The organism is Mesorhizobium sp. P2_E6, assembly GCF_056403835.1.
This window is the reverse complement of sequence record NZ_JBFUEQ010000001.1, coordinates 1-112,493: the sequence shown is the minus strand read 5'-3', so window position 1 is coordinate 112,493 and position 112,493 is coordinate 1. Positions and strand designations below refer to the sequence as shown.

The following is a 112,493-nucleotide window of genomic DNA, read 5'->3' as shown; positions in this document are numbered from 1 at the left end:
GGGACGAAACACCGCCCCGGAGGTGGTGCTCCGCTCCGCCCTTCACCGCCGAGGCCTGCGCTTCCGGCTCCACCGCGCGGGGCTGCCTGGTCGTCCGGACGTCGTACTGCCCCGCCACCGCGCGGTCGTCTTCGTCCACGGATGCTTTTGGCACCGTCACCCGGGCTGCCGGCTCGCCTACAATCCCCGTTCGCGGGAGGAGTTCTGGCAGGCCAAGTTCGCGGGAACGGTCGAGCGCGACGCCCGGCAGCGCGCCGCGCTGCTGGGGGACGGCTGGCGCGTCGCCACCGTCTGGGAGTGCGCGCTACGCGAACGCGGTGCTCATGATGTTGCGCGGGAACTCGCCGGCTGGCTCGTGGGCGAGGGCGCCGATCTGGAAATCGGCGCGCCTGCCCTGGAGCGTGTTGAAGCACCACCGGCAGGGTAGCCAGGCGATTAACCGGGTAAACGGTTTGAAAGGGCGAACACGCCACAAGTCGCGGACGGATCGGGAGGTTTGCGTTGGGGTTGAGGAGTCAGGCTCTCGTCGAGCTGGTGGCTGAGGTGCTCGGGCCGCGCGACGGTCCGCGCGAGCTGATGCGCGAGGACCCGCGCAACGAATACGTGACCGGCATCTTGCGGCCGGCGCCGCCGGCGGGCGCGCTGCGGCCCCCGGACGACCTCGACGATGCCGGCCTGGTGCTTGGTGCCGACGCCGACGGTGCAGGAGAGGACGACGACGACGACGACGCGATCGTCGGCGCGATCCCGGTCTCGCCGTCCATCGATCCTACCCAGCTCCCGCGCTCCATCGGCCTGTCCTTCATAGTCGACGGCGAAGCGCCGTCTATGCGGCTCTGCTGCACCTGGGCGCGCTACGTCGCCGATCCGCAGGGCGGCTGGCGAAGGGCGCCCGAGGCGCAGGTTACGGACTGGGTAGAGCTCGAAAGGTCGCAGCGCGCGCCCTCCCCCGCGGGCACCGAGATCTGGATCGAGGTCACCCGTCTGGCCTCTGGCGCGCGCCGGGTGAGCGTGTACTTCATCAACACCCGGGTGCTGTCGGACGCCGGCCGCTCTGGTCCAATCGACCACCTCTTCCAGCCCCAGATCCGCGTGGCACTTGGCAATGGCACAGTCATGATGCCGCTCGAGGGGGCCGGCACCCCCAAGGAGCCGGCCGGCGAGGAGGTAGACGAGGACGACGAGCTCGACCTACTCTACGCCGCCCGTCAGGGTTTCGCGCGCGGTCACATGTGCGGAGCGCTGTGGCGCGACGTCGATCCCGAGCGGGATGCCGGCGACCTTGAGCCCGACCGCCCGATTGCCGCCCCCTTCTCCTTCGTCGACGGCGAGCTCCTTGCGCCGGCCGAGCGGGCGCTGTTTTCGCTTGCGGACCTGCGGACCGACTTCGTGCCGACCTACTCTGTCCAAGCGCCGGCCAGCGACTGGCCGGAGGCGTGGGACCCTCGCCCGGAGCTAGAGGCGCTCCGGCTCGCCGAGACGTGGGAGCCGGCGGAAATCGACGCGGCGCTGACGCCGCTGCTTGTCTCGTACCGCAGCTGGTGCTCGGACCGGCGGGCGGAGGCGGAGCCGCTGACCGGCGCCGCTCGGCGCGCCGCCGACGCGAACCTCGATGGCTGCGAGCGGTTCGCCGCCCGCCTGGGGGACGCGATCCAGCTGCTCGCGGAGGACGAGGAGGTGCGTCTCGCCTTCTGCTTCGCCAACCGCGCCATGGCCGAGCAAGGCCGCTGGTCGCGGGGGCGCGATCTTGCCTGGCGGCCATTCCAACTGGCCTTCCTGTTGGTCGCACTGAGGTCGACTGCCTTCCCGGACGACGACGACCGCGACGTCTGCGACCTGCTCTGGTTCCCGACCGGTGGTGGCAAGACGGAAGGCTACTTGGCGCTCGCGGCGTTCACGATCGCCTACCGCCGACTCCGTTCCGGACAGGGTGGCGGCACCGGCGTGCTCTCGCGTTACACGCTCCGCCTGCTGACGATCCAGCAATTCCGGCGTGCCCTGACCACGATCACGGCCTGTGAGCGACTTCGGGTGGAGGGCCTCGGCCAGTCTGGCGCGATCGTGGGCTGGCGCCCCGCCGCATGCCCGCGCCATGAGACCTTTCTCTGGGGCGCCGAGCGGTTCTCGGCGGGCTTATGGGTCGGCGGCGGCGTTACGCCAAACCGGCTTCACACGATGGACGCCCGAATCGACAATCGGCTGCACTGCTTCCTCGGTGCGGTGGACATCCTTGAGGGCGCTCGTCCCCAGTACACCGGACCCAACCAGGCACTCGCCTCGCGGCTCGCGCGCAAGAACGTCCACCCGGGCGGCGAGCCGGCCCAAGTCGCCAACTGCCCGTGCTGCCGCGCGATCCTCGCTGTCGCCGACGGGTCGCAAGAGGGTGGCGGGCTTCCGGCGGGCGAGCACGTCGTCCATGTCCCACACTCGGCCGCGGCGAATCCGACCACGTCGCCGTCCGCGTTCACGGCGCCGGAACCGGGCGTCGACCTAGTCGGGATCGCGACGGTACCGATAGGCGACCTGTTCGTCACCTCGCTCACCTTCCGCGTCGGCCCGGGTGCGTCACTCAACTCCCGGCGGCTAGACGAGTGGTGGGCGAGGGCCGTGGAGCCCGGGATCGGCACCGGCGACCTGATGTGCGCTCGCCCCTCGAGGCCCGGCTACGTGCTGACCCGGCAAAACGGTTCCGCCGGTGCCGTGACCGGCTTCGAGGTGCTGTGCCCCGACCCGGACTGCCAGCTGAACTCGACGGCCTGGGCAGAAAACGTGCCGGTGATTCGCTCCGCGCGGACGCTCTCGAGCCTCGCCGACCGGTCCTACTGTGACCTAGCCCACGCCGATCTCCCGTCGCTGTCCGGCTACTGGCAGGATCCGCCGCAGCCCGAGACGCAGCTCTCGACCCGCGTCTCGTCGCGGATGCCTATCCCCGCCTACACGGTCGACGACCAGATCTACGCGCAGTGTCCGAGCCTGCTGGTGGCGACGGCGGACAAGTTCGCGCGGCTCGCCTTCGAGCCGAAGGCCGCGGGCATCTTCGGCAACGTGGACCACTACCACGCCCGGCACGGCTACTACCGTATAGGTGCGCCGGCCGGCATTGGCCAGGAGCCGACCTTCCGACCGCATCCGAAGGGCGGAAGGGGATCTTCGGCGCCGCTGCACGTCTCCGTGCCGCGGTTCGAGCCGCCGGACCTCGTGATCCAAGACGAGCTGCACCTGATCGAGGGGCCGCTTGGCAGCATGGTCGGGCTGTACGAGACCGCGCTCGAGGCACTCGGCGAGGGTTTCGGCGAGACGGCGCGGCGACCGAAGTACGTCGCGTCGACGGCGACGATCCGACAGGCGGCGCCGCAGGTTCAGGCGCTGTTCAACAGATCCGTCGCGCAGTTTCCCCCGCAGGGGCTGCGCATCGACGACAGCTTCTTCGCCGTGACGGGCGAACCGCACCAGCTCGACGAACGGGCGGCCGGCCGCCTCTACGTGGCGGTCGCCGCCCCCGGGAAGGGCGCGCAGACGCCAATCGTGCGGATCTGGTCGTCGCTGCTCCAGTCCGGGCAGAGGTGCGCGGGCGCGCCCCTGGCCGAGGACCCGGACCGCCTGTGGACGCTCGCAGGCTACTTCAACGCGGTGCGCGAGCTCGCGGGCGCCGCGACGCTGTATCGGCAGGACATTCCGGAGCGGATGCGCCACCGGTTCGGCCAGTCGGCGCGGCCGACGGACCTCGCGGGTTACATGGAGCTGTCGAGCCGCGTCAATTCGGTCGAGCTGCCGTCGATGCTTGAGAAGCTGGCGCTTCCCGGAACCGACGGCGGCATCGACGTAGTATGCGCGACGTCCATGTTCGGGACCGGCGTCGACATCGACCGGCTCGGCATGATGGTCATCCACGGGCAGCCTAAGACGACGTCCACTTACATCCAGGCGACCGGCCGCGTCGGTCGCCGCTCCGGCGCGCTGGTGGTCACCTTCCTGCGCGCCGCGCGGCCACGCGACCTCGACCACTACGAGTACTTCACCGCCTATCACCGCGCGCTATACCGGCACGTCGAGGCGATCACCGTCTCGCCGTTCGCGCCGAAGGCGCGGGAGCGCTGCCTAGGCCCGCTCTCCGTCGCGCTGCTGCGCCAAGCGGCGACGCTCGACGGCCATCGCGTGGATGCGGATTGGCGGATCGAGCAGCGCCTGTCGGGACAGCAGTTCTTCAGCGAAGCGAGGCGCATGGAGGCGCACCGCCGCGACGACGAGGTGGCAGCTCTGCCGGCGATCCTGGAGCGCCGCGCGCAGTCGCAGCCGGAGGACATCCGGCCGCCGGCCGGGGTGACCGCCACCGAGGTAGAGGCTGAGCTCGACCGCTGGCAGCTCCTCGCGCGACGCGCGGTCACCCGTGACGACCTCGTCTACTACGAGCCGGCCATGACGCGGGTCCCCACCCGCGAGGTAGTGTTGGGTGATCCCCAACACACCGGCGCCGACCTCCCTCAGGCCTTCGAGAACGCGCCGCAGAGCCTGCGCGCGATCGAGGAGACCACAACCTTCAGGACCTGACATGCCCGGCCAGTCTATCAGACGCTCGCAGTTCATCACCACCTACGGGCCCGGGGCCATCCTCGAGGGCCCGGAGGGACCTCGCGTCATCCACACGCTCGAGCAGTCGCGCATCTTCCAGAACGTCCAGCCGGGCGATTACGAGATCGTCGAGCGGCGGCTCTCCGACAACGTGCTCGGTGGCGCCCGGATTGTCGGGATTCCGTCCAACGCGCAACTCAGCCTCGACGAGAGCCGCCCTGTCTACGAGACCTCCCCTTTTCCGAAATGGTCGCTCTGCGTCACCCACTCCGCGCTCTACCGTCGCAGCCCCGAGGATCTGCACGCCTGCCCACTCTGTCCGCCGCTCGCCAGCAAGTTTGCCGCCGGAAAGCGCGCGGCGGCGGAGAAGACCCGCTTCGTCCAGATCTGCGCCGCCGGCCACATGCAGGACGTCGACTGGCCGGGGATGGTTTCGAGTATGGGTGGGACATGCCAAGGCGGCTGCCGTCCTTCGCACTTCCAGTGGCGCGGCGGCGGAGGCGCCCTGCGGTCGGTGGCGATCCGCTGCCCCACGTGCGGCGGCTCGGCCAATCTCGGCCAGGCCTACGCCCGTGCGTGGCGGTGCTCGGGCGACTTCCCGGAGGAGCGCGCCGGTCGAAGCACCCCGCCCTGCTCCGTGCCCGGCTCGATCGTGCAGCGCGGAGCGTCGAACGTGTTCGTCCCAGAGACGCTGACAGCGCTCACGATCCCGCCAGCGGCGCTCGAGCTCCACCGGCTGCTGAATCAGAGCGCGCTGCGGGTGCTGCTCTCGTACGTCCGGCCGGCGGACTTCGCCACGCTGCGTGGCCTCCTCGAGCAGGTCGGCTCATCCGGTCAGGTGCCTCGGGGCACCGTCGACACGATCCTGTCCTATCCTGAGGGTGAGGTGATGAGGGCGCTGGACGACGTGCTCAGGCCGGTCGCCGTTCAGACGCCGGCCGAGATGCGGCTCGACGAGTACCGCCGGCTCAGGGACGCCGCCGCTGACGGCTTCCCGCTCGAGCCCGGGGCCGGCCGCACCCAATTCCAAGTTATCCGGACCGACGTGCGCACCATTCCTATGCCGTCTGGTGGCCTGCTGCGGGTGACGCCGGTCAGCCGGCTGCGCGTGGTTATGGTGCAGACCGGCTACTCCCGGCTGGGTGGCAGCCCGGTGGACCGTCGCGCCGAGATCAACAGCGAGCATTGGTACCCGGGCGTGGAGCTGTTCGGCGAGGGCCTCTTCTTCGACCTCGTGGACGATGCGGGCGCGCCCGCACCTGTTCCGGTACACGGCGCCGCCGCCGCCGCCTGGTCCCGCGGCGCTGGCGGGGCGCAGTGGGCTGATCCCGATCACCGGGATCCCGCGTTCGTCTGGCTGCACACTCTCTCCCACCGGCTCATCTCGGCCCTGTCGCTGACCTGCGGCTACTCCTCGGCGGCGCTGCGCGAGCGGATCTTCGTTGAACCTCTGCCCTCGGGCGCTCGCATGGGCGGCTTCCTGCTCTACACTGTGCAGCCGGGCGGAGACGGTACGTTGGGCGGGCTCGTGTCGCTTGTGCCGACGTTCGAGCGGGTGGTCGAGCGCGCCTTCCGCAACCTCGACTCGTGTTCGAACGATCCGCTGTGCGGCCGCGAGCACTTCGGCCCCGACCGGGTGAACGGCGCTGCATGTTATGCATGCCTGTTCCAGTCGGAGACCTCCTGTGAGCACCGCAACGCGCTGCTCGACCGCAACGTGCTACTGGGGACCTGACTTGGCCGAGCTGTTCGCATCCGGGATGGCCTGGGTCGGCTCGGGCGTGCGCTCGGTCGAGACGGGCCTCTGCTCGATCTTCTCGGACGCGCGTCGCCGAGTGGTCGCCTGCTGCTACTCGGTCAGCGAGGAGTTCGACCTCGCTCCCGGCTGGATCGGCGATGCGGTCACGCGTGACGTGCGGGTCGTCATGGTTGTGAACCGCGTGGCGCGGCAGGATCGCGCCGCGATGGCGCGCCTCGACGCGGTGGCGGCGGCATCGGACCTGTTCGAGTTCTGGGACTACGACGGTCCGCCGCTCCACGACCTCCACGCCAAAGTGTTCGTCCGCGACGAGCGCTATGCGCTGATCGGGTCGTCAAACCTGTCGCGTAACGGGTTGCTCCGCAACCATGAGCTCGCCGTGGCCGTGGAGGGCGATGCCGCCCGGCGTGCCGCCGACCTAGTCGTCGGGCTCACCCGCTCGACATCCGCCAGCCGCCGCTGCTAGGCTGTTCTCATGGCGGATGAAGAACTTGCGAAGGATCTCGAGCTGCTCCACGGCATGATCCTCGAGGACGCCGGCCTGGACCTCGGGCTCCCGGAAATGCGCGAGCGGTTCGCGCGACTTGGCGTCGACCACCTGATCGAGATCGGACGCGTCGACGACGGCCAGGTCGCCGCCTGGGAGGGCCCCGCGGGCCGGGGCCTCGGCCGCGTGGACGGCTACGGCATCGGCGACGAGCGTGATACGTTGGACCTGTTCGTCGTCGACGTCGAGGGCGGCTCCGCCGTCCGGTCTGTCCGCTCGGACGACCTCGACCGGCTCGCTGGCCAGGCGGGCCGCTTCGCGGAGATGGCGCTTAGGCTGAAGGATGCGCCTTCACCGGACGATGCTGCCGGCGCCATGCTGTCCAGTATTCGCGGCGTGGGCTCGCGCGTACGGCGGGTGCGCATTTTCATCTTAACCGACGCGATGTCAGCGGCGCGGCGGTTGCCGCGGCGCGAGGTCGCCGGTCTGCCGGCCGAGATCGAGGTCTGGGACCTCCCGCGCCTCGTGCGCAGTATGTCGGTCGAGGGCGGGGGCGAGCCGATCGATGTCGACTTCGAGAACTCGGAGCAGGGCTGCCAGCCCTACGTCCGGCTGGACAGCGAGGAGGGCCAGGCGACGCTCCTGATGATGGTGCCTGGCCCGGTGCTGGCGGACCTCTACGAGGAGCACGGAGCCGCGCTGCTGGAGTTCAACGTGCGCTCGTTCCTCTCGGTGCGGGGCCGCGTCAACAAGGGGATGCGGGAGACCGTCACGAGGCAGCCGGAACGCTTCGTCGCTTACAACAATGGCATCGTGATCACGGCCGAGTCCTTCTACGACCGGTTCCTTCCCGGCATCGGGAAGGCCGTCGCGCGTCTCGTGAACGTGCAGATCGTGAACGGTGGCCAAACCACGGCGACGATCCACGACGCGGCCCGTCGCGCCGGTGCGGACATCTCCCGGGTGGCGGTGGCGGCGAAGATCGTGGTCGTCGGCTCGGAGCTGCGTGACGCCATGGTCAAGCAGATCTCCCGCTACGCGAATACGCAGAACCCGATGCAGCAGGCGGACCTGTCGGCGAACGAGCCCTTCCACGTCGCCGTCGAGCGCCTCTCGCGCTCGATTTGGGCGCCTGGCGGCGAGCGGCGGTGGTTCTACGAGCGTGCGCGCGGCCAGTACGAGGTTGAACTCGCGCTGGCGGGCAGCACCGCCGCGCGGCGTGCGAAATTCCTCCGGGAGACGCCGAAGGAAGGCCGCTTCTCCAAGGTTGACCTCGCCCGCTTCCTGAACGCGTGGGGTCGCCGGCCGCACGACGTCAGCCTCGGCGGCCAGAAGAATTTCACGAGCCTCATGGAGGAGTTGCGCCGGCGCAACGGCCTGGCGTGGGAGCCGGATCAGCAGTGGTATCAAGACCTCGTCGCCATCGCGATCGTCTGGCAGGTCGCCGAGCGCATGGTGCGCTGGGAGGGCATCCCGGCATTCCGGGCGAACGTCGTCGCGTACCTCGTCGCGCTCCTGTCGTCGCGCTCGTCGAGCCGGCTCGATCTGCGGCGGATCTGGAACGCTCAGGCGGTGAGCGGGGAACTGGAGGCCATGCTGCGCGGCTGGGCCGTGCCGGTGCGCGACGCGTTGCTCGCCGGCGCGAGCAGCCGCCAGCGCAATCCCACGGAATGGTTTAAGAAGGAGGATTGCTGGACGGAAATAGACCGCATGGAGCTGGTCTTCCCGAAGGCGATGCCGCCCGAGCTGGCCGGCGAGGCTGATCGCATGGTTCAGCTGATGCCGGGCACCGACGGAACGGCCGTGGCGGGTGACCTCGCCGCCGCGCAGCGCGTGAAGCGGGTGGACGCGCAGCGCTGGATCAGCATTGCCGAGTGGGGCACCCGCTCGGGCAAGTTGCACTGGCGCCAGGCAGGGATCGCGACGACGCTGTCGGGGATGGCAGCGCAGCAGTGGCGCAGAGACCCATCGCCCAAGCAGGTCAGCGCCGCCGTCGGGATCTTGAACGTGGTCGAGGAGCACGCGCCCGAGGTCCTCGCATCGTGAGCACCCCGCCCTCCCCGTCCTGCATCTTCGCTCGCGCCATTTCTTCCTGGACGTGGGCCGTGCGTTCGACGATCATCGCGAATGAGGATCTCGGGGGTTGGGGGAATTGAGCGAAGATTCGGAACAGGTCGTCAGCCGGGCGTTCCGTCCGCGTGCGAGACTGCTGCAGCTGCTCGGCGATCAGCTGATCGGATCGCCGCGCCTGGCGCTCTTCGAGCTGGTGAAGAACGCCTACGATGCGGATGCCGACCGCGTCGAGATCACGTTCCACGACGTGGATGGCCCTGATGCCCGTATCACGGTCCGCGACAACGGCCAGGGCATGTCCATGGACACGCTCGTGGACGTGTGGCTCGTGCCGGGCGACGACCATCGCCAGCTCGACCGAGAACGGGACCTCCGCTCCCCGCGCTACCGCAGGCTGCCGCTCGGCGAGAAGGGCGTCGGGCGCTTCGCCGTGCACAAGCTCGGGGACCGCATCCGGCTGACCACCCGGGCGAGGGACCGGCTCGAGTGCGTCGTCGAGTTCGACTGGGACCGACTGCTTGAGCAGCGCTATCTGTCCGAGGCCGAGGTGACCATCGTCCAGCGCGACCCGGAGGTGTTTACAGTCGCGACCGGCACCCTTATCCAGATTGGCCGCCTGCGCGACCCCGCCTGGACCAGGGGCGAGATTCGCGACCTGTATCGCCAAGTCACATCGATCGCTTCGCCGTTCGGGGACCGCGACGACGACTTCCGCGTGGAGATGGCGGTTCCGGAGCATCCGGATTGGCTTGACCTGCCCAGTGTCGACCAGCTCCTCGGCATGGCCCCGTACACGTTCGAGTTCGACTTTGACGGCGCGCGTCTGCGCTACCACTACGAGTTCCGCGGCATCCCGGGCATCAGGCTGGAGCCACGCCTTGTCGAGCGCGAGGAGGCGCACTTCCAGCTGCCGCCCCCGCACGAGCCGGACGACCTCGATCCCGCGGACGGTCCGCGCGCGCGCGGAGGACGCAGGCCGGTTGCGAATGCATCTATGCTCGACGGCATCGGACCTATCTCGGGCCGCTTCTTCATCTTCGATCGCGACAAGAAGATCCTGCCGCGCTACCCGAACGTCCAGTTCATTGAGCGGTACTTGAACCAGAACGGCGGCGTCCGGATCTACCGCGACGGTATGCGGGTCTACAACTACGGCGAGCCGAGCGACGACTGGCTGGGGCTAGACCTCCGGCGCGTGAACGAACCCACCAAGCGTCTCAGCCGCAACATCACCGTTGGCGTTGTAGATCTCGACCTGTCTACGAGCACCGCGCTGCACGAGAAGACGAACCGTGAGGGCTTCGTGGAGAACGGGGCCTACTGGCGCCTTCAGCGGATCGTCCTCGGTGCCCTCTACGTCCTCCAGGCCGAACGCAACGTCGACAAGGACCGCATCCGGCGGGTGGTCGGCGAGCCCGGTGAGGCCGGGTTCGGGCTCGATGGCCCTCTTCGCGAGCTGCGGGCGCTCGCGCGGGAGCACGGCGTCGACGTGGTGCTCGAGCCCGCCGTCCGCCGGATCGAGAGCGAGTACACGACTCTTCGCGAGAACTTCGCGCGGTCCGGCGTGTCGCATGCCGGCCTAGCGGTCATCTTCCACGAGGTCGAGCGCGGCGTCCGGGTGCTGACGAGTTCGATCAGCGATCCGGCGGTCAGCATGGATAGCCTCCGGGAGCAGGCGGGCCAGCTCCAGAGCGTTCTCGAGACCTCGAGCCAGCTCCTGCGAAACACGGAGAGCAGGGCCGGTTCGCTGCGCGAGGTCGTCCGCACTGCGCGCGATCTAAGCCTGATCCGGTTCCGCCTTCACGGTATAAGGCTCAACTGCCCAGCGCTGCAGGAGGGATCGCCGGATGCGCGGCCGGTCTTCACGCCCGGCCTTGCGCTGGGAGCGCTGACCAACCTGATCGACAACGCGGTCCACTGGGTCAAGGTCAGGCATCCCGAGCCGGGCGAGAGGCGCATCTACGTGAACGTCGTGCCGGACTACGATGGCGGTCCGGCGATCGTCGTCGCGGACAACGGCCCCGGGTTCCAGGACGATCCGGAGGTGATGGTGGCGCCCTTCTTCACCCGCCGCCCCGGTGGCAGCGGCCTCGGTCTGTACTTCGCCAATCTCGTTATGGACTTGAACGGCGGACGCTTAGAGTTCCCGACGCCGGAGAGGGCGGAAGTGCCGGCAGGTTTCGATGGCGCGGTCGCCGCGCTAGTGTTCCGGGAGCCTTGATGTTTAGCCCTTCCCGTTACATCGCCATCGACGACGAACGCTCCGAGCTTGTGCCGTTGGTAGAGGCGCTGCACCGGATTGGAGCGCCGTGCGTCGGCATCCACTTTGACCCGCCGGGGCTTCCTGAGCCTTCGCTTTTCGCGGGCATCCGAGTGCTGTTCACCGATCTTCACCTGATCAAAATCGCCGCGTCGCCGACGCAGAACTACGACGCCGTCGCCCAAATCATTCTGACGTGCGTGCCTGCCGATCATGGGCCCTACCTTCTCGTGCTCTGGACATCGCACGAGGAGGAACGTCAGGCGCTAGCTGACCGGCTCGAGGTCGCGTTGGCGGAGGCGCCGGAGAAGATGCCGCTCGCCGTGCTCGGACTTGACAAGGGCCGCTTCCGCGCGGGCGACGGCTGGAACGGTCCGGCCCTGCAGGACGCCTTGCGGGAGCAGGTGGCCGGAATTCCGCAGCTCGCGGCATTGATGAGCTGGGAGCGCGACGTGCTGGCGGCCGCCAACGCGACGCTCGCGCTGGTCGGCGGCTTGGTTCCGCCGGACCAGCGCACGCTCGGCGCTTATGCCGGCGGTCTCGATCGCGCGCTCAGTCTTCTCGGGCTGGCAGCCGCTGGATCGGCCAGCGCAAGAGGCGATCCACGGGCCGCGGTGGCCTCGGCCCTCGCACCGGTTCTTGCCGACAGGATCATGAACCAGGGCGACCCACACAATTCGGCGGCGCTCTGGCAGCGCGCAGTGACTTTTCCGCAGGGCGGTCAGCTCACCGCCACGCAGAAGGCCAGCATGCACCGGGTAGTTCACTTCGCCGTCCCGCCGGCCGAGGCAGTGGAGCGAACCGACTGGGGTGCAGTCATCCCATTCGGCGCGGAGCAGCGCGAGGATGCGGCCATGCTGGCACGTTTCGGCGCGACCGAGACGCATCTCCGCTCCCAAGAGTTCAAGCTAAAAATGACGAGGGTCGCTGATGGACGGCTGGTGCTGGTCCGCGGTGGCGCGGCGTGCGACCAAGCCCAGAGCAATCCGGGTCCGATGCCGATGATGCTTGGGCTGCTCGCCCCGGCGAGCGCCCTGCAGCAGGGGAGCAGGAGCGCCGCGGTGCACTCCTGTCCGGAGCAGGTGCTCTTGCCCGGGGACGCGGAGCCGTCGTCGCTCCTCGTCAGTGCTCGATACACCTCGACGATGGTGCCCGCGGACCTCGTCGACTGGCCCGATCCCATCCTGCGCATCCGCGAGCAACTGCTCATGACGATCCTTGTCCACTCAGCGACGCATTCGTTTCGTCCCGGCACGCTGAGGTTCTGACGTGGCCAGGAACCTGCCTTTCCACGTAGTCGATCTCTTCGCGGGTCCGGGCGGACTCGCCGAGGGGTTCGCGTCCGTACAGACGGACGGGGAGCGACCCTTCCGCATCGCCCTTTCGGTCGAGAAGGATCCAGTCGCCCATGGCACGCTCCGCTTCCGGGCGTTCCTGCGGCAGTTCCCGGAAGGTTACCCCGACCGCTACTACGAGTTCCTGAACGATGGCATCGAGGAGCCGGACTGGGCGACTGAGTTCCCCGCCGAGTGGGCGGCCGCTGAGGCCGAGGCACTACTGCTCGAGCTCGGCAGCGAGGGTGCGGCCGAGAAGGTCCAGCCGCTCGTCGACCGCGTTCGCGACGGTTCTGCCGGTCGCACGGTGGTCATCGGTGGCCCCCCCTGCCAAGCCTACTCGATCGTGGGTCGGGCGCGGAACAAGGGCAAGGCAGGCTACAAGCCCGCTAAGGACGGGCGGCACTTCCTCTACCGCGAGTACATTGCGATCCTCGAGCGAATCCGCCCGGCCGCGTTCGTCATGGAGAATGTGAAGGGGATTCTCTCCTCCTCAGTGGACGGCAAGGCGATCTTTTCGCAGGTCTTAGCCGACTTACGTGCCATCGGTGGCGAGACCCGCGCCTACGAGCTCCTTGCCTTCGTGCGGGCCGGCGACGGCTCGGTCCGGCTCGTTCCGACGCTGGAGCCGCGCGACTTCATCATCTGCGCCGAGGACTTCGGCGTTCCCCAGGCCAGGCACCGGGTCATCATTATCGGCGTCCGCCGTGATGCGGTTGCCCGGGATCTCCTATTCAGGGTTCCGGACGCGTCGGCGGCCTGGGCCGCCTCCGCGCCCGCGAGGGCGAGCGTACGGCACGTCCTGACCGGACTCCCGGCGCTACGGAGCGGCCTCAGCAGCGGCGACTCTTCCAGAGACTGGGCGAGCCGGATGCGAGAGGCGATGAAGACCGTCGCGGCCGCGACTGCGGGCGGAAGCGACGCGCTCCGGAAGGTCCGGGAGGTGTTGGTCGGCATGGAGAGCCGGTTCGCCCCCCCCAGCCTACTGCCCCCCCGGACCGGCGACGATGTCGGCACCATGCACCCCGACTGTCCGCCTGGACTCAGGCAATGGCTCATCGATTCTCGGTTGCGGAAGGTCACCGGCCACGCGAGCAGGGGGCACATGCCGTCCGATCTCGCGCGGTACCTGTTCGTCGCCACCTTCGCCTTGGCGCACGGCCGGTCGCCGGTCGCGCGCGAGTTCCCCGCGGCGCTCGCTCCCGACCACCGGAACTGGGACAGCGGGCACTTCGCCGACCGGTTCAGGGCGCAGCTTTGGGACGCCCCATCGACGACGATCACGAGCCACATCGCAAAGGACGGCCACTACTTCATCCACCCGGACCCAGCGCAGTGCCGCGCACTCACCGTCCGCGAGGCGGCCCGGCTCCAGACCTTTCCCGACAACTACCGGTTCCTTGGAAACAGGACCCAGCAGTTCGTTCAGGTGGGCAACGCCGTCCCGCCCCTGCTCGCGAGGCAGATCGCCGAGGCGCTACACAGTCTTCTTACCGCCAGCACCGCTAAGCCAGACCAAGACATCGGGATGCCGTCTGCGGACGCGCGACTTTCTGCTCGGCCCGGGGACGACGGCGACGACCGCGGCCACCAGAACGTCGTCGCCCTCGACGGCGTCGAGGCGCCGGCTGACGACAACGAGCTGCGTGATCGGGCTGCGCAGCCCGTCCGGCACCAAGTGCTGCGGCTTAAAGAGCAGAGGGATGTCCGCGGCAGGAACGTGCCGTGGCGTAAGGTGCGCTCGGGGCGCCGGCGATGATGATGACAATGCCGGCGTTGGCAGGGCTTCGCCATTAGACTAGCCTGATGGAGAGTACGTTGGAGATGGCGGTAGAGCGATGACGATCACGATACTCGGCTCAGCGGTCGACGTCCGCACCGGCACGCCGGTCGTCTACGCGCAGATGACCATGCCGGAATATCTGGCGATCGTTGGCAAGAGGTTCGAGGACTTCCACCTCCAGCGCCGGCGCGAGAAGCACAAGGCCTATGGTCGGCTCGAGGCCGACATCAGGGACGGCGCCCTTCTTCCCTCGATCACGCTTGCCGTGAAGCTGGAGAGGGTCGCAGACATCATGCCTTCCTATGATGATTACCGGACGGACCCTGGGAGGGCCGGCCCGCTCGCAGCAGCGCTGAACACTCCTGGAACCGTGGACATCTTGGATGGACTGCAGCGCACCTACATCATGCGGGATCTCGCGGAGAAAGGGGAGACCTTCAAGCCGGATCAGAGGATCCTCGTCGAGTTCTGGCTCGAGCGGGACCTGCACAACCTCATTTACCGCATCATCGTTCTGAACGCCGGCCAGAAGCCGATGTCGATCCGGCACCAGCTCGAGCTGCTCTTCTCGTCTCTGCAGGAGTCCATTCTGAAGCGCCTACCGGGCTTAGAGATCTATCTCGAACGCGAGAACACCCGCCGCACCAAGCCGAAGAAGTTCGCCTTCGATGTCGTCGTGAACGCCTACCAGGCGATGATCACCGGTTCTCCGGAAGTCCAGAAGACCAACCTCGTCGCTAACGAGCTCATCGAAAACAGTGCGCTGGATCTCGGCGAGCAGGGCGTCTCGGAGCAGTTCGATCGCTTCGTCGAGATGCTGAAGAGGTACGTCGAATTCGACGATCAGACTGCGCGGATCTACGAGGAGGGGCTGATGATCGCGGATGTCGATGACGACGCGAACCCTCGCGGGACTGGTCAGAAGGGTTCGGCGGGCATCGCAAACTGGTTCGCGACGAGCAACGTCATGGCGTCATTCTTCGCCGCGGTCGCTCAATTCGGAAATACCGACCAGCGGAGGCGCCGGGCGGGGGAGGCGCTTGAGGCACTGGGGCGCATCCTACAGGACGCATCGAAGGCATCGGACCCCCTCGGGCTGGAGGAGTTCGCGAAGCTCCGGTCCGGGTTCAATCCGCGCAAGGTCAATGTCGGCGTCGCCACGCGCCGGCTTCTCACCAACGGCTTCAAGGAGTTCTTCCGGGAAGGCGGCGACGTTCCGCTGGCCGACTGCTGGACAATAGCGGTCGAATGAATGGAGGCCGGTGAGATCACCGCCGCCGCGGCGGCCGGGCTCCTGCCCAAGGTTGAAGACGTCGACCCCGCCACGGCTCGCATGGAGGGTGACTACCTCATCGTTGGCGGCCGCGTCGCCATGCCCGTAGACGGGGTCGCCTGGGCGCTCGATCGGGCGAGCGATCTTCTGATCTTGGATGAGCTCAGCGCACCACTCGGCGTTCTCTGTCTCGTCGCCGGCCGTGACGCGAGGAACCTGCAGGAGCTCACGCGCTACGAGTACACGGCGCTGCTGGCGGACGCGCCCAGCGTAGATACCCTGCTGGGTCCGGTGCGCTTCTCGCGCGACTATGCCGTCATCGAGGAGGTGGAATTCGGACGTTACCTAGAGCACTATCGGATGGGGTCCGCGATCTGGGGCGGGTTCAGCCACGGAACGTCGCCTGGGAGTGGATCGGGCACCGTCGCCGAGATCCGGGCGCGAAGGGATGTAATCGCCCCCACCTCGCACCACGAGAGCTCTTTTCGCCGCCTCACGCGCGCCACCGGTCCGCGCGAGCAGTTCCTCCGCATGTATCACACGGTGGAGCTGCTGTTCGATTACGTCACCTACCGCCATCTGGTAAAGGCGGGCGACGACCTCGTCGATTTTGGGAAGATTATGTCGTCCTATCAGCGTGCCGAACTGGCGCGGCTGAAGGGGATCGTGCGCGAGTTTTGTCGGAACTTCGACGCGATCGCTGCGACGATGACTAAGCTAGAGCAGTTCCTCGTCCCAGCGCAGGAGATGTTCCAGCTGCACGGCAAGGATGGGAACCCGCTCTCCGACGAGCCGAAGTGGAATGCGTTCCGGGATCTAATCGAGGCTGGCCCGCTTGCCCGTTCAAGCGCGAAGACCACCATCCTCGCGAAGAACGACGAGGCTTTCGACACCCTGATCGCAAACTTGGCCGCCTACCAAATCTACCGGATGAGGAGTTCGATCGCGCACAATCGCATCGGCGAGTATCTGCTGACGGACGCGGACGACGCGATGATCACGGGCTTCGGCCTGCCGCTGCTGCAGGAGGTGGCGGAACAGGTGTTCAGCAGCTCGGAGCTCGCCGCATTGGTCACCTGAGACGGTGAAACGAATAGGGGGGCGCGTCGGAAGGCGAATTGGAAGGTCGGGGACAATCTCATACAATGTAACGGTTCACATCGGCGAGAGCATCGCGATCGCCAAGCATGTGATTTGCCCGACCGTGATCCGGGCAACCATCCAGACCGACTCAGGGCCGATAGAGATGCAGTTCGACAAGCCCTATACCCAGCCAGACCGTTAACGGGCCGCTGCCACTTGTTTGCCGACTATCTTTTCGTGGCGGTCCACTGAACCTTGGTCGTGTGGACCGGTCCCGCACGACGAGGCCTCCCCGGTCCACGACATTCGCATGTACTTTGGACCAGTTCAGTTTACAGAGGCCACCTCAGGGGACCGAGGAGGCTGAATGTTAGTTGGCTATGCGCGCACTTCGACACTCGATCAAGAAGCTGGCCTAGCAGCCCAGGTGAGGGATCTGGCTGGCCTGGGATGCGAGAAGATTTTCAGCGAACAGGTATCCGCCTTGGCTCGGCGAGAGGCACTTGAATCGGCCATCGATTTTACCCGCGAAGGTGACACCCTTGTGGTGACGAAACTGGACCGTCTCGCCCGGTCAGTGAAACACATGTGGGAGATTCTCGATAGGCTCGCGTGCAAGGCCGTTGGAGTCAGAATTGAAAGCATGGGCATCGACACTGGAACACCGACGGGCAAACTGATGTTAAGCGTTTTGGCCGGGGTCGCCGAATTCGAGCGCGAAATGATGCTTGAGCGACAGCGAGAAGGGATCGCGACGGCCAAGGCCGAGGGTAAATATAGAGGCCGAAAGCCAAAGGCGCCGGGTCGTGCCACCGAGATCCTCGCCCTGCGCCAGTCCGGTGCCAGCCTGAACGCAATCTCACGGCAGCTTCGAATCGGCAAGGCCACCGTATTCCGGTTCCTTAGCGCGGTGGACGCCCCGCCCGTCGGCCAAGCCTCCTCGGATACCGACGCCCCTACTATATAAGGAGAATATGGACCGGTTTCGCACCGGCGCGAAGCTTTGCCGGTCCAGTTCACCACGAGAAGAACCGCCATGCCCTTGTCGCAGTCCGAACGTGCCGCCGTCGTCGACCGAATCGTCGAGAGTCGCTTTCCGTCTGGGGTGTTGAATTTGAGCGGCGGGGACGAAGCTGAAGAGTCGCGTCAAAATGAAATGCGCAAGGACGCGACGTCGGAGCGCGCTCGCCTGCTGGCTTTGTCGGACGACGATCTTGAAAGCGAATTGGAGTTCTCGGGCGCCGCGGATATGGGTCTCATAGCCCCGCAGCAGGCGCGATCAGCGCCAAAGGGCCAGCCCTCGAACGAACGGCTTTCTGACGGACTTACGACCCGAACGAAGGTCGCTGCATCGATCGAGAAATTGCGGTCCAGATACGGCGACGCCCGCCCCAGCGGCGTTTCCGAAAAAAACATGCTGACCCGGCTCAATCTCGACCTGAGGTCCGACGGCAAGGACGAAGTCAGCGTCGAGACGCTCCGGCGAGCGAAGAAGGCTGCATGGCCTGGCTGACAGCAGTTGGCCGAATTTGACTGTCTTTGACATTGGCGTCCCGAGCCCGGTTTCTGCGACATTTCGGCATCGCGATGATCCCGAAACCGAAAGGCAGAAACATGAGCGACTCCAACGACTACAAGGCCCTGCCGGCCGCCAAACCCAGCGTCTTCGATGATCTCAACGCCGTCCGCATCAACCCTTCGGATATGCTTCACGAAGTTGCAGAAGTCCTCGCCACTATCCCTGTACGCAAGCCAGCGCGCCAGGAGTTTTTCCGCATCTGCCCAGATTCGGAAATGTCGCTGACCACAGCAGTCTTCATCGACAAACAGGACCGAGATACGACCTACTTCGTGTCACCGGCGATCCGGGGCGCGATGTCGGGTGAAGAGCGGATCGCCACGCTATACCACTTCGTCACCACGACCGGGGTCATGGGCATCTGGCCGATTGCCTTGCCGCTTGAGGGCAGACAGTGCGCTTGGACCGGCTCGAAGCTGATGGCGATCGAAGAGGCAAAAAGGGGCTGGGTTCGGATAGTGGCCGACACAAATCTCGGCGCCTACCGCATCTACCGCGCCCAGGGAGCTCTCGAAGACGCAAAGTTCTCGACTATGTCGATCAATGAGATGCTGAAGATCGCATTCAACGGCCGCGTGATCGAGACCGAGGACCATCCCATTATCCACCGGCTGCGGGGTCTTTGAATCATGGTTGACCTCAAGGGCAAGGGCGGCGGCGTGACCGCCGCCTTCAAGGAAATTTGGTTTGTTGACTTCGAGTTCAACGGCGAGCCGGAACGACCGAATCCTGTCTGTATGGCGGCTCACGAGCTGAAGAGTGGCCGAATCCTGAAGCTGTGGCGGACCCAGCTTAACCGGTTGACCCAGGCTCCTTTCGACGTTGGCCCGGATAGCCTCTTTGTCGCTTACTTCTCGCCAGCGGAATTTTCCTGCTTTCTGGAGCTGGGCTGGCCTCTCCCCGAGCGCGTGCTCGACCTTTTCGTTGAGCACCGGGTCCAGACGAACGCGTTCGACACCCGGGTCGGGAACTCGCTGTTGGGCGCTATGGCCATCCGGGGCATCGGACACATTGACGTTGCAGAGAAGGAGCGCCTTCGCGAGCTGATTCTCGGCAGCCAGTCTTGGTCGATATCGGAGCGAGCGGAGATCCTCGACTATTGCAGAAGTGACGCTGTCGCCCTGGAAGCTTTGTTTCGCGAGATGACGCCCGAGATTGATTTGGGCAGGGCCTTGCTGCGTGGCCGATACATGACTGCTGTTGCCAAAATCGTGCGCAACGGGATCCCAGTCGATCATGAGATTTACCGCCGAGCCTGTGACAATTGGGTCGGCATGAAGGCCGGCCTCATCGCAGATGTAGATCGCCAGTTCGGAGTCTTCGAGCAGACGACATTCAAGATCGACCGGTTCGCCAGATTTTTGGCTGCCACCGGTATTCCTTGGCCTCGCCTCCCTTCGGGCTCGCTCGCGCTGGACGATGGAGCGTTCAACAGGATGGCCGACAGCTATCCGAGTATCCGCCCACTTCACGAGCTGCGCAGGACCCTGGCTAGGATGAACGGGGCCGGGCTGCAGATAAATTCCGACGGGCGGAACAGGTGCGCGCTTTCGCCCTTTTCGTCAGTGACCGGCCGGAACCAGCCATCGACTTCGAAGCAGATCTACGGGCCTGCGCGATGGATGCGCCAACTGATCAGGCCCGAAGCTGGAAGCGCCTTAGCATACGTAGACTGGGCAGCCCAGGAGATCGGCATCGCCGCCGGACTATCCGGCGACGAGCGACTTGGCGACGCCTATTCCTCCGGCGACCCTTATATGCGGTTCGCGATCGACGCAGGACTTGCACCGACCGGGGCCAGTGCCCTGTCGCACCCAGATGTACGAAGGGTTTGCAAGGCGATCGTTCTGGGCGTCGGCTACGGTATGGGAAAGGATGCGCTGGCAGCGAAGGCCGGAATCACAACCGTGGAAGCTGCTGATTTGCTGTTGAGGCACAAGCGAATCTACAATCGCTATTGGCGATTTATCCAAGAAGCGGTCGATAGCGCCTACATCAACCGTGGGCTTCAGTCGACTTTCGGGTGGAAGGCCCGTGTCGGCCGCGAAACTAGGCCAACTTCGTTGATGAACTTTCCAATGCAAGCCAACGGGGCTGAGATGATGCGGATCGCGGCCATAGCCGCTGTCGAGGAGGGGATTCGAGTAGCTGCCCCGGTGCATGATGCGTTTCTTATCGAATGCCCAATCGGAGAATTGGATGCGCGGGTAGCAGAGATGCAGGCAATCATGACCAGAGCGGGCGAGGCCGTCTGCGGTCTGTCGCTCAGGACAGACGCTGCCGTCGTCCGGGCGCCTGACCGGTTCATGGACGAGAAGGGTGCCGACATGTGGGCGCGAATTGTTGGCAGGCTTCACGGGGAAGATCACGATGAGGGCTGAACGCAAGAAGACCTTTGGCCGCTCCTTCTCAGAGGTCGAAGTCGGCACTCCATTTTCTGTAGCTAAGGCTCAGCGGAAGAAGGCCAGATTCCTGAGAGGGCCAATCCCGTTCGAGCAAATCGCTACTGCTTCCAAGCTGGAGGGAAAATGCTTGGCGGTTCTGGTCGCTGTCTACCATCAGCAGGCATTGACCGGTTCTGACTGGGTTTCGATGCCAAGGCACCTATTGGATGACCTCGGCGTCGATAAGGATGCGAAATCTCGCGGCCTCCGTCTGCTCGCTGCTCATGGTTTGGTGGAATTGTACCAGCGTCCGGGCGCTAGTGCCCGGGTCAGGTTGGCGCCGACCCTAAGTACCGCAAAGTCGGTCGGGAGCGGTCATGACGCGAGAGCAGCGAGAGCGCTACAAAAGTGCTCTGGTCGAGACGATTTCGAGATTGAGAAGGCCGCTGTTCCATGTCACGGCGATGCTGGCGCCGAATTCGACTTGTCCAGCCCTTGAGGATGCGTTGGTTGGCTGGGCGGCGCGCGTCGATCGCTTTTACCTTGGCCGGAGTTGGCACAAGTCGGAATGCCGAATGGCGGGACTAGCATTTTTCGAGCTCTATCCCGACATTCATGGCCACTTGGTAGTCGCGCCGCCCAGCAAAGCCTCGGCGCTGCACTTTCTGCTAAACGCTCAGTTTTGGTTCGCGCCTGACCGTGTCGTTGAGCTTCGAGGATCCCGCCCTAGGCCAATCGCAACCAAGGGCAAGATGATGATTCAACAGGTCGCCGATACAGATCTGGATCTCGCCCGAGTCGTAGCCTACTCTGCCAAAGAGATAGAGTACCGGAACGGCGCCATGACCGACTGGAAATTCATCCGCGATCTTTCCCGTCACTAACGCCTTTTGCCATTATCGTCTTTGCGGCTTCCTTCGCCACGCGTCGGTCGCCCCGGTCCGGAAATAGCAACCGGGTATCGCCAATCTCCGTCACCAGTCTGGTGTGGAGAATGACAGAATATTGAACCCGGGCGGCTCCGCCACTGCGCGGCTGGCTCTAGGTCATGACAAGACCCTTGATGGTTTGAAGCTCGGTCGGCTTCAACGTCTGGCGAGGCCCTCCTAGGTCTCCTATATGCGCTTCCGCATGATCATGAGGGTTTCGCAATGCCAGTGTTGTTTAAGAATGATCAATGGGCAGTCGACGAGTTCGGCCTTGTCTCCGTTCCGCCAGCATCACCCAGCGAGTACCTGATCGCCGCCGAGGCCCTGCTTGAAAGAGGGGGCGTTGGAGGCGGGCAACTCTACGACTGGCCATTTCAGGTGCTGGAAAAGAGCTGGGTCGACGAGGACGCCTTTATCAAGGCCTTTCGGCGGTCGATTGAAATCCACGCGGGTCGATACCCAGGCCGAGTTGATCATGACGTCTTGGAAAAAAGCATCGCCGCTGCTCTCGCCAGGAAGGCCAAAACCCGCTCCGGCACATAGCAGTCGAACTCGACCCATGTAACGCCCTGTCCATGCCCAAACAATCAGGGTACTGAGACGCCCCTGCAAAAGGGGTGCGCCATGTGGATATGTTTCAAAGAAGGGTTTGTTTCAGCGGTTCGGGATCAAAACAACCCAGACAATCTGGTCGTCCGGGCCCGGAACCTCAGCCATCTGGAAGCGCTCTTTCCTAACCAGGAGATCACCATGTCGCCCGACGCCGACTACGCATGTCGGGTTTATGCTTCCAAGGCTGAGTTCAGCGACCTTCTGGCCAGGAAATCTGCGGCTATCGACTATCCGAACTTCAAGGCCAGCGTGGTGGATCGGCGTCTTCATCAGTTGTACGCCGAGTTCTGGCGGCTCCACCTGCGCTACCAATGGGCCAACGGCAATTAGCGTTGCCTGTCCGCCGGAAATAATGATCGATAAACTTGGCTTTCACCGGCGGTTGAATCGGCCGGTCGGGGATGGACGAGCCGGTTCGTGCCGTCCTTGAAGAAGACGTTGAAATGACGCGCCGAACGGTCCGGCACTCTGAAATCTGAGGCCGAGGAACGGCCATCGCCCCCATTGAAGAAGTCGTGCTCTTCTCTTGTCATCTCGATGAGGTTTCCGGCATTTGGTCCCCTGTCACCCAAAGTGGCAACTTCGACCCCCGAGACGAGTGACTTGAGCCTACCGGCCAAATTTGCGCGAAGCCTATATCTGTCGTCTCCGGCGCGGCTACGCATGTCGGACACTAGGTTCTGAATCTCTTCACGGCTCTCGACGAAATTGGCCATCTCAGCGTCGATGCGACGCCGCTCCCCCACGAGCCGGTCGCTATCTACTGATAGCCCGTCGATTTCCTGCTGAACTCTGGCGAGCTCGCCCTTCAAGAAGTCGGTTGGCATTTCCTGGTCGAGCAGTAGCCGGAACGTCCTGTCTCGCTCCTTCTCAAGCCGAACCAGTTTGCCCTCCAGTGATTGAAGCTCCCTCTCGATGTTCTGTCGTTCGCAGGAATCACCCTGGGGCTGGAGGAGTGACTCGAGATCGATCTCTTCGACGAACGTCAAGAACGATGACTCAAAGTCATCGTAGCGCCAAGCCACGTTGTCACAGCCGAGGCCCCGCCGCGCGTTGTCGCAGGTTAGGTACACACCGCCCTTTGGACCTTGGCCCTTGTTGATGAAGTGCATCTGCGCACCGCAATACGCGCAGCGAGCCAACCCGGAGAACAGGTTGCTGACGAACTGGCCCTTTCGCCCGGCTCCACCGACTCGTCGCTGTGAACGCCCAGCCTGGACCATGAGATAGAGTTGCTCATCAACGACCGGTGGAAAGTAGTTCGGGATGACGGCCCCTGTGGCGATCCGCCGACCGTCGACAATCCTGTGCGGCTGGTATTCCCCGATGGCTGCGCGACTGGTGAGGATTTTCCCGATGTACGAGGTCTGCCACCCCTTCGATCGACCAAACGGTGCGACACCTGATTTGTTCAGCCGTCTTGCAATGGCGTAGCTGCCAAGGCCAGCCGCCGCATCCTCGAAGATTGATCTCACGACCAGGGCACGTTTTTCATTCACCTCGAAGGATTTGCGATCCAAAGACAAGGACAGCCAAGCCGGCGACAGCGCTGTCAGCTTCCTGTCATCTATCTTGTCACGCTTGTTCGTCCATGCCGCGCTCAACCGGCGGCTCTTCATCTGCGATTCCTCGTGGGCTCGGCTCATGATCGCCAGCGACACGACCAACTGGCTGAAGTCCGTTGTTTCGGCGGTGTAGACTTGGCCATCCGCCAGCGTGACGAGCCTAACTCCGGCCTTGATCAGATCCGTGAAGATCGAGAGCGACGTGAAGACATTTTGCCGGCTAAGGCGATCAAGGGATTCGACCAAGAGGTATGAACCGACGGGGACCTGGCCATTCCTGACTGACCGCAGGAACCGGCCGAGGCTGGATTCCGCCGCGAGGTTGGCGCCCCTGAAGGCCGACACACCTAGGTCTTCCAGCTGGAACTCTTTGACTAGTTCCAGCTCGTGGTCCTTGGCGTATTCCTCCGACAGTTCGAGCTGACGGCGACGGCTGTCGCCCCGCAGCTGAATATCGGTCGACATCCGGATGTAGGAATACGCTCTCGGGCGGCTGGGTAATTTTCTTGCCATGCCGGACCGAACTATACGCCATTGTCATCAGTGTCAATTAATTGACCATAATGTCTTGATGATCGGGCCGCCTGGATCGGGCAAGTCGATGCTGGCGCAGCGGCTGCCGTCGATCCTGCCGCCGCTGGCGCCGAAGGAGCTTCTGGAAGTCTCGATGATCGCCTCGGTGGCGGGAGAACTCGGCGAAGGCAAGCTGACCGACCGGCGGCCGTTCCGCGCGCCGCACCATTCGGCCTCGATGGCGGCGATGGTCGGTGGCGGCATACGCGCCCGGCCGGGCGAAGTGTCGCTCGCCCATCACGGCGTGCTGTTCCTCGACGAGTTTCCCGAATTCACGCCGCAGACGCTCGACGCGCTGCGCCAGCCGCTGGAGACCGGCGACTGCATGATCGCGCGCGCCAACCATCGGGTCACCTATCCGGCGCGCATCCAGCTGGTCGCGGCGATGAATCCGTGCCGCTGCGGCATGGCGGGTGAGCCGGGCTATCGTTGCCTGCGCGGCGAGCGCTGCCGCACCGATTATCAGGCGCGCATCTCGGGCCCGCTGCTCGACCGCATCGATCTCAGGATCGAGGTACCGGCGGTGTCGGCCAGCGACCTGATTCGGCCTGACCGGGCGGAGAAGAGTGCTTCCGTGGCGCTGCGCGTGGCACGGGCCCGCACCATCCAACGCGAGCGTTTCGAACGGCTCGGCGTCAGCGCCACGACCAACGCGCATTGCGCGCCGGCGGTCATCGAGGAGATCGCCATGCCGGATGCCGCCGGCCTGTCGCTGCTCAAGGACGCCAGCGAGAAGCTCGCCTTTTCAGCGCGGGCCTATCATCGCGTGCTGAAAGTGGCGCGCACACTGGCCGATCTCGACGCCAGCGAAACCGTCGGCCGCATCCATCTGGCCGAGGCGATTTCCTACCGCATGAGTTCGGAGCGCGTGGCGCAGGCGGCGTGACGCCCCCTCGCCCTTCAAGGCTGGAAACGCAAGCGGCGGCACCTTGCCCTTGGCTCTGATGAAACTTCGGCTCAGTCCGAGGCGCGTGCCTTCAGTTCCAGCCGCCGCGCGTGCAGCACCGGCTCGGTGTAGCCGTTGGGCTGGATGCGGCCCTTGAAGACCAGGTCGCAGGCGGCCTGGAAGGCGATGGAGTTGTCGAAGTCGGCCGCCATAGGCTGATAGAGCGGGTCGCCGACATTCTGCAGGTCGACGATGGCCGCCATGCGCCGCAGGGAATCCATCACCTGGATGCGCGAGCAGACGTCGTGATGCAGCCAGTTGGCGATGTGCTGGGAGGAAATCCGCAGCGTGGCGCGGTCCTCCATCAGGCCGACATCGTTGATGTCGGGGACTTTCGAGCAGCCGACGCCCTGGTCGATCCAGCGCACGACGTAGCCCAGGATGCCCTGCGCGTTGTTGTCGAGCTCGCGCTGGATCTCGTCCGGCGTCCAGTTCGGCCGCACGGCCACCGGCACCGACAGGATATCGTCGAGCTTGGCCTTGGGCCGATTCTTCAGCGCCGCCTGCACGGCGTGGACATCGACCTTGTGGTAGTGCGTGGCATGCAGCGTCGCCGCTGTCGGCGACGGCACCCAGGCGGTGTTGGCGCCGGCCTTGGGGTGGGCGATCTTCTGTTCCAGCATCGCCGCCATCAAATCCGGCATCGCCCACATGCCCTTGCCGATCTGTGCGTGGCCGGCCAGCCCGCATTCGAGCCCGGTGTCGACATTCCAGGCCTCGTAGGCGGAAATCCAGGCGGCCTGCTTCATGTCGCCCTTGCGGATCATCGGGCCGGCTTCCATCGAGGTGTGGATCTCGTCGCCGGTGCGGTCGAGGAAGCCGGTGTTGATGAACACCACACGTTCCCTGGCGGCGCGGATGGCCTCCTTGAGGTTGACGGTGGTGCGCCGCTCCTCGTCCATGATGCCCATCTTGATGGTGTTCTTCGCCATGCCGAGCAGGGCTTCGACGCGGTCGAATATCTCGACGGCGAAGGCGACTTCCTCCGGCCCGTGCATCTTGGGCTTCACGACATACATCGAGCCGGCGCGGGAGTTGGCGCGGCGACCCTTCGGCGCGACATCGTGCAGCGCGATCGACGCCGTCATCGCCGCATCCATGATGCCTTCCGGCACCTCGTTGCCGTCGCGATCCAGGATCGCCGGATTGGTCATCAGGTGGCCGACATTCCTGACCAGCATCAGCGAGCGGCCGGGCACGGTCAGCGTGCCGCCGGCGGGCGCGGTGTAGGCGCGGTCGGGGTTGAGCTTGCGAACAAAACTCTTGCCGCCCTTGGTGATCTCTTCCGCCAAATCGCCCTTCATCAGGCCGAGCCAGTTGCGGTAGACGACGACCTTGTCCTCAGCATCCACCGCCGCGACCGAATCCTCGCAGTCCTGGATGGTGGTCAATGCCGATTCCAGGATGACATCGGCGATGCCTGCCGGATCGGTCCTGCCGATCTGGTTGTTGCGGTCGATGACGATCTCGATGTGCAGGCCGTTCTTGACCAGGAGCACGGCTTCAGGGTTGGCGGCGTCGCCGCGATAGCCGGCGAATTGCTTGGTATTGGCGAGTGTCGTGACACCGGCACCCTCGCCCAGCCGCAGCATGCCGTTGATAAACGAAAGCCCGTTGACGCCCGCCCACTTGCCCGAGGTGAGCGGCACCGACTGGTCGAGGAAGTCCTTAGCCCAGGCAACCACCTTGGCGCCGCGCGCCGGATTGAAGCTCTTGCCTTTCCCGGCGCCGTCGGTTTCGGGAATGGCGTCGGTGCCATAGAGCGCATCGTAGAGCGAACCCCAGCGCGCATTGGCGGCGTTGAGCGCGTAGCGGGCATTCATCACCGGCACGACCAGCTGCGGGCCGGCAACGACTGCGATTTCCGGATCGACATTTTCGGTCGACACGCTGAAGGCCGGCCCCTCGGGGACGAGATAGCCAATCTCCTTCAGGAAGGTCTTGTAGGCCCCCATGTCGACGGGCGCGCTATGGTCGCGATACCAGCCGTCGAGCTTCTCCTGCATGGCGTCGCGTTTTGCCAGCAGCGCCCGGTTCTTCGGCGCCAGGTCATGGACAATGACCGAGAAGCCGTTCCAGAAGTCGGCCGCTTCGATGCCGGTGCCGGGCAGCACCTCGCCAGCCACAAAATCATGCAGCTCGCGGGCAATCCGCAATCCGGCGATCTCGATGCGATCGGTCATCAGGCTTCTCCAGATGAAAGGCTTTGCGGGCCTTTGGCATGTCAGGTTTGCCGGGTCAATTCAGCTTAGGGTGAAGGGCGAGCATTTACATCGCTTCATACGGCGTGCGCGATTCAGGTCAGGCCGAGTCGAAAATGGTGGTTTCCGAGAACCGGAGCGGAGCGTACTTTTGGGTACGTGAGCACCGGAAGTGCAGGACGCCGCCATTTGCAGGCCGGCCTGACCTGAATCTACACCGCAATCCTTGGCCTTCCCGAGGCCACCGCCACGACATGCGCCTCGATGAACATGCGCTGGGCTTCGACGGTCGAGACGCGGAATTCGGTCGCGACCTCGATCTCGGCACTGTCGGTGCCGGCATCCCTGGCGCGCTGGGCGACGATGGCGCGGACATCGGCCTCGGCCGCCGCGATCGCCGCCGCTTCATCGAGGAAATCGCGCACGGTTTCACCCGAGGCAAGTCGAAACAGGCCTTCCTTGGGCTGGCTGACCCGGGCCTCGGCCGAAACCCTGACCTGGCCGACGACGGCGCCGAGCGCGTTGGCGACGTCGGTGTCCTCCGGCACCACGCACTCATTGCCGATCAGCGGCGGCAGGCCGGCATAGTGCAGCGGCGCTGAAGCGCCGAGGCCGATGACAGGGCGGTCGAGCGCGACGCTTAGCCGGGCAATGCCGGGGTGAGAATCGACGGCGCGCTGCACCAGAGCATGCGCCACCGTCGACGCGCCATCGAGCCCGTCCTCGGCGAAGGCGGTTTCGAGGATGTATTCCGCCGACCAGCGTGTCAGCGTAACCAGCACGCGCTCCGAGATCACCTCCGGCGACGCGGCGATGGGCTGGCCGCGGCCGTCACGCTTGCGCGCGAACAGTTCGGCGCCGAGGCGAGCGGCGACCGGATCCCAGTTCGCCTGCTTGCCCAGCACATGGGCGGCGTCCGACGGCGTGAAGCCGGCGACATGCACCAGCCCGCGCGACACCAGCCGGTTCAAGGTCGCGTTCTGCGCGTTGGAGGTCAAAAGCCTGTCGACGGCGAGCGGCACCGCGCCAATCGCCTCGTAGAGGCGGGCTTCGGCGCCGGTCAATCCGGCGGCAAGCCGGTCCGGCACACCGGTGCGCACTGCAAAGCGGCCGTCCATGCGGCCGGGATTGGGCGCCCGCAATTGCCGTTCCAGTTCCGCGGTGACGGCGGAGCCATGGGCCATCCCCGCCAGCGCCAAGGGCACCAGGCGGCGGGGCCCGAGCAAGATTTTCGGGTTGAGCGCGCCATCCTCCAGCGCCACTTCGGAATCGCCGCCGAGGCCGAAGGTGCGCATGGCCACGGCCTCGACCATGGTGCGGAAGCCGCCGACGGTGGCGCCTTCCGGGTCGAGCCGCGGCCGGCCCTTGTCGAGCACGGCGACGTCGGTGGTGGTGCCGCCGATGTCGGAGACCATGGCATTGTCGAGCCCGGTCATGTGGCGGGCGCCGACCAGGCTAGCGGCGGGGCCGGACAGGATGGTCTCGATCGGTCGCTGGCGGGCAAACGCCGCCGACACCAGCGCACCGTCGCCGCGCACCACCATAAGGGGTGCGGCGATGTTGCGCTGCTCGAGAAAGCCTTCGGTTGCCGCCACCAGCCGGTCGATCATCGAGATCAGCCGGGCGTTGAGCAGCGTCGTCAGCGCCCGGCGCGGGCCGCCGAGCTTGGCCGACAGCTCGTGGCTTGATGTGACCGGCAGACCGGTCTTTTCGCGGATCAGCTCGCGGGTGGCGATCTCGTGCGCCGGATTGCGGGTCGCGAAATAAGCGCAAACGGCAAAGCCGGAGACCGACACGCCGAGTTCCGGCAGCGCTGCCTCGAGCCCCGACAGGTCGAGCTTGGCCGCATTGCCATGCACATCATGACCGCCGGGGCAGAACACCACCGGGTCGGTGCCGAGTGCAGCCTTCAGCCCGTCACGGGCGAGGTCGGCCTCGGAAAAGCCGATCATCACCAACGCCACGCGGCCGCCCTGGCCCTCGACCAGCGCGTTGGTAGCAAGCGTCGTCGACATCGAGACCAGCTTGATCGCGGTCGGATCGGTGCCGGCCTTCTGCAGCACCGCATCGACGGCGCCGGAAATGCCGACGGCCAGGTCATGCCGCGTGGTCAGCGCCTTGGCCTTGGCCAGCACCTTGCCCTTGTTCGGCCCCTCTTGCTTACCTTCCGTTTCAGACCACAGCACGGCGTCGGTGTAGGTGCCGCCGGTGTCGATCCCGAGGAACAGCGGCTTTGGCTTGGTCTTGGCGGTCATTTCTGATGGTCGTCCGGCTGGGTAAATTTGTTTCCCTGCCCTTAGCCGATACGGGGCGGCCGATAAAGACGCGAGCGCTGGGCCACGGTGGAGTTCGATCTCCCCCCACAAGGGGGATTGGCAGTTCCGCTAAGGTGTCGAGATTCAAGTCAGGCCGAGCCGAAAATGGTGGATTCCGAGAACCGGAGCGGACCGTTCTTTTCGTACGTGAGCACCGGAAGCGCAGGAAGCCGCCGTTTGCAGGCCGGCCTCACCTGAATATCGACACCTTAGCCGACAAACCCAACCTTCTTGTGTGTGCCATCGCAAAACGGCTTATTGGCCGAGTGGCCGCAGCGGCACAGGAACGCGACTGTCGTGCGGTCGACGGTATGGCCGGTGCCGGTGACGATCTCCATATTGCCCTCGAGCTTGAGCGGGCCGTTTTTCGTCGGAGTGACCTTGAGCGGGCCGTCGCGCATTTCCAGCGCCGGCGTGTCCTTCAGCGGCGGCTCGCCGGTGGCGACAAAACCCGATTTGTTGTGGCTGCCGTCGCAGAACGGCTTGTTTTCCGAAGCGCCGCACCGGCAGAGCGTGGCGCGATAGAACGTCTCGCCGTCGAGCACGATCTCGGCATGCACGGCCAGCGGACCGTTTTCCCGCAGGCGCACAGTGTTGACCACCGGCGGCTGTTCCTGCGGCCCGCCATCCTTCCTGATGTAGGTGATGGCGCCGGAGGGGCAGCTTTCGGCGATGGCGACGATCTTCTCGACGCTGGCCGCCTCGGGATGGATCCACTGCCCCGGCGCGTTGGGCACGAAAACATGCGGATCGCCGAGCACGCAGTTGCGCGAATGAATGCAGCGCTTGCCCGAGAACCCGACGTCAATCTTGTCGCTTTCGACCATACCGGCCATGGCTACGCTCCTGTTGCCTGAAGCGCGTCGCATCCAGACGGACAGACGCGGCGCGCTTTGGGTATTTGTGCAGGCAATGTTTTAACGCAATTCCCGTCGGAACCGCTTCACACTTTTTCTGGAATTGCTCTACGGCTCCAGCAGGAAAACCGTCAAGCTGGCAAACCGGTCAGGGGACCAGATCGATTTCCTCGGTCTCGCCGCCGCTGCAGGTATAGCAACAGTCCTCGCATTTTTCCTTGTTGCCGGGGCCGACGCCCCAATAGGTCTCCTCGTCGCCGTCGACCCAGGCGCCGTAACAGATCGATTCCCCTTCGTTGCAGGATATCGGCAAGGACTTGGTCTCGCCGTCATTGAGGTAGAAATCCTGGTTGTTGCCCGGCCAGACATAGTCGCGGTCCTGGCTGTAAAGCTCGAGGCGCATGGCATTGGGATGGCTGTTCTTGATGGCAAAGGTAACGTCGCCGGCATGTGCCGACGGCACGACCAGCATGACGAGAGACAGCGCGGCCAGCGTGCGGCGCGCGTAGGCATGAAACATGGTAACCCCCTGGAAAGACACGGCCTACCCGGCCGCGGGGCGACCATGGCACGCCGTGCGTGGCCGCTAAAGGGACGATTGCAACAATTCCGGACTGATTTTGGGGATATCGGAACTAAGGTACCAGATCGATCGTCTCGGTCGTGTGTTCCACGCAGATGAAGCAGCAGGTGTCGCAGGGCTGGTCGTTGTCCGGACCGACGCCGGCGGAGATGCTGTCGTTGCCGTTAACCCAGGCGCCGTAGCAGATGTGTTCGCCCTGATTGCAGGAGAGCGGCACCGATTTCTGCGAGGCGGGGTCGATCAGGAATACCTGATCGCTGCCCGGCCAGACCGTTTCGCGGTCGCGGCTGAACAGCTCGACCGCAACCGCTTCCTTGCGCAGGTTCTTGACGAAGAAGGCCATCTCGGCTGCCTCGGACGACGTGGTGAAGACCAAGGCAGCAAATGCAGCCATGCGAAACAGCGTCACGGTCTCGATCTCCCGAATCATGGCGCCAGAATCGCATGCCTGCCGGGAACTAGAAAGACGCAGGGTGCTCCGCCGCGATCTGCCGCCCCAGCCTCGTCACTTGACGCACCAGAAGGTCGAGATCCTCGCGCCGGGTGCGGTGGTTGGTGATCGCCACCCGCAGCCAGTGCTGGCCATGTACGGTGGTGTCGGAGAGTGCTGCAATGCCCTCTTCCTGCAGCCGCAGCATGATTTCGGTGTTGAGCGCCTTCGGCGCCTCGCCGGCGAGGCCCGGCTGATAGCGGAAGCAAACGATGTTGATGGTCGGCAGTGCTGCCAGCTCCAGTTCCGGCTCGGCCTCGATCAGCCCGGCGAGGTAACGCGCCTGCGCAATGTTCTGGTCGATCAGGCGTCCGAACTTGTCGGCGCCATGCTCCTTCAGCGCCATCCACACCTTGAGCGCGCGAAAGCCGCGCGACGTCTGCAGGCCGTAGTCGTGCAGCCATTCGCCGGAGGCAAGACCGCGCGGGGTCGATTCCAGGTATTCCGGCGTCACCGCGAAGGTCTTGCGATGTGCGACGGCGTCCCTGACCAGGGCGCAGCCGACCTCGAATGGCGCGTGCAGCCATTTGTGCGGATCGAGCGCGACCGAATCGGCCCATTCGATGCCGGCGACGCGATGGGCATTTTCGGGTGCAATGGCGATCAGCGCGCCGATGCAGCCGTCGACATGGAACCAGAGGTCTTCCTCATGCGCCAGTTTGGCTAGCGCCCGCAGATCATCGATCGCCCCGGTGTTGACCGTGCCGGCCGTGCCGATGACGCAGGCCGGCTTGAATCCGGCCGCGCGGTCCTCGGCGATCGCTGCGCGCAAGGCAGCGATATCGATGCGCAGGCCGGCATCGGTCGGGATGCGGCGCAGCGCCCGGTTGCCGAGGCCGAGCGCTTCCATCGCCTTGCGGTGGCAGGAGTGGATCTGGTCCGAGCCATAGAAGCGCAACGGCTTCTCGATGGCGGCAACGCCATGCTCGCGCACGTCTATGCCGGCCTTGACGTTGCGCGCCACGGTCAGCCCGATGATGTTGGCCATCGAGCCGCCGCTGACCAGCGTGCCGCCGGCGGAAGCCGGAAAACCCAGGATCTGCTTGCACCAGTTGACCACCTGGCTGTCCATCAGCCCGGCGGCGTGGTTGCCGCCGCCGAGATTGGAACCCTGGATTGCCGCCAAAAAATCGCCGAGCGCGCCAGCAAAATTGCTCGACCCCATGTACCAGGACCAGAAGCGCGGATGGATGTTGCCCATTGGATAGGACATCACAGTCCGGGAGACCTCGTCATAGACAGCGGCGAGTGGCGCCGGCGATCGCGGCAGGGGTGCCGCGAAGACATCTCTCACATCCGCCGGCATCTCCCGCCAGACGGGGCGGTCGCGCACGTCGCGCAGATAATCGACCGCATCGTCGATGACCCGGTGCGACAGGGCCTGCACATCGGCCCAGTCCTGAGGATCAAGCGTTTCCTCGGTCATGCCAAGGGTTTCCTGCACCATGTCCATGATGGGTCTCCGTCAAGCCGCCGGGAACTGGCAGCCGGGCGTCGAGCGCGACAGGGCGATCTCGTCGGCATCCATCTCGGCCTCGATTCCGTCGAACAGCGGCGTCGACATGTAGCGTTCGCCAGTGTCGGGCAGCATGCACAGGATCACCGCGCCGGCCGGCGCCCGTTCGGCGACCTGCCGCGCCACCGCGAAGGTGGCGCCGCCGGAAATGCCGGTGAAGATGCCTTCCTGGCGCGCCAGCGCCTTGGCCCATTTGATGCCCTCGGGCCCGGCAACCGGCATCACCTCGTCATAGAGGCTGGCGTCGATCGCTTCCTGCAGCACATTGGGGATGAAGTCCGGCGTCCAGCCCTGGATCGGGTGTGGCTCGAAGGCCGGGTGGGTGGCGGCGGGAGCGCCGTCAGCAGCGCGCTGCTGTGCCTTGCCGCTACCGATGAGCTGCGCGTTGGCCGGCTCAGAGAGCACGATGCGTGTCTCCGGCCGTTCCCGCCGCAGCACGCGTGCCACGCCGACGACCGTGCCGCCGGTGCCATAGCCGGTGACGAAGCCGTCGAGCCGCGAACCGGCAAAATCATTGATGATCTCGCGCGCCGTGGTCGCCTCGTGGATGGCGGCATTGGCCGCCGTCTCGAACTGGCGGGCGAGGAACCAGCCATTGGCCTCAGCCAGTTCCACCGCCTTCTTGTACATGCCAAAGCCCTTCTCGGCGCGCGGCGTCAGCACCACCTTGGCGCCCAGCATGCGCATCAGTTTGCGGCGCTCGACGGAAAAGCTGTCGGCCATGGTGACGACCAGCGGATAGCCCTTCTGCGCGCAGACCATGGCCAGCCCGATGCCGGTGTTGCCACTGGTCGCCTCGACCACCGTCTGGCCCGGCTTCAGCGCGCCGCTGCGCTCGCCCGCCTCGATGATGTTGAGCGCCAGGCGGTCCTTCACCGAGGCGCCCGGGTTGAAGAATTCTGCCTTCACATAGATCGTTGCGTGGGCCGGTCCGAGATTGTTGATACGCACCGCCGGCGTGTCGCCGACGGTGTCGAGAATGCTGTCGAACAGGTGTCCGCGCCCGGCGGTGGTCCTGATTTTCTGCTGCTGCAACATCTTTTTATCTCCTCGATCGTTTGCCATCACAAGCCGGTTACAAACCGGCGGGTTGGGCGGCGAGGTTTCGAGACCTGGCCGCGCTAGGACAGACATGCCGGCATTGCGGCAATGGCGGCATCCGGCACGGAAATACGCCGCCGGATGCGCTTTGTCGGTTTCGGTGATACAGCAAGGGCCGACAGGCCAGCGTGGGAGCAGGCGTGGAAACGCACGTGGAATCCACTCGAACGAGACTGGACGGCCAAGCGACCGGCCTGTCTGTGCGCCTGCTTGGAACGCTGACGATCTCCCGCAACGGCGTTGCGGTGGCGCTGCCGGCCTCACGCAAGTTGCGCGCGTTGTTTGCCTATCTGGCGCTGGCGCCGCACGCCGTCGGCCGCAGTCGCCTGTGCGAGCTGTTGTGGGACGTGCCCAACGACCCCCGCGGCGAGCTGCGCTGGTGCCTCAGCAAACTGCGCGGCGCGCTCGACGAGCCGGACAGGCGCCGTGTCTCCACGCAAGGCGACACGGTCGCGCTTGACCTCAGCGATTGCCTGGTCGATGCGCTGGAGGTCAGCCACGCTGCGGAGCAAGGGATCGGCACCCTCGACGCGGAGCGGCTAGGGGCGCTGGCCAAACTGTTTGCCGGCGATTTCCTCGACGGGCTGGAGCTCGAACGCAGCCCGCATTTCAACAGTTGGCTGGTCGCCCAACGCCGCCGTTTTCACTCATGCCAAGTCGCCGTGCTGGAGCATCTTGTCGCAAACCATCAGGCTGACACACCGGATGTGTCGGCGCATCTCGACAAATGGGTCGAGCTGGCGCCGTTCGACACGCGCGCGCATCTGGCGTTGCTGGCCAATCTGGCGGAACGCGGTGAGATCGGCGCGGCCGAGCAGCATCTGGCGGCCGCAGAACAGTTATTTCAGTCGGAGGCGATCGATTTCGGACCGGTCAATGCCGCCTGGCGGGCGATGCGTGAGCAACGGCCAGCCGTCTTGCAGCTGCCGGCCGGCCTGTCCGCGGTATCGCAATTGGTCGCCGCACCCGGCCATACCGGGCCGGTCGAGCCGAGCCACGCGTCGCTGGCCGTCATGCCGTTTGTCGAGGAAACCGGTGGCGCGCGCGGCGGGCTTGCCGACGGTTTTACCCACGACATCATCACACGCCTGGCGAAGCTCAGGGATTTCTTCGTCATCGCGCGCGGATCGGTGTTTGCGCTGGCCGAGAAGAACATCGCACCCGAGGATGCCGGCCGCCGGCTGAATGTCGACTATGTCGCCACCGGCACGGTGCGCAGCCCGCCCGGCCGCCTCATCGTCAGCGTCGAACTCATCGAGGTGCGCACCGCCAGGATCGTCTGGGCCGAGACGTTCGAGCGCCGGTCCGACGACATCTTCGGCTTGCTCGACGATATCGGCAACAGCATCGTCTCGTCGATCTCGGCCGAGATCGAAACGGTCGAGCGCAACCGCGCCATGCTCAAGGCGCCCAATTCGCTCAACGCCTGGGAGGCCTATCATCGCGGCCTCTGGCACATGTACCGCTTCACCCAGGTCGAAAACGAGCAGGCGCGGCATTTCTTCGACATGGCCCTGCGGCTCGATCCGACCTTTGCCCGCGCCTATGCCGGCCTGTCCTTCACGCATTGGCAGAACGCCTTCCAGCGCTGGGGCGACCGCGACAGGGAAAGCGCGCTGGCCTTCGAGAGCGCCGGCCACAGCCTGTTGGTCGACGACCACAATCCGGCCGCGCATTGGGCGATGGGCCGGGCGCTGTGGCTGCGCGGCGAACAGGACGGTTCGCTGCTCGAATTGGAACGGGCGGTGGACCTCAGCCCAAACTTCGCCCTTGGCCATTACGCGCTGTCCTTCGTCCACTCGCAGTCGGGCGACCCGCAGGCGGCGATCGGCTCGTCCGACCATTCGCGCCATCTCAGCCCGTTCGACCCGCTGCTGTTCGGCATGCTGGGGGCGCGGGCGATGGCGCATGTCCGGCTCGGCCAGTTCGAGGAGGCGGCCGAATGGGCGCTGAAGGCAGCGGCACGACCCAACGCCCACGCCATCATCCTGGCGATCGCCGCGCACTGCCTGGCGCTGGCGGGCCGGCTCGACGAGGCGCAGGGCTTTGCCGCCGCCATCCGCAAGACCTTGCCGAACTATTCAAGCGACGATTTCATCGGCACCTTTCGCTTCGAGCCGGATGCTGCGGCACTGTTCCGGCAAGGCGCCAGACGCCTCGGGCTGAGCTGAAGCCGGGGATCACGACCAGGAACTTCGCCTCAATTCCGCCGGGTTAACAAAGTCGGAAGGAGTTGCTTAACCGTTCCCGGCTATGTCACGCCCGGGGGGTCTGACAAAGTGAGTATGATGAGCAACAGCCCCGACAAGCGCAACGAATGGCGCGCCATCTTTTACGTGCAAGCCCGCGTTGCCATCCTGTTCGTGCCGGTTGTGGCCAGCCTGCTGATCATAGCCGCGCTTGCCGGCAACGAACGCAAATCCGTTCCCAGCACGATCGATCCGACCGTCACCGGCTCCGTGCGATAAGGCGGCCGCTGGCTGTTGCCCTCTCGGCGAGAGCGCCGTCTTTGGCTGGGAACGCTATGCTGCGTCGAACATTGTGTTTCCAGCGATGGAGGACATGATGACGAGAGCCCTCGACGTGAATGAGAACACCGCGCAAGATCCCAAGCGCCCGCCGCAACCGCAGACCGATGACGACCTGAAGAAAAAGAAGGTTGAAGGAATAGCCTTCCAGGTGAACGAGAACAGCGTGGACAACAAGGAGCCCGCGTCTGCATCGCCAAAGCGAGACTGAGCGCGAAATCCGGTCCCCTGACGGTCAGGCAAAAGCCCGGGAGAACCGGGCTTTTCTCTTTGGGGCTCTAGCCCCTCTTCGCCCGGCGCTGGCTCAATAGAATCGCGGGATCGGACCGTTCTGGGGCGTCGTGCGGTCGCCGAGGTCGAGAAAGGCCTCGTCTATGTAGCACCAACCCCAGCCTTCCGGTGGATCATAGCCCTCGATGATCGGATGGCGGGTGGCGTGAAAATGCTTGGTGGCGTGACGGTTGGGCGAGTCGTCGCAGCAGCCGACATGGCCGCAGGTGCGGCATAGCCGCAGATGCACCCATTGCGAACCGCTCTTCAGGCATTCCTCGCAGCCGAGCGCGCTCGGCGTCACGTCCTTGATATCAGCCGCATGTCTGCATTCATCCGCCATCACACTCTCCCGATCAATTGAGGCGCGACGGCGTGGCTGCCGTCTTGCGCTAGATAGGCGTGCAACGCCGCCACCACCTGGGCACCCTCGCCGACGGCGGCTGCGACGCGCTTGACCGAGCCGGAGCGGACGTCGCCGATGGCAAACACCCCGCTGCGGCTCGTCTCCATCACCCCATGCGCCGATTCCAGGTCGGATCCGGTGCGCACGAAACCGTTGGCATCCAGGGCCACGTTGCAGTGCGCCAGCCAGTCCGTATTCGGGTCGGCGCCGATGAACAGGAAGAGATGGCGGATTGGGCGCGTCGTTTCCACACCGCTGGCGCGGTTGCGCCACCGCACGGTGGCAAGATTGCCTTCGTCGCCTTCCAGCGCCTCGACCTCGGTCCCGGTCAGCACCTCGATGTTCGGCTGCGCCTTGATGCGCTCGACCAGATAGCGCGACATGCTGGCATCGAGACTACCGCCGCGCGCCAGCAGCGCCACCTTGTGCACGTGGCTGGCCAGGTAGACAGCCGCCTGTCCGGCCGAATTGCCGGCACCGACCAGCGCCACCTCCTGGCCCTGGCAAAGCCGCGCTTCGATCGGCGAGGCCCAATAATGCACGCACGTCCCCTCGAACTGCGCCAGATTGGCGACGTCGAGGCGGCGGTAGCGCGCACCGCTGGCGATCACCACGGTGCGTGTGCGCACGGTCTCGCCATCGCCGACATCAAGCGTGTAACGGGCACCGTCGGTCCCAGCGCTCAACAGCTTCGCCTCGTCTGGTATCACCATTTCAACGCCGAATTTCTGCGCCTGGTTGTAGGCGCGCGCCATCAGCGCCATGCCCGAAATACCGGTCGGGAAACCGAGATAGTTCTCGATGCGCGAGGAGGCGCCCGCCTGCCCGCCGAAGGCCCGGCAATCGAGGACGATGGTCGACAGACCTTCGGACGCCGCATAAACGGCCGCCGCCAGCCCCGCCGGCCCGGCGCCGACGATGGCGACGTCGTATAGTTTGTCGGCATCGATCGGCCGCAGCAGGCCGATGCAGCGGGCGAGGTCCTTCTCGCCGGGATTGAGCAGCAGCCGGCCGCTCGGACACAGCACGATCGGCAGATGGTGGAGGTCGACATCGAAGCGCTCGACCAGGGTTTTGGCGCAGGGGTCGCTGTCGGAATCGAGCACGCGGTGCGGCTGGCCGCTGCGGGCCAGGAATCCCTGCAGCCGCAAGACGTCGGCATTGCCGACGGGTCCGATGATGATCGGCCCGCTGGTTGCGCTTTCCAGCAGCCCGACACGGCGCAGGATCAGCGCCCGCATGATGCGCTCGCCGAGATTGGCCTCCTGCACCATCAGGTCGCGCAGCCTCTGCGAGGCGATGACGAACGCCTTCACCGGCTCGGCCGCCTGCGCATCCACCAGCGACGGACGGGCAGAAAGCTGGGCCAGTTCGCCGACGAAGCTGCCCGGACCATGCGTCACGATCGTTTCGCGACGGCCGAGCCCGCTATCCTGGATGATGTCGACCTTGCCCGACAGGACGACGATCAGGCCGGGCGCTACATCGCCGGCCGTGACGATGCGCTCGCCGGCGGCATAGTCGCTGGCCTCGCCGAACCGGCGCATGCGGTCGATGTCGGTGTCAGCCAGCGTTGGGAACGCCTGATCGCGACGGGCGCCGAAGATCGGATTGGTGGTCGATTGAGACATGGTTTCGACCGTACCGAAGCGGCGGCGCAGTTTGAAGCGGTTTGTTCAGCGCCTAGCCGAGAGGAGAGGTTGGCGGCAAAGAAAAAGCCCGGACGAACCGGGCTTTTTCTTTGGGTTTCTGAACCGTCGAATGGTTCGAAACGGGAATTTGGTGCCCAGAAGAGGACTCGAACCTCCACTCCTTGCGGAACACGGACCTGAACCGTGCGCGTCTACCAATTCCGCCATCTGGGCTGGTGCGGGCTCATGTAAGCGGGCAAGCGATGTGTGTCAACGCGCTTTTTTCAAAGCATGATCCCGAAAAGTGGGAACCGGTTTTCGGAAGCGATCATGCCCAATCAAGAAAGGCTTGCCGCTTGCCGGCTCAGCTCTCCAGCACTTCCTTGGAAGCCACCGTGGAATCGGCGTTGAGCGTGTAGATGACCGGCACGCCGGTGCCGAGCTCCAGCTTGACGATCTCCTCGCCGGACTTGCCGTCCAGCGCCATGATCAGCGCGCGCAGCGAGTTGCCGTGGGCGGCGACCAGCACGGTGCCGCCGCGCAGCACGTGCGGCTGCAAATCGTGCAGGTAGTAGGGCCAGACGCGGGCACCGGTGTCCTTCAGGCTTTCGCCGGCGGGCGGCGGCACGTCGTAGGAGCGGCGCCAGACATGCACCTGCTCCTCGCCCCATTTCTTGCGGGCATCGTCCTTGTTGAGGCCGGACAGGTCGCCATAGTCGCGCTCGTTGAGGGCCTGGTCGCGGATGGTTGTCAGATCGCTCTGGCCGACCGCGTCGAGAATGTGCTGGCAGGTCTTTTGCGCCCGGACCAGCGCCGAGGTGAAGGCGATGTCGAACTTCAGGCCGCGCGCCTTGAGTTTCTGGCCGGCGGCCTTGGCCTCGGCGTGACCCAGCTCGGTCAGGTCGACGTCGCGCCATCCGGTGAACAGGTTCTTCAGGTTCCATTCGCTCTGGCCGTGGCGCACGAGCACGAGGGTTCTCGACATGTTTGCTCCTTCAAATTGCCAGATAGGCAGGTTGGCAGATTGGCCGCTCAGCTGAGGCCGAGCACGTCCCGCATCGAATAAAGTCCCGGCTTGCGGCCGCGCGCCCATAGCGCCGCCTTGACGGCGCCGCGGGCGAAGATGGCGCGGTCCTCGGCGTGGTGGGACAGGGTGATGCGCTCGCCGGTGCCGGCCAACATCACGCTGTGGTCGCCGACCACCGAGCCGCCGCGCATCGAGGCAAAGCCGATCGAGCCGGTCTTGCGTACGCCGGTGTGGCCGTCGCGGACGCGCACATCGTTGCCGGCGAGCGCGATGCCGCGCCCGGCGGCGGCGGCCTCGCCGAGCAGCAGCGCCGTGCCCGACGGTGCGTCGACCTTGTGCTTGTGGTGCATTTCGAGGATCTCGATGTCGAAATCGTCGGCGTCGAGCGCTCGTGCCGCCTGTTCGACCAGCACCGCCAGAAGATTGACGCCGAGGCTCATATTGCCCGACTTGACGATCGTCGCGTGGCGCGCCCCCGCCGCGATCTTGGCGTCATCGTCGGCCGAGCAGCCCGTGGTGCCGATGACATGGGCGATGCGCGCCTGCGCCGCGTAGCCGGCGAATTCGACGCTCGATGCCGGCGTGGTGAAATCGAGCACACCGTCGGCCCTGGCGAAGACCGGCAGCGGATCGTCGCCGATCGGCACGTCGATGCGGCCGACGCCTGCAAGTTCGCCGGCATCCTTGCCCAGATAGGGTGAGCCGGCACGCTCGACGGCGCCGATCACGCGGACGCCGGGAATGGTGTGGATGGCGCGGATCAGCGTCTGCCCCATGCGGCCGGCAGCACCCACCACGACCAGGCCCATATCGCTCATGAAGGTCTCCCGACCGCCTTTTTCGCGCGGCTGCGCGGCGACGGAGTTTGGATTGGCTTGGCGTCGTCGACAAGCCCCAGCCCCTTTTTGCCCTGTACCCGGTGGAAGCGGGCATAGACGCTGTGCGGGTCGGCCATCAGCGAGGCATGCGTTCCCTGTTCGACCAGATGGCCCTGTTCCAGCACGATGATGTGGTCGGCATTGACCACCGTCGACAGCCGGTGTGCGATGACGATGGTGGTGCGCCCTTCCATGACCTGGATCAGCGCTTCCTGGACCCGCGCCTCGGCCTCGTTGTCGAGCGCCGACGTCGCCTCGTCGAGCAGAAGGATCGGCGCCTGCCGCACGATGGCGCGGGCGATCGACACGCGCTGGCGCTGGCCGCCCGACAAGGTCACGCCGTTTTCGCCGACGGGCGTGTCGTAGCCCTGCGGCTGCTGGCGGATGAAGCCGTCGGCCTCGGCCTGCAGCGCGGCCTGTTCGATTTCGGCGTTGGTGGCATTCAACCGGCCATAGCGGATGTTGTCGCGGATGGTGCCTTCGAACAGATAGGGCTGCTGCGAGACATAGGCGATGGAGCTGCGCAGCGAGTGCTTGGTGACCTTGGAAATGTCCTGGCCGTCGATCTCGATCGTTCCCGCCTCGACGTCGTAGAAGCGCTGCAGCAGCGCCACCAGCGTCGTCTTGCCGGCGCCGGAGGCGCCGACGATGGCGGTCATCTTGCCGGCTGCGGCGACGAAGCTCAGGTCCTGCAGCACCGGCGCCTCCTCGACGTAGCGGAAGGACACGTTGTTGAAGCGCACTTCGCCGGTGGTGAACCTGGCCTCGGCGGCTCCCGGCGTGTCGCCTTGCTGCGGCTCGAGATCGAGAAGTTCGTAGATCATGCGCGCATTGACCAGCGCGCGTTCCATGCCGACTTGCATGCGCGCCAGCCGCCGTGCCGGATCATAGGCGAGCAACAGCGCGGTGATGAAGGAAAAGACCGCACCCGGCGGCTGTCCAAGAACGATCGCCCGGTAGCCGGAATAGGCGATGACACCGGTGACGGCAAGGCCGGCCAGCATGTCGGAGATCGGCGCCAGCCGTTCCGAGACGCGGGCGATCTTGTTTCCCCGCTGCTCGGCGCTGTCGGCGAGCGCGCCGATGCGGCGCGACAGCTCCTCTTCCATGGTGAAGGCCTTGACGATGGCAATGCCTTGCGTGGCCTCCTGCACGGCGCCGATCAGCCGAGAATTGATCTGCACCGATTCGCGGGTGATGCGGCGCACCCGGCGCATCAGATAGGTGACAGTCCAGATCAGCGGCGGTCCGATCAGCAGGGAGCTCAGGGAGAGAACGGGATCCTGGTAGATCATGACCCCAAGAAGGCCGAGCAACGTCACGCCATCGCGTGCGATCGACGTGAGCGTCATCGACAGGAGGTCGCGGATGCCGTTGACGTTCTCGTTCATCTGGGCAGCCAGCCGGCCCGAACGCGTGTCGCTGAAAAAGCCGACGCCGAGCTTCATCAGATGGTCGAAGAGGCGTTTCTGGTAGCGCGCCACCAGATTGTTGCCGACCTTGGCCAGCGTCACCGCCTGGCCGTAACCGGCGAAACCGCGCACGAGGAAGGCCGCCATGATGGCGGCGCAAATCCACACGATCAGATCGCCGCGTCGTTCATAGAATATCGAGTTGACGACGGGGCTCATGACCCAGGCGGTGAAGGCGGTCGTCGCGGACACCGCGATCAGGCAGGCAGCGGCAAAAGCATAGGACCAGCGGTAATCACGGCCGTTTTCAGCGATAATGCGGCGGAGCACCGCCGTGACCGCACGGGGCGTGACTTTCGGCTTGTTGGGTATCTGAAATGTCAAATCGGAGCGCTTCACAGGTTCCTGCTTCCCGTGGCCGGGTTGCGATTCGGCACTTCTCTTAGCGCCAAGGGGCCGGCTTGCCTATGCCTTGGGGTGACTAACTTCGTCGCGCCAGCGGCGGTCCGCGGTCTGGACCCCGAACAGCGACGGGTTTCTGGCATAGGCGGCAAGGCCCAAAAGCGCTGCCAGCGGGTGGGTGATCACATAGACCGGCATGGTGCGCATGAGCGCGCTGTGCGGCGCCTTGTCCTCGAAGGCAGCACGGAAATTGCCGGCCTTCAGTGCCGGCACGATCTTCTGCGCGATGCCGCCGGTGAGGAACACGCCGCCGCGGCTCATGAACACCAGCGCAAGATCGCCGGCGGTGCGCCCGAGGCAGGTGACGAAGGTCTCCACCGCCTCTTCGGCAACCGGATCGGTCTTGGCCAGTGCCGCGGCGGTGACTTCCGCCGGCGTGGTGAAGGGGGCAGGCTTGCCGTCCGCCTTGGCCACCGCCCGGTAGACGTTGACGAGGCCGCGTCCGCACAGGATCTGCTCGCCCGAAATGCGGCCCTCGAGCTTCTCGATATGCGGGAAAACCTCGAAATCGCGCGGCGTGCGCGGACCGATGTCCATATGGCCGCCCTCGCCCGGCACCGGTATCCAGTGGCGAAGCGCATAGACCAGCCCGGCAACGCCGAGCCCGGTTCCGGGGCCGAGCACGACGCGCCCGGCATTTGGCTCCGGCGTGCCGCCGCCGATCTTTTCCATGTGCTCCTCGCCGAGCGCGACGACGGCCAGCGCCTGCGCCTCGAAATCATTGAGCACGACGATGTCGCTCAAGCCGAGGCTGGCGAACATCTGCCTGGGCTTGACGATCCACGGGCAGTTGGTGAGCTCGATCTCGTCGCCGTCGACCGGGCCGGCCACCGCCAGCACCGCCGAATTGGGGCGGACCGACGAGCGGTCGAGCACGGCCGCCTGGATCGCCTCGTCGATGGTGTTGTAATTGGCGGTCTGGACGATGGTCGGCTCGCCGGCCTCCGAATTGGCGTCGAGCACGATCGAGAAGCGCGCATTGGTGCCGCCAATGTCGCCGATCAGGATCGGAAACCGCAACAAAGTATCGTCATCGCCCGTGCTTGGCATGCTCTCGTCCGTCCCCGGCGCCCACGACGGCGTAGCGCCGTTCTCCCGTTGACTAGCGCATGAGTTTGAAAAGGGAAACGGTTTTCGAGGCCGCTGTCACGGTGAGACAGGTTCTGCGGCCAAACGGCCACTATTTCGCAAAAACGGCCCGGCTAAACCGGTTCAACCCTGGATAAAAGCTGCAGCGGTCAGTTTCCCGGCCGTGGCCGCGGCAGCGGGATGCCGATCTCGGGGGTCTCGGTGAAAGCATTCACCGAGGCCGGCAAGCTGGCCGCACCACTGGTAGTGGCGGCGGGCAGCGAAGGCGCTTCGAGCTCGGGCGCCGCGGCCGCGACCGGCACAGCGCCGCCATTATAGGTTGCCGCCTCGGCAGACGCCGGCCCCGGCGCGTCGAGCACGGCGCGGCATTCCTTCGGCAAGTTCGCCATCGTCATCAGGTCACGAGCCTTCGGCGCATCCGGGTTCTTGTTGGGCCGCCAGGGCTCCTGCGTGAACCACCAGGCGAGCGGCTTGCCGCAGCCGTCATCGGCCGGCGTCGCTTCCTGCGCCTTGCAGTTGGGCGAGCCCGGCTGGCAGCCGATGCGCATGTGGAAATGGTAGTCGTGGCCCCAGAACGGCCTGATCTTGCGCAACCAGTCACGATCGCCCTTGACGGTGTCGCAGAGCTTTTTCTTGATGCCGGGATTGACCAGGATGCGTTCGACCTCGGGATAGCTCGCAGCACGCTTCAAAAGCCTCGTATGTGCCGGCGTCCACAAGGCGTCCTTCACCAGATGGGTCTTCTCGTCGACCATCAAAGTGGCGCTGATGCTCTCGCGTTGCGCCATCGACAGCGGAGAGCTGGGCATCGGCGTCAGCCAGATGTCGGCATCGAGGCCGATCTGGTGCGAGGCGTGGCCAGTCATCATCGGGCCGCCGCGCGGCTGCGAAATGTCGCCGATCAGCAGGCCCGGCCAACCATCGGCCGCGGCGTCGCGCGACAGTTTCTCGATCACCGCGATCATCGCCGGATGGCCCCAGCGACGGTTGCGCGACGGCCGCATCACCTCCCAGGTCGGGCCATCCACGGGAATGGCGACGCCGCCGGCAAAACAGCCCTTGGAATAGAAGCCAATGGATTGCGCTGCGGTCGCCGCCGGCAGCTTCTTGGCGCCGAACAGATCCTTCGCCCGTTCCTCGGCCGCTGCCGGCTGCGCGGCGAGCCCGGCCAGCGCGAACAGGCCGAGCGCTGTGGCCAGCAGTGATTTCCTGCCGAGAGATCGCCGCGTCGCTGTTTTCATGAAACCCGATCCCCACCGCAATCCAAGGCCGAATCATAGCACGCTACGCGCGCCGCTTCGATGATTAGCGCTTCATCGGGCTGCGCGGCTCGCCATCGCGCCAATCGCCGCTGGCCCACATATGGTCGAAGGCGGCGCGGTAATCCGGAAAACGCAGGGAATAACCCGCCGCCTTGATCGCCGCGTTGGCGACACGCTTGTTCTCGCCATAGAAGGAGCGCGCCATGGGCGAAAGTTGGGCGGCGTCGAAGGGAATTTCGGGCGGCGGTGTGATGCCCATCAGCGCCGCGGCATAGGCGACGACATCCTGTGGCGGCGCGGGCAAGTCGTCGGTGACATTGAAGATGCCGCCGAGATCGCGTTCCGCCAAATGCCAGAGCGCGCCGGCAATGTCATCGCAATGGATGCGGTTGAACACCTGGTCCGGCTTGACCAGCCGCCTTGCGGTGCCGTTTTCCAGATTGACCAGGGCGTTGCGGCCGGGCCCGTAAATGCCCGACAGGCGCAGGATCGCCACCGGCCGACCGATGTCGCGGCCCAATTCCAGCCAGTCCTGTTCGGCAGCCACCCGCATCACCGAGCGCTTCGACACCGGCCGGCACTCGGCCGTTTCATCGACCCAGGCGCCGTCATAATTGCCGTAGACACCGACGGTCGAGAGATAGCCGATCCATGCGAGCGCCGGCATCCCGGCCACGATCGCCGCGCGGGCGGCATTCAGCACGGGATCACCCGCCTCTTCCGGGCCGACCGAGATCAACAGATGTGTTGTCTTTCCCAGCGCATCGGCGATTTCGCCGGTCATCGCGCTGTCGAACAGCAGCGGTACGATGCCGGCCTGCCGCAGCGTCTCGAGTTTATCCGGCGAACGCGTCGTCCCGAAGATCCTGCCGGCACCCTTGTTGGCGCGCGCAAAAGCCTGGCCGGAATAGCCGGCGCCGAAGATGAAGATCTGCTTTTCGCTCATGAATGCATCCTGGTTGGCCGCGCCAGACGCCATTCGTCGCACACGGCCTTGTCGTCCTCGGTTTTCAGGCCGATAGCTGCCCGTTCGGAATATTCGGCATCGGGCACCAGCCGCGCCAGCGCCCATATTGCCGCGCCCCGCACCAGCGGCGAGCCATCCGCCAGCAGTGCACGCACTGCACCGGCGAGCTCGGCATCGCCGGAATTGCCGGCGGCGATCAGCACGTTGCGGACAAAACGATCGCGGCCGACGCGTTTTATCGGCGATCCGGAGAAGAAGGCGCGGAAGGCCGTGTCGTCGAGTTGCAACAGCTGGCCAAGCGGCGGCTCGCGCAAATCGTCGCGCGCGGCAAGCTTTGCCTCTGAAGCCGCCCGGGCGAACTTGTTCCACGGGCAAGCGGCGAGGCAGTCGTCGCAGCCATAGATGCGGTTGCCGATCTTTTCGCGGAATTCATGCGGGATCGGCCCCTTGTTCTCGATGGTGAGATAGGAGATGCAGCGCCGCGCATCGAGGCGGTAGGGTGCCGGGAAGGCGTCGGTCGGGCAGGCGTCGAGGCAGGCGCGGCAGGAACCGCAATGGTCGATCTCGGCCCGGTCGGGCACGAGTTCGGCAGTCGTGAAGATGGTGCCGAGGAACAGCCAGGAGCCGTGCTCGCGGCTGACCAGGTTGGTGTGCTTGCCTTGCCAGCCGAGCCCGGCGGCCTCGGCCAGTGGCTTTTCCATCACCGGTGCCGTGTCGACGAACACCTTCACGTCGCCGCCGGCGCGCGCCACGAGCTTGCCGGCGATTTCCTTCAGCCGGCCCTTCATCACCTCGTGATAGTCGCGGTTCTGCGCGTAGACCGAGATGGCGCCACGGTCGTGCTTGGCCAGCACCTCGCGCGGATCATGGTCGGGACCGTAATTCATCGCCAGCACGATGATCGAGCGCACCTGCGGCCACAGTGCCGTCGGTTCGCTGCGGCGCTCAAGCGTCTCGGCGATCCAGCCCATCGAACCGTGAAAGCCGTCGGCGACGAATTCGGCCAGGCGCGCAGGCGCGAGCGGGATCGCATCGGGTGTGGTAACGGCGACGGCATCGAAGCCGGCGCGATGCGCCTCTGCGTCGATCAGCGCGCGCAGTTTTGCGGCGTCAGAAGTCGAGGTCCGCATAATGCGACACCGGCGACAGGCCGCGCACCCGGTCGGTCAAAAGCGGCCGGAAGGACGGCCGCGACTTCACCCGCGTGTACCATTCGCGCGCCGCGGCGTGCTCGCGCCAGTCGATCTCGCCGAGATAATCGAGCACCGACAGCGTCGCGGCGGCCGCGAGATCGGCATAGGTGACCCTGCTGCCGGCCAGCCAATGGCGGGTGCCGGCGAGCCAGTTGGTGTATTTCATGTGCTGGCGGATGTTGGCGCGTGCGGCGCGGATTGCGCCAGAATCGGGCGAGCCGCCACCCGCCGTTTCCGGCATCACCGGCTTCAGCACGCGTTCACGCACCAGATGGCGGGTGACCTCGCTTTCGGCCTTGTTGAGATACCAGTCGATCAGCCGGCGGATTTCGGCGCGCTGCATCGGGTCCTCGGCGAACAGCCGCTTGTCGCGCTTCAAGACGCCGCGCGTCTCATCGAGATATTCCGATATGACGGTTGCGCCGACGATCGGCACGTCGCCTTCGGCCAGAAGGATCGGCAGCGTGCCGGCCGGGTTCAGCGCCAAAAACTCCTTGCGCCGCGTCCACGGCTTTTCCTCGATCAAGGCCAGCTCCTCGCCATACTCGCCGAAAGCGAGGCGGACGAAGCGACAGGTGGCGAACATGGGGTGGTGGAAAAGCGTCAGCATGGTTCCGCGATGATAAAGCGCACTGGCGAATCGCCGGTCGCACCGGTAAGTCTTGGCCGCCCGCCTAGCGGGCCGTCAGGGTGTTGCGACCTATAGGGGGACTTGCAGGCCATGACAAGCAAGCCGTTCTGTTAGCCGTCACGCCAATGCCGAGGTAGCCATGGAAAGCCAGACCATCGTCGAAGCCCTGCTGCTCGGCCTGCTGGAGGGACTGACCGAGTTCATCCCGGTCTCGTCGACCGGTCATATCCTGCTCGCCGGCCATTTCCTCGGCTTCCATTCGACCGGCAAGGCCTTCGAGATCTTGATCCAGCTCGGCGCCATCCTGGCGATCCTGAGCGTCTATTTCCGCCGACTGTGGCAAATGCTGCTCGACCTGCCGCATGACCGGCTGACACGACATTTCGTCATCGGCATCCTGATCGCCTTCCTGCCGGCGGCGATCATCGGCGCGCTGGCGCATGATTTCATCAAGACAGTGCTGTTCGAATCGCCAAGGCTGATCTGCATCATGCTGATCATCGGCGGCGTCGTGCTGCTGGCGGTGGACCGCATGAACCTCAAGCCGGTCTACCGCGACGTTGAGCGCTTCCCAACCCGGCTTTACCTGCAGATCGGGCTTTTCCAGTGCCTGTCGCTGATCCCCGGCACGTCGCGCTCGGGGTCGACGATCGTCGGCGCGCTGCTCTTGGGCGTCGACAAGCGGGCGGCGGCGGAGTTCTCCTTCTTCCTCGCCATCCCGACGATGGTCGGCGCCTTTGCCTTCGACCTGTTCAAGAACCGCAACGTGCTGAGCAGCGCCGACCTGCCGATCATCGCCATCGGCTTTGTCGCCGCCTTCGTCACGGCGCTCATCGTCGTGCGCTTCCTGCTCGATTACGTCTCGCGCAACGGCTACTCGCTGTTCGGCTGGTGGCGGCTGGTGGTCGGTGGCGTCGGGCTGGTGGCGTTGATGATCTGGGGTTGAGCTACGGCAATCGCTTCGGTTGGAGTTCTCATCTCACCGGCCGTCACCACTGCCCCTCACCTGCCTGCCGGCATCCTCTCCCCGTATAGGGACGGGGAGAGGGGCGTTCTCATCGATGGTTTCGCCAATCGCCAGCGTTGCAAAAAAAGGGAGCCGGCGTTGCGGCCATCTCCCTTCTCCCGTCCCTATAAGGGGAGAAGGTGCCGGTAGGCGGATGAGGGGCGGCGCCAACTTCGGCAACGGGTCGTCTTCAGAAACCTGCTCTAATTCCTTCCATAAAACGCATTCTCCACATGCACCGGCCAGCGCCAGGGCAGCACCGCGACCATGTCGAAGCGCATCGACAGCCTGCCATAGTCGGACTGGCGCGACAGCCAGATGTCGGCCGCCGCCTCGATGCGGCGCTCCGATTCATGACCGATCGCCTCCATGGCTTCGATCAGCGTGCGGCGTGCCTTGACCTCGACGAACAGGACGAGATCGCCGCGCCGCGCGATCAGGTCGATCTCGCCGAAACGGGTGCGGTGGCGGCGCGCCAGAATCCGGTAGCCCTTGAGCATCAGCGCTGCCGCCGCCAGCCATTCGCCGCGATGGCCGCGCCGATAGGCTTTTTGGCGGCTTGCGCTCGGGCGCTCAGCCACCACTCTCTCCGGCAGCATCCCTGAGCTCGAGCAGCCGCCGATAGAGCGCCTGTTTCTGGCCGCCGGTCATTTTCGCCGCTTCCGCCGCAGCCTTGGAGGCCGGCATTTCGGCTGCGAGCGACAAAAGCAGGCGGTCGATGTCTTCAGGCTCGTCGGCCCTGGCCTCGGCGGGACCGACGCAGACGACGATCTCGCCCTTCGGCGTATCGGCCGCCGCATAGTGGTCGGCCAGCACTTGCAGCGTGCCGGTGCGCATCTCCTCGAACGTCTTGGTCAGCTCGCGGCCAATCGCGGCCTTTCGGTTGCCGCCGAGGGCCTCGACCATGGCGCCGAGGGATTCGGCCAGCCGGCGCGGCGATTCGAAGAAGATCAGCGTCGCCGGCACGGCCTTCAGGGCTTCGAGCCGCGTCAGCCGCTGCCCAGCCTTCACCGGCAGGAAGCCGGCGAACAGGAAGGCGTCCGACGGCAGGCCAGATGCGGTCAGCGCGGCAAGCGGCGCCGACGGGCCGGGGATCGGCACGACGCGAATGCCATAGTCGAGCGCCTCGCCGACCAGCCGGTAGCCGGGATCGGAGACCAGCGGCGTGCCGGCATCGGAAATCAGCGCCACGCTCTGTCCGGCCTGGAGTGCCGCGATCAGTTTTGGTCCGGCCTCGCCGGCATTGTGCTCATGATAGGCCGTTGTGCGGCGGCGGATGCCGTAGCGGTCGAGCAGCACGCGCGACACCCGCGTGTCTTCGCAGGCGACGATGTCGGCGGCGGCCAGCGTTTCCAGCGCACGCAGCGTGATGTCGGCGAGATTGCCGATCGGCGTCGCCACCAGATAGAGCGCCGCCTCGAGCGGCCGGGCCGCGATCTCGGTCTGCCCGACCACATAGCTGCGCTTGCTCGTCTCGCCGGTCACCGATGCATCTCCGTTCAAACCCTGTTTGGCACGGCTGACGCCGGCTTGCAAAAGCTGACGCCGGGTCCGCCTGCCATTCCTTTGCCACAGTAGGGAACGAAACCGGGTTCGGCAGATTTACCCCCTGATTCCCGAGGAGGAGGACAGGATGGACAGCCTAAAAATACAGGACGCTTTCGAACCCTACTATGCCGGCCGCAAACGCGTTGCCGCGGCCAAGGACAAGTGCCTGCCTGCCAAGACCGACACCAGCCTGACCAAGCGGACCACGAGCGCCTTGCCGACGAATGTCAGGCTTTCCGACAACAAACCAGACAGCACGACGGAGCACTGACCGAACGATGCCCAATCGCTTCGATATCTTCATCACCCGTCTTGAAACGAAAAACGCCCGTAACGGCGTGCCGCTATCCCAAGTAGGTGACCAGCATCGCGCCCGCCGCGACAAGGACGACGCCAAGCCGGTCCGCTCCGGAGACTCGCACGCCGAGAAGGACCGCGCCAAACACCGCCACAAGCACGACGCCTAGCGCAGAGGTTGTGACGGTTCAGAATTCTGCCGTCGCATTCCTCGCCAACGATCGCGGCATGGATCCGGGTCAAGCGCGAGGCTGACAAAGCGTAGTTGCAAATGCTCGGCCTCATTCAGCCGAGATATCGCGGGACCTTCGCCTCGAGAAGCTGGACCAACACCGGGTCCATGAATTCATAGTCATCGGGGATGTCGAGGCAGATGACACGGGCCTTCTTCAGGCTGGCCTTGAATTTCTTCTGCAATTTGGCGCGGTGCGCCTTTTCCATGACAAAGATGATATCGGCCCAGGCGACGAGCTCATGCGTCAGCGGCGTTTCCGCGTCGTGGTTTGTTCCGGCCGACTCAACCTCGATATCGCTGCGCTTGGAAAACACCTGCTCGGCGGTCGGGCTGCGCAAGCGGTTCTGGCTGCAGACGAAGAGCACGTTCTTCAAGGGTTAGCGCGCCAGATCCGCCACCACCGCGTCGAGCACGATCATGCCGGCCGGCGTGGCGCGGAGCCGGGCGTTGCCGATCGGCGCCACCAGCCCCTCGCCCTGCAGCACCGCCAACCGTGCGCTCGACAGGCCGCGCCCGGAGAACGCCTCGTAGCGGGAGAGATCGATGCCTTCGGCCAGCCGCAGGCCCATCAGCAGGAACTCGTCGGCCTCCTCGGAGCGCGTCAGGATCTCGCCGCCGGTGACGCCATGGCCCTTGGCTTCGACCAGATTGGCCCAGGTTTCCGGCATCCGCTCGGCGATCGTCACTGTGCGGCGGCCGTTTTCAACAAAGCGGCCATGCGCGCCGGGTCCGACACCGACGTATTCGCCATAGCGCCAATAGGTCAGATTGTGCCGGCTTTCGGCGCCAGGCCTGGCGTGGTTCGAAATCTCGTAGGCCGGCAGGCCGTGCGTCGTGGTGATCTCCTGCGTCAGCGCATAGAGGTCGGCGGCCTGGTCATTGTCGGGGATGATAAATTTCTTGGCCGCATGCAGCGCGTGGAAAGGCGTGCCTTCCTCGATGGTCAGCTGGTAGAGCGACAGATGATCGGCGGCATGGCTGATCGCCTGTTCAAGCTCGGCCTGCCAGGCCTCCGGTGTCTGGCCGGGCCGGGCATAGATCAGGTCGAAGGACAGCCGCGGGAAGATCTCACGCGCCAGGCCGATGGCATGCAGCGCTTCCTCGACATTGTGCAGCCGGCCGAGAAAGCGCAAATCCTTGTCGTTCAACGCCTGCACGCCGAGCGAGACGCGGTTGACGCCTGCTGCCCGATAGCCGCGAAACCGTTCGGCCTCGACCGAGGATGGATTGGCCTCCAGCGTCACCTCGATGCCATCGGGCACCTTCCAGTTCTTCGCGACGGCGTCCAGAATCCTGGCCACGGTTTCCGGCTTCATCAGAGACGGCGTGCCGCCGCCGAGAAAAATGCTGGTCACTTCGCGCGGCCCGGTGCGCCGGCGCATGGTCGCGAGCTCGGCCTCGAAGGCGCTGGCAAAGCGCTCCTGGTCGACCGGCTGGTGGCGGACATGGCTGTTGAAGTCGCAGTAAGGGCATTTGGCCGCGCAGAACGGCCAATGGATGTAGACGCCAAAACCGGGCGCCCGGTCGAGCAGCATGCTCATGCCGAACCCAATCTCGCTTCGGCGAATTTCTGGAAAGCGCGGGCGCGGTGCGACAGCGCCGTCGGCTGGCCGGGCTTCCAGCCATGTTTTTCCTCGGCGCTCATCTCACCGAAGGTCTTTTCAAAGCCGTTGGGCAGGAACACCGGGTCGTAGCCGAAGCCGAGGTCGCCGCGCGGCGGCCAGACCAGCGTGCCTTCTGCCTCGCCGCGATAATACTCGGCATCACCGTCGGGAAAGGCCAGGCAGATGACGGCGACAAAGCGCCCCTTGCGCTGTTGCGGCAAGGCGGCACCGACTTCCTGCAGCGCCACTTCGGTGCGTTGCATGGCCATGGCGAAATCGCGCGAACCGTCAGGGGTTTCGGCCCAGTTGGCGGTGTAGACGCCAGGCGCGCCGTCGAGCGCGTCGACGCACAGGCCGGAATCATCGGACAACGCCGGCAGGCCGGTGGCCTGGGCGGCGGCAAATGCCTTGATGTAGGCGTTCTCCTCGAAGGTGGTGCCGGTTTCGTCCGGCTCCGGCAGGCCATAGTCCTTGGCCGATTTCGCTTCGAAACCGAACGGCCCCATCAAATCGGCGAATTCGCGCAGCTTGCCGGCATTGTGGCTGGCGACGACGATCTTTTTTCCATCAAGCGAGTGAATGGTTGGCGAATGCATCATATGCCCCAGATCCGTGGCTCGGCGAATTCGATCGAATTGCCCGAGGGGTCGCGTATATAGATCGAACGGCCGCCTTGCGGCCATTCAAATTCGCTTTCGATGGCGATCTTCTTCGCCTCGAGATGCGTTTTCCAGCGCTCGATCTCGTCGGCGCTGGCCGCAAAGCAGAGATGACCTTCGCCGACTGCGCCGTGCGGCGGCACTTTCAGCCTCGCGTCGGGCGCCGGCGGCACTTTCGTCGCCTCGGCGTTGAAGATGAGCAACACGCCGGGTCCGCAGCGGAAGAAGAGGTGCCTGCCGTCAACCTTGCCGAGCAGGTCGAGCCCGAGGACGCCGGTGTAGAACTTCTCAGCAGAGTCAAGGTCGGTGACGTAGAGAGCCGATTCCAGAATGGCGGAGGGAATCACGAGGCACCCCCCTCTGCCCTACCGGGCATCTCCCCCGCAACGGGGGAGATTGGAAGCGTCAACGCCGGCTCACAGCTTGCAACGTTGGTGGTTGGCGAAACCAAGGACCACAGCCGATCTCCCCCCTTGCGGGGGAGATGGCCGGCAGGCCGGAGGGGGGTGGGAAGGATCGCCAACCTCATCAATACAAACCAGGCCTAAACCACCGCCATCTGCTGCAGGCTGACCAGGCGCTGGATGCCTTTCTTGGCCAGGCCCATCAGGTCGGCGAACTGGTCCTCGGAAAAGGGCTCGCCCTCGGCGGTGCCCTGGATCTCGACGATGCCGCCCTTGCCGGTCATGACGAAATTGGCGTCGGTGCCGGCCGAGGAATCTTCGAGATAATCGAGGTCGATGACCGGCTGGCCGTCATGGATGCCGCAGGAAATCGCCGCGACATGGTCCTTGAGCACCTTGGCGACGCTGGCCATCTGGCGGGCTTCCATCCAGCGCAGACAATCATACAGCGCCACCCAGCCGCCGGTGATCGAGGCCGTGCGGGTGCCGCCATCGGCCTGGATGACGTCGCAGTCGACGGTGATCTGCTGCTCGCCCAGCGCCTGCAGGTCGACCACGGCGCGCAAGGAGCGGCCGATCAGCCGCTGTATTTCCAGCGTGCGGCCGCCCTGCTTACCGGCGGAAGCCTCGCGGCGCATGCGCTCGCCCGTCGAGCGCGGCAGCATGCCGTATTCCGCCGTGACCCAGCCCTTGCCGGAATTGCGCATCCAGCCCGGCACCTTCTCCTCGAGGCTGGCGGTGCACAGGACATGGGTGTCGCCGAACTTCACCAGGCATGAGCCTTCGGCATGCTTGGAGACGCCGCGCTCAAAGGAGATGGCGCGCATTTCGTCGAATTGGCGTTTGGAGGGGCGCATTCAGGCTTCTTTCCCGTCATTTTTCGGATTCTTGGCCGGCTTGTAACCACATGGGGCGCGTGGCGCAAAGGAAAATGGCCGGTGATCTGACTTCAGACACCCGGGTGATCTGACTTCAGACACCTGGGTTGCGCGGACCATGGTGAAGTCTATATCCTTGGGCCGGAGGTTTTTGGCGCAATGACCAAGGCAGTTGCCGAACCCAGTCTGCTGTCGCCTGCGCTGCAGTCGCTCGACATGCGTTCGCGCGACATCTTCCGGCGCATCGTCGATTCCTACCTGAAGGACGGCGAACCCGTGGGATCACGCAGCCTGTCGCGCATCCTGCCGTCCTCACTGTCGCCCGCCACCATCCGCAACGTGATGAGCGACCTCGAGCATCTCGGCCTGATCTATGCCCCCCACATTTCCGCCGGCCGGTTGCCGACGCAGGCCGGCCTGCGCTTCTTCGTCGATGCCTTCATGGAACTCGGCGACCTCTCCGACGAGGAGCGCCGCACCATCGAGGCGCAGGTGCGCGCGTCCGGCTCGGGTGCGACGCTGGAACACATGCTGACCGAGGCCAGCCAGATGCTGTCGGGCATGTCGCGAGGCGCCGGCCTGGTGCTGGCCGCCAAGAACGAGGTGGCACTGAAGCACATCGAATTCATCCAGCTCGAGCCGACCAAGGCGCTGGCGGTGCTGGTGTCGCAAAACGGCGACGTCGAAAACCGCGTCGTCGAGTTGCCGGCCGGCATCACCGTCTCGCAGTTGCATGAAGCCTCGAATTTCCTCAACGCCCATATTCGCGGCCGCACGCTGGCCGAGGCGCGGATCGAGATTGCCCGCATCAAGGAGGAGACCAGGGCCGCGCTCGACACGCTGTCGCAAGACTTGGTCGAGAAGGGGCTGGCGGTGTGGGCCGGCGCCGAGAGCGGCCTGCCGGCGCGGCTCATCGTGCGTGGCCGCGCCAACCTGCTCGAAAACGTCACCGCCCAGGCCGACATCGAACTGTTGCGTCACCTGTTCGAGGACATGGAGACGCAGGATGGGCTGATCCAGCTGCTTGACCTGGCCGAACAGGGATCGGGCGTGCGCATCTTCATCGGTTCGGAAAACAAGCTGTTTTCGCTGTCGGGCTCGTCGCTGGTCGTCGCGCCCTATCGCGACAAGGACGCCCGCGTCGTCGGCGCACTCGGCGTCATCGGCCCGACCCGGCTCAACTATGCCCGCATCGTGCCAATGGTCGACTATACGGCGCAGCTGATTTCCCGCATGCTGCGTTGAACTGGGTAACCGAGGAGACGACGATGGCGCTCGAAGAATTCAAGGCCCGGATCAGTCTGTTGCTCGAAGAAATGGTCAACCAGCCGGAGGACCAGCACGAAATCCAGGAGCAGTTGCGCGAGAAACTGCAGGAAATGCGCGCCATGGGCCTGCCGCTGCCGGCCGATCTCGTCGCGCTGGAAAAGCGCCTCGACGACGATTTCTACGCCGCCGGCACCTGAGGCTGGAGACCGTTTCACCTCAACTCATCATGTGAGGCGGAACCGAGGAACAAACAGGCCGTTGATTCCTTCGCGACAAGGTGGAGGACGAAATGATCCGATTGGCCGGGCTGGCGTTTCCTGCCGCACTGTTTCTCACGACGGCTGCATTGGCCCAGCAAGCGGAGCAGCCAGTACTGAGGGGTGCCGCCGCCTTCGGCGACTGGCGTGCCGACAGGCCTGGGGTGCGCCGCCTGATCAAGCCGCAAGACCTGCCTAGGCCTTATGTCACCAAATCCGCCTCGAACGGCGCCGGCCTCGCCGACCGGCCGGCGGACGCCGAGCTGAAATTGCCGCCGGGCTTTTCGGCCGAGCTGATGGCGTCGGGCATCGACAATCCGCGCGTCGTGCGCACCGCGCCAAATGGCGACCTGTTCGTCGCCGACAGCGAAGCCAACCAGATCCGCGTCTATCGCCTTGCCGAGGGCAGCGCGAAGCCGGCGAAGGACGGCATATTTGCCGGCGATCTCAACCAGCCCTACGGCATCGCCTTCTACCCGCCGGGCAAGGACCCGCAATGGGTTTATGTCGCCAACAGCGACAGCATCGTGCGCTTTGCCTATCGCGATGGTGACCTGAAGGCGGCCAGTGATCCGGAAACCATCGTCGAAAACATCCCTGCCAATCATCACTGGACCCGCGACATCGTCTTCTCGCCGGACGGCAAGACGCTCTATCTGTCGGTCGGCTCGGGATCGAACGTCGCCGAGAACATGGCAAAGGAGCCGGATGGCGGCCTCGACGCCTGGACGAAGTCGCAGCCGCTGGGTGCTGCTTGGGGGTCCGAGGACGGCCGTGCCGACGTGCTGGCCTTCGACCCCGACGGCAAGAATGGCCGCATCGTCGCCACCGGCTTGCGCAACTGTTCGGGCATGACGGTCCAGCCGGCGACCGGGGCGCTGTGGTGCGTCGTCAACGAGCGCGATGCACTCGGCGACAATGTGCCGTCCGAATATGCGACTGTGGTCAAGGACGGCGCTTTCTATGGCTGGCCCTGGTATTACATCGGCAACAACGAGGATCCACGCCACAAGGGCGAGCGCCCCGATCTTGCCGGCAAGGCGACCATTCCCGATGTGCTGATGCAGGCGCACTCGGCGCCGCTCAACATCGCCTTCTACGACAGAAAGGACTTGGCCCTCGGTTCCGGCTTTCCGGCCGAATACAAAGGCGATGCCTTCGTCGCCTTGCACGGTTCATGGAATCGCGGCAACCGAACCGGGTACAAGGTGGTGAGGTTGCTGTTCAAGGACGGCAAGCCGACCGGCGAGTACGAGGACTTCATCACCGGCTTCGTCGTCTCCAACGGCGAGGTGTGGGGACGACCGGTCGGCGTCGCGGTGGCCCGGGACGGCGCGCTGATCGTGACCGAGGACGGCAACGGAACCATCTGGCGCGTCACCTATAGTGGCGGCCGTTCCTGACAGCATGGTCGCACGCCGACGTGGTGCAATCGAATCCGGCTTCAGCCAATTCCCGCATGGCTGACCTTGTGTCATAGGTCGTCGGTGCAACAGCGTCGCGCAAGGCCGCAACCATGACCGTTACCGGCTTCCTCGCCTACAGTGCCGCCCTCGGCATCGCCGCCGCCATTCCCGGCCCCGGCGTCACCGCGCTCGTCGCGCGGGCGCTCGGCTCAGGCTTCCGTTCGTCGCTGGCCATGTCCTTTGGCCTGATGCTTGGCGATCTCACCTATCTGACCGCCGTGGTGCTGGGCCTCGCCTTCGTCGCGCAGACCTTCGGCATGGTGTTTCTCGCCATCAAATGGCTTGGCGTCGCCTACCTCGCCTTCCTCGGCTGGCGCTTCTGGACCAGCGGCATCACGCCCGAAACGGTCGAGGCGAAGAAGGGCAAGGGCGGGTTGGTTTCGAGCTTCCTCGCCGGCCTCACGGTCACGCTCGGCAATCCGAAGACGATGATCTTCTACCTCGCCATCACGCCGACCATCGTCGACTTGAAGACCATCACGCTGGCCGACTACGGCATACTGGTCGCGCTGACGATCGTCGTGCTTTTGGTGGTGCTGGTGCCCTATCTGGCGCTGGCGGCCAAGGCACGCTGGTTCATGAAATCGCCGCGCGCGCTCAAGGCGCTGAACCGCACCGCCGCCGGCTTCATGGTCGGCGCCGCGGCGGCGATTGCCGCCCGTCAGTAGGCTCCTTTCGGCCAAATCATTCCAGGGACAGGCTTCTCCGGGAAACGCTTTTCCAGGAGCCCTATGTTTTAGACATGGGTCCCACTCGATATTTTCGGCCGACAGTCTATCTTGCGCGACCGAAGGTCCTATCTTGGCGGTTGCAGTGCCACTTGCCTGAAGTCCTCCACTTGCCTGAAGTCCTCCACTTGCCTGAAATTCTCACTTGCCTGAAGTTCTGGGAGCGAAACCAATGAACAAGCCCGTCACCCCTGCCCGCGTGCCCGGTCGCGGCCGCGTCTACGATTCCATCACCGACACGATCGGCGACACGCCGCTGGTGCGGCTCGACAAATTCGCCAAGGAAAAGGGCATCGTCGCCAATCTCATCGCCAAGCTCGAATTCTTCAATCCGATCGCCTCGGTCAAGGACCGCATCGGCGTGGCGATGATCGAGTCGCTGGAGGCCGCCGGCAAGATTTCTCCCGGCAAGACCACGCTGATCGAGCCGACGTCGGGCAACACCGGCATCGCGCTTGCCTTCGCCGCGGCCGCCAAGGGCTACAAACTGATCCTGACGATGCCGGAAACGATGTCGATCGAGCGCAGGAAAATGCTGGCGCTGCTCGGCGCCGAGCTGGTGCTGACCGAGGGACCGAAAGGCATGAAGGGCGCCATCGCCAAGGCCGACGAGCTGGCGGCGACGATTCCCAATGCCATCATCCCGCAGCAGTTCGAAAACCCCGCCAACCCGGAAATCCATCGCACGACGACGGCCGAGGAAATCTGGAACGACACGCATGGCGAGGTCGATATCTTCGTCGCAGGCATCGGCACCGGCGGCACCATCACCGGTGTCGGCCAAGTGCTGAAGAAGCGCAAGCCCTCGGTGCATGTCGTCGCCGTCGAGCCGGAATCCTCGCCAGTGCTGTCGGGCGGCCAGCCCGGCCCGCACAAGATCCAGGGTATCGGCGCCGGCTTTGCGCCAAAAATCCTCGACACCACGATCTATGACGAGATCGTCAAGGTCTCGAACGAGGATTCGGTCGCCAATGCCCGCCTCGTCGCCCGCCTCGAAGGCGTCCCGGTCGGCATCTCGTCGGGCGCCGCCCTGCAGGCGGCGATCGTCGTCGGCTCGCGGCCGGAGAACAAGGGCAAGAACCTCATCGTGGTCATCCCGTCCTTCGCCGAACGCTATCTGTCGACGATCCTGTTCGAGGGGTTGGGGGCGTAGGGTCTCGCTATCTCGAGAATAGAACCGGCGCGATCCTTCGCGCCGACATCAAAGGGTTCTGCACCGTTCGGCCTGGCCCCCCGAAAAAACCTCTGGTGGCGGCCGGTACCGGCTTGAGCAGAACCTGCTTCCCGTGCAAATCGTCACCGGCCTGCTTTGCGCAGGCCGGGGAGAAATTTCATGTACAAGCTCTATACCCGTCCGGGCAGCGGCGGCTTCGTCGTCGAGGCGGCGCTGGCGCTGGCGAACGCGCCGTTCGAGCAGGTCGACGTGCCGAAGACGGACAGGCCCGATCCGGCATTTGTCGAAATCAGTCCCTTGAACCAGGTTCCGGCGCTGACCTTGCCGGACGGCAGCTCGATGACCGAATCGGCGGCGATCTGCATCCTGCTTGCCGAGCGTCACCCCGATGCCGGCCTGGCGCCGGCGGTCGACGCGCCGGCCCGCGCTGACTTCCTGCGCTGGATGGCCTTCATGTCGTCCGTGCTCTATCCGGCAATCCTGCGGCTCTACTACGCCCATCGCTATACGACCGACGCCGAAGGCACGAAGGCCGTCAAGCAAGCGGCCATCGCCGAAATGGATCGCGGCTTCGCCGTCCTCGATGCGGCGCTCAAGGACCGCGACTGGTTGGTGGGCGACCGCATGTCGGTGGCCGACATCTACCTCGTCATGCTGGTGGCCTGGCATCCCGACTCCGACAGGGCTCGCGCGGCGTGGCCGAATGTGGAACGCCTGTGGGCCGGAATGCGCGAACATCCGGTGATCAAGACGCTCAACACGGCACATGAGATGTGGCCGGCCTGAACGACTGCCGACGGCGAGGCTTAGTGTCTGAGGGCTGCCCGTTTTCCCTGTAGGAACCGGCGCACCGCCGGGTCGCGCTCAAGGCCGATCGCCCGGTCATAGGCCTCGATCGCCTGCGGCACCTGACCGAGCCTGGCCAGGAGACCGGCGCGCGCCGCCCAATAAGGTTGATAGTCGTTGAGCCGCTTGTCGTCGCCCAGCACATAAAGAGCCGCCAGCCCCGCCACAGCGCCTTCAGCCTCCGCGATCGCCACCGCGCGGTTGATCGCCACCACCGGCGATCCGACGATGACTGACAGCGCATCGTAGAAATTGCGGATCGCGGCCCAGTCGGTCAGGCCGGTCAGCCGTCGCGCCGAATGGACGGATTGTACGGCCGCTTCGAGCTGGTAACGGCCTATGACGCCCATGGCGGCGGCGCGGCGCAGCAGGGATTCCGCTTCCTCGATCAAGGCTGCGTCCCATTCCGCGCACTTCTGCTCGGCGAGCGGCACATACTCTCCGGCCGCATCGCGCCGCGCCGAGCGGCGTGCCTCGGCAAACAGCATCAGCGAAAGCAGGCCGAGCGCCTCCGGCTCATCCGGCATCAGCGAAGCCACCAGCCGGCCGAGCCAGATGCCTTCAGTCGCCAGGTTGCGGCGCTGCGTCTCGGTGCCGGCCGGATCGGACCAGCCTTCGGCGAAAGCGGCGTAGATGGCTTCCAGGACCGCGTCCAGCCGCTCGCCGAGTTCGGCCCGTTCAGGCACGCGGAACGGAATGCCGGTTTCCCGGATGCGGATCTTGGCGCGCACCAGGCGCTGGCCCATAGTTGCCGGCGAGACCAGGAAGGCAGAGGCGATGGTAGCGGCGTCCAACCCTAGGACCGTCTGCAGGATCAGCGGCGCGCGCACACCCGATTCGATCGCAGGATGCGCGCAAGCAAACATCAGCCGCAGCCGTTCGTCGGGCAGCTCTTCGTCGGTCATGCGCGCCTCCGCCTCCTCGGCAATTAGCTTGAGATGATCGCGGCCGGCCTCGCTGGTCAGCCGACGCCGCACCGCATCGACGCGCCGGCGCCTTGCCACGGCCAGCAGCCAGGCTTCCGGCCTTTCAGGCACCCCGGTTCGCGGCCAATGTTCGAGCGCTGCGGCAAAGGCATCGGCCAGCGCATCCTCGGCCCCAGCCACGTCGCGCGTGCGCGCCGCGAGCCAGGCGACCAGCTTTCCGTAGCTCTGCCGGGCGGCGGCCTCGGCGACCGCCCGGGCGGCATCTGACCCGACAGCCTTCATGCAGCAGTGTATGTTGTCATGTATTCGGCCATCGGCCAGATCGGCCGCACTTCCATTGTGCCGGCGCTGGCACCGGGACAGCGTGCCGCCCACGAAATAGCCGCGTCCATGTCGGGCACCTCGATCAAATAGTAGCCGCCGAGTTGCTCCTTGGTATCGGCATAGGGGCCGTCAATCACGTTGGTCTTGCCGTTGGCCACCCGTACGGTGGTTGCTATCTTGGTTGGTTTCAATCGCTCACCGGCCACGAACACACCGGCCTTCTTCATCGCTTCGGTATAGGCGCCATAGGCGGCGCTCATCTGGGTGATCGCCTCCTTGGGCGCGGCCGCCATTCCGGCTTCGCTGGAATATATAAGAAGCAGATACTGCATGGTCTTCTCCCGTGGTTTCGAGGCCGCGTCATTGCGAGCCGGACGTATGTCGCGCGGCATCGCCCGATTTCGACAGGCGGCGGAAAAACTTTCGGCTGCGGCGGCTTTTTGCGCAAGCCGCCAACTGTTTTGTGATCGCCCGCACCCGTAGAGGTGCCGTAACCGACAATGAGACGCCTCATTCGCTGCTTCCAGAGCCGCGCTTTCAGCCCAGGAACCGCTCGCGCAGTTCGGCAGGAGGAATGCCGCAACTGTCTTTCCTGCCGAACAGGGCGTAGCGGTTTTTGGCGATGCGGTCGTAAAGCCAGTTGCGCAGCGGGCGCGGCAGCAGCAACAGGACCTTTGCCGCCCGCCACGGCCAGCCGAGCTCCGCCATGACGGCAACGAAGCTGTCTAGCTGCGTGAAGGCGATGCCGTCGATCAGGACGAGATTGGTCTCGTAGGAATCCGTGCGCAGCCCGTGTTGCCTGAACAGCGCTTCTCCGAACGGCGACTGCGCGGTGGCGAAGCGTAAGCGGCCTTGACGGTCGAGCCTGACCACCATGCGCACGAAGCCGGAGCACAGCACGCAGACGCCGTCGAAGACGATCAGCGGATGGCTGCGATCGAGGGGGTCGGAGGGACGGACGGACTTGGGTCGACTTGAATGGGGACGACTTGGGTTGGGAAGGTCAGTCACGCGGGCCTCGGCTGCTTATGCCCTAGGACATTAAGCCAGCCGGAGGCGGTATCAAAGCCGAGGCGATATCGCACGCCGCCTGTCGGTCAGAGCGGGACGCTCGGCGCGATAGGTGGTGGCGCGGGATTCGGCGGCCGGCCGGCAGATCCGGCTGTCGTGGCGGCTCTCGAAGGTCATGGTCAGCGCGCGCTCAACGAATTGCCGCGACGGGCGCTGGCCGGGCCGGGGCCGCGCATGTAGTAGCGCTCCGGCCGATAGGTCGGCGCAACGAATTCGCGGATGGCGGCGGCATAGCCGATGAGGTGCGTGAGGAAGTTCATTTTACCTGTCCCTGTCCCGATTTTCGGATGTCCCTTCCGAATTGCGGGCATCTTAGCGTCGAGGCGTGAATAGTCGGTGAACACGATGTTAATATCTGGTCGAAAAGGCCTTGGTTCGTGGCCGGAATGCGGCTGATTCGGGGTCTTTCCGTGTGGTCCGTCGACATTTCGGCCAATGTGACTTTTGCATCACATATGTTTCGTTTGAATGTCGCCTGCGCGCGGTTCTGTTTCAATTCTTGCCGCGCTGGCGAAATTTCCTTGCTGGCCGACGCAGCGCCGGAAATCCCAGCCTGGCATGCTGACAGGGATCGGTGACGGAACTGGAACAGGCTCCAGTCGTTCTGGATTTCGGGACCTGTTGCGAAGGGAATTGTCATGGCGCCGCGTCCGGCCTGGAAGGGTTATCTGAAGCTGTCGTTGGTCACCTGTGCCGTCGAATTGACCAACGTCGTCACCCAAGCCGAGAAGGTCTCGTTCCGGGTGCTGAACCGCAAGACCGGCAACACCGTGAAGCGCATCTATGTCGACGCAGAAAATGGCAAGCCGTTGCGCGAGGGGGATGAGATCAAGGGCTATGAAGTCGATGACGGCGACTTCGTCCGCATCGAGGAAGACGAGATCGAGGCGGTGCAGATCGAGTCCTCGCACACGATGGCGCTCGACGGTTTCGTCGACAAATCCTCGATCCAGCAGATCTATCTCGACACCCCCTACTATGTGACGCCGGCCGACAAGGTGTCGGAAGAGGCTTTTGCCGTCATCCGCGATTCGATGGCGGACAAGAAGATGGCCGGGCTGGCGCGCATCGTGCTCTACAACCGCGAACGCCCGGTGGTGATCGAACCGCGCGGCATGGGCATGGTGCTGACGACGCTGCGCTACGACGACACGGTGCGCGAACGGGACTCCGTCTTCGGCGACATCAAGGATGTGAAGAGCGACCCGGTCATGACCGATCTGGCCGAACGGATCATCGACAAGAAGAAGGCGAAGTTCGATCCCTCTCAGTTCGAGGACAAATATGAGAACGCGCTGCTGGAGCTGATCCGCGCCAGGAAGGCCGGCAGGAAGGCGCCAAAGGCCAAGGCAGAGCCCAAGCCGTCAAACGTCGTCAATCTGTTCGACGCGCTGAAGAAGAGCCTGTCTTCGGATGCCGGCGCATCGAAGGCTTCCACGCCGGCAAAAGCAAAACCCGCGGCCAATCGCACCAAGCCGAAAGCCGGCGCGTCCAAGCGCAAATCGGCCTGAGGATCAGAGACAGATGGCCAGCCTCGAACAGTATCATTCCAAGCGCGATTTCAAGAAGACGTCCGAACCGGCCGGCAAGGTTGCGCCCGGCAAAAACGCCAAGGCTGGCGGCATCTTCGTCATCCATAAGCATGCGGCGACTAGGCTGCATTACGACCTTCGCCTGGAGCATGAGGGCGTGCTGTGGAGCTGGGCGGTGACGCGCGGTCCAAGCCTCGACCCGAGTGAGAAACGGCTGGCCGTGCATGTCGAGGACCATCCGATCGACTATGCGCCGTTCGAAGGCACCATTCCCAAGGGCGAATATGGCGGCGGGTCGGTGCTCGTCTGGGACAAGGGCACCTGGGTTCCCGAAATCGACCCGGCCAAGGCGATGAAGAAGGGCCATATCACCTTCGAGCTCAAAGGCCACAAGCTGCATGGTCTGTGGCACCTGGTGCGGCTGAAGCCGCGCGCGGGCGAAAAGCGCGAGAACTGGCTGCTGATCAAATCGGACGATGCCGCGGCGCGCCCTGGCGAGGACATTCTGAAGGAGGCGCCGGAATCGGTGAAGTCGGGCCTGACGATCGAGGAGATCGGCGAAGGCAAGGCCGCCAGGGGCGAGAAGCCTGATGTCTGGCATTCCAACAAGCCGGTCGCCGGCAAGGCAAAGACCAGCAGGCGCCTGGACTTCGTCGAACCGCAGCTTGCGACGCTGGAGCGGGACGCACCGCCGGGCAAGGACTGGCTGCACGAGGTCAAGTTCGACGGCTATCGCATGCAGGCGCAGATTGCCGGCACGGAGGTGCAGCTGCTGACCCGTACCGGGCTCGACTGGACGGAAAAATTCGGCGGCGCGATTGCCGCGGAACTCGCCGGACTGAAATGCAGCGACGCCATCATCGATGGCGAGATCGTCGTGTTGGCCGACAGCGGCGTGTCGTCCTTCGCGCTGTTGCAGGCCGACCTGTCCGCGAAACGGACAGATCGCTTCATCTACTATGTGTTCGACTTGATGCGGCTGGACGGCAAGGATTTGCGCGGCGAGCCGCTGGTCGAGCGCAAGCAGGCCTTGCAGGACCTGCTTGGCAAGCTGGAGAACTCGGCCGTCCGTTTCAGCGACCATTTCGCCGAGCCCGGCAAGATCATGCTGGAGCATGCCTGCCGCATGGGGCTGGAAGGCGTCGTCTCCAAGCGCGCCGATGCGCCCTATCGCAGCGGGCGCGGACCTTCCTGGGTGAAGTCGAAATGCACGGCGCGGCAGGAATTCGTCATCGGCGGCTATTTGCCGTCGGACAAGACCGGGCGCGGGCTGCGCTCGCTGCTGGTCGGGTATCACGAGAATGGCGAACTGCACTATGCCGGCCGTGTCGGCACCGGCTTCTCGGCCAAGACCGCCAGCGAACTCAAGACAAGACTCGATGCGCTGAAGGCGGAGCATTCGCCCTTCGACAAGGCCGTGCCGAAAGGCAAGGGCCTGGTCTGGGTGAAGCCCGAACTGGTCGGCGAAGTGGAGTTCCGGAGCTGGACATCCGACCGTATAATACGCCATGCATCGTTCCAGGGATTGCGCGAGGACAAGCCGGCGGAGGAAGTCGTGCAGGAAAAGCCCCAGTCTTCGACAGGGAAGAGCCCGGCCAAGGCGAGGCCGGTGCCAGGCAGCGCTGGCAAACCTGCCGGAGCGACGACGACCAGCGTAAAGCTTTCCCACCCCGACAAGCTGCTGTGGCCCGAGGAAAAGATTTCCAAGCAGGGCCTGCTCGACCACTACGCGTTGGTGTGGCCGCGCATGGAACAGTTCATCGTCAACCGACCGCTCAGCCTTGTAAGAGCGCCGGACGGCGTCGGCGGCCCGCGCTTCTTCCAGAAACATGCCTCGGCCGGCATGAGCGACAAGATCGCCCGGATGAAGGACCCGACCGACGGCGAGGAGATTCTGTTCATCCGCGATTTCGACGGCGTCGCAGCACTCGTCCAGTACGGCGTGGTGGAGATCCACATCTGGGGCTGCACCGTCGCTGCGCTGGAACAGCCGGACCAGATCATCTTCGACCTTGACCCCGATGAGGGCGTCGACGTGAAAGCCGTGCGCGAGGCCGCACTCGATATCAGAGGCAAACTTGAAGAGCTGTCGCTGCCGAATTTCGTCAAGACCTCAGGCGGCAAGGGCTACCACGTCGTGATGCCGCTGAAACCATCGGCGGATTGGGACGCAGTGAAAACCTTTGCGCATGATTTTGCCAAGGCGCTGGAACAGGCCTCGCCCGACCGCTACACGGCGACGCTGTCGAAAAAGGCGCGCACGGGAAAGATCTTCGTCGACTATCTGCGCAATGGCCGGGGCTCGACGACGGTCGCGCCCTATTCGTCACGCGCCAAGAAGGGCGCCACCGTGTCGATGCCTGTGACGTGGGCCGAGATCGAGGCGGGACTGGCGCCGAACGCTTTCCCGATCGGCGACAAGACGACGCTGAAGCAGCTGGCGGAAGCCGATCCTTGGGCGGATTTCTTCGGGCAGGGGAAGGTGCTGGGGCGGGGCTAGTTTCTTCCGCACATGCTCGGGCTGTCCCGCCAACATCTCAGCCCAAAAACACCCTCTCGAAAGCCTGCTTGCCCGGCGGTGAGAAAATGACCGCGCGGCTGTCCTTCTCGCGGCGCGCCCATTTTTCGGCAAGGATCTTGTCGAGGATAGCGGCACCCAACGTGCCGGCGAGGTGCGAACGGCGCACGCTCCAGTCGAGGCAGGCGCGGCAGACCGGCCGGCGCGGTTTGGCATCGACATCGATGCCGATGGCTGCGAAATGCGGTGCCGCCGACGGCCCGAGCCTGATCTCCTTGTCGTCGCGCAGCAGGATTTCCTTCTCGACAAAACGATCGAGCATCGCCACCGCCTGCTCGCCGGCGAGGTGGTCGTAACAGACGCGTGCCACGCGCATGGCGCCGTCACGCGGGCCCGGCCGCACGCGCTTTGGGCCAACGGCTTCGGCGACACCGGTGATGGCCTCGATCATGCCCGCCACCTGGGGTCCAGCGAGGCCGTAATAGCGGTGCCTTCCCTGGCTCGCCAACGTCAGCAGCCCGCCCTCCATCAGCTTGGACAGATGCGAGCTCGCCGTCGGCAGCGACACGCCTGCCTCGAGCGCCAGTTCGCTCGCGGTCAAGGCCGTGCCGCCCATCAGCGCGTTGAGCATGTTTGCCCGCGCCGGATCGCCGACCAGGCTGGCGATGCGGGCGATGTCGGGTCCTTCACGCATAGTTCGTTCCTCATCGAAGCATTCTTGTCAGATAAGCATTATTCTCCGACCAGATCAAGGAGACGACGATGACAACCGCTTCCACCTCCGCACCGCCGCTCACCAGCTGCCGATCGTTCCCGTTCGTCACCTGGTTCCGTTTGCGGCTGCTGGCTCGCTGGCATGACCGCTATGTGCAGCGCCTCGACCTTGCCGAGATCGACGATCATTTGCTGCGCGACCTCGGCCTGACACCGGAAGACGTGCGCCGTGAATGCGCGAAATCCTTCTGGCAGGCATGACCCGCAAGGGAATTGCCTAGCACATTGACCCTGGGGATGCTTCGACCCCGCTCGAAATGTCGCCGCAAGAAGACATCAACCCGCCAAGGAGACCACTATGACCATCACCTGCTTCATCCGTTATGAGATCGACCCGTTCGGCAAGGCGGCCTTCGAGGAGTATGCCCGCAACTGGGGCCAGGTCATTCCGCGCTGCGGCGCCGACCTGATCGGCTATTTCGTGCCGCATGAGGGCTCGGCCACGACGGCCTACGCCGCCTACAACATCGACAGCCTGGCGGCCTACGAGGCCTACCGCGCCCGGCTTGCCGCCGACCCTGCCGGTAAGGCAAACTATGAGTTCGCCCGCCGTGAAAAGTTCATCCAGAGGGAGGATCGCATGTTCCTGAAACTGGCTTCCGGCCCACACGCGAAACTGGTGCTGCCGTGATCGCCGTCATCTTCGAGGTCGAACCAGCGGCGGGCAGGCGCGATGCCTATCTCCGCATCGCTGCTGACCTGCGCCCTCTGCTCGACGGCATCGACGGGTTTGTCTCGATCGAGCGCTTCCAGAGTCTCTCCGACCCGAATCGCATCCTGTCCTTATCGTTCTGGCGCGACGAGGAGGCGGTCAAGGCCTGGCGCAACACCGAGGAGCACCGGCAGGCGCAGAAGGCCGGCCGTGGCGGTATCTTTGCCGGCTACCGTCTGCGTATCGCCCATGTCGTGCGTGACTACGGCCTGACGGAGAGGGCCGAGGCGCCGGCGGATAGCCGCGCAGTGAATGGATGAGGGTTAGCGGGTAGGTGTCGGCGTTGCCCCTCATCCGCCTGCCTGCACCCGGGGAGAAGGGTAGCGCTCCAACGCTGGCGACCCCCTCTCCCCGTTCTTCGCGGGAGAGGGTAAGGGTGAGGGGCGCCGACCCTCGTCGTCAAACTAAGCATTCCCGATCAGCACGCCGGCCGCGAACACCAGCGCGCCGCCTAGCACCACCTGGAAGGCGGCACGCAGGAAGGGCGTCTGCATATAGCGGTTCTGGACGAAGGCTATCGCCCACAATTCGAAGAACACCACCACCGCGGCGACCGCCGTCGCCGTCCAGAATTGCGGGATGAGATAGGGCAGCGCGTGACCGAGCCCGCCGAGCGTCGTCATGATGCCGACAGTGAGGCCGCGCTTGATCGGCGAGCCGCGGCCCGACAGCTTGCCGTCGTCGGACGCAACCTCGGTGAAGCCCATCGAAATGCCGGCGCCGATCGAGGCGGCGAGGCCGACAAGGAGCGTCTGCCAGGTATCATGCGTGGCGAAAGCCGCGGCGAAGATCGGCGCCAGCGTCGACACCGACCCGTCCATCAGCCCGGCCAGCCCCGGCTGCACATAGGTGAGGATGAACTGACGCTGCTCGGCAACTGCCTCTTCGTCTTTCACCTCGCCCGGCACGTGCTTTTGTTCCAGACGCTGCGCCAGCGTTTCGTGGCCCTGCTCGGCCACCGCCAAATCGTCGAGCAGTTTTCGGGTGGAAGCATCGGTGGTGCGCTTGGCCGCCTCGACGTAGAACAGATAGGCGCGCCGCTCCATCGCCTCGGCCTGGCTGCGTACATGCTCGATACCGAGCGGTCTCACCAGCCAGTCAGGCTTGCGTTCGAAGTAGCCTTTCACATGTTCGCGCCGGATCAGCGGAATGCGATCGCCGAACCGCTTGCGGAAAAGCTCGATCAGCGAGTCGCGATGGCCATCCTCTTCCTCGGCCATCTCCTCGAACACCTTTGCCGATTGCGGAAAGCTTTCCGCCAGTCCGTCGGCGTAGGCCCGGTAGATGCGCCCGTCATCTTCTTCGGACGAAATGGCCAGTGCCAGGATCTCCTGTTCGGAGAGCGATTCGAAGGGACGGCGGCCGAAACCGAAAACACGGGAAAGCATGAGGAATTCACCCTAGTTTAGAATGGTTCTAAACTAGGGTTTGATGTGCCCCAGGTCAATGCGCGCCTGGGTCGCGGTCAACAATTGTTGAAGCCCGCGCGCGAGCCGCACCTCTTCATTATCAGCGAATGTTCACCTATATTTGGCACTAAGCCAAGGAAAAGGATTCCGCAGATGACGGCAAAACAGCCCCCGCAACACTATGACCCCAAGCCCGTTCTCGATCTCATCGCCAGCATCGAGGCCGATCTGCGGCGCCTGAAAGACATGGTCGAGCAGCAGGTCGAGAAATTCGACCCCGCCAACCCGCACAACAAGGCCCCGGACGGCAAGTTGACCGAAGAGGGCGTCGAGTGCTGCTACCGCATGTTCGACGAAGGCAAGTCGCGCTATTCGGTCGCCCAGCAGATGAAAATCTCCTTCGCCGCCGCCACCCACCGCTTCAACAGCTGGCGCAAGCTGGGGGGCACCAGGCGGCAACGGGCGTTGTTGGGATAAGTGGCGGTTGGCCGCACGGCACAAACGCCGGCAAGACTCCCAAACCTTGTAACCGTCACATTTTTTCGTTGGTGTCGCGCGGCTGTTTCCGTGCACCATGGCCTGGCCATTTTTTCGCAGGATCCGCCATGACCACCCCTCCCGGCATAGAAGACATCCATCGCGCCGCAGCCCGGCTGTCCGGCCTGATCGTCGAGACGCCGTTGATCGAATCGCAGGAGTTGAACAAGCACTTCGGTGCCCGCATCCTGTTCAAGCCGGAGACGCTGCAGCGCACCGGCTCGTTCAAGTTCCGCGGCGCCTACAACAAGCTCTCCTCACTCAGCGAAGAGGAGCGCAGCCGTGGCGTCGTCGCCTTCTCGTCGGGCAACCACGCACAGGGCGTCGCTGCGGCGTCGGCGATGTTCGGCGTCAAGGCGGTCATCGCCATGCCGGCCGACGCGCCGGTAATGAAGGTCGGCAATGTCCGCAAGATGGGGGCCGAGGTGGTGCCGTTCGACCGCTTTCGCGACGACCGCATGACCGTGGTGCGCCCTTACATCGAGAAAGGCATGGTGCTGGTGCCGCCCTTCGACGACCCGGCCATCATCGCCGGCCAGGGCACGATCGGCCTCGAATTGATGCGCCAGGCGAAAGCGCTTGGCGTCAGCCTCGACGCCGTGGTCATCCCTTGCGGCGGCGGTGGCCTGTCGAGCGGCATTTCCATCGCCGTCAAGGACGCCTCTCCCAGCACTTCGGTCTGGGCGGTGGAGCCCGAGCATTTCGACGACACCCGCCTTTCGCTGGCCGCCGGCGCCAGGGTTTCGAACGAGCCGGGCCACAATTCGATCTGCGATGCGATCCTGACAGCCGAGCCCGGCGTGATCACCTTCGAGATCAACCGCAGAAACCTTGCCGGGGCCATCGCCGTCTCCGACAAGGCGACGGCGCAGGCGATGCGCGATGCCATGGCCTATCTCAAGCTGGTGGTCGAACCCGGCGGCTGCGTCGCGCTGGCGGCCCTGTCATCGGGCGAGATCGAGCTATCCGGCAAATGCGTTGCCGTGGTGCTGTCCGGCGGCAATGTCGATTTCGGGACTTATGCGGAGATCATGGCGGCGGCGTAGACGAAGAACGCGGCCGCCCAGGGTGACAGCCGCAGCGATCCTTCGCACCCCCCTCTGCCCTACCGGGCATCTCCCTGGCAAGGGGGGAGATTGGGCGTTATCTCTGCTTTCGCCAATCGCCGCCATCGCAGGAGCAAGCGCCGCGCTGAAACTGCCGATCTCCCCCTTGCGGGGGAGATGGCCGGCAGGCCAGAGGGGGGCGCTGTCCCTCCGGCCTTCAAAACTTCCGCAAAGCTTACGCCAACGGCGCGGCATCTAATCCAGCGTCCGCCGGAACCGGACCAGTGCGACGCCGGCAAACAATGCCACGAACACCACCAGCCAGCCGATCTCCGTTGCCACCGCGGGCAGTTCGGCGCCCTTCAGCATCACGGCGCGGATGATGCGCAGGAAATGCGTCAGCGGCAGGATCTCGCCGAACGCCTGCGCCCAGGTCGGCATGCCGCGATAGGGGAACATGAAGCCGGACAGCATGATCGACGGCAGGAAGAAGAAGAAGGTGAGCTGCAGCGCCTGCATCTGCGTGCGGGCGATAGTCGAGATCGTGTAGCCGAGCAGCACCAGCGCCAGCACGAAGATCAGCACGGCGGTGAGGAGCAGCGACATCGACCCGGTGAAGGGGATGGCGAACAAGAGCTTGGCCGCCGCCAGCACCACCACCACCTGCACGCCGCCGACCGCCAGATAGGGCAGCACCTTGCCCATCATGATCTCGAGCGGGCTGGACGGCATCGCCAGCAGGTTCTCCATGGTGCCGCGCTCGGTCTCACGGGTCAGCGCGATCGAGGTCATCATCACCATCGTCATCTGCAGGATGACGCCGAGCAGGCCGGGCACGATGTTGTATTGCGAGATGCCTTCGGGGTTGTAGCGCCGGTGCACCACCACTTCGAGCTGGCCAAGGGCTGCCTCGGCGGCCGCCTCCTGCATGCCGCGCGCCCTGAGCAGGGCCTGGCTGGCGACGGTGCCGAGCGTCGAGATGGCGCCGCTGGCGACAGCCGGGTCGGTGGCGTCGGCCTCGATCAGGATCTGCGGGCTGTCGCCGCGTTCGACCCGACGGGCGAAATCGGCGGGGATGGTGACGACGAAGGCGACATCGCCGCGCGACATCAGGAACTCCGCGTCGGCCGCACTTTGCGAGACATGGTCGAAACGGTAGTAGCCTGTCGTCTGCAGCGCCGAGACCATGGCGCGCGTGTAGGGGTCGCTGCTCGTCGCAACCAGCGCGGCCGGCAGGCTCTTCGGGTCGTTGTTGATGGCATAGCCGAACAACACGAGCTGCATCAGTGGCACGCCGAGCATCATGGCGAAGGTGATGCGGTCGCGCCGCATCTGGATAAACTCCTTGATCAGCAGCGCGCCAAGGCGGGCGAAGGAAAAGACACTGTTCATGCCATGTTGTCCTTCGAGCCGGACATGAACTGGATAAAGACGTCCTCGAGGCTGGTTTCGCCCGGCGCCACCTTCACGCCCTTATGCTCCTTCTCGACATCTGCGAGCGCGGCTTCCAGCTTCTTCCTGTCGGAACCGACGACATGCAGCGTGGCACCGAACGGCGCCACCTGGTCGACGCCGGGCCGGCCCTGAAGCGCTTCCGCCACCTGGTCGAGCCGCGGGCCCTGCAGGACGAAAGTGGTCAGCCCGGCATTTTCCACCACCTCGGCGACGGTGCCGGTGGCCAGCATCTTGCCGTAGGAAATGTAGCTGATGCGGTGGCAGCGCTCAGCCTCGTCCATATAGTGGGTGGAGACCAGCACGGTCAGCCCGCCGCTGGCGAGGCGATGGATCTCGTCCCAGAATTCGCGCCGCGCCTTCGGATCGACGCCCGCCGTCGGCTCGTCGAGCAACAGCAGCTTCGGCTTGTGCATGATGCAGGCGGCCAGCGCCAGCCGCTGCTTCCAGCCGCCCGACAAGGTGCCGGCCAACTGGTTGCGGCGCGTCGTCAGGCCGAGCTCCTCCAGCGTACGCGCCACATGCTCCTCGACCGGCTTCAACCGGTAAAGCCGCGCGACGAATTCGAGATTCTCGCCAATCGTCAGATCCTCGTAGAACGAGAATTTCTGCGTCATGTAGCCGACTTCGCGCTTGATGCGCAGGCTGTCGGTGCGGATGTCGAAGCCGAGCACCGTGCCTTCACCCTCGTCGGGCGTCAGCAGGCCGCACATGATGCGGATGGTGGTGGTCTTGCCCGAACCGTTGGGCCCGAGAAAGCCGACGATCTCGCCTTCGGCGACGGTCATCGTCACATGGTCGACGACGGTCTTGTCGCCAAACCGCTTGACCAGACCATGGACGTCGATGGCGTTCATTTTCCGCCATCCGCGAGATCGACATCGACGATCTGGCCCGGCTGCAGCGGGCCGGCGTCGCCCTCCGGCCGCGCCTCGACCAGATAGACCAGCTTCTGCCGGTTCTCCAACGAATAGATCACCGGCGGGGTAAATTCGGGATCCGGCGAGACGTAGCTGACCCGCGCCTTCACGTCCGGGCCGCAGCCGTCGCAATGGACGCCGAGCAAGGTGCCGACCTTGACCGAGGAGAAGGCAGCTTCCGGGATGTAGACGCTGAGCTTTACGGCGCCGTCGGGCAGGATCGAAATGACCGGTGAGGTCGGGCCGGCGGTGTCGCCCGGATTGCGGATGACATCGTTGACGCGGCCCGGCGACGGCGACGCCAGCACCCGCTTCGACAGCCGCCACCGCGCCTGCTCCAGGGTTGCCTGCGCCTGCTTGACCTGGTTGTCGGCGGCCTTGATCGTTTCCGGGCGCGCCGGCAGGCCGCCGACAGCGAGATTGGCATTGGCCTGGCCGACCTGCGCGTTGGCTGTCTCCAGTGTCGCCGAAGCGGTGTCGAAATCGGCCTGCGTGCCGGCGCCGCGCTTGAACAGATCGGCGGCGCGGTCGTATTTGCGCTTGGCGTCGGCGGCCTGCGCGCTGGCCATGTCGACCTCGGCCCTGAGCACCGCGATCTCTTCCGGGCGCTTGCCGATCTGCAGGTCGGCCAATTGCGCCTGGGCCTGGGCTAGGCCGGCCTCGGCCTGCGCGACCGCGATCTTGGCATCGGCGCTTTCCAGCGTCACCACGGTCGTGCCGGGTGTGACACGATCGCCGCGCTTGACGGTGACGGTCTCGACCTGCGCCACCTCGATCGGCGCCAGCAGCACATAGTCGCCCTCGACATAGCCGACGGCCAGCGGCGCTGCCGGCGCACAGGCGCTGAAAAGCTGCGCGGCGAGCGGCAGCGAACACAGAAAGCTCATGGTCTTTGCCCCTTCATCCCTGGCCCTTGCGGGCAGCCAATATGGCCTTGAGATTGCCCGATGTGACCGCCACCACCTTGGCTGCCTCTGCGGCGCCAATGTCGTTCCAGCCCATGCGGCGCATCACCGCCTCGCGGCCGATGCGGAAATAGATGACCTGGCCGATCAGCGTGAACACGGTGAGCCTCGTGGCCTCGCTTTCGGCCGGCTCTCCCGTCGCCTGCTCCCAGAGCTGGCACAGCCGGCGGTGCGTCGGCTCGAACACGCCGTCATAGATGCGGTCGAGCGCTGCCGTCGGATGCGAAAGCTCGCGCAGCACGAACTGGACGATCTCGCCGGCCTGCGGGCTGGCAACGACAAAGCCGACCATCCGCTCCAGCGCCGCGAAGAGCAGCGCTTGCGCCGCCTCCGGATTGGCCGGTCCTGCCACTGCCGCCGGCACATTGCCGAGCGCCGGGCCGGCAACCGTCTGGATGGTCTCGACGATGAAGTCGGCGGCTGCGGCGCGAAGGCCCTCCTTGCCGCCGAAATGATAGGCGATCGAGCCGATATTGGCCTCTGCCTCGGCAGCGATCTGGCGCGTCGAGGTGCCGTCGAAACCCTGCCGTCCGAACAGTTTCAGCGCCGCCTGAACGAGGGCCGCGCGCGTCATCTCGGCGGGTGACGTCTCGCGACGGGGACTTCCGGTGTCGGGTAACTTGATCATGAGGCGCACTTTAATCAATCGATTGATTAAAGTCAATGGATGACTCAAACTTGCGTACGCAACCATCTTGCCACGGCCGGCCGTTAACGCTTTAGTGCGCGGCCATGGGCAAGGAAGTCGAACGCAAATTCCTGGTCTCCGGCACAGCATGGCGGGATCTGGTCGAGGCGGATATCCGCATTCGCCAGTTCTATCTTGCCGCGACCCCCGGCCGAACCCTGCGCATCCGCATCAGCGACGAAGCTTCCGCCAAGCTGACGCTCAAATTCGGCAGCAGGGCGCGCGTGCGCGACGAATTCGAATATCCGATCCCGCTGGCGGACGCCCTGGAGATGCTGGCCTTCGCGCTCGGACGTGTCATAGAGAAGACACGCCACCATGTTAGGCATCGCGGCCATCTCTATGAGGTGGATGTCTTTGGCGGCCCGCTTGCGGGACTTGTGGTCGCCGAACTTGAGACGCCGGAGGACGTGCCTGACGAAATGCTGCCTGACTGGCTCGGCCGAGAGGTCACTGGCGAGTCTGAATTTTACAACGCGTCGCTCGCCCTCGGGGGGATTCCGGAGATCGCCGCATGAGTTTTCGCATCGATCCGCGCCTGCCGCTGACCGGCGAGGTCAGGCGTATCCTTGCCGAGGAAATCGGCAAGGCATTGGCCCATCTCGACGCAGCGCGCAGCCGGCCGGAACAGGGGCTGCACAAATGCCGCAAGCGGCTGAAGAGCGCGCGCGCCTTGCTGCGGCTTGTTCGTTCCGGTGACGGAACATTCTGCGAGACCGAGAACCAATGCTACCGCAACGTGGCGGGCCTGCTTGCCGGGCCGCGCGAGGCGACGGCGCTGATCGAGACCGTCGACCGGCTGGCGGCAAGCTTTCCCAAGGAGAGCGCCGACGACGGGCTGGCTGCGGTGCGCGACAGGCTGATTGCCCGGCAGCATGAATTGCACGAAGGCGCCGGGCTCGACGCGGCAATCGCTGCTGCGACCGCCGCTTGCGAGGAAGGCCTGCACCGGATCGAAACCCTCGCTCTGCCCGATCAGCCGGAACAGGCCGCCGATGTGCTTGCCGAAGGCGCCCGCGCCACCTTGCGCCGGGCCAGGAAAGCGCTCGACAAGGCCGGATCGCGCGGCGCGGCCAATGATTTCCACGATCTGCGCAAGGCGGCCAAGACGCACGGCATGCATCTGTCGCTGCTCGGCAGGCTGTGGCCGACGCCGATCAAGGCCAGGCGCAAGGCGGTCGACGCACTGGGTGAACGGCTGGGCGACCTGCATGACCTGTTCGTTATGCGCGACCTGCTCGAGGCCGATGACCGTCCGCTCGGATCGCCCGAAGACACCAGGCTCCTGGGCAAGCTTCTGAAGCGGTCGGAAAAGCAGCTGAAGAAGTCCTGCCTGGCTGAGGCGGCCGAGCTGTTCGGCGACAGTCCCAAACGCTCGACACGCAAGCTGGCACGCAAGGCGCGCGGAGATCTGGCCGAGGCAGCCCAGGACGATCTGATCGCAACCGCCGGCTGACGGAGCTGTCCTCTCCCTTCTCCCCTTGTGGAGGGGGAGCTGACGTCGGCGCAACCACCCTCCCGCTGGCACCCAGCGCCTGCCCGTGCTAATCGGCATTTGGCATGACCGAGCTCAGAGACACGCTTCTGGATCGACTTGGCCGCCGGCTCGCCGGCGCGCTGCAGGAAGAGTCTTCCGGCTACGAACCTTATACCCCGTCCGATGCCGAGACGCTGCGCCGTGCGCTGGAGCCCGGCGACATCCTGTTGATCGAGGGCAATCAGAAGATCTCGGCGGTGATCAAGTACCTGACCCAGTCGACCTGGTCGCATGCGGCCCTTTATGTCGGCGATGCGTTGCCCGAGCCGCAAGACGGAACGGAGCGGCCGCGGCTGATCGAGGTCTCGATGGGCGAAGGCTGCGTTGCCGTGCCGCTGTCGCGCTATCGCACCTACAACACCCGCATCTGCCGGGCAAGCGGCCTGGCGCCGGAGGACCGCGACAGGGTCGTCGCCTTCATGATCGGTAAGCTCGGCCTGAAATACGATCTCAAGAACATTCTCGACATGCTGCGCTATTTCCTGCCGGCGCCGCCGGTGCCGGTGCGCTGGCGCCGACGCATGCTGGCATTCGGCTCCGGCGACCCGACACGGGCCATCTGTTCCTCGCTGATCGCCGAGGCCTACGGCCAGATCCGCTATCCGATCCTGCCCGAAATCACCCGCGCGCCCGGCCGTGCTTCGGCGCAGTCCAACTATTCACGCAGGGAAATCCTGCATATCCGCCACCACTCGCTCTACACGCCGCGCGATTTCGACCTGTCGCCCTATTTCCGCATCGTCAAGCCGACGCTGGAATACGGGTTCGACTACCGGGCGGTGACGTGGGACGACAAGGCAAGCTCAGACGCCGCACCCGCAAAGGCTGGGGCAATCGCCTCAGACAGGTGATGGACATGCCCCCTATGGCGCGGCCTACCGCCTTCCAGCCGGGGTGCAGGCGTTTCACATGGCGGCCTACATCACGCCGAAACCGCACCCTGGTTTTCGGCTCTATGTTCGATCCAGACATGGACCGGTTCGTCCCGGCCCCGGATGCTCACCGGTCCATGATCGCGCGCATTCAACTGTGTCGTGGGCGATTCCGCCTTCGCGGCGTCAATCAGTCGTGACCCAAAGCAAATATTCGCCTGGAGCTCACGGCATAGTGACTGCAAACGGCTGGCAACGTTGACGGTGTCGCCAACCACCGCGAAGGACAGATTGCGCTCGCTGCCGACCGCGCCGATGACAACTGCGCCATATTGTGCACCGATCCGAACGTCCAGCGGCGGGTATCCCCTGGACACCCGCTGTACATTCCAGTCTTCGAGAGCGGCGACCATCGCTTCAGCGCACTGGATGGCCCGAGTCGCGTCGTCATGGCTGGCTTGCGGAACCCCGAATGTCGCCATGATGCAATCGCCGATATAGTTATCGACGGTGCCATGGTGGTCGAAAACGACCTGTTCCATGCGACGGTGGAACTGACGCAGAAGTTCGAACACTGCTTCGGCCGGATGATCCTCGGAATAGTGTGTGAAGCCGACGATGTCGGCGAACAGCACCGCGATATCCTGCCGGCGGACCGGGCCGAAGGGCTCGTCATCGGTGGCGAGCTGGTCGACGACATTGGGCGAAAAATGCCGGGCGAGATTGGCGCGGGCGCGCTCTGCCTTCACATAGTCTTCCGACAGATGTCGGGAACGAAAGACGACCAGCGCCATGATCGCGCCGATAATCAGCACAACCAACACGTTGGTCGCCTGCGCAAATGTATCGACGAAATTGGGGTTGAGATAAAGGTTCAGTCGCTCTGTCATCGGCAGCGAATAGAGGTTCGTCGCCGGAATGACGGTTCCCGGATGATAAATCACCCATTCCACCCCGATCGCCCATGTCAAGGCCGCGAGCGCGCCAAGATAGAGCGCCAATCGTGTCGAAAGGGTCAGCGCGCCAAGGCATACGAAAATCAGCAGGAATTTGAAGCTGCCCTCGCGCAGTTGCATCGCGGCCGGCGCGACCTCCAGGGAAAACGGGTTGGGCGTTACCAGCAGAACGGTCAACAGAATGATGTCCAGCGTACCGACGAGGTAACCGATCCACCATCGCGCCGTCGTGCGACGGCGCGCAAAGAGAAACTGGATCAGGCCGATGAGCTGGAACAGCACGAGGCCCGTCAGCACGAAGAGCAGCGAAGCATCCCAGCGGCTGATCAATGAAAAGAAGCAGGCGATCACAGCGAGCGATGCCGTACGCGCCCAGAACTGCAATGCAGCACCCTGGCGTTCTGCGCGCGCCCGCAAATTTTTCAGGCGCGAATAGCGGCGAAGTTCAAGTGTTGGCGCGGTCGGCATAGGATCACTTCGATTTCACGGGGGACGTGCCACGCATCGGCAAACCCGCCCTCTACAGTCTGACAAATCAGTGCGCGAACTCTATCATGAATGTGATTTCATTCTGAAACGCGGCTGCAGAGAGCAAAAATATCCGGAAAAAAGATCATGGTGAAAACCGAAGCAGGACAGGCGGAAGCTCCCTGTTCAGGTCACCAAAAACCGCAGCGCCCGGCGTTATTCTCTGCATGGATGCGTTCGGCCGGCGCTGGGCGGCATGGCGGAACGCTTGGCTGCAGAGGGCTATACCGTGTTGGTGCCGGATCTGTTCTATCCCAACGCGCCCTATCCTGCTCGGGATGATTGGCCGTTTCAGGCCGGTAACGGGCGGCGTCCCTTTGCAGCGGCGGCGGGCCGATCGAACGCTCCGGCATCGCGCGGATGCGGCCCAATCGGCATGATCGCCGGAAACGGTGTTGCACCAAACGCGAACGTCCATTTGTAGCCGACCAATCCATCCTCCGGCGTGGTGTGCTGGTCGTGGTGGGCAAGCAATTTGACACGCCCGGCGAGCTCCTCCGCCTCGCGCCGCACCATCTCCGCCGTCTCCGGCCGCATCCGCCTGGAGAAGCTGACGAAGGTCGCTTCGTTGTCGATATGGGTGATGGCCCAGCCGATGAAATTCTTGTTGGTTATCTCGAACAGCGGCCTGAGCGGCCCTTCGAAATTCCACTGGATCGGCGTCTCGACCAGCAATCTTGCCGTGAGACCCCGGCCGAGCGTGACCAGGCCGAGCTCCTCCAGATCGCGCAGATAGAGGAACATCGAGGCCTCGCTCAGGCCTTGCGAGCGCATGATGCCTTCGGGGGTGAACTTCTCCGACAGCATGACGAAGATGAACAGCAGCGCCGGCCGGCCGGCGAGCTTGCGCTCGATGTCCGGCGCGATGTGGTTGACCGGCCCTGGCCCGCGGTTCATCGAGCCGAGCACGTTTTCCAGTTCGACGCCGGCAGCCGTGCAGATCTCCATCAGCCGGTCGAGCTTGCAGTTGCGCTCGTGGAAGATGCGCTTCACCGTCGGCTCGGAAACGCCCATGCGTTCGGCAAGCTGGCGATAGGTCACGCCTTTGGCCTTCAGCGTCCGCTTCAGCGCCTCGAAGATCAAACCGTTCATCGGATGCACCTCTTGCCGGCAGTTTCGTATCGATTTACGATACTAGCGGTAATCGGCCTTTTCAGAAAGTATCGAAAACCGTAGCTCTTCCCCGTCATCACAGGAGAGCACTCATGAACCGTTTCATCCCCCTTTTCGCATTCATCGGCATCGTAGCGGCGCCCGCCGCCCAGGCTGGCGAGCTCTGGCGCGCGACGGGCCTTGAACAGCCGGAATCGGCGCTGTTCGACGCCGCCAACAACCGCATCATCGTCTCCAACATCGTCGGCAATCCCGGCGATGCCGACGGCAACGGCTATCTCTCGGTGCTGTCCAGCGACGGCAAGACGGTCACCCAGCACTGGACCGACGGCATGGACGCACCCAAGGGCATGGCGATATCGGGCGGCAAGCTCTATGTCGCCGACATCACCAAGGTTCGCGTTGTCGATCTCGCCAGCGGCAAACTGGTTTCGAGCATCACGGTGCCGAATGCGGTCTTCCTCAACGACATGACATCAGACCAATCCGGCAAGGTCTATGTCACCGACATGCTGGCCGACGCCATCTACCGCATCGACGGCGGACGGCCGGACCTGTTCGTCAGGGATGCGATGCTGGCTTCGCCCAACGGCGTCATTGCCGACGGCAACCGGCTGATCGTCGCCTCTTGGGGCAAGGGCATCAAGCCCGACTTCAGCACGGCGGAGCCCGGCGGGCTGCTGTCGGTCGATCTCGCCAACAAGGCGGTTTCGCCCTTGCTAGGCGCGCAGAAATTCGCGGACCTCGACGGCGTCATCGCCATCGGCGACACCATCTACGCCACCGCCTACATGACGGGCACGCTTTACCGCTACCGTGCCGGCGGCACGCCGGAAGTGGTGGCGCATTTCAAGCCCGGCAGCGCCGACATCGGCACCGACGGCAAGTCGACCATTTTCGTGCCGCTGATGAACGAGGGCGAAGTGGCCGCGCTGACACTCGACTGAGGGTTGTTCGCGACATTGTTAGCCGGCTCGCTCCTGTCTCCTGGCTGGCGTATGGTACGCTGGCCCGGCATAGGCGGCGAAGGAGGTTTGATATGGAAGACCGGGAGATCCGCGCGGCTCTGGATCGCCACTGGGCCGCCTCCGATGCGAACGATTTCGAGGCGGAGCACCAAATTTATCGGGAGGATGCGGTGCTCGACTATCCGCAATCGGGCGAGCGCATCCACGGAAGGCGGAAGATCCAATCGTCCCGCGCCGCGCAGCCGAACCTGAAGCGCTTCACGGTGCGGCGGATCATCGGCGCCGGCGACCTCTGGGTCACCGAATATGTCCTGGCCTATGACGGGCGGCCGTCTTACACGGTGAGCATCATGGAGTTCCTCGATGGCAAGGTGGCCCGCGAGACGCAGTATTTCGGCGATCCGTTCGAGCCGGGGCCTTCGCGCGCGCAATGGGTCGAGCGGATCCCCTGAACCCTGGCCGTCGTAAGGATGGTCATCCGCCCACTTGCCCGCCCGGAGCTGCCGAACGATACGGCCGCTCTCGCCCGCTATCTCATTGGCAAGGTGGTGGTGCGAGAATTGCCGGAAGGGGTCGCGATCGGCCGCATTGTAGAGACCGAGGCCTATGTCGTCGGCGATGCCGCCGGGCATGGCTATCGGGGAATGACCCCGCGCAACCGCTCGCTGTTTCTCGAGCCCGGCCACGCCTATGTCTATGTCGCCTACGGCATCTCATACATGCTGAACGTCTCGAGCGAAATGCAAGGGATCGGAACTGGCGTCCTGATCCGGGCGCTCGAGCCGCTCGAAGGCATCGCCATCATGCGGCTCAATCGCGGCATCGAGCGCTTGCGCGACCTGGCGCGAGGACCGGGAAGGCTCGCCACGGCGTTGCGGATCGATCGTTCGCTCGACGGGCTCGATCTTTGCCGGAAAGGCCCGCTATGGCTCGGACATGGTGAGGACGACGAGGTCGGCGAAATCGGGCAGAGCACCAGGATCGGCATTTCGCGGGACGCGAGCCGCCTGCTGCGATTTTATGTCAGGGGGAGCCCGTTCGTCAGCGGGCCGAGATCGCTCAACGAATAAGGGGACAGCCCCCTGTCTCGACGGACACAAAGCCGGTCGGGATTGGACCGCCATATCGACGGGGCTGCCATCTGGTGCTGCCGTTCGCTCCGGGATATCCGGCTGCACATGAGTGAAGCCGTCAAGACATCCAGCCTGGCCGGCGCCGTTTCCCCGATGACCCCGGTGCTGGTCTGCGCGTTCGCGATCTTCCTGCTGTCGGGGATGGACGCGGCGATGAAGACGCTGGTTATCGCCGTCGGCGTCTACAACACCGTGCTGTGGCGCAGCATGGTCGCGACTGTCGTCGCCGGTGCAGCCTGGTCTGCAGGGGCGCGCTCAAAGCCAACCCTTGCGGTGCTGCGGCTGCATGCGCTGCGTGCCGCTGTCGTCGGCATCGTCCTGATATGCTTCTTTTGGGGTCTGGCCAGGCTGCCGCTGGCGGAGGCGATCGGGCTCAGCTTCATCGCGCCCCTGTTCGCCCTCTTCCTCGCCGCCTTGTTGCTGGGCGAGCGAATCCGACGGCAGACGATATGGGCATCGCTGGCCGGCATCGCCGGCGTCGCGATCATAATGGCCGGCCAGTTCGGGCGGGAAAGCTATTCGCACGATGCCATGCTGGGCACGGCGGCGGTGCTCGTATCGACGGTGTTCTATGGCTACAATCTGATCCTGGCGCGGCAACAGGCGCAGTTGGCCAAGCCAATCGAGATCATGTTGTTCCAGAACCTTTGCGTCGCCATCCTCCTCGGCCTCGCCGCGCCGTGGCTCGCGGTGGCACTGCCGACCAACCTTTGGCTTCCCCTGGCCGGGGTGACAGTGCTGTCGCTTGCCGGGCAATTCCTGATGAGCTGGTCCTACGCCCGCGCCGAGGCGCAATATCTGATCCCGACGGAATACTCGGCCTTCATCTGGGCCATCGCGCTTGGCTGGTTCTTCTTCGACGAGGCGGCGACCTGGACCACGCTGACAGGAGCATGCCTGATCGTCGCCGGCTGCCTGATCGCGGCGCGCTCAAACCCGAAGCTGGCCGAGCCGATCGAGGCGACAGTCTGACGGTGCCTGTCGTCAGCCGCGCCGTGCGGCCTCGATCGCGGCGACGTCGATCTTCTTCATGTCCATCATCGCATCAAAGGCGCGCTTTGCTTCATCGCCGCCGGCAGCCATCGCCTCGGTCAGCACGCGCGGCGTGATCTGCCAGGAGACACCCCATCTGTCCTTGCACCAACCGCATGCGCTTTCCTGGCCGCCATTGCCGACGATGGCGTTCCAGTAGCGGTCGGTCTCTTGCTGATCGTCGGTGGCGATCTGGAACGAGAAGGCTTCGTTGTGCTTGAACACCGGCCCGCCATTGAGGCCGAGGCAGGGGATGCCGGCGACCGTGAATTCGACCGTCAACACATCGCCCGCCTTGCCGGACGGATAGTCGCTGGGCGCACGATGGACGGCACTCACCGCGCTGTCGGGAAAAGTCTCGGCGTAGAAGCGGGCTGCAGCCTCGGCGTCTTTGTCGTACCATACGCAGATCGTGTTCTTGGCGATTGCCATTGCTTGTCCCTTTCCCTTTTTGAAGCCATTGCGGCCCGGTTTCCCACGCACCCCCGGCGGCGATTCAGAGTCAGCCTCGACGGTGCGAGCGCAAAATGCGCTCATGCCACCGGATGTTCCGCCCACGAAACGATGTTCCTGTGAGCCGGATTTTCTGCATTCGAGTTGACCGAGGCCGGCGCTAGCCAAGGAGGTTGCGCAGCGTCCGCATGAACACCTTCGACCCGATCGGGATCAGGTCGTCGGGAAAGTCATAGTCCGGATTGTGCAGCGCCGGGTGCCACTCGCCCGCGCCAAGGAAGAACATCGCCGATGCTGCCTTGTGGCCGAACACGCCGAAATCTTCCGAGGCGCGCATCGGCAGGTTTTCTTCGCCGTGCGGGACGCCCTCCTCGTCGAGCGCTCGCCGCAGATGCTCAACCGCCTCCGGTGCGTTGACGCTGGCCACGAACACCTCATGATAGTCCCACCGGGGCGACAGACGATGCTCGGCGGCAATCCGCGTGACCAGGGCTTCCGCGGCGGCGCACAAATTGGCCATGCGGTCGTCGCGCCGGGTGCGCAGCGTCGCCCAGATCTCGGCCTGGCCGGGCGCAATGCCGAACACGGCTTCGCCCATCTCGGCATGGGTGACGGTGACCATGCTGAAGTCGTCGTCGGCAAAGGTTCCGCGCCCGAGCGCAGGCAGGGCCGGCATCAATTGGCTGATTGCCACCATGGGCGAGATGCCGGTCTCGGGCATCGACGAATGCGCGGTCTTCCCCTCCAGCACGATGCGCATGCCGCGCGATGCACAGTTCACCACGCCGGTCTTGAGCCGGACCTCGCCGAGCGGCACGCCCGGCAGATTGTGCAATGAAAACGCGAAATCCGGCCCAATCGCGCCGAAGCGCGGATCGGCTACGACGCCGGCCGCGCCGTTGCCGGTTTCTTCCGCCGGCTGGAACATCAGCACGACACGGCCGCGAGCCGGCCTCTCGCGCCCCAGCTGACGGCCAAGCGCCGCCAGGATCGCGGTGTGTCCGTCATGGCCACACATATGCGACTTGCCAGGCACCAGCGATGCATGTGGCGCGCCGGACAGTTCGTGGATCGGCAGCGCATCGAGTTCCGAGCGAAACAACAGCGTCGGTCCGGCCTTGCCGCTTTCGTAGACCGCCGCCACGCCGTGCCCGCCCAAGCCGGTCAGCACCTGGTCCGGTCCCGTATCGGCGAGGAAGTCGACGACCTCTTTGGCCGTCCTCTCCTCCTCATTCGAGATTTCCGGGCGCTGGTGCAGCTGGCGCCGCCATGCCATGAGCTCGACGATGTCTCGATTGGTCAGGGTCACGTTGTCGGCCTCCGCTTGCGTTCTGCATAACACACGCAACGAAACTTCCGCCAAGGGACAAAGGCGGTCAATCCGGAGCGGGTTGTGCCAGAGCGAGTTCCGGAATGGCGCGCGCCCCGACTACCAGAGTTCAGATGTCGGGATCATCGAGAATGCGAGAGAGCGTGCTGCGCCCAAGCGCACTCATGGCGGGGTTGGTGCGATGGTAATACCAGACGAGACCCAACGCCTGCTGGAATGCCCAAGCCGCACCACGCTGCCACCAAAGGTCCTCAACTTGAAGGCCGCACCGAAAGGTCGCCCTTCGCTCGCGGTCCAGAAGATGCCACGCGACGACCAAATCCAGCGACGGGTCGGCTGGTCCGAAACTGCCGACATCAAGCACTCCGACAAGACGCTCGCCCTGCACGAGAAGGTTTGGTGGGATAAGGTCCTTATGACTCATCACGACAGGCCCAGCGGATGGCAACTCGCGGAAGCGAGCCCACAAGTCGCGCAGGCGAGCCACGTCGAGAAGGCCCTCGCTGTTTTCAAAGCAAACATTCATCCAATCGTCATGATCTGAGAGATGTCCACCACGTCCTTGACCGTCGAAGCGTCGGCCCCGTGTGTCCGCTTTGCGCAACGATGCCACGAGGCGCGCAAGGTCCAGGGCGAACGTCGTCGATCCACTTAGCCCGTGCGGCGTGGCGACCTCGCCTTCGATCCACGTTTGCAATGCCCATGGCATTGGATAGTGAGGACCTGGCTTGCCGAGCCCAATCGGTTGAGGCGTCGGAAACAGGCAATGTTCTCCAATCTCGACCATGGCAGCGGCCTCCGACCGAAGCATATCGGCGCATTCGGTCGGGTTCATCGCCCGCAGTGGGAACCGCGCAGCGCTCTTCGAGCCAATGCGGAAGATGGCATTGACGGTTCCCGAAGATCTAACTGAGGTGATGTCCTCAAGACGATACTGGGGAAACTGATCGCGGATCATCTGGCGGGCGATATCGATGTCGATATCCACCTGATCGTCATGCATCATGAGTTCTCGTCCTGCCGAGCTCGGCATGAAGGGCAAATCGTTTGGTGGTTTTAGCGAATGCACGGACCTATGTCCGCTTCCATGTCTTCGCAGTCGATCCCAAAATGTCTGAAACGAGGCACTTTTCAGACAGGCAGCCCAGGGTCGGGAACTTGCGGCTTCCGGTCCACTCGCCCGACCCGAAACAGGAAGCCGACCCCCGCCGCCGCCCAGTCACCATGAGCCAGGACCATCATGAAGTCCGCGCGGCGTATCGAGACGCCTGTCATCGCACACCCCCAGTGAACCCGATGCTCGTCCCGCGTGCCGTCAACACCTACGGGAAAAATTCCAAGCCCGATGTGCTATCCTGCGAGAAACAGACGACTGGACCGAACTCGAACGAATCCGCACCGGTTGCAGACAAGGCGTCCCCGCTTCGGGTACAGTTGCGCCGAAAGCGACAATCATCGAAGGAGACTATCGAGGTGAACGAAGACGCCGCCAGCCCAAGGCCGCTCGCGGAGATTGCCAGCTATCATGCCCATATCTACTACGACGGGCAAAGCGAGCGACAGCATGCCGAATGGCTGCGCCTTCGCATCGGGGAACGTTTCCGCGTACGCCTGGGCAATTGGCATGAGCAGAAGGTTGGCCCGCATGATCAGGCAATGTACCAGGTCTCATTTGCGAGCGAGATTTTCGCCTCACTCGTGCCGTGGTTGATGCTGAACCATAGGGGGCTCAGCATACTCATCCACCCGAATACGACCAACCCAAGGCGCGACCATCTGGTCGATCCGATCTGGATAGGCCGGCCGCTGGCCGTGAACGGCGATAGTCTCCCGGACGATCATGAGGCGGAAGAGGCGCTGCCGCCCAACACCAACCCGTCTCTCTCGGCCTAGCAATTCTCGGCGCAAGCGTCCGCGCGGGCGAGGAGAAAGGCGGCTTCCCGCATGTTGCGGGTAAGCGTGGCCGCAGTCTCGAATTCGGAGCGGGCCTCGGCCAGCCGGCCGGCCCGAAACAGGAAGTCGCCCCTCGCCGCCGGCAGTGGCGCATAGTTGCGCAGCGCGGCGGCGTCGGCAATCTCGTCCACCAGCCGCAGGCCGGCTTCGGGCCCGAAGGCCATGCTGTGGGCGATCGCTCGATTGAGATCGACCACCGGTGAGGGCATCACGGCCCGCAGCCGGTCGTAGAGCGCTGCAATGCGGGGCCAGTCGGTATCGGCCGGGCTGCGTGCGCGCGCATGGCAGGCCGCGAGTGCGGCTTGCAGTGCATAGGGGCCATCGCCCCCGAGCGTCTCGGCGCGAGCCAGCGCGTCAAGGCCCCGGCGGATCAGCAATTGGTCCCAGCGTGCGCGATCCTGCTCGGTCAGCGGCACCAGGGCACCGTCCGGGCCAATGCGTGCCGGCAGGCGCGATGCCTGGATTTCCATCAGGGCCAGCAGGCCGAACACTTCGGCATCCTCGGGCATCAGCCCCGCCAGCATGCGGCCCAGCCGTTGCGCTTCCCGGCACAGGCCCGGCCGGACAAGATCGTCGCCCACCGTGGCGGCATAACCTTCATTGAAGATGAGGTAGACGACCTCCAGCACCGAGGAGAGCCGCGCCGTGCGTTCGGCGCCGCGCGGCACCTCGAAACTCAATCCGGCCTTGCCGATCGTCCTCTTGGCGCGGACGATGCGCTGGGCGATCGTCGCCTCAGTCGAGAGGAAGGCACGGGCGATCTCGTCCGTCGTCAGACCGCCGATGACACGCAGCGTGAGCGCGGCGCGGGCGTCGGCCGAAAGCACGGGATGGCAGGCCGTGAAAATGAGGCCAAGCAATTCGTCGCCTAGATCGTCGTTCATGGCCGCTTCGATCATCCCGGGCGTGTCGTCGACCTCGCCGTCCAGCTCGCGCGCGATCTCCTCATGCTTGCGTGCGCGCATCTTGTCGCGACGGATCGCGTCGATGGCGCGGCGCTTGGCCACCGTCATCAGCCAGGCACCGGGATTGGCCGGAACGCCGGTACCGGGCCATTGCGACAGGGCAATGACCAGGGCGTCCTGCGCCAGTTCCTCAGCACGGTCGACATTGCGCACGACGCGGGCCAGACCCGCGATGAGCCGGGCCCGTTCAATGCGAAAAATCGCTTCGATCGCCTGGTGCGTCTCGCCTGCTGTCATGCCGCCGCATTGTCGGCCAAAGTCACAAGGCAGGCAAGCAGGCTGCGGCCGACAGTCGCTAGGGCCGCTGAGCTTCGCGCGGGTCCGTTCATGAATTTCCGTGACCTCCGGCGTCCGCTACTCCTGCCAATCAGCCATCTCGTACAACGGCCGGATTTCGATCTCGCTCGGTCCCGGCATGGGGTTGGGGCAGCGCTTCACCCAGGCGACCGCCTCATCCATGTCCTTCACTTCCCAAAGCCAGAAACCGGCGACCAGCTCGCGGGTCTCGGCGAAAGGCCCGTCGATGACCCTGCGGCCGGGACCATCGAACGCAATACGCTTGCCTTCCGAGGAGGGTTTGAGGCCATCGGCGGTGAGAAGGATGCCGGCATTGCGCAGCTCGTCATTGTACTTGCCCATCGCCTCCATCATCGCCGTCGTCTCGGGCGTGGGGACAAAGCCCTTTTCGCTGTCTTCGGTCGCCTTCACGAACACCATCACACGCATCGTCTGTCTCCTGTTCTGAGCCGGCCTCATCGACCTCGCATCGAAACGACGAACGGGGTCTACGGAAATCGACATCGTCCCGCAAATTTCTTCGACGGTTGAGGCGCGCACCCCGCTTCCGGGCTGGGGATCGAAGTCGGCAATGGTCAAAAGCCGGAAGCGGACACCCGAAGACAATGGTTGCGAACCGCTAGCGTCCCAGGCCTGGCTCGGCAGGTCGCGATACATACTCGGGAAACTCCGCGGCGCCTCGGCTCAGGGCCTTCACCATGAGAAGGCCGTCATCAAAGAAGCCGTTTCGAACATAAAACTGGTGCGTGGGTTCCTTGCCAAGCACCATGGCGATACGAAAGACAGCGCATCCAGTCCGCTCGCCCTCCGCCTCGATCCACGCCATCAGCCTGCTGCCCGTGCCAAGGCGGCGCAGCGTCGTGTCGACCACCACATGGTCGGCTTCGATGTACTTTCCACACCAGAGCTGAATGCCCGTCCAGAAGCCGGAGACACCCACTATCCGATCGCCGACATAGGCCGCGATACAGCGGTAGTTGCCCTGCGCGAGCATGGCCGAGAGCCGTTTCCGAAACGCTGCTTCGTCCAGGTGCGAGTGGCTCAGCCGGTACACCGGATAGATCGAGAGCATCTCATCGAGCCCGTTGAGTTCACGAATAACCACCTCGTCGGCCACGACAGCCCTCCTCCCCTGTCGTTCCACTTTGCGGTCGATCCCGGCTGCGGTCCAGTGGGATCATCCAAATCGGGGGATTGAGCCAGTGGCCGCTTCGGGTCAAAAACGGGGCCTGGCGATCGGCGCTGACGGCGGACAAGTTTCACCTGACCAAGTGGCTCCCGGCCGGCAAATCCCGACCACTACTGCGTCTCTTCTCGTTTCCCGTTCAGCTGCGCCCGCGCGTCGCGGATCGAGGCGGCATAGGTCACCAGCGGCCGCTTGACGCCGTGGTTGATCAGTATTCGCCGTGTCTGCGGCGAGGCGCCCGATATGATGAAGCGGACACCGGCGCGCCTGGCCTTGTGGGCGGCGCCCTCGATGACATTGGCCGCGGTCGAATCGAGGAACGGCACGGCCGAGCAGTCGAGGATGAAATTCCTGCGCTGGTCGGCGATGCGGTCGAGCACGGTGCCGACAGTCGATGCGGCGCCGAAGAAGAACGCGCCGGAGATGCGGTAGACGACGGTGTCGACGTCGCTTGCCTCGCTGGCATCATAGGCGCTGCCGCTGCTGTCGGCGACATCCTCCTGCACCAGCGGCAAGTCGGCCTCGACCGCGATCGACTTGGCCATGCGGTCGATGAACAGGATCGACCCCAGCACGAAGCCGACGACGATGCCCTCGGTCAAGTCGCGGAATACGACGAGCAGGAAGGTCACCATCAGCACCAGCGCGTCGCCGCGCGACGCGCGCAGCAGCGTGGCGAAAGCCTGCTTCTCGAACATGTTCCAGCACACCACCGCCAGAACGCCGGCAAGGGCGGCAAGCGGGATGTAGCTGGCGAGCGGCGCGGCCACCAGCATCAGAGCAAGCAGGATGGCGGAGTGGATCATGCCAGAAATCGGTCCATGCGCGCCGGCCCGCACATTGGTCGCCGTGCGGGCGATGGTGCCGGTGGCGCAGATGCCGCCAAACAGGGCCGAGGCGATGTTGGCGAAGCCTTGCGCCACCAGCTCACAGTTGGAACGGTGCCGCCGACCGGTCATGCCGTCGGCGACGACCGCCGACAGCAGCGATTCGATCGCGCCTAGCAGGGCAAAGGCTATGGCATCCGGCAGCACGTCAATCATCCTGCCCAGGCTGACTGGCGGCAAGGCAGGCATTTGCAGGCTGCGAGGGATGCCGCCGAAGCGGGTGCCTATCGTTTCCGCCGGCAGCGCAAACAGCGCCACAACCAGCGAGGCCAGGCCGATGGCGATGAGCATGGCGGGCCATGTCGGCCGCCAGCGCTTCAGTCCGGCGATGGTGACGATGGTCAACACCGCCACGAAGGTCGCGGCTAGGTTGATGGTGCCGGCCGCCTCACCGATCGCCATCAGCTTCGGCACCAGCGGTCCAGGCTCCTTGCCGGCAAGTTTCAGTCCGAACAGTTCGACGATCTGTCCAGAAAAGATGATGACGGCGATGCCAGCGGTGAAGCCGACCGTCACCGGATAGGGGATGAACTTGATGTAGGTGCCGAGGCGGAGATAACCGATGGCAAGCAGGAAAACGCCGGCCATCATGGTCGCCAGCAACAGCCCGTCGACGCCGACCCGGGCAACCGTTGCTGCCACCAGCACGATGAAGGCGCCGGCGGGCCCACCGATCTGGAAGCGGCTGCCGCCGAGCGCCGAAATGATGAACCCGCCGATGATCGAGGTGTAGAGGCCACGCTCCGGCGTCACGCCCGAGCCAATCGCGATCGCCATCGACAGCGGCAACGCGACGATGGCGACGGTCAGGCCGGACATGAAGTCGGCCTTGAACTGCGGCAGATGGTAGCCCTCGCGCCAGACCGTCACCAGCTTTGGCGTGAACAGTTCGGAAAATGTCGGCTTTGCCGACCCTTGGGCCGACTTCTGGGCCGACCTCTGGCCCGGTTGATGCACTGCCCGCTGCGCCTGATCCATGGACTGGTTTCCGCTCCAGAAGGCGGCGGGATCGTCGGCAGGACTGTCGGCGGTCGCCGTCGCGACTTTATGCCGGCTCAGCCTTCGGATCCGGCGGCACGACAGGCTTGAGGCGCACGCCCCTGCCGCCGCGCTCGCTGGTCTGGTTCTCGCCGATCAGCTCCACCCCGGCCTCATCGAGAGCCTGGATGACCTTCATCAGCGTATCGACCACGCCCCTGACCACGCCGTCGCTCGCCTCCATCCGCTGGATGGTCGGAAGCGAAACGCCAGCGCGTTCGGCGAGCGTCTTCTGATCGACGCCGGCCAGCGCCCTTGCGGCGCGCATCTGCGCGGCAGTGATCATCGGCCGAAATCCCCGTCTGAGTCTGCGGCTATAGCGTATAATACCATCATTGTGATGTTTCAAGCATCAACATGAATGTCTGAGACGTAAGCGCCTGTTTGTCCATTTTGTCAGATACTTCCTGGGGACTTCGAGCTAGGGTGTTCCATCTGGGGCAGGGGGTAGCGCGGTTGAATCTTTTCAGGAGCGTAATGACATCGGCATGCGTGCTGTCGGTGGTTCTTTTGCTGGCAGGCTGCGGGCATGGGCTGATCAACCGACTGATTTGATTTCTGCCCGGGGCCGTCAATCTGCAATTTCGCTTTCGTCGTTCAGGCGGCGTCCGCGTCCCCGCTGCAACGCGCGGGCCGCCAACCAGCACAGCATTGCCCAGGCGAAGCCGGCGCACCAGCCGGCCAGCACATCCGACGGCCAGTGGACACCGAGATAGATGCGGCTGACGCCGACCAGCAGCGTCACCAGCACGGCGAGCGACAACACATAGATCTTCGTCACCCTTCCCGGCAGGAAACTCGCCGCCAGCGAGCCGAGCGTCAGATAGGTTACCGCCGACAGCATGGCGTGACCGCTCGGAAAGGACAGCGAAGTTTCGTTGACCAGATGCGAAACGAGTTCGGGCCGCGGCCGGTCGACACCGAGTTTGAGCAGGCTCGACAGCACCTGGCCGCCCGCCACCGCGACGAAGATGAGCAGCGCCGTTGCCGGACGGCGGATCAACAACAGATAGACGATCGTCGCCGCCGTGATCAGCACCAGCACGGCCGAGCTGCCGAGGCTGGTGATATCGCGCATGGCGCCTTCCAGCCAAAGCGGGCCGATCGGCACACCCGGCTGGCCCGGCTGGCGGAAGGCGAGCAGGATTTCGGTGTCGAAGGCGTGCGGCGTGGTGGCCCGCGCCACCTCCATCAACTCCTCGAACCCCCACAGGCAGCCGGCGATGACCAGGCCGGCCAGCAGCACCGGGAATTCGATCCGGTTCAGCAGTGCATTGGCGGCGTTCTTCATCGGCAACTGGCCCGTTACAACCGCCCCTGCAGATAGGGTCCGAGCGTGATCAGCGCCACGGCGGCGATCGCCAGCACGATGCCGGTCGCCTGCAGCGTGTTGACGCGCTCGCCGAAGAACATCAGGGCGACGACATTCACTGAGACCAGCTGGATGACGGCCGAGAGACTGAACGACACCGACATGCCGAATTCGCGGATCAGCCGCAGCATAACCAGATTGCCCAGCGAATAGAGCGCCAGCGTCAGCAGGATCTTGCCAAGGCTCGGCGCCATGCCCCACTGCTTGGCCGCCATCGCCGCCAGCAGGAAGATCACCGTCGAAAAGCCAAGCTGCAGCAACCCCGAAAAACTCAACGTCCTGTCCCCTCTCGAAGCGGATCGCGCCGCGTGTATCGCGGACTTGTTTCCGAAGCGCGCCGGGACGTCAAGCGACGTTGATCAAACGAAGGCCTTGGCAACGGCAGGATGGAAGCTCAAAGTGCCGGCATCGCCCAGCCTGTCGATTGAAGGGCGGTCGGGGGTCATGATTCGCATTCTGCAAAACTTGTTGCGACGCTGGAGCGAGCTTTCTCTCGCGCTGCAATTCCTCGTTGCCGGCGGCTTTGGCCTTCTGGCCGTCATGCTGGTGGTGGGCGCCTGGGTGACGACACAGATCCGGGACGGCGTCATCCGCAATTCGGCTGCCACGACGGCGCTCTATGTCGACAGCGTGATTGCGCCGCTGCTGCCCGACCTGCGCAAGAGCCAGGAACTCAGCGATAGCGTCAAACAAGCGCTCGATGAGACGCTCGGCCAGGGCGCGCTCGGCAAGCGCATCGTATCGTTCAGGCTCTGGCGCCGTGACGGCATGGTTCTCTATGCGAAGGAGGCGGGTTTGATCGGTCACCGCTTCGATCTGAGCCCCGGGCTGCGTTCCGCCTTCCAGGGCAATGTCGTCGCCCAGTTCGATACGTTCGACGAGAACGAAAGCCAGGCGGAGGCGATCGGCTTGCCGTTGCTCGAGATCTACAATCCCGTGCGCGAGCCGTGGTCCGGCGAAGTGGTGGCCGTCACAGAATTCTATGAGGTCGCCGACGACTTCAAGACCACCCTGGCTTCCGCTCTGCTGTCAAGCTGGCTGATCGTGGCCGGCGCGACCCTGGCGGCATTTGTGCTCCTGTCCGGCATCGTCCTGCGCGGCAGCCGCACCATCGACGACCAGCGCGGGGCGCTGCGCCGCCAGGTGTCGGAGCTGCAGGGCCTGGTAGCGCAAAACAACGCCTTGCGGGTTCGCGTGCAGCGGGCGTCCCGCCGCGCCACAGCGCTCAACGAACGATACCTGCGCCGCATCGGCGCCGACCTGCATGACGGTCCGGCCCAACTCGTCGCGCTGGCGGCACTGCGCATGGATAGTCCGGTATTTTCCGGCGATGGCCATTCGAGCGAAAGCCGCTCGACCGAGGTTGCGATGATCCGCAAGACGCTGGAGGATGCGATGCGCGAAATACGCGGCATCTGCACAGGCCTCGTCCTGCCGCAGATCGAGACGGCCGCCACAACGGACATCCTGCGGCTGGCCGTCAACGAACACGAGATGAGGACAGGGACGTCGGTGACACTCACGCTGGCCGGACACTTGCCAGAACCCGGCGCCTCCGAGAAGATCAGCATCTATCGTTTCGTGCAGGAAGGGTTGAACAATGCCTATCGCCACGGGCGAGGCAAGGATCAGGCGGTGAGTGCGGGGATGAAAGGCAGCAGGCTTTTCGTTGAAGTCTCGGACGGCGGGCCGGGCTTCGATCCGGCACGCGTCGAGGGTCTCGGGCTCGCCGGGCTCAGAGAGCGGGTCGAAAGCATTGGCGGCCAGTTTGAAACCTTGACCGGGCCGCACGGCACGCGATTGGTGATTCGCCTATCGGTCGAGGAGCAAGCATGATCGGCGCCATTCGCATTGCCATTATCGACGACCATCCCCTCTTTCGCGAGGGCGTGACGCGCAGCCTGACGGAAATCGGCGGCTTCGAGATGGTTGGCGAGGGCGCCACGGCGCAGGATGCCGAGCGCATCGTCTCGACCGTACGGCCGGACATTCTGCTGCTCGATATCTCCATGCCGGGCGGCGGTCTGACCGCGGTTGCAAGCATCCTCGCCAGCCATCCCGCCCAAAAGATCGTCATGTTGACCGTTTCGGAGGCCAATGCCGACGTGACTAGGGCCCTGAACGCCGGGGTGCGTGGCTATGTCCTCAAGGGCGTCGGGTCGCGCGCGCTCGCAGACATCCTGCACAGCGTGGCGGCCGGGGAAAGCTATCTTTCGCCGACGCTGTCAGCCCGCCTGCTTTCGGACCTCCAATCCCTGCAGCCGACCGACGGCATAGTGGACCGGCTGCGGCAACTCACCGAGCGACAGGCAGAAATTCTGCGACTGGTGGCGGAGGGCCTGAGCAACAAGGAAGTTGCCTTGCGGCTGGAGCTGCAGGAGAAGACCGTCAAGCATCACATGACCGGCGTGCTGTCGAAGCTCAATGTGCGAAACCGCACCGAAGCAGCCTTGATGATGCGTGAGTCGCGCGACCGGGACCGGAACCATTCGTAGAGGCTTCGGCCATCCCGAGCGCGGCTCACCGTTTCACGGAAATGCCGAACAGCTCTATCAGGCGCGCTTTAAGTCTTTGTCGTTGCCTCTGCTTCTGGGCGACACACATCAGCCGGAAACCGGGTGGCAAAAGAGAGGTCACCTCCGCCGGGGGCGGCGGAGGTGACGTGTGAAGCCGGCCGTTGCCTGTTGGCCAACTTCACAACGCTTTGAGGCGGCTGACATCCGCCGGCGTGGCTCCGCGATCGATGATCGTGCGCCCGAGCGAATCCTCCATCCTGAAACGGCCATTCTCGATCTTTTCCATTATGCCGTCGGGATGCTGAACCGTGATCGTCTTGCCCTCCACGTCGACCTCGTCACCGGTCTTGGCGTTGACATGGCGACCGTTGCCATTTTCGTTCTGCCCCTGGTCGGATTTGGAGTTGCCGCTGGCGGTTCCGCTATTTCCTTTGCCGTTTCCGTCGCCGGCGCCGTTGTTTCCGTTACCGCTGCTATTGCCGCTGTTTCCGTTACCGTTACCGCCGCTATTGCCACTGTTGCCGTTTCCATTGCCGCCGCTGTTGCCACCGTTTCCGCCGCCGCCTCCACCATTACCACCGCCACCGCCACCGCCACCGCCATTGCCGCCGCCACCCTTGCCGGCCTGTGCGCTAGCGGCGTGGATTCCAGGAGCGGAGCCGTGGAGGTCAATCTGATAGGGAGCGATGGTCAGCGCCAGCGCGGCCGCCGATCTGAGCGCCAGCCGGCAACAACGGGTCGTGATCGATCTATGCATGGTGATCTCCGTCGATTGAGCTGGCGTGCCACCGTCGACGTTGGAGTTGCACCAGCATCGCCGAAAGAAAAGATACCCGAAAGCCGTATCCGACCGTTGCGCTTGTCACCCAGGACCTTTGCAAGCGCAAGATTGGACTAAAGTCCCAAGCTTGTGCTAATATATACCTTGTATGGACGGCGGCGACCGCCATCGCCGACTGGAAGCTGGCTTACCTGATGCCGCCGAACATCAAGTCACCTCCGCCGGGGGCGGCGGAGGTGACTTGTCAAACTGGTCGTTCCCCGGTTGACCTGCCTCACAGGGCCTTCTGCTTCACAAGGCCCGAAGTCGACTGATGTCGTTTGCCGTCGCCGGACGCTCGACAATCGTGCGGCCGACTGCATCCTTCATCTGGAAACGGCCGTTCTCGATCTCTTCCGTGATGCCGTCGGGATGCTCGACCTCGATCTTGTTGCCGTCTACTTCGACCTTGTCACCGGTTTTCGCGTTGACGTGATCTCCATCGTCGTCGTGACCCTTGCCGACCCCGGAATTGCCGGCTGCGCCGTGATCGTCGCCGGCACCATTGTCTCCGCCAGCGTTTCCGTTTCCGTTGCTGCTGTTGCCGCTCGCGCCACTCCCGCCGCTGCCGTTTCCGCCGCCACCTCCACCGCCACTGCCATGTCCGCCATCCTTGGCATGCGCGCTTGCGGCAACGATGCCGGGACCAGAGCTGTGGAAAGCGAGTTGATAGGGGGCGATGGCCAGCGCCAGTGCCGAGGTCGCCCTCAGCGCCAGCCAGCAACAGCGGCTCGCAATCGATCTGCGCATCCTAGTCTCCTCATCGATCAGGCAGGCGGATTTCACCGCCGGCGTTTTCGCAAGGGACCCACCATCGCCGACATGGCGGCCTCGCGTAACCGGCCCACGACCGATGCGGTGCCGCCAAGGGACCTTTGCCGGACCTGACAAGGGACCTTTGTCCCAGTGTTACATGCTGCTCGCAGAGTGCTTAGCCGACGTCTCAGAATGCTGTCGCGGCTGAAAGGCTTTTGATGTCACGAAAATGTGATCAGGTGACTATAAGGGGGTTGAAGAGGCAACACGCTCCAGCCACCCGCAAAGCCAGAGGCAAGCCAGATGACCGAACATCGCTCCCCCGACGCCAAATTCCGCACCAGCCTGCTCGAAGAAAACGCCGGACCGGCCACCAATCCCACCGACAACCGCACCATGGGCGAGATCATCGCCGCGCGGTTCTCGCGCCGTGGTTTCCTGAAAGGCTCGCTGGCCGTCTCGGCGATCGCCGCCACCGTCAGCCCGCTGGCGCTGGTCAGCGCCGACCAGGCCCGGGCCGCCGAAGGCTCCGCCTTCGCGTTCGACGAGCTGGAGGCCGGCATCGACGACAAGCACCATGTCGCGCCGGGCTACGATGCCGATGTGCTGTTGCGCTGGGGCGATCCGGTGTTTGCCGATTCGCCGGAGTTCGACCCGACCAAGCAATCGGCGCAGGCGCAGGCGAAACAGTTCGGCTACAACAACGACTATGTCGGCTACATCGCGATCGACGGTTCGGCCGAACACGGCCTGCTGGTCGTCAACCACGAATACACCAACCCGCATCTGATGTTCCCGGGCATCGTCAAGATCGTCGAGAAGGACGGCAAGAAGTCGGCCGACGTCGCGCCGCTCAGCAAGGAACAGGTCGATGTCGAGATGGCGGCGCATGGCGGTACCATCGTCGAGATCCGCAAGGACGGCGGCAAATGGCAAGTCGTGCGCGACGGCAGGCTCAACCGCCGCATTACTTCCAACACCGAAATGGCGCTGTCCGGCCCGGTTGCCGGCCATGACCGCGTCAAGACTAATGCCGACCCGTCCGGCACGAAGGTTTTGGGCACCTTCAACAATTGCGCCGGCGGCGTCACGCCGTGGGGCACCTATGTGATGGCCGAGGAGAACATCCACGGCTATTTCTCCGGCGAATTGCCCGAGGGCCACAAGGAAGCCGCCAACTACAAGCGCCTCGGCATTCCCGAAGGCGCCTATGAATGGGCGGCGCACTATGACCGCTTCGACCTGGCCAAGGAGCCGAACGAGGCCAACCGCTTCGGCTGGATCGTCGAGGTCGATGTCAACGATCCGACCTCGACGCCGAGGAAGCGCACCGCTATGGGCCGCTTCAAGCACGAGGGCGCCGAATCGATCGTCGCCAAGGATGGCCGTGTCGTCTTCTATCTCGGCGACGACGAGCGCTTCGACTATGCCTACAAGTTCGTCACCAGCGGTAAGTTCAATCCCAATGACCTCGCGGCGAACAAGGATCTGCTCGACGACGGCACGCTGCATGTCGCCAAGTTCGTCGAAGACGGCTCCGTCGAATGGCTGCCGATCGTCTTCGGCCAGGGACCGTTGACCGCCGAAAACGGCTTTGCAAGCCAGGCCGACGTGCTGATCGAGACACGACGCGCCGCCGACCTGCTCGGCGCCACCAAGATGGACCGCCCAGAGGACATCCAGCCCAATGCCGTCAACGGCAAGGTCTATGTCATGCTGACCAACAATTCGAAGCGCAAGGCAGACCAGGTCGATGCCGCCAACCCGCGCGCCGAAAACGCTTTCGGCCACATCATCGAGATCGCCGAGGACGGCGGCGATTTCACTGCCACCAAGGGCAAGTGGGAAGTGCTTTTGAAATGCGGCGATCCGGCGGTGGCCGATGTCGGCGCCACCTTCTCGACGGCGACGACGGCCAATGGCTGGTTCGGCATGCCCGACAATTGCGCGGTCGATTCAGCCGGACGCCTGTGGGTCGCCACCGACGGCCAGAGCCCAAAGACCACCGGCCGCACCGATGGACTGTGGGCGGTCGACACCGAAGGCTCGGCGCGGGCAACCTCGAAACTGTTCTTCCGCGTGCCGATCGGCGCCGAAATGTGTGGTCCGCTGTTCGCCCCTGACGATCAGACCGCCTTTGTCGCCGTCCAGCATCCGGGTGACGGCGGCGAGGACTGGGAAGCGTTCGGCCGCCCATCCTACTATGAGGACCTGTCGACGCGCTGGCCCGACTTCAAGCCCGACATGCCGGTGCGGCCGGCGGTCGTCGCCATCACCAGACAGGGCGGCGGCAAGATCGCGGTATAATATCAAGCACCGCAATCTCAGGGAGGGGTTTCGGCGAGCCGAAGCCCCTCCTTTTTTGCGTCAATCATTCAAGCCACGGGAAAGATTGGCAATTTGCACATGGCGCCCTAGGTCTTTACCAGGAGATTGCCATGCCGAAGTCCGTTTATGACCGTGGCCTGCTCAAACCTGCCGAAGTCGCCACCTTGCAACGTGTGTTCGACGAAGCCTGCCGGCGCCGCGAAGCGCATCCCGAATCGGCCGAGGCTCGCGAACTGGCTCTCACCCTGCTGGCGCTGCACAATGCCGGCATGGTGGAAGAGGACATGCTGATCGAGGCTGTCGGCTTCCGGAGGCTTGAGCCCAAGTCAGCGTGAAGCGCCGGATTGGTCGGAGGTGCCAGCGGAACTGGCAATCCGTTTGGTGATCGCCTTGGCCATGATGCCGGCATTGGCGAAGCAGCCGCGAATGCTCGGCCGCATGCCGGTGAACCACAGGCCGGGCAATTTTGGATCGGCTTGCCCGCCGTTGAAGAGCGGAACGCCCTTTTTGTCGAGGACGCCGAGCTTGCCGACCATGGGCTCCAGGCCGGTGCGGTAGCCTGTCGCGGCAATGACGATGTCGGGATGGATCAGGCTGCCATTAGCCAGGATCACGCCGTCGCGGGCGAATTCCCGTATCGCCGGCACCACAACGATCTTGCCGGCCTTTATGGCGCTGACGGCGCCGTCATCGGAGGCGATCGCGGTATAGTCCGAGGTCAGGCGGCTGGCGCCACCCGAAGGCGCGGGCGGCATGCCGAATTTGGTCAGGTCGCCGAAAACCAGGCGCTGCGTCGCCGCCATCACCGCATCGGCGACGCGCAAGGGCAAGCGCGCCATGAACGGCGAAAGCCGATGCACGGCGATCTTGCCGATCCGCTTGGGCAGCAGCACGGGGCCGTTGCGGGCCGACAGCCAGATGGCGGCCGTGTTTATGCCGGCCAGATGATTGAGCGTATCGAAGCCCGAATTGCCGGCGCCGACGACCAGTACTTTCTTGCCGGCATAGTCCCGTGCGTCGCCGAAATCCGCCGCGTGGATGATGCGGCCGGCGAAACCCGTCATGCCTTTCCATTCGGGAATGAAGGGCTGCCTGTCGCGGCCGGTGGCGATGACGACATGGCGGGCCAGGCGCAGTCCGGCGCTGGTCAGCAGCGCCCAGTGATCGCCCTTGAAGACGATTTCTTCGACAGCAACGCCAAACTGCACCGGGAGCCGGTTCTCCTCCCTGAAATCATTCATATGGCGGATGACGACAGTCTTATGCGGAAAGGCAGGCGTGCCCTGGGGATAGGCAAGACCGGGCAGAGAAGACAGATCGCGATGGGTGTTGAGATGCAATTGCCGATGCCGCCGGTGCCAGGGCTCGGCCAGGCGGCTTTCCTTTTCCAGGATCGCCGTGGGCATGCCGGCGTTCATCAAGGCATGTGCGACGGCCAGCCCGGCGGCACCGGCGCCGACGACGATCGCCGGCTCGACCGGTTCGTTCGTCACCGGTCTGATGGTCGTTTCAGCCATTCCTTCTTTGATCTCCATTCGACCCTTCCGACGCCACGCTTCCCGTGGTCGCCAAGGGAGGCCGCGGCGGCTCGATCCTGCGGTTGATTTATATATCGCGAATCGAACCCGAATTTCGAGCATGCGCCGTCCGCGATTGCGCACTATATGGCATATGCGCGATATCAGCGGTAATCAGGTCGCGGCAATGTGATTGATTCGAGGCCCTGGGGCTGGCGGGTCTCTGCTATTCCCCCACGTGCATGCCCGAAATCGAGTCGATTTCCGGGGTCATGCGCAGAATCAAAGTGTTACAGCACCTTTGCGCGTCCTGGGCGCGGCGCTGTAGGCGGCTCGCGGAATTTCGACCATGCCCTCCTTGCGGATCTATTTCGACAAAATCCTTGAGGACGTCGCGCCAAAGGTGGCGCGGCAGAGGCTGACCCATGTCGAGCGCCTGGCGCTTGTTCGCCGCCATGGTGACTTCTCGCTTGCCTATTCGACCGCCGTGCAGGGCAAGCTTTCCTATTTCGGCGACGCCGACGGCTACATCGCCTTCGGCACCAAGATGGGGCGCCATTTCGCGCTCGGCGATCCGGTGGTGGCTCCAATGCTGCGGCCCGATTACATCAGGCGCTTCGTCGAAACCGCCGGCAGCCCGTGGTTCGTGCAGATCGGCGAGGAGACGGCGCGGGTGCTGGCCGGGCTCGGCTACAAGATCAATCGCCTCGGCATCGACACCCGCCTCAACCTGCCCGACCATGATTTTTCCGGAAAGCGCAACGAGACCGTGCGCTATTCCGAGCGCTGGCTGTTGAAGAAGGGATTTTGGTTCGACGAGGACAAGCGGACTGTCCATCTCGACGAAATCGCCCGGCTTTCCGAAAACTGGCGCGGCGACCGCATCGTCAAACGCTGGGAGATGGGCTTTCTCAACCGCCCCTTCGCCGACCATCTCGGCACCGACATGCGCCGTTTCGTCCTGCACGGCCCCGATGGCGGACTGGTCGCACTGCTCGACTTCGACCCGCTGTTTCGCGACGGCAAGGTGATCGGCTACACCACGGCGTTCAAGCGCAAGCATATCGACGCCTCGCCGCACGCCGAGATCGGCCTGACCAAATTCGCCGTCGACCGTTTCCGCGAGCAAGGCATCTCGGTAGTCACGCTCGGCCTGTCGCCGATGCTCGATGTGGTCCCGAGCGGGTTTGCCGAAAGCGATTTCTGGCGCAATGCCTTCCAGCGCGCCTACTCTTCGCCATGGGTCAACCGCCGCAGGTTCAACCTGCAAGGCCAGGCGGCGTTCAAGCGCCGCTTCCACGGTGTCGAGGAGCCGGTCTACATCGCCTTTCGCAAGGGGACTTATGTGGAGATGCTGGGGCTGCTGCGGCTGGTCAAGGCGATCTAATCGGTCAGTTCCTTAGCCGGTAACCGGTCCTGAAGATCCAGGCGACGATCGCTATGCAGACCAGCAGAAAGACGATCGTCATGCCGAGGCTGACGCCGACCGAGACATCGGACTTGCCGAAAAAGCTCCAGCGGAACCCGCTGATCAAATAGACGACCGGGTTGAACAGCGTCACAGTGCGCCAGATGCCGGGCAGCATGTCGATCGAATAGAAGCTGCCGCCGAGGAAGGTGAGCGGCGTGATGATCAGCAGCGGCACCAGCTGCAATTGCTCGAAGCTCTTCGCCCAGATGCCGATGATGAAACCGAACAGGCTGAAGGTCACCGCCGTCAGCACCAGGAAGGCAACCATCCAGAACGGGTGCTGGATGGTCAGTGGGACGAACAGCGAGGCGGTGGCCAGGATGATCAGGCCAAGCAGGATCGACTTGGTCGCCGCACCGCCGACATAGGCGATGACGATCTCCAGATAGGAGACCGGCGCCGACAGGAGCTCGTAGATCGAGCCGACGAATTTCGGGAAGTAGATGGCGAAGGAGGCGTTGGAGATCGACTGCGTCAGCAGCGACAGCATGATCAGCCCCGGTACGATGAAGGCGCCGTAGCTGATGCCGTCGATCTCGGTGATGCGCGAGCCTATGGCTGAGCCGAAGACGACGAAATAGAGCGATGTCGAGATGACCGGCGAGACGATGCTCTGCAGCACGGTGCGGAAGGCACGCGCCATTTCCATCCGGTAGATCGCCCATACCGCACGCAGGTTCATGGCTCTCTCCTCACCAGATTGACGAAGATCTCCTCGAGCGAACTGTTTTGCGTGTCGATGTCGCGGAATTGGATGCCGCCGGCCTCGAGATCGCGGATCAGCGAGGCGACGCCCGGCCGCTCGGCCTGATTGTCATAGGTGTAGGTCAGCTGCCCGCCATCCGGCGACAGCTCCAGCGCATAGCGCGAGAAGGTTTCGGGAATGGCCATCAGCGGGCTGCGCAGCTCCATCACCAGCCGCTTGCGGCCGAGCTTGTGCATCAGTTCGGCCTTGTTCTCGACCAGGATGATCTCGCCACGGTTGATGACGCCGACGCGGTCGGCCATCGCCTCGGCTTCCTCGATATAGTGGGTGGTGAGGATGATGGTGACGCCGTCCTCGCGCAGCCGACGCACCATCGCCCACATGTCCTGGCGCAGTTCGACATCGACGCCGGCGGTCGGCTCGTCGAGGAACAAGACGCGCGGCTCATGCGACAGCGCCTTGGCGATCATTAGCCGGCGCTTCATCCCGCCCGAGAGCGTAATCGCCTTGGCGTCCCTCTTTTCCCATAGCGACAGATCGCGCAGCACCTTCTCGACGAAGGCCGGGTTGGCCGGCTTGCCGAACAGGCCACGGCTGTAATTGACAGTCGCCCAGACGCTCTCGAAGGCGTCGATGGTCAGTTCCTGCGGCACCAGGCCGATCAGGCTGCGCGCGGCGCGGTAGTCCCTGTTGATGTCGTGACCGTCGACGGTGACGGTGCCCGACGAACGATTGACGATGCCGCATACGATCGAGATCAACGTCGTCTTGCCGGCGCCGTTGGGGCCGAGCAGCGCGAAGATCTCGCCGCGCTCGATATCGAGGTTGACTTCCTTGAGCGCGGTGAAGCCGGTGGCGTAGGTCTTGGAGACCCCGGAAATGGACAGGATGGAGGGCATGGCTGAAAACGGCTGCTTGAGGGAGGTCCCCTGATATAGGCTGAATGTCGGTGCGTGCAACCGCAAGTCGACGCCGCTGCTGACAGTTCTCGACAGTGCAGGCCGGCCAGTGCGAGCCGGCGGAAGTTCCGACACGGCAGCAGCACGCGCATGCGTCATCTTGCCCGGACGCTGCGGCGTTCCGCCTCGCGGCGGGACGCCGCTTTGACCGACAGGCGCGACGGGCTTACTCTTGCCACATTAGAAGCAGCCGGAGCCCACCATGGACCCGCTCATCCTGTCGCGCATGCAATTTGGCGCGAATATTTCGTTCCACATCCTGTTTCCGACGATCACCATTGCGCTTGGCTGGGTGCTGCTGTTCTTCAAGCTCCGCTACAACGCGACAAACGATTCCGCCTGGATGCGCGCCTATTTCACCTGGGTGAAGGTGTTCGCATTGTCCTTCGCCATGGGCGTGGTGTCAGGCGTCACCATGAGCTTCCAGTTCGGCACCAACTGGCCGGGCTACATGGAAAAGGTCGGCAACATTGCCGGGCCGCTGCTGGCCTACGAGATCCTCACCGCCTTCTTCCTCGAAGCGGCCTTCCTCGGCATCATGCTGTTCGGCTTCCGCCGCGTCTCCAACCGCATCCACACGCTGGCGACGGTGCTGGTGGCAGGCGGCACGACCCTCTCGGCGTTCTGGATCATCGCGCTCAATTCCTGGATGCAGACGCCGGCCGGCTTCGAGATACGCGATGGCGTCGCGCACGCCGTCGACTGGTGGGCGATCGTCTTCAACCCGTCGATGCCCTACCGGCTGGTCCATATGCTGCTCGCCTCCGGCCTGACGGTGTCGTTCCTGATCGCCGGCCTGTCGGCGCTGCGCTATCTCTATGGCGACCGCTCGGAATCGATGTGGAAGGCGCTGCGCACCGGCGTCTTCACCGCGGCGATCCTGATCCCGATCCAGATCTTCGCCGGCGACCAGCACGGGCTGAACACGCTGGAGCACCAGCCGCAGAAGATCGCCGCCATGGAGGCCAACTGGAACACCGGCCCCAACGTGCCGCTGGTGCTCTTCGCCCTGCCCGACGAGGCGGCGAAGGAAAACAGGTTCGAGATCGCCATTCCCGACGGCGCCAGCCTGGTGCTGCGGCACCGCACCAGCGGCGTGGTGCCGGGGCTGAACGACTATCCAGGCAACCATCCTCCGGTCTTTCCGATCTTCTGGAGCTTCCGCATCATGGTCGGCACGGGACTGCTGATGCTTGCGGTTTCCTGGTCGGCCGCCTTCTTCCTCAAGCGCCGGCACAGCCTGCCGAGGCCGCTCGCCATGCTGATGGTGCCGATGGCGCTGTCGGGCTGGCTGGCGACGCTGGCCGGCTGGTACACCACCGAGATCGGCCGCCAGCCCTGGCTGGTGACGGGCGTGCTGAAGACCGCCGACGCGGTCGGGCCGGTGGCGGGCAGCCATGTCGCGCTGACGCTGGCCATCTACCTCATCCTCTATGTGCTTTTGCTGATCGCCTATCTCGGCGTGCTGGTGCACCTGGCGCTGAAGGCGGCGAAGGACGGCGATTCATCGCCGCTGCCGGGCGTGATGAACGCTGCCCTGTCGCAGCCGGCGGCCGGCGAGTGAGGAGAAGACAATGACCTTCGACTGGCCAACCCTGCTGCCCCTGATCTTCGCCGGCCTGATGGGCCTCGCCATCCTGATCTACGTCATACTCGACGGCTTCGATCTCGGCATCGGCATCTTGTTCGCCGCCGCCGAAGACACCGAGCGGGACACGATGGTCGCGGCCATCGGTCCGTTCTGGGACGCCAACGAGACCTGGCTGGTGCTGGCCGTCGGCCTGTTGCTGGTCGCCTTCCCGCTGGCGCATGGGGTCATCCTGACCGCGCTCTACATCCCGGTTTTCGTGTTGCTGATCGGGCTGATCCTGCGCGGCGTCGCCTTCGATTTTCGCGCCAAGGTGCCGAGCGGCAAGAAGCATCGCTGGAACCGTATTTTCTTCATGGGTTCGGTCATCGCCTCGCTGGCGCAGGGCTATATGCTGGGCGTCTATGTGCTCGGCCTCGATGTCGGCCCGGGCGGCGTGGCGTTCGGCGCGCTGGTGGCGCTCTGCCTTGCGGCGGCTTACGCGGCGATGGGTGCCGCCTGGGTGATCTACAAGACCGAGGGCGATCTGCAGAAGAAGGCCGTGCGCTGGTTGCGCACCGCCCTTGTGCTGACCGCGCTCGGCATGGCCGCGGTGTCGCTGGCAACGCCGTTCGCCAGCCCGCGCATCTTCGACAAATGGTTCGTCTTTCCCGCGATGCTCTATCTGTCGCCGCTGCCGATCCTGTCGGCACTGTTGTTCCTGTGGCTGTGGCGGCAGACCTTTCATCTGCCCAGGCCCGACGACCGCCATTCGCTGACGCCGTTCCTGACGCTGGCCGCCATCTTCGCGCTCGGCTTTGCCGGTCTTGCCTGGTCGTTCTATCCGTTCGTGGTGCCCGACAGGCTGACCATCTGGCAGGCGGCCTCTGCGCCGGAAAGCCTGGCCATCATCCTGGCCGGCACTGTGGTCGTGCTGCCTGTCATCATCTTCTATTCGTTCTATGCCTACCGGGTGTTCGGCGGCAAGGCTACGGATTTGACCTACGACTGACGCCTTACCGGTCGCCAGTGGCCATCCTGCAGATCAAGCAGGTGCGGTGCTTCAGATCAGCCCTGAGTCGCGTGCCGCAGCCGTCGCTTCGCCACGGGAGATGGCGTCCAGTTTTCCCAGAACCGCCGAGACGTGGTGGTCGACGGTCTTCGGCGAAATGGCGAGGTGGTCGGCAATCCGCTTGTTGGAGAAGCCGCGCTCGATCAGTTGCAGCACTTCCATCTGGCGCAGGGTCAGCCCGGCGCTGTTTGCGCGCGTGGTGCGGCGCGGTCCCCGTGCGATGTGATTGACACCGTTTCGCCGCATGAGGTCGCGCACGTGCTGGGCGACCGGCCTGGCGCCGAGGTTTTCGAATATCCCGAGCGCCGAGCGCTGCCCCGCCTCATCGCCCTGAACCAGGGCAAGCCCACGTTCGAAGGGAGCGTCCATCGCGGCCCACAAATCCGCCGCCCCTTGCCAGTCGCCTTCCAGAAGCATCCGGTAGGGCGCGGCCATGCCCGACGTGTCGCCTGGGCCAATCGCCGGCACCAGCAAACGCCGCCAGCTGGCCAGTTCGGCAAAGACCGCAGGCTTCGGTGAAAGGCTCTCGGCAAGGTCTATCAGCCGCAGCGCCTCGTCCTCTTCCGCCTCGCCCAGCCATGCCTGTTCGGCGACGACCGCCGCATAGGGCAGCAGCCTCTGCAGCTCAGCACCCTTTTCGAGAAACCGCTTCATTTCCGCCAGAAGCGGCTCGGCTGAAGGATCGCCGCGGCGCAGGCGCAATTTCGCCAGAGCCACCAGTGCGGGATAGCGCACCAACGCGGCTGCATGGTCGTTGGTGACGACTTCCAGCGCTTCGGCAGCCGCCTCGTCCCATCGTCCGTAACGCAGCAGCAACTGCGCCCGCACGCCGCGCATGTAGTCACGCCAGGTCGCCAGGTCGTTCTCGACACAATAGTCGATGCCGCGATCGAGAAAGGACTGAGCCTGGTTGTAGTCCAACTGGTTCATTTCACTGCAGGCGCAATTGGTGAAGGCACGCGCCACGTGTTCCTGGAAATTCTGATCGAGCGCGATTTCGAGACTGCGGGCAAGGTGCAGCCGCGCGCTGGGCAGGTCCAGCCATTGTTCGGCAGCGCCGACATTGTTGAGCGCATGGCAGACGATGTCCGGCCGGTCAACCTGTTCGGCGAGCCTGATCGCCTTGTCGCCTAACGACAATGTCTCGTCGAGCCTTTCGGCCAGCATCGCCAGCTGCGAGAGATTGGAGTAGGCCATGGCCAGTTCCGGCCCCGCCAGTGTGGTCTCCAGCAACGCGACCGCCTGGGCGCCGAACAGATCGGCGGCCTCACGGTCGCCCATCAGATAGGCGAAACGCGACAGGCATCTGAGGCTGTCGCCTTCCTTCAGCGTATTGCCCAGGGCGCGCTGCAGCGCGCGCGCCTGCTGCTGAGCCTCGATGGCCTCGACGATCCGGCCGATCAGGTGGCATTCGAAGGCATAGTTCTCGTAGAGGCCGGCGCGCTCTTCCATGGGCAGGCCGTCAGCCTGTCGCAAGGCGACTTCGTAGTAGCCGGCGGCATCGCGATGCGCCCCGATGCGGGAAGCCTCCCGGGCAGCGACCGGCGCCAGTTCGCGCACCGCCTCCAGATTGTGCGCCTCGACCGCGTGGTGCACCAGGCGCGCGGTGGCAATGTCGCCTTTTTCGAGCATCGCTGTCAGGGCGCGCTGGTTGAACTCTCTTCTGTGGCTTGTCGTCAGCATCGTCTCGATGGCGCGGCGGGCGATGTCGTGCCGGAAGGCATAGCCGTCGCCCAGATCGTCCAGCAGGCCATTCGAGACGCATTCCGCAAGCTGGCCGGCACTGGCCACGCCGCAGAGGCCCTGCAGGGCCCAGGCGTCGGCCCGTCTTGGGAACACCGACACCGCGTCGAGCATCGAGCGGGCGCCAACCGACAGGCGTTCGGCGCGCGCGAGCACCGCATCGCGCACGCTGGCGGGCAGCGCTGTTTCATTTTCGGCGCTCAACAGTTCGGTGACGAAAAAGGCGTTGCCGGCCGTGGCCCGGTAGATGGCATCGCCGTCGCGGCCGGCCGCATCGGCGAGCGACAGCACCGCTGCCTCGCTCAAAAGCGGCACGTCGATGCGCGCGACGCTGCCCGACGGGATTTCGCCGAGCGCGCGTCGCACGCGCATCTGCCCCTCGCTGCGATCGGTACGCGCCGTCACCAGCAGCAGGACATGGGTGTTGGCAATGCGACGGCCGAGAAAGCGGACGAAGTCGAGCGTCGCGTCATCGGCCCAGTGCAGGTCCTCGATCACCAGCAGTGTTGCGCCCGTCCTCGCCTCGAAGACATCCAGCGCGTCGGAGAACAGCGGCAGCCGCTGTCCCTGCCGGGCGTCGACCGCCTGCGGCATCGCCCATTGCGCCTCGCGCGCAAGATCGTAGAGCGGGCCGAGCGGATCGGGGATCGACAGGTCCTCGCAAGCACTGCGGAAGATGCGCGCCTCCTGGCCGGCACCGCTGACGAAGGCATCGACAAGCACCGACTTGCCGGCACCCGCCTCACCCGACAAAGCCGCCACGTGACCACGGCCGCGCGCGGCTTCCGCGAGAAGGCTGTCCAGTTGCGCCAGCTGTGGCTGCCGTTCCAGAAGCATCGTCATTCGCTCATGGTGATCCCGGTTGCCGCCACCCACCCCAGCTCGACCGCCAGGATAGTCCGGCTCGGTATCTGCTTTGTGGCTCCAGCACTGAACGTCGTTAACATGGGGAATCGTCCCGCCAAACATAGGGAAAGGCTCCGATGCGCGTCCTTTGCGAGCGTGATCTTTGTCCAACCGCGCTCAACATCGAGCGTGAAGCAATGGAAAGGGAAGCCTCCCATGCCCCGTTACCTGATTGAACGTACATTTCCGGATGGCCTCAACGTCCCGATGAACGAAGCCGGCGCCGATGCGCTGGGCGGCGTCATCATGCGCAACGCGGAGAAAGGCGTGACCTGGGTGCAGTCGTTCGTGTCGCCCGACAAGAAGCACACCTTCTGCGTCTACGACGCGCCCTCGCCGGAGGCGATCCGCAGCACCGCCCAGATGAACTCGCTGCCGGTCGACAAGATCACGGAGGTGAGGGTTCTTGAACCCTACTTTTATCGCTGATGAAGATACGATCGCTCGAGGCGGCAATGGCGACATGCCGGCCGGTGTCGCGGCCATGGCAAACAGCGGCCGCGCGCCCTCCTTGCCCGGCCGTCTATGGCGGATCGCGGTGGAGCTGCCCGCGCAACTGCTGGGCAAGCGCCGCTTGCCACCGGAAAGCGACCATCTGAGGCACGATATCGGCTTGCCGGCGCGGCAGATGCGGCGGGACTGGCGAGACTACGACCGGTGGGATCGCTGAAGACCCCGCCGCCCGCAGTCGACGCTGTGAGGTGGCCGGGACGGCGGAACTGCCAATCTCCCCCTCAAAGGGGGAGATGCCCGGCAGGGCAGAGGGGGCGCTGTCGCGCCGACGCCTCTTCGTCAAAGCTGCCTCAGTTGCTGGCCGACAGCACCAGCACCGGCTTCTCGCTGTACAGCGCCGGGAACAGCTGCTTGAGGTTCGCCACCTTGGGCAGGTCGTTGTAGACGATGTAGGGATAGGTCGGGTTCAGGGTCAAAAAGTCCTGGTGGTAGTTCTCGGCCGGATAGAAGGTCTTGCCGGTTTCCAGCGTGGTGACGATCGGCTTGGGGAACACCTTGGCCTGGTCGAGCTGGGCGATGTAGCTCTGCGCAATCTTCTTTTGCGCATCGTTTTCGGCAAAGATCGTCGAGCGGTACTGCGTGCCTGAATCGGGACCCTGGAAATTCAGCTGGGTCGGGTTGTGGGCGACCGAGAAATAGACCTGCAGCAGCTGACCGTAGGTGACGACAGACGGATCATAGGTGATCTCGACGGATTCGGCATGTCCGGTGCTGCCTGAGCCGACGGTCTCGTAGACGGCGGTGTCCTTGCTGCCGCCGGTGTAGCCGGAGACCGCCTTGCTGACGCCCTTGACGTGCTGGAAGACGCCTTGCACGCCCCAGAAGCAGCCGCCGGCGAAGATCGCCTTCTCACTGCCGCCGGCTGCCTTCTCGTCGATCGACGGCGGCGGGATGACCACCGCGTCCTCGGCGGAAACCGCCGGCGTCAGCCAGAAGGCGGCGCCCACGGCGGCAAGCGCCAACGCGGCGAGCGCGCTCCTGGCAAAATTCGACTGTCGTCTGGCGACTGGTTTTCGAATGTCGGTCATGGCTGAGCTCCTGTGACGTCCATCATGTGGAGTCTATTGGATAAGAGAGGATCATGCGACGGGTGAGTTGCGGCCGAAGCCTCACTTTCACGTGCGTCCAGATCCGGTCCTGGTGTCAGGACCGAAGCCGGAAGCAGCGTCAACCCTAGTTGGCCGGGGCCATGGCATCCGTTGCCGGCTTCATCGCATCGGCGGCTGGCTTCATGGCGTTGTCCGCGGGCTTCATGGCGTTCGTGCTCATCGCGTCGGGTGCCATGGCGTCGGCCGGTTTCATCGCGTCGGTCGCCGGCTTCATGGCGTTGACGGCGGGCTTCATGGCATTGGTCGCGTCGTCGGCGCGGGCGATGCCGCCGGCAAACAGCGCCGTCGAGCACAAAGCGAGAGCCAGTGCCGGCAGCGTCAAGCGGGCCGACGATGTCATCCGGGAAAAGGTCGTCATGATGGTCTCCTTGGGGTTGGGGATGATGGCGCACCTCTTTGGGTGGGCCGGGTTGTCGCGGCGCCGCTGCTGCGGCGTTGCGCGGGTCGTTGTCTGCGCATGATCTTTTCCGGGACGATGCGCAGGGAATTTTAGTTGGTCGCGGCGGCCAGGATCGGTCCGCCGCCGGGCGACTGGACGAGCACGGCGGTGCTGAGCCCGCCTGAAGCGGCCGGCACATCGAGTGCGGTGGCATCGCCAGTCCAGTTGCCGAGCTTCTCAAGCGAATGCACGACATTGGCGTGCGGCAAGGTGCGGCCGGTGTTTTCGCCGCGCGCCACCGGCACCTCGACGACACCCTTGGCATAGTGCACCACCCAGACATCGGCCCGGCCGCCCGGCGCCGAGCCGGCGCCGATGCTGACCTTGCCGCCGACGAGCGACAGCGACGGGCCGCTGGCGCGGTCGGTGCTCGAGATCAGCTGCTGGATTTCGCCCGGCGCCGCGCCGACGACATCGGCGCGGCCATTGACCACCACTTGGGGGGTGAACGGGCCGTCATGGCCAAGGGAGGGCTCGTAGGTGACCTGGCGCTGGGTGAATCCGCACCTAGCGACGTGGCGAGCGCGAGCGCGCCGAGGCTGGACACGACGAGTGACTTGCAGGAACGCGACATCGGCTGGCTCCGTGGGTGACGGCGCCCCGATGCGCCGCTCATGTCCCCACTTCGCCGCCGGCCGAGGCTTTGTTACAGCGCTCACCGGTTTGTGATCGTTGTCGTTAGCGCCTTTGCGACGCTGGAGATCGGCAAAACCGGTCGCGGCAGCCGATCTCCACCCTCGTGGGGGAGATGTCCGGCAGGACAGAGGGGGGCGCCATAGAGCACCAACATAGGCGCGATCGACGGTGGCGCCGCGCGACAGTGTGCAATGATGGTCAGATCGCTCTGAGAAAAGTGAGGGCGGACATCGCCGACAATGACAAGGTCGGCGGGACAGCGCCCCCCTCTGGCCTGCCGGCCATCTCCCCCACGTGGGGGAGATTGGCAGCTTCACTGCGTTAGCAGCGTCTCGGAGGGCCGCTTGTTGAAGTCGCACTTGCCGGTGACGGTGTAGAAGAAGTCGGCATTGGAGGCTGGTGCCGGCACCGCATTGCCGCCGTCCTCCCAGGCCTGATAGCCCGGAATGCCGCAGGGCACGATACTGAAGATGTCGACGTTCTGCCCGGTCGCGATCTCCGTCAGGCCGTTCGCGCTCACCCCATTGTAGAGCCGGTTGGAG

General features: G+C 64.7%; 109 protein-coding genes, 1 tRNA gene and 2 pseudogenes (1 of these 112 running past the window's edge). 54 read left to right on the top strand and 58 right to left on the bottom strand.

The window, feature by feature from the left end; genetic code table 11:
* The 17 genes from AC1D08_RS00560 to AC1D08_RS00480 form a co-directional block, all read left to right on the top strand.
* Positions 1-427: the 3' portion of a very short patch repair endonuclease gene (locus AC1D08_RS00560; RefSeq protein WP_477422372.1), read on the top strand. Its footprint begins 53 nt before the window's first position; the window shows 427 of its 480 coding nt (coding positions 54-480); the start codon falls outside the window, past its left edge; its stop codon occupies positions 425-427.
* Positions 428-501: 74 nt separating this feature from the next.
* Positions 502-4,548, top strand: coding sequence for a DISARM system helicase DrmA (gene drmA, locus AC1D08_RS00555; RefSeq protein WP_477422371.1), 4,047 nt, complete (start codon positions 502-504; stop codon positions 4,546-4,548).
* A 1-nt stretch (position 4,549) separates the two neighbouring features.
* Complete coding sequence (gene drmB / locus AC1D08_RS00550) at positions 4,550-6,304, top strand: DrmB family protein (protein ID WP_477422369.1); 1,755 nt, start codon at positions 4,550-4,552, stop codon at positions 6,302-6,304.
* 1 nt (position 6,305) lies between these two features.
* Entirely contained in the window at positions 6,306-6,794 is a 489-nt protein-coding gene (locus AC1D08_RS00545) for a phospholipase D-like domain-containing protein (protein WP_477422367.1), read from the top strand.
* Positions 6,795-6,803: 9 nt separating this feature from the next.
* Positions 6,804-8,861, top strand: a complete 2,058-nt coding sequence (locus tag AC1D08_RS00540) for an AIPR family protein (protein ID WP_477422365.1) — start codon at positions 6,804-6,806, stop codon at positions 8,859-8,861.
* 106 nt (positions 8,862-8,967) lie between these two features.
* Positions 8,968-11,109, top strand: coding sequence for an ATP-binding protein (locus tag AC1D08_RS00535; protein WP_477422363.1), 2,142 nt, complete (start codon positions 8,968-8,970; stop codon positions 11,107-11,109).
* A complete protein-coding gene (locus tag AC1D08_RS00530) occupies positions 11,109-12,416 on the top strand; it encodes a hypothetical protein (protein ID WP_477422361.1) in 1,308 nt (435 codons plus the stop codon). Before AC1D08_RS00535 ends, AC1D08_RS00530 begins: the two co-directional genes overlap by 1 nt.
* Before the next feature lies 1 nt (position 12,417).
* Positions 12,418-14,241: a DNA cytosine methyltransferase gene (locus AC1D08_RS00525; protein ID WP_477422359.1), complete on the top strand. Its 1,824-nt coding sequence runs from the start codon at positions 12,418-12,420 to the stop codon at positions 14,239-14,241.
* Positions 14,242-14,320: 79 nt separating this feature from the next.
* Positions 14,321-15,517, top strand: a complete 1,197-nt coding sequence (locus tag AC1D08_RS00520; RefSeq protein WP_477422357.1) for a hypothetical protein — start codon at positions 14,321-14,323, stop codon at positions 15,515-15,517.
* Positions 15,518-16,618, top strand: coding sequence for a hypothetical protein (locus tag AC1D08_RS00515; protein WP_477422355.1), 1,101 nt, complete (start codon positions 15,518-15,520; stop codon positions 16,616-16,618).
* A 370-nt stretch (positions 16,619-16,988) separates the two neighbouring features.
* Positions 16,989-17,588: a recombinase family protein gene (locus AC1D08_RS00510; RefSeq protein WP_477422354.1), complete on the top strand. Its 600-nt coding sequence runs from the start codon at positions 16,989-16,991 to the stop codon at positions 17,586-17,588.
* Positions 17,589-17,657: 69 nt separating this feature from the next.
* A complete protein-coding gene (locus AC1D08_RS00505; RefSeq protein ID WP_477422352.1) occupies positions 17,658-18,134 on the top strand; it encodes a hypothetical protein in 477 nt (158 codons plus the stop codon).
* A 101-nt stretch (positions 18,135-18,235) separates the two neighbouring features.
* Complete coding sequence (locus AC1D08_RS00500; protein WP_477422350.1) at positions 18,236-18,826, top strand: hypothetical protein; 591 nt, start codon at positions 18,236-18,238, stop codon at positions 18,824-18,826.
* A gap of 3 nt (positions 18,827-18,829) precedes the next feature.
* A complete protein-coding gene (locus tag AC1D08_RS00495) occupies positions 18,830-20,581 on the top strand; it encodes a DNA polymerase (protein WP_477422348.1) in 1,752 nt (583 codons plus the stop codon).
* 380 nt (positions 20,582-20,961) lie between these two features.
* A complete protein-coding gene (locus AC1D08_RS00490; RefSeq protein ID WP_477422346.1) occupies positions 20,962-21,468 on the top strand; it encodes a hypothetical protein in 507 nt (168 codons plus the stop codon).
* Positions 21,469-21,735: 267 nt separating this feature from the next.
* Complete coding sequence (locus tag AC1D08_RS00485; RefSeq protein ID WP_477422344.1) at positions 21,736-22,056, top strand: hypothetical protein; 321 nt, start codon at positions 21,736-21,738, stop codon at positions 22,054-22,056.
* An 81-nt stretch (positions 22,057-22,137) separates the two neighbouring features.
* Positions 22,138-22,455, top strand: a complete 318-nt coding sequence (locus AC1D08_RS00480) for a hypothetical protein (RefSeq protein ID WP_477422645.1) — start codon at positions 22,138-22,140, stop codon at positions 22,453-22,455.
* Positions 22,456-23,117: 662 nt separating this feature from the next.
* On the opposite strand, the pseudogene AC1D08_RS00475 reads toward AC1D08_RS00480, so the two are convergent.
* Positions 23,118-24,203: pseudogene (locus AC1D08_RS00475) on the bottom strand (recombinase family protein); the annotation flags it as partial.
* On the opposite strand from AC1D08_RS00475, the gene AC1D08_RS00470 reads away from it, so the two are divergent.
* On the top strand, positions 24,202-25,149 hold the full coding sequence (locus AC1D08_RS00470; RefSeq protein WP_477422343.1) for a YifB family Mg chelatase-like AAA ATPase: 948 nt from the start codon (positions 24,202-24,204) through the stop codon (positions 25,147-25,149). The pseudogene AC1D08_RS00475 and the gene AC1D08_RS00470 overlap by 2 nt on opposite strands.
* Before the next feature lie 71 nt (positions 25,150-25,220).
* Here the strand turns inward: AC1D08_RS00470 and AC1D08_RS00465 are convergent, their stop codons facing one another.
* The 7 genes from AC1D08_RS00465 to AC1D08_RS00435 form a co-directional block, all read right to left on the bottom strand.
* Positions 25,221-27,392 (bottom strand): malate synthase G, encoded by a 2,172-nt coding sequence (locus AC1D08_RS00465; protein WP_477422341.1) that lies wholly within the window; start codon positions 27,390-27,392, stop codon positions 25,221-25,223.
* 230 nt (positions 27,393-27,622) lie between these two features.
* Positions 27,623-29,665: a hydantoinase/oxoprolinase N-terminal domain-containing protein gene (locus AC1D08_RS00460; protein ID WP_457150894.1), complete on the bottom strand. Its 2,043-nt coding sequence runs from the start codon at positions 29,663-29,665 to the stop codon at positions 27,623-27,625.
* Between the two features lie 269 nt (positions 29,666-29,934).
* The gene (locus AC1D08_RS00455) at positions 29,935-30,561 is read right to left on the bottom strand and encodes a CDGSH iron-sulfur domain-containing protein (protein WP_477422339.1); all 627 of its coding nucleotides are present in this window, start codon (positions 30,559-30,561) and stop codon (positions 29,935-29,937) included.
* A 169-nt stretch (positions 30,562-30,730) separates the two neighbouring features.
* The gene (locus AC1D08_RS00450) at positions 30,731-31,102 is read right to left on the bottom strand and encodes a hypothetical protein (protein WP_095083724.1); all 372 of its coding nucleotides are present in this window, start codon (positions 31,100-31,102) and stop codon (positions 30,731-30,733) included.
* A gap of 115 nt (positions 31,103-31,217) precedes the next feature.
* Positions 31,218-31,595, bottom strand: coding sequence for a hypothetical protein (locus tag AC1D08_RS00445; RefSeq protein WP_457150284.1), 378 nt, complete (start codon positions 31,593-31,595; stop codon positions 31,218-31,220).
* A 28-nt stretch (positions 31,596-31,623) separates the two neighbouring features.
* On the bottom strand, positions 31,624-33,108 hold the full coding sequence (locus tag AC1D08_RS00440) for a pyridoxal phosphate-dependent decarboxylase family protein (protein WP_457150283.1): 1,485 nt from the start codon (positions 33,106-33,108) through the stop codon (positions 31,624-31,626).
* 12 nt (positions 33,109-33,120) lie between these two features.
* The gene (locus tag AC1D08_RS00435) at positions 33,121-34,209 is read right to left on the bottom strand and encodes a PLP-dependent cysteine synthase family protein (protein ID WP_457150282.1); all 1,089 of its coding nucleotides are present in this window, start codon (positions 34,207-34,209) and stop codon (positions 33,121-33,123) included.
* A 215-nt stretch (positions 34,210-34,424) separates the two neighbouring features.
* Here AC1D08_RS00435 and AC1D08_RS00430 point away from each other — a divergent pair, with 215 nt between their 5' ends.
* From AC1D08_RS00430 to AC1D08_RS00420, 3 genes are all read left to right on the top strand, one after another.
* On the top strand, positions 34,425-36,443 hold the full coding sequence (locus AC1D08_RS00430; protein WP_457150281.1) for a transcriptional regulator: 2,019 nt from the start codon (positions 34,425-34,427) through the stop codon (positions 36,441-36,443).
* Positions 36,444-36,560: 117 nt separating this feature from the next.
* Positions 36,561-36,740 carry a hypothetical protein gene (locus tag AC1D08_RS00425; protein WP_164548818.1) on the top strand — a complete coding sequence of 60 codons (180 nt, stop codon included), beginning with the start codon at positions 36,561-36,563 and terminating at the stop codon, positions 36,738-36,740.
* Positions 36,741-36,837: 97 nt separating this feature from the next.
* On the top strand, positions 36,838-37,011 hold the full coding sequence (locus AC1D08_RS00420; RefSeq protein WP_457150280.1) for a hypothetical protein: 174 nt from the start codon (positions 36,838-36,840) through the stop codon (positions 37,009-37,011).
* A 93-nt stretch (positions 37,012-37,104) separates the two neighbouring features.
* Here the strand turns inward: AC1D08_RS00420 and AC1D08_RS00415 are convergent, their stop codons facing one another.
* The 11 genes from AC1D08_RS00415 to AC1D08_RS00365 all read right to left on the bottom strand — a co-directional run bounded on the left by AC1D08_RS00415 (position 37,105) and on the right by AC1D08_RS00365 (position 48,007).
* Entirely contained in the window at positions 37,105-37,413 is a 309-nt protein-coding gene (locus tag AC1D08_RS00415; protein WP_457150279.1) for a UBP-type zinc finger domain-containing protein, read from the bottom strand.
* Positions 37,413-39,107 (bottom strand): FAD-dependent oxidoreductase, encoded by a 1,695-nt coding sequence (locus AC1D08_RS00410; RefSeq protein WP_477422336.1) that lies wholly within the window; start codon positions 39,105-39,107, stop codon positions 37,413-37,415. The genes AC1D08_RS00415 and AC1D08_RS00410 overlap by 1 nt, the downstream gene beginning before the upstream one ends.
* Before the next feature lie 149 nt (positions 39,108-39,256).
* Positions 39,257-39,341: transfer RNA gene (locus tag AC1D08_RS00405), tRNA-Leu, on the bottom strand.
* A gap of 130 nt (positions 39,342-39,471) precedes the next feature.
* Complete coding sequence (locus AC1D08_RS00400; protein ID WP_457150277.1) at positions 39,472-40,092, bottom strand: 2,3-bisphosphoglycerate-dependent phosphoglycerate mutase; 621 nt, start codon at positions 40,090-40,092, stop codon at positions 39,472-39,474.
* A 47-nt stretch (positions 40,093-40,139) separates the two neighbouring features.
* Positions 40,140-40,952 carry a 4-hydroxy-tetrahydrodipicolinate reductase gene (gene dapB, locus AC1D08_RS00395; RefSeq protein ID WP_457150276.1) on the bottom strand — a complete coding sequence of 271 codons (813 nt, stop codon included), beginning with the start codon at positions 40,950-40,952 and terminating at the stop codon, positions 40,140-40,142.
* A complete protein-coding gene (locus AC1D08_RS00390; protein WP_477224868.1) occupies positions 40,949-42,808 on the bottom strand; it encodes an ABC transporter ATP-binding protein in 1,860 nt (619 codons plus the stop codon). The genes dapB and AC1D08_RS00390 overlap by 4 nt, the downstream gene beginning before the upstream one ends.
* A gap of 81 nt (positions 42,809-42,889) precedes the next feature.
* Entirely contained in the window at positions 42,890-43,936 is a 1,047-nt protein-coding gene (locus tag AC1D08_RS00385) for a glucokinase (RefSeq protein ID WP_477224867.1), read from the bottom strand.
* A gap of 188 nt (positions 43,937-44,124) precedes the next feature.
* Positions 44,125-45,216: a penicillin-insensitive murein endopeptidase gene (gene mepA / locus AC1D08_RS00380; RefSeq protein WP_457150273.1), complete on the bottom strand. Its 1,092-nt coding sequence runs from the start codon at positions 45,214-45,216 to the stop codon at positions 44,125-44,127.
* Between the two features lie 64 nt (positions 45,217-45,280).
* Complete coding sequence (locus AC1D08_RS00375) at positions 45,281-46,183, bottom strand: SDR family oxidoreductase (RefSeq protein ID WP_457150272.1); 903 nt, start codon at positions 46,181-46,183, stop codon at positions 45,281-45,283.
* Positions 46,180-47,334 carry a tRNA epoxyqueuosine(34) reductase QueG gene (gene queG / locus AC1D08_RS00370; RefSeq protein WP_457150271.1) on the bottom strand — a complete coding sequence of 385 codons (1,155 nt, stop codon included), beginning with the start codon at positions 47,332-47,334 and terminating at the stop codon, positions 46,180-46,182. The genes AC1D08_RS00375 and queG overlap by 4 nt, the downstream gene beginning before the upstream one ends.
* Positions 47,315-48,007, bottom strand: coding sequence for a glutathione S-transferase family protein (locus AC1D08_RS00365; protein ID WP_109667600.1), 693 nt, complete (start codon positions 48,005-48,007; stop codon positions 47,315-47,317). The genes queG and AC1D08_RS00365 overlap by 20 nt, the downstream gene beginning before the upstream one ends.
* Positions 48,008-48,167: 160 nt before the next feature.
* Between AC1D08_RS00365 and AC1D08_RS00360 the strand changes: the two genes are divergently transcribed.
* Complete coding sequence (locus AC1D08_RS00360; protein ID WP_457150270.1) at positions 48,168-48,974, top strand: undecaprenyl-diphosphate phosphatase; 807 nt, start codon at positions 48,168-48,170, stop codon at positions 48,972-48,974.
* 263 nt (positions 48,975-49,237) lie between these two features.
* On the opposite strand, the gene AC1D08_RS00355 is transcribed toward AC1D08_RS00360, so the two are convergent.
* Both AC1D08_RS00355 and rsmI read right to left on the bottom strand, forming a co-directional pair.
* Positions 49,238-49,615: a YraN family protein gene (locus tag AC1D08_RS00355; protein WP_457150269.1), complete on the bottom strand. Its 378-nt coding sequence runs from the start codon at positions 49,613-49,615 to the stop codon at positions 49,238-49,240.
* The gene (rsmI, locus tag AC1D08_RS00350) at positions 49,608-50,519 is read right to left on the bottom strand and encodes a 16S rRNA (cytidine(1402)-2'-O)-methyltransferase (RefSeq protein WP_457150268.1); all 912 of its coding nucleotides are present in this window, start codon (positions 50,517-50,519) and stop codon (positions 49,608-49,610) included. The genes AC1D08_RS00355 and rsmI overlap by 8 nt, the downstream gene beginning before the upstream one ends.
* A 148-nt stretch (positions 50,520-50,667) precedes the next feature.
* On the opposite strand from rsmI, the gene AC1D08_RS00345 reads away from it, so the two are divergent.
* Complete coding sequence (locus tag AC1D08_RS00345) at positions 50,668-50,853, top strand: hypothetical protein (RefSeq protein WP_457150267.1); 186 nt, start codon at positions 50,668-50,670, stop codon at positions 50,851-50,853.
* Between the two features lie 7 nt (positions 50,854-50,860).
* Positions 50,861-51,049, top strand: a complete 189-nt coding sequence (locus tag AC1D08_RS00340) for a hypothetical protein (RefSeq protein WP_457150266.1) — start codon at positions 50,861-50,863, stop codon at positions 51,047-51,049.
* A 115-nt stretch (positions 51,050-51,164) separates the two neighbouring features.
* On the opposite strand, the gene AC1D08_RS00335 is transcribed toward AC1D08_RS00340, so the two are convergent.
* From AC1D08_RS00335 to rph, 5 genes are all read right to left on the bottom strand, one after another.
* Positions 51,165-51,488, bottom strand: a complete 324-nt coding sequence (locus AC1D08_RS00335; RefSeq protein ID WP_457150265.1) for a low molecular weight protein tyrosine phosphatase family protein — start codon at positions 51,486-51,488, stop codon at positions 51,165-51,167.
* 3 nt (positions 51,489-51,491) lie between these two features.
* Positions 51,492-52,655 (bottom strand): radical SAM family heme chaperone HemW, encoded by a 1,164-nt coding sequence (hemW, locus tag AC1D08_RS00330; RefSeq protein ID WP_457150264.1) that lies wholly within the window; start codon positions 52,653-52,655, stop codon positions 51,492-51,494.
* Positions 52,652-53,299 carry an RdgB/HAM1 family non-canonical purine NTP pyrophosphatase gene (gene rdgB, locus AC1D08_RS00325; RefSeq protein WP_457150285.1) on the bottom strand — a complete coding sequence of 216 codons (648 nt, stop codon included), beginning with the start codon at positions 53,297-53,299 and terminating at the stop codon, positions 52,652-52,654. The genes hemW and rdgB overlap by 4 nt, the downstream gene beginning before the upstream one ends.
* 14 nt (positions 53,300-53,313) lie before the next feature.
* The gene (locus tag AC1D08_RS00320; RefSeq protein WP_457150263.1) at positions 53,314-53,724 is read right to left on the bottom strand and encodes a VOC family protein; all 411 of its coding nucleotides are present in this window, start codon (positions 53,722-53,724) and stop codon (positions 53,314-53,316) included.
* A 197-nt stretch (positions 53,725-53,921) separates the two neighbouring features.
* Positions 53,922-54,638 (bottom strand): ribonuclease PH, encoded by a 717-nt coding sequence (gene rph, locus AC1D08_RS00315; RefSeq protein ID WP_095083768.1) that lies wholly within the window; start codon positions 54,636-54,638, stop codon positions 53,922-53,924.
* A 180-nt stretch (positions 54,639-54,818) separates the two neighbouring features.
* Between rph and hrcA the strand changes: the two genes are divergently transcribed.
* From hrcA to AC1D08_RS00285, 6 genes are all read left to right on the top strand, one after another.
* Positions 54,819-55,904, top strand: a complete 1,086-nt coding sequence (hrcA, locus tag AC1D08_RS00310; RefSeq protein ID WP_095083770.1) for a heat-inducible transcriptional repressor HrcA — start codon at positions 54,819-54,821, stop codon at positions 55,902-55,904.
* 23 nt (positions 55,905-55,927) lie between these two features.
* On the top strand, positions 55,928-56,125 hold the full coding sequence (locus tag AC1D08_RS00305; protein WP_095084361.1) for a hypothetical protein: 198 nt from the start codon (positions 55,928-55,930) through the stop codon (positions 56,123-56,125).
* A 92-nt stretch (positions 56,126-56,217) separates the two neighbouring features.
* Positions 56,218-57,588, top strand: a complete 1,371-nt coding sequence (locus tag AC1D08_RS00300; protein WP_457150261.1) for a PQQ-dependent sugar dehydrogenase — start codon at positions 56,218-56,220, stop codon at positions 57,586-57,588.
* A gap of 113 nt (positions 57,589-57,701) precedes the next feature.
* On the top strand, positions 57,702-58,319 hold the full coding sequence (locus AC1D08_RS00295; protein WP_457150260.1) for a LysE family translocator: 618 nt from the start codon (positions 57,702-57,704) through the stop codon (positions 58,317-58,319).
* Between the two features lie 232 nt (positions 58,320-58,551).
* Positions 58,552-59,532 carry a cysteine synthase A gene (cysK, locus tag AC1D08_RS00290; RefSeq protein ID WP_457150259.1) on the top strand — a complete coding sequence of 327 codons (981 nt, stop codon included), beginning with the start codon at positions 58,552-58,554 and terminating at the stop codon, positions 59,530-59,532.
* A gap of 180 nt (positions 59,533-59,712) precedes the next feature.
* Entirely contained in the window at positions 59,713-60,339 is a 627-nt protein-coding gene (locus AC1D08_RS00285; protein WP_457150258.1) for a glutathione S-transferase family protein, read from the top strand.
* A gap of 20 nt (positions 60,340-60,359) precedes the next feature.
* On the opposite strand, the gene AC1D08_RS00280 is transcribed toward AC1D08_RS00285, so the two are convergent.
* The 4 genes from AC1D08_RS00280 to AC1D08_RS00265 all read right to left on the bottom strand — a co-directional run bounded on the left by AC1D08_RS00280 (position 60,360) and on the right by AC1D08_RS00265 (position 62,980).
* Positions 60,360-61,607, bottom strand: coding sequence for an RNA polymerase sigma factor (locus AC1D08_RS00280; RefSeq protein WP_457150257.1), 1,248 nt, complete (start codon positions 61,605-61,607; stop codon positions 60,360-60,362).
* The gene (locus tag AC1D08_RS00275; RefSeq protein WP_457150256.1) at positions 61,604-61,981 is read right to left on the bottom strand and encodes a YciI family protein; all 378 of its coding nucleotides are present in this window, start codon (positions 61,979-61,981) and stop codon (positions 61,604-61,606) included. Before AC1D08_RS00275 ends, AC1D08_RS00280 begins: the two co-directional genes overlap by 4 nt.
* Before the next feature lie 205 nt (positions 61,982-62,186).
* The gene (locus AC1D08_RS00270) at positions 62,187-62,660 is read right to left on the bottom strand and encodes a thiol-disulfide oxidoreductase DCC family protein (protein ID WP_477422330.1); all 474 of its coding nucleotides are present in this window, start codon (positions 62,658-62,660) and stop codon (positions 62,187-62,189) included.
* 179 nt (positions 62,661-62,839) lie between these two features.
* On the bottom strand, positions 62,840-62,980 hold the full coding sequence (locus AC1D08_RS00265) for a hypothetical protein (protein ID WP_095083793.1): 141 nt from the start codon (positions 62,978-62,980) through the stop codon (positions 62,840-62,842).
* A gap of 378 nt (positions 62,981-63,358) precedes the next feature.
* On the opposite strand from AC1D08_RS00265, the gene ku reads away from it, so the two are divergent.
* Together ku and ligD are read left to right on the top strand one after the other, a co-directional pair.
* Positions 63,359-64,231, top strand: a complete 873-nt coding sequence (gene ku, locus AC1D08_RS00260) for a non-homologous end joining protein Ku (RefSeq protein WP_477422328.1) — start codon at positions 63,359-63,361, stop codon at positions 64,229-64,231.
* Positions 64,232-64,244: 13 nt separating this feature from the next.
* The gene (gene ligD / locus AC1D08_RS00255) at positions 64,245-66,752 is read left to right on the top strand and encodes a DNA ligase D (RefSeq protein WP_477422326.1); all 2,508 of its coding nucleotides are present in this window, start codon (positions 64,245-64,247) and stop codon (positions 66,750-66,752) included.
* A gap of 37 nt (positions 66,753-66,789) precedes the next feature.
* Here ligD and AC1D08_RS00250 read toward each other — a convergent pair whose 3' ends face one another.
* A complete protein-coding gene (locus tag AC1D08_RS00250; protein ID WP_457151747.1) occupies positions 66,790-67,464 on the bottom strand; it encodes an ArsR/SmtB family transcription factor in 675 nt (224 codons plus the stop codon).
* A 68-nt stretch (positions 67,465-67,532) separates the two neighbouring features.
* On the opposite strand from AC1D08_RS00250, the gene AC1D08_RS00245 reads away from it, so the two are divergent.
* From AC1D08_RS00245 to AC1D08_RS00235, 3 genes are all read left to right on the top strand, one after another.
* A complete protein-coding gene (locus AC1D08_RS00245) occupies positions 67,533-67,745 on the top strand; it encodes a DUF1127 domain-containing protein (protein ID WP_457151748.1) in 213 nt (70 codons plus the stop codon).
* A 97-nt stretch (positions 67,746-67,842) separates the two neighbouring features.
* Positions 67,843-68,175: an NIPSNAP family protein gene (locus AC1D08_RS00240; RefSeq protein ID WP_477422324.1), complete on the top strand. Its 333-nt coding sequence runs from the start codon at positions 67,843-67,845 to the stop codon at positions 68,173-68,175.
* Positions 68,172-68,516, top strand: a complete 345-nt coding sequence (locus tag AC1D08_RS00235; RefSeq protein ID WP_184872815.1) for an antibiotic biosynthesis monooxygenase — start codon at positions 68,172-68,174, stop codon at positions 68,514-68,516. The genes AC1D08_RS00240 and AC1D08_RS00235 overlap by 4 nt, the downstream gene beginning before the upstream one ends.
* Before the next feature lie 144 nt (positions 68,517-68,660).
* On the opposite strand, the gene mbfA is transcribed toward AC1D08_RS00235, so the two are convergent.
* Complete coding sequence (mbfA, locus tag AC1D08_RS00230; protein ID WP_457151749.1) at positions 68,661-69,644, bottom strand: iron exporter MbfA; 984 nt, start codon at positions 69,642-69,644, stop codon at positions 68,661-68,663.
* A gap of 174 nt (positions 69,645-69,818) precedes the next feature.
* On the opposite strand from mbfA, the gene AC1D08_RS00225 reads away from it, so the two are divergent.
* Together AC1D08_RS00225 and AC1D08_RS00220 are read left to right on the top strand one after the other, a co-directional pair.
* Entirely contained in the window at positions 69,819-70,142 is a 324-nt protein-coding gene (locus AC1D08_RS00225; protein ID WP_457151750.1) for a hypothetical protein, read from the top strand.
* A 128-nt stretch (positions 70,143-70,270) separates the two neighbouring features.
* Entirely contained in the window at positions 70,271-71,248 is a 978-nt protein-coding gene (locus AC1D08_RS00220) for a threonine/serine dehydratase (RefSeq protein WP_457151751.1), read from the top strand.
* Positions 71,249-71,503: 255 nt separating this feature from the next.
* Here AC1D08_RS00220 and AC1D08_RS00215 read toward each other — a convergent pair whose 3' ends face one another.
* Genes AC1D08_RS00215 through AC1D08_RS00200 form a run of 4 tightly spaced genes read right to left on the bottom strand, consistent with a single transcriptional unit; the run spans position 71,504 to position 75,213 of the window.
* Complete coding sequence (locus AC1D08_RS00215; RefSeq protein WP_095083823.1) at positions 71,504-72,640, bottom strand: ABC transporter permease; 1,137 nt, start codon at positions 72,638-72,640, stop codon at positions 71,504-71,506.
* Positions 72,637-73,557, bottom strand: a complete 921-nt coding sequence (locus tag AC1D08_RS00210) for an ABC transporter ATP-binding protein (RefSeq protein WP_457151752.1) — start codon at positions 73,555-73,557, stop codon at positions 72,637-72,639. Before AC1D08_RS00210 ends, AC1D08_RS00215 begins: the two co-directional genes overlap by 4 nt.
* Positions 73,554-74,507, bottom strand: coding sequence for an HlyD family secretion protein (locus AC1D08_RS00205; protein ID WP_457151753.1), 954 nt, complete (start codon positions 74,505-74,507; stop codon positions 73,554-73,556). Before AC1D08_RS00205 ends, AC1D08_RS00210 begins: the two co-directional genes overlap by 4 nt.
* Before the next feature lie 13 nt (positions 74,508-74,520).
* Positions 74,521-75,213 carry a CerR family C-terminal domain-containing protein gene (locus AC1D08_RS00200; RefSeq protein ID WP_457151754.1) on the bottom strand — a complete coding sequence of 231 codons (693 nt, stop codon included), beginning with the start codon at positions 75,211-75,213 and terminating at the stop codon, positions 74,521-74,523.
* Between the two features lie 104 nt (positions 75,214-75,317).
* On the opposite strand from AC1D08_RS00200, the gene AC1D08_RS00195 reads away from it, so the two are divergent.
* The 3 genes from AC1D08_RS00195 (at position 75,318) to AC1D08_RS00185 (ending at position 77,661) form a co-directional block, all read left to right on the top strand.
* Positions 75,318-75,791, top strand: a complete 474-nt coding sequence (locus tag AC1D08_RS00195) for a CYTH domain-containing protein (RefSeq protein ID WP_457151755.1) — start codon at positions 75,318-75,320, stop codon at positions 75,789-75,791.
* Positions 75,788-76,729 carry a CHAD domain-containing protein gene (locus tag AC1D08_RS00190; RefSeq protein WP_457151756.1) on the top strand — a complete coding sequence of 314 codons (942 nt, stop codon included), beginning with the start codon at positions 75,788-75,790 and terminating at the stop codon, positions 76,727-76,729. The genes AC1D08_RS00195 and AC1D08_RS00190 overlap by 4 nt, the downstream gene beginning before the upstream one ends.
* Positions 76,730-76,833: 104 nt before the next feature.
* Positions 76,834-77,661 carry a C40 family peptidase gene (locus AC1D08_RS00185; RefSeq protein ID WP_457151757.1) on the top strand — a complete coding sequence of 276 codons (828 nt, stop codon included), beginning with the start codon at positions 76,834-76,836 and terminating at the stop codon, positions 77,659-77,661.
* A 71-nt stretch (positions 77,662-77,732) separates the two neighbouring features.
* Here the strand turns inward: AC1D08_RS00185 and AC1D08_RS00180 are convergent, their stop codons facing one another.
* A complete protein-coding gene (locus AC1D08_RS00180; RefSeq protein ID WP_095083830.1) occupies positions 77,733-79,106 on the bottom strand; it encodes an adenylate/guanylate cyclase domain-containing protein in 1,374 nt (457 codons plus the stop codon).
* Positions 79,107-79,457: 351 nt separating this feature from the next.
* Entirely contained in the window at positions 79,458-80,258 is an 801-nt protein-coding gene (locus AC1D08_RS00175) for a helix-turn-helix domain-containing protein (RefSeq protein ID WP_477422321.1), read from the bottom strand.
* 113 nt (positions 80,259-80,371) lie between these two features.
* Between AC1D08_RS00175 and AC1D08_RS00170 the strand changes: the two genes are divergently transcribed.
* The 4 genes from AC1D08_RS00170 (at position 80,372) to AC1D08_RS00155 (ending at position 83,352) form a co-directional block, all read left to right on the top strand.
* The gene (locus AC1D08_RS00170) at positions 80,372-81,226 is read left to right on the top strand and encodes an SMP-30/gluconolactonase/LRE family protein (RefSeq protein WP_457155196.1); all 855 of its coding nucleotides are present in this window, start codon (positions 80,372-80,374) and stop codon (positions 81,224-81,226) included.
* A 92-nt stretch (positions 81,227-81,318) separates the two neighbouring features.
* A complete protein-coding gene (locus tag AC1D08_RS00165) occupies positions 81,319-81,699 on the top strand; it encodes a nuclear transport factor 2 family protein (RefSeq protein WP_457155197.1) in 381 nt (126 codons plus the stop codon).
* Positions 81,700-81,717: 18 nt separating this feature from the next.
* Positions 81,718-82,317, top strand: coding sequence for a DNA-3-methyladenine glycosylase (locus tag AC1D08_RS00160; protein WP_477422318.1), 600 nt, complete (start codon positions 81,718-81,720; stop codon positions 82,315-82,317).
* Positions 82,318-82,425: 108 nt separating this feature from the next.
* Positions 82,426-83,352, top strand: coding sequence for a DMT family transporter (locus AC1D08_RS00155; protein ID WP_457152251.1), 927 nt, complete (start codon positions 82,426-82,428; stop codon positions 83,350-83,352).
* Between the two features lie 12 nt (positions 83,353-83,364).
* On the opposite strand, the gene AC1D08_RS00150 is transcribed toward AC1D08_RS00155, so the two are convergent.
* The 3 genes from AC1D08_RS00150 to AC1D08_RS00140 all read right to left on the bottom strand — a co-directional run bounded on the left by AC1D08_RS00150 (position 83,365) and on the right by AC1D08_RS00140 (position 86,201).
* The gene (locus AC1D08_RS00150; protein WP_477422316.1) at positions 83,365-83,844 is read right to left on the bottom strand and encodes a VOC family protein; all 480 of its coding nucleotides are present in this window, start codon (positions 83,842-83,844) and stop codon (positions 83,365-83,367) included.
* 181 nt (positions 83,845-84,025) lie between these two features.
* Positions 84,026-85,174, bottom strand: coding sequence for an amidohydrolase (locus tag AC1D08_RS00145; RefSeq protein WP_457152253.1), 1,149 nt, complete (start codon positions 85,172-85,174; stop codon positions 84,026-84,028).
* Positions 85,175-85,304: 130 nt separating this feature from the next.
* Entirely contained in the window at positions 85,305-86,201 is an 897-nt protein-coding gene (locus AC1D08_RS00140) for an aminoglycoside phosphotransferase family protein (RefSeq protein WP_457152254.1), read from the bottom strand.
* A 467-nt stretch (positions 86,202-86,668) separates the two neighbouring features.
* Between AC1D08_RS00140 and AC1D08_RS00135 the strand changes: the two genes are divergently transcribed.
* Complete coding sequence (locus tag AC1D08_RS00135) at positions 86,669-87,088, top strand: DOPA 4,5-dioxygenase family protein (protein ID WP_457152255.1); 420 nt, start codon at positions 86,669-86,671, stop codon at positions 87,086-87,088.
* On the opposite strand, the gene AC1D08_RS00130 is transcribed toward AC1D08_RS00135, so the two are convergent.
* The 7 genes from AC1D08_RS00130 to AC1D08_RS00100 all read right to left on the bottom strand — a co-directional run bounded on the left by AC1D08_RS00130 (position 87,085) and on the right by AC1D08_RS00100 (position 93,168).
* The gene (locus AC1D08_RS00130; RefSeq protein WP_095083837.1) at positions 87,085-88,350 is read right to left on the bottom strand and encodes an RNA polymerase sigma factor; all 1,266 of its coding nucleotides are present in this window, start codon (positions 88,348-88,350) and stop codon (positions 87,085-87,087) included. The genes AC1D08_RS00135 and AC1D08_RS00130 overlap by 4 nt on opposite strands.
* Before the next feature lie 117 nt (positions 88,351-88,467).
* Positions 88,468-88,839 carry a YciI family protein gene (locus tag AC1D08_RS00125; protein ID WP_095084367.1) on the bottom strand — a complete coding sequence of 124 codons (372 nt, stop codon included), beginning with the start codon at positions 88,837-88,839 and terminating at the stop codon, positions 88,468-88,470.
* A gap of 190 nt (positions 88,840-89,029) precedes the next feature.
* On the bottom strand, positions 89,030-89,527 hold the full coding sequence (locus tag AC1D08_RS00120; protein WP_457152256.1) for a GNAT family N-acetyltransferase: 498 nt from the start codon (positions 89,525-89,527) through the stop codon (positions 89,030-89,032).
* 182 nt (positions 89,528-89,709) lie between these two features.
* Positions 89,710-91,461, bottom strand: a complete 1,752-nt coding sequence (locus AC1D08_RS00115; protein WP_457152257.1) for a SulP family inorganic anion transporter — start codon at positions 91,459-91,461, stop codon at positions 89,710-89,712.
* 67 nt (positions 91,462-91,528) lie between these two features.
* Entirely contained in the window at positions 91,529-91,807 is a 279-nt protein-coding gene (locus tag AC1D08_RS00110; RefSeq protein WP_095083839.1) for a helix-turn-helix domain-containing protein, read from the bottom strand.
* Between the two features lie 285 nt (positions 91,808-92,092).
* Positions 92,093-92,812, bottom strand: coding sequence for a phosphatase PAP2 family protein (locus AC1D08_RS00105; protein ID WP_095083840.1), 720 nt, complete (start codon positions 92,810-92,812; stop codon positions 92,093-92,095).
* Between the two features lie 14 nt (positions 92,813-92,826).
* Positions 92,827-93,168 carry a hypothetical protein gene (locus AC1D08_RS00100; RefSeq protein WP_095083841.1) on the bottom strand — a complete coding sequence of 114 codons (342 nt, stop codon included), beginning with the start codon at positions 93,166-93,168 and terminating at the stop codon, positions 92,827-92,829.
* Between the two features lie 169 nt (positions 93,169-93,337).
* Here AC1D08_RS00100 and AC1D08_RS00095 point away from each other — a divergent pair, with 169 nt between their 5' ends.
* Complete coding sequence (locus AC1D08_RS00095) at positions 93,338-94,729, top strand: sensor histidine kinase (protein ID WP_095083842.1); 1,392 nt, start codon at positions 93,338-93,340, stop codon at positions 94,727-94,729.
* A complete protein-coding gene (locus tag AC1D08_RS00090) occupies positions 94,726-95,388 on the top strand; it encodes a response regulator (RefSeq protein ID WP_095083843.1) in 663 nt (220 codons plus the stop codon). The genes AC1D08_RS00095 and AC1D08_RS00090 overlap by 4 nt, the downstream gene beginning before the upstream one ends.
* Positions 95,389-95,587: 199 nt before the next feature.
* On the opposite strand, the gene AC1D08_RS00085 is transcribed toward AC1D08_RS00090, so the two are convergent.
* Positions 95,588-96,166 carry a hypothetical protein gene (locus tag AC1D08_RS00085; protein ID WP_457151282.1) on the bottom strand — a complete coding sequence of 193 codons (579 nt, stop codon included), beginning with the start codon at positions 96,164-96,166 and terminating at the stop codon, positions 95,588-95,590.
* 315 nt (positions 96,167-96,481) lie between these two features.
* Positions 96,482-96,979 (bottom strand): hypothetical protein, encoded by a 498-nt coding sequence (locus AC1D08_RS00080; RefSeq protein ID WP_457151283.1) that lies wholly within the window; start codon positions 96,977-96,979, stop codon positions 96,482-96,484.
* Between the two features lie 309 nt (positions 96,980-97,288).
* Between AC1D08_RS00080 and AC1D08_RS00075 the strand changes: the two genes are divergently transcribed.
* Together AC1D08_RS00075 and AC1D08_RS00070 are read left to right on the top strand one after the other, a co-directional pair.
* A complete protein-coding gene (locus tag AC1D08_RS00075) occupies positions 97,289-99,292 on the top strand; it encodes a PhoX family protein (RefSeq protein WP_477422313.1) in 2,004 nt (667 codons plus the stop codon).
* Positions 99,293-99,423: 131 nt separating this feature from the next.
* Entirely contained in the window at positions 99,424-99,648 is a 225-nt protein-coding gene (locus tag AC1D08_RS00070; protein WP_457151285.1) for a hypothetical protein, read from the top strand.
* Here the strand turns inward: AC1D08_RS00070 and AC1D08_RS00065 are convergent.
* Positions 99,640-100,830: a flavin-containing monooxygenase gene (locus tag AC1D08_RS00065; RefSeq protein ID WP_457151286.1), complete on the bottom strand. Its 1,191-nt coding sequence runs from the start codon at positions 100,828-100,830 to the stop codon at positions 99,640-99,642. The genes AC1D08_RS00070 and AC1D08_RS00065 overlap by 9 nt on opposite strands.
* A gap of 349 nt (positions 100,831-101,179) precedes the next feature.
* On the opposite strand from AC1D08_RS00065, the gene AC1D08_RS00060 reads away from it, so the two are divergent.
* Positions 101,180-102,217, top strand: a complete 1,038-nt coding sequence (locus AC1D08_RS00060; RefSeq protein ID WP_457151287.1) for a phosphatidylglycerol lysyltransferase domain-containing protein — start codon at positions 101,180-101,182, stop codon at positions 102,215-102,217.
* A gap of 4 nt (positions 102,218-102,221) precedes the next feature.
* On the opposite strand, the gene AC1D08_RS00055 is transcribed toward AC1D08_RS00060, so the two are convergent.
* Both AC1D08_RS00055 and AC1D08_RS00050 read right to left on the bottom strand, forming a co-directional pair.
* Positions 102,222-102,983, bottom strand: a complete 762-nt coding sequence (locus AC1D08_RS00055) for an ABC transporter permease (RefSeq protein WP_457151288.1) — start codon at positions 102,981-102,983, stop codon at positions 102,222-102,224.
* Entirely contained in the window at positions 102,980-103,906 is a 927-nt protein-coding gene (locus AC1D08_RS00050; protein WP_457151289.1) for an ABC transporter ATP-binding protein, read from the bottom strand. The genes AC1D08_RS00055 and AC1D08_RS00050 overlap by 4 nt, the downstream gene beginning before the upstream one ends.
* Positions 103,907-104,168: 262 nt before the next feature.
* On the opposite strand from AC1D08_RS00050, the gene AC1D08_RS00045 reads away from it, so the two are divergent.
* Both AC1D08_RS00045 and AC1D08_RS00040 read left to right on the top strand, forming a co-directional pair.
* On the top strand, positions 104,169-105,530 hold the full coding sequence (locus AC1D08_RS00045; protein WP_457151290.1) for a cytochrome ubiquinol oxidase subunit I: 1,362 nt from the start codon (positions 104,169-104,171) through the stop codon (positions 105,528-105,530).
* 10 nt (positions 105,531-105,540) lie between these two features.
* On the top strand, positions 105,541-106,545 hold the full coding sequence (locus AC1D08_RS00040) for a cytochrome d ubiquinol oxidase subunit II (protein WP_457151291.1): 1,005 nt from the start codon (positions 105,541-105,543) through the stop codon (positions 106,543-106,545).
* Positions 106,546-106,596: 51 nt separating this feature from the next.
* Here AC1D08_RS00040 and AC1D08_RS00035 read toward each other — a convergent pair whose 3' ends face one another.
* Complete coding sequence (locus AC1D08_RS00035; RefSeq protein ID WP_457151292.1) at positions 106,597-109,191, bottom strand: ATP-binding protein; 2,595 nt, start codon at positions 109,189-109,191, stop codon at positions 106,597-106,599.
* A gap of 219 nt (positions 109,192-109,410) precedes the next feature.
* On the opposite strand from AC1D08_RS00035, the gene AC1D08_RS00030 reads away from it, so the two are divergent.
* Together AC1D08_RS00030 and AC1D08_RS00025 are read left to right on the top strand one after the other, a co-directional pair.
* Positions 109,411-109,683, top strand: a complete 273-nt coding sequence (locus AC1D08_RS00030) for a DUF4242 domain-containing protein (RefSeq protein ID WP_095083851.1) — start codon at positions 109,411-109,413, stop codon at positions 109,681-109,683.
* The gene (locus AC1D08_RS00025) at positions 109,661-109,924 is read left to right on the top strand and encodes a hypothetical protein (RefSeq protein WP_143748702.1); all 264 of its coding nucleotides are present in this window, start codon (positions 109,661-109,663) and stop codon (positions 109,922-109,924) included. The genes AC1D08_RS00030 and AC1D08_RS00025 overlap by 23 nt, the downstream gene beginning before the upstream one ends.
* Positions 109,925-110,057: 133 nt before the next feature.
* On the opposite strand, the gene msrA is transcribed toward AC1D08_RS00025, so the two are convergent.
* The 4 genes and pseudogenes from msrA to AC1D08_RS00005 form a co-directional block, all read right to left on the bottom strand.
* A complete protein-coding gene (gene msrA, locus AC1D08_RS00020) occupies positions 110,058-110,795 on the bottom strand; it encodes a peptide-methionine (S)-S-oxide reductase MsrA (protein WP_457151293.1) in 738 nt (245 codons plus the stop codon).
* 145 nt (positions 110,796-110,940) lie between these two features.
* On the bottom strand, positions 110,941-111,216 hold the full coding sequence (locus tag AC1D08_RS00015) for a hypothetical protein (RefSeq protein WP_457151296.1): 276 nt from the start codon (positions 111,214-111,216) through the stop codon (positions 110,941-110,943).
* 149 nt (positions 111,217-111,365) lie between these two features.
* Positions 111,366-111,974, bottom strand: a complete 609-nt coding sequence (locus AC1D08_RS00010; protein ID WP_477422311.1) for a DUF1223 domain-containing protein — start codon at positions 111,972-111,974, stop codon at positions 111,366-111,368.
* 290 nt (positions 111,975-112,264) lie between these two features.
* Positions 112,265-112,493 (bottom strand): annotated as a pseudogene (locus AC1D08_RS00005) (TadE/TadG family type IV pilus assembly protein); the annotation flags it as partial.

Bases quoted from the DNA above. Each gene is read 5' to 3' on its own strand.
- drmB (WP_477422369.1), top strand. From the start codon at position 4,550: ATGCCCGGCCAGTCTATCAGACGCTCGCAGTTCATCACCACCTACGGG.
- AC1D08_RS00540 (WP_477422365.1), top strand. From the start codon at position 6,804: ATGGCGGATGAAGAACTTGCGAAGGATCTCGAGCTGCTCCACGGCATG.
- AC1D08_RS00530 (WP_477422361.1), top strand. From the start codon at position 11,109: ATGTTTAGCCCTTCCCGTTACATCGCCATCGACGACGAACGCTCCGAG.
- AC1D08_RS00520 (WP_477422357.1), top strand. From the start codon at position 14,321: ATGACGATCACGATACTCGGCTCAGCGGTCGACGTCCGCACCGGCACG.
- AC1D08_RS00515 (WP_477422355.1), top strand. From the start codon at position 15,518: ATGGAGGCCGGTGAGATCACCGCCGCCGCGGCGGCCGGGCTCCTGCCC.
- AC1D08_RS00510 (WP_477422354.1), top strand. From the start codon at position 16,989: ATGTTAGTTGGCTATGCGCGCACTTCGACACTCGATCAAGAAGCTGGC.
- AC1D08_RS00505 (WP_477422352.1), top strand. From the start codon at position 17,658: ATGCCCTTGTCGCAGTCCGAACGTGCCGCCGTCGTCGACCGAATCGTC.
- AC1D08_RS00500 (WP_477422350.1), top strand. From the start codon at position 18,236: ATGAGCGACTCCAACGACTACAAGGCCCTGCCGGCCGCCAAACCCAGC.
- AC1D08_RS00495 (WP_477422348.1), top strand. From the start codon at position 18,830: ATGGTTGACCTCAAGGGCAAGGGCGGCGGCGTGACCGCCGCCTTCAAG.
- AC1D08_RS00490 (WP_477422346.1), top strand. From the start codon at position 20,962: ATGACGCGAGAGCAGCGAGAGCGCTACAAAAGTGCTCTGGTCGAGACG.
- AC1D08_RS00485 (WP_477422344.1), top strand. From the start codon at position 21,736: ATGCCAGTGTTGTTTAAGAATGATCAATGGGCAGTCGACGAGTTCGGC.
- AC1D08_RS00480 (WP_477422645.1), top strand. From the start codon at position 22,138: ATGTGGATATGTTTCAAAGAAGGGTTTGTTTCAGCGGTTCGGGATCAA.
- AC1D08_RS00470 (WP_477422343.1), top strand. From the start codon at position 24,202: ATGCCGGACCGAACTATACGCCATTGTCATCAGTGTCAATTAATTGAC.
- AC1D08_RS00465 (WP_477422341.1), bottom strand. From the start codon at position 27,392: ATGACCGATCGCATCGAGATCGCCGGATTGCGGATTGCCCGCGAGCTG.
- AC1D08_RS00460 (WP_457150894.1), bottom strand. From the start codon at position 29,665: ATGACCGCCAAGACCAAGCCAAAGCCGCTGTTCCTCGGGATCGACACC.
- AC1D08_RS00455 (WP_477422339.1), bottom strand. From the start codon at position 30,561: ATGGCCGGTATGGTCGAAAGCGACAAGATTGACGTCGGGTTCTCGGGC.
- AC1D08_RS00450 (WP_095083724.1), bottom strand. From the start codon at position 31,102: ATGTTTCATGCCTACGCGCGCCGCACGCTGGCCGCGCTGTCTCTCGTC.
- AC1D08_RS00445 (WP_457150284.1), bottom strand. From the start codon at position 31,595: ATGATTCGGGAGATCGAGACCGTGACGCTGTTTCGCATGGCTGCATTT.
- AC1D08_RS00440 (WP_457150283.1), bottom strand. From the start codon at position 33,108: ATGGACATGGTGCAGGAAACCCTTGGCATGACCGAGGAAACGCTTGAT.
- AC1D08_RS00435 (WP_457150282.1), bottom strand. From the start codon at position 34,209: ATGTTGCAGCAGCAGAAAATCAGGACCACCGCCGGGCGCGGACACCTG.
- AC1D08_RS00425 (WP_164548818.1), top strand. From the start codon at position 36,561: ATGAGCAACAGCCCCGACAAGCGCAACGAATGGCGCGCCATCTTTTAC.
- AC1D08_RS00420 (WP_457150280.1), top strand. From the start codon at position 36,838: ATGACGAGAGCCCTCGACGTGAATGAGAACACCGCGCAAGATCCCAAG.
- AC1D08_RS00415 (WP_457150279.1), bottom strand. From the start codon at position 37,413: ATGGCGGATGAATGCAGACATGCGGCTGATATCAAGGACGTGACGCCG.
- AC1D08_RS00410 (WP_477422336.1), bottom strand. From the start codon at position 39,107: ATGTCTCAATCGACCACCAATCCGATCTTCGGCGCCCGTCGCGATCAG.
- AC1D08_RS00400 (WP_457150277.1), bottom strand. From the start codon at position 40,092: ATGTCGAGAACCCTCGTGCTCGTGCGCCACGGCCAGAGCGAATGGAAC.
- dapB (WP_457150276.1), bottom strand. From the start codon at position 40,952: ATGAGCGATATGGGCCTGGTCGTGGTGGGTGCTGCCGGCCGCATGGGG.
- AC1D08_RS00385 (WP_477224867.1), bottom strand. From the start codon at position 43,936: ATGCCAAGCACGGGCGATGACGATACTTTGTTGCGGTTTCCGATCCTG.
- mepA (WP_457150273.1), bottom strand. From the start codon at position 45,216: ATGAAAACAGCGACGCGGCGATCTCTCGGCAGGAAATCACTGCTGGCC.
- AC1D08_RS00375 (WP_457150272.1), bottom strand. From the start codon at position 46,183: ATGAGCGAAAAGCAGATCTTCATCTTCGGCGCCGGCTATTCCGGCCAG.
- queG (WP_457150271.1), bottom strand. From the start codon at position 47,334: ATGCGGACCTCGACTTCTGACGCCGCAAAACTGCGCGCGCTGATCGAC.
- AC1D08_RS00365 (WP_109667600.1), bottom strand. From the start codon at position 48,007: ATGCTGACGCTTTTCCACCACCCCATGTTCGCCACCTGTCGCTTCGTC.
- AC1D08_RS00360 (WP_457150270.1), top strand. From the start codon at position 48,168: ATGGAAAGCCAGACCATCGTCGAAGCCCTGCTGCTCGGCCTGCTGGAG.
- AC1D08_RS00345 (WP_457150267.1), top strand. From the start codon at position 50,668: ATGGACAGCCTAAAAATACAGGACGCTTTCGAACCCTACTATGCCGGC.
- AC1D08_RS00340 (WP_457150266.1), top strand. From the start codon at position 50,861: ATGCCCAATCGCTTCGATATCTTCATCACCCGTCTTGAAACGAAAAAC.
- hemW (WP_457150264.1), bottom strand. From the start codon at position 52,655: ATGAGCATGCTGCTCGACCGGGCGCCCGGTTTTGGCGTCTACATCCAT.
- rph (WP_095083768.1), bottom strand. From the start codon at position 54,638: ATGCGCCCCTCCAAACGCCAATTCGACGAAATGCGCGCCATCTCCTTT.
- hrcA (WP_095083770.1), top strand. From the start codon at position 54,819: ATGACCAAGGCAGTTGCCGAACCCAGTCTGCTGTCGCCTGCGCTGCAG.
- AC1D08_RS00305 (WP_095084361.1), top strand. From the start codon at position 55,928: ATGGCGCTCGAAGAATTCAAGGCCCGGATCAGTCTGTTGCTCGAAGAA.
- AC1D08_RS00300 (WP_457150261.1), top strand. From the start codon at position 56,218: ATGATCCGATTGGCCGGGCTGGCGTTTCCTGCCGCACTGTTTCTCACG.
- AC1D08_RS00295 (WP_457150260.1), top strand. From the start codon at position 57,702: ATGACCGTTACCGGCTTCCTCGCCTACAGTGCCGCCCTCGGCATCGCC.
- cysK (WP_457150259.1), top strand. From the start codon at position 58,552: ATGAACAAGCCCGTCACCCCTGCCCGCGTGCCCGGTCGCGGCCGCGTC.
- AC1D08_RS00285 (WP_457150258.1), top strand. From the start codon at position 59,713: ATGTACAAGCTCTATACCCGTCCGGGCAGCGGCGGCTTCGTCGTCGAG.
- AC1D08_RS00280 (WP_457150257.1), bottom strand. From the start codon at position 61,607: ATGAAGGCTGTCGGGTCAGATGCCGCCCGGGCGGTCGCCGAGGCCGCC.
- AC1D08_RS00275 (WP_457150256.1), bottom strand. From the start codon at position 61,981: ATGCAGTATCTGCTTCTTATATATTCCAGCGAAGCCGGAATGGCGGCC.
- AC1D08_RS00265 (WP_095083793.1), bottom strand. From the start codon at position 62,980: ATGAACTTCCTCACGCACCTCATCGGCTATGCCGCCGCCATCCGCGAA.
- ku (WP_477422328.1), top strand. From the start codon at position 63,359: ATGGCGCCGCGTCCGGCCTGGAAGGGTTATCTGAAGCTGTCGTTGGTC.
- ligD (WP_477422326.1), top strand. From the start codon at position 64,245: ATGGCCAGCCTCGAACAGTATCATTCCAAGCGCGATTTCAAGAAGACG.
- AC1D08_RS00250 (WP_457151747.1), bottom strand. From the start codon at position 67,464: ATGCGTGAAGGACCCGACATCGCCCGCATCGCCAGCCTGGTCGGCGAT.
- AC1D08_RS00245 (WP_457151748.1), top strand. From the start codon at position 67,533: ATGACAACCGCTTCCACCTCCGCACCGCCGCTCACCAGCTGCCGATCG.
- AC1D08_RS00240 (WP_477422324.1), top strand. From the start codon at position 67,843: ATGACCATCACCTGCTTCATCCGTTATGAGATCGACCCGTTCGGCAAG.
- mbfA (WP_457151749.1), bottom strand. From the start codon at position 69,644: ATGCTTTCCCGTGTTTTCGGTTTCGGCCGCCGTCCCTTCGAATCGCTC.
- AC1D08_RS00225 (WP_457151750.1), top strand. From the start codon at position 69,819: ATGACGGCAAAACAGCCCCCGCAACACTATGACCCCAAGCCCGTTCTC.
- AC1D08_RS00220 (WP_457151751.1), top strand. From the start codon at position 70,271: ATGACCACCCCTCCCGGCATAGAAGACATCCATCGCGCCGCAGCCCGG.
- AC1D08_RS00215 (WP_095083823.1), bottom strand. From the start codon at position 72,640: ATGAACAGTGTCTTTTCCTTCGCCCGCCTTGGCGCGCTGCTGATCAAG.
- AC1D08_RS00210 (WP_457151752.1), bottom strand. From the start codon at position 73,557: ATGAACGCCATCGACGTCCATGGTCTGGTCAAGCGGTTTGGCGACAAG.
- AC1D08_RS00205 (WP_457151753.1), bottom strand. From the start codon at position 74,507: ATGAGCTTTCTGTGTTCGCTGCCGCTCGCCGCGCAGCTTTTCAGCGCC.
- AC1D08_RS00200 (WP_457151754.1), bottom strand. From the start codon at position 75,213: ATGATCAAGTTACCCGACACCGGAAGTCCCCGTCGCGAGACGTCACCC.
- AC1D08_RS00195 (WP_457151755.1), top strand. From the start codon at position 75,318: ATGGGCAAGGAAGTCGAACGCAAATTCCTGGTCTCCGGCACAGCATGG.
- AC1D08_RS00190 (WP_457151756.1), top strand. From the start codon at position 75,788: ATGAGTTTTCGCATCGATCCGCGCCTGCCGCTGACCGGCGAGGTCAGG.
- AC1D08_RS00185 (WP_457151757.1), top strand. From the start codon at position 76,834: ATGACCGAGCTCAGAGACACGCTTCTGGATCGACTTGGCCGCCGGCTC.
- AC1D08_RS00180 (WP_095083830.1), bottom strand. From the start codon at position 79,106: ATGCCGACCGCGCCAACACTTGAACTTCGCCGCTATTCGCGCCTGAAA.
- AC1D08_RS00175 (WP_477422321.1), bottom strand. From the start codon at position 80,258: ATGAACGGTTTGATCTTCGAGGCGCTGAAGCGGACGCTGAAGGCCAAA.
- AC1D08_RS00170 (WP_457155196.1), top strand. From the start codon at position 80,372: ATGAACCGTTTCATCCCCCTTTTCGCATTCATCGGCATCGTAGCGGCG.
- AC1D08_RS00165 (WP_457155197.1), top strand. From the start codon at position 81,319: ATGGAAGACCGGGAGATCCGCGCGGCTCTGGATCGCCACTGGGCCGCC.
- AC1D08_RS00160 (WP_477422318.1), top strand. From the start codon at position 81,718: ATGGTCATCCGCCCACTTGCCCGCCCGGAGCTGCCGAACGATACGGCC.
- AC1D08_RS00155 (WP_457152251.1), top strand. From the start codon at position 82,426: ATGAGTGAAGCCGTCAAGACATCCAGCCTGGCCGGCGCCGTTTCCCCG.
- AC1D08_RS00150 (WP_477422316.1), bottom strand. From the start codon at position 83,844: ATGGCAATCGCCAAGAACACGATCTGCGTATGGTACGACAAAGACGCC.
- AC1D08_RS00140 (WP_457152254.1), bottom strand. From the start codon at position 86,201: ATGATGCATGACGATCAGGTGGATATCGACATCGATATCGCCCGCCAG.
- AC1D08_RS00130 (WP_095083837.1), bottom strand. From the start codon at position 88,350: ATGACAGCAGGCGAGACGCACCAGGCGATCGAAGCGATTTTTCGCATT.
- AC1D08_RS00125 (WP_095084367.1), bottom strand. From the start codon at position 88,839: ATGCGTGTGATGGTGTTCGTGAAGGCGACCGAAGACAGCGAAAAGGGC.
- AC1D08_RS00115 (WP_457152257.1), bottom strand. From the start codon at position 91,461: ATGGATCAGGCGCAGCGGGCAGTGCATCAACCGGGCCAGAGGTCGGCC.
- AC1D08_RS00110 (WP_095083839.1), bottom strand. From the start codon at position 91,807: ATGATCACTGCCGCGCAGATGCGCGCCGCAAGGGCGCTGGCCGGCGTC.
- AC1D08_RS00105 (WP_095083840.1), bottom strand. From the start codon at position 92,812: ATGAAGAACGCCGCCAATGCACTGCTGAACCGGATCGAATTCCCGGTG.
- AC1D08_RS00095 (WP_095083842.1), top strand. From the start codon at position 93,338: ATGATTCGCATTCTGCAAAACTTGTTGCGACGCTGGAGCGAGCTTTCT.
- AC1D08_RS00090 (WP_095083843.1), top strand. From the start codon at position 94,726: ATGATCGGCGCCATTCGCATTGCCATTATCGACGACCATCCCCTCTTT.
- AC1D08_RS00085 (WP_457151282.1), bottom strand. From the start codon at position 96,166: ATGCATAGATCGATCACGACCCGTTGTTGCCGGCTGGCGCTCAGATCG.
- AC1D08_RS00080 (WP_457151283.1), bottom strand. From the start codon at position 96,979: ATGCGCAGATCGATTGCGAGCCGCTGTTGCTGGCTGGCGCTGAGGGCG.
- AC1D08_RS00075 (WP_477422313.1), top strand. From the start codon at position 97,289: ATGACCGAACATCGCTCCCCCGACGCCAAATTCCGCACCAGCCTGCTC.
- AC1D08_RS00070 (WP_457151285.1), top strand. From the start codon at position 99,424: ATGCCGAAGTCCGTTTATGACCGTGGCCTGCTCAAACCTGCCGAAGTC.
- AC1D08_RS00065 (WP_457151286.1), bottom strand. From the start codon at position 100,830: ATGGCTGAAACGACCATCAGACCGGTGACGAACGAACCGGTCGAGCCG.
- AC1D08_RS00060 (WP_457151287.1), top strand. From the start codon at position 101,180: ATGCCCTCCTTGCGGATCTATTTCGACAAAATCCTTGAGGACGTCGCG.
- AC1D08_RS00055 (WP_457151288.1), bottom strand. From the start codon at position 102,983: ATGAACCTGCGTGCGGTATGGGCGATCTACCGGATGGAAATGGCGCGT.
- AC1D08_RS00050 (WP_457151289.1), bottom strand. From the start codon at position 103,906: ATGCCCTCCATCCTGTCCATTTCCGGGGTCTCCAAGACCTACGCCACC.
- AC1D08_RS00045 (WP_457151290.1), top strand. From the start codon at position 104,169: ATGGACCCGCTCATCCTGTCGCGCATGCAATTTGGCGCGAATATTTCG.
- AC1D08_RS00040 (WP_457151291.1), top strand. From the start codon at position 105,541: ATGACCTTCGACTGGCCAACCCTGCTGCCCCTGATCTTCGCCGGCCTG.
- AC1D08_RS00035 (WP_457151292.1), bottom strand. From the start codon at position 109,191: ATGACGATGCTTCTGGAACGGCAGCCACAGCTGGCGCAACTGGACAGC.
- AC1D08_RS00030 (WP_095083851.1), top strand. From the start codon at position 109,411: ATGCCCCGTTACCTGATTGAACGTACATTTCCGGATGGCCTCAACGTC.
- msrA (WP_457151293.1), bottom strand. From the start codon at position 110,795: ATGACCGACATTCGAAAACCAGTCGCCAGACGACAGTCGAATTTTGCC.
- AC1D08_RS00015 (WP_457151296.1), bottom strand. From the start codon at position 111,216: ATGACATCGTCGGCCCGCTTGACGCTGCCGGCACTGGCTCTCGCTTTG.